The following is a 115,343-nucleotide window of genomic DNA, read 5'->3' as shown; positions in this document are numbered from 1 at the left end:
CATGGTGTACCGACACTAAAATTGAATTAGCGACACCGCGCGAATTACCAAACAACTTTTCCGCTAATGTCCACGAACGCGTGTCATTGCCAATAAAGACAGGTAAACCTGTCTCTTCATGAAGTGCAGGACCTAATGCTAAGTTCTCAACATTATAATGCGGCATCTGCACAACCACACCGTCATGTGCGTTCACGACTCCCGGTAACGACACTGCAATCGCCGTAATACGATCAACTTCATTAACATGATTAGCAAAAAAGGTATTGATCTCTTCCAACAGCTTACTAAGCACATCATCTTGTTCGAGTTCATCAATATTCTGGCGTTCTTCAACCAAAATGTCGCCGCCTAACTCGTGCAAGGCGATGGTTAAATAACCTCGACCCAAGCGCAATGACATGAATTGCCAGCCTTCATTGGCGGGAACTAAACCGATCGCAGGACGACCTCGACTTGTTGATTCCTGATACGGGGTTTCTTTGATAAGATGCGCATCAATTAATTCACGGGTTATTTTGGTAATACTGGCTGGTGCTAACTGACTTCGCTTCGATAGTTCGATACGAGAGATAGGTCCAAACTGGTCAATGAGCTTATAGACGCTGCCGGCATTGTTTCGTTTTATATGATCGATATGTCCAGGCTGAGCGACATACATTGCCAATACTCCTGATAAGAAAAAAACGTACTAGTGAATTTTTTTACTTTGCGAAGTAATTGTGAAGTCGAATCTTCCCAGTACGTGATACTCATCACGATGAATTACACATTAGCGCATTATTCCTTCGCTACATGGCGCAGAAACACATGCCATTAGGCAATATTTTGCGTAATTTTTTCGTTGAATGAAATTAGCATTCTCCACTGAGGTTTACGGTGTACAAATTAAACGAAGTCTTTGAAACGATTCAAGGTGAAGGTGTTTTCACTGGTGTTCCTGCCATTTTTGTTCGATTGCAGGTATGCCCTGTTGGTTGTTCTTGGTGTGATACCAAACAAACCTGGAGTGCAGAACCCAGTGATTTTACCGACCTTGATACCATCATGGCGAAAAAAGAAGACTCTCCATTGTGGACAGAACTCGACGCAAATGGCGTTGTACAGTTACTGATTGATCAAGGCTACACCGCAAAACACGTGGTTATCACAGGTGGCGAACCATGCATCTATGATTTGATGCCCCTAACGCAAGCATTAGAAAACGCAGGCTTTCAGTGCCAAATTGAAACCAGCGGCACATCTGATGTCATGGCAACGACAGCAACTTGGGTGACTGTTTCGCCTAAAATTAACATGAAAGCTAAACTACCTGTGCTCGCAAGCGCATTAGAGCGCGCCAATGAAATCAAGCACCCAGTCGGCACCCAAAAAGATGTTGATCAGCTAGATGCATTGCTAAATGGCAAAACATTACGTAGTGATGTCACGATTGCACTCCAACCAATCAGCCAAAAACCACGCGCGACTGAGCTTTGTATTGAAACCTGTGTAAAGCGTAATTGGCGTTTATCGATTCAAACGCACAAATACCTTGCTATCGCCTAAGCACACTTAGCGCACCGCCATCGAGAGTTACACCACGCGAGTGTTTAAGCTCAGTACATGTCACGACTGAGCTTCTCCTTCTTCCCACACTTTTCTCGTACTCTTTTACACTTTCTTATTTTTTAGACCCTCGCACCATCTTCAAGATAGGTCGCATAGTTTCACACAAGCCCCCTCATTGCCTTTCTATACTCTCCCAAAATAGATCGACATTTCTCGCAAGTAGCGCCTATTCAGATAAGTAACACCACAGCTATTAATGATGAGGAATGCCTTCAAGCTAAACCTTCGTGATTTAACACGAATTTATTTTTTAACAGGGGAGTTGCTATGCGTGCTTTCATTCGCATCATGGCTGTAGCCATGCTTAGTGGAATATTAACAGCCTGCGGAGGTGGCAGCAGTGATGACCCAGCTGTCGTACCACAAGAAGTTGTTGAAATTTCTAGTCGATTTACGGTCACTGTCGATGTACCAGAAGGACTCGCAACGGCATATCAATCGATATTGCCTCAACCAAAATCACCACTGTCGCTCAGCATTATTAATACCGCCCACGCGGATATTCTCTCTAGCCTGCAAGAAAAGAATTTCAAAATCGTTCTGATTGACGGTCAGGGGAAAATTTACCGCACCTCGACACTTTCTGGTTGGCAAAAACTCAGTAACGGCGGCTATCAATTTGATGCCGATACCTCGTTGCGTGTGAATGCAGTACTACTCGTCGATCTTTTTAATGAACCTGAAGTCATTATTGGCGATCCTTTACCTAAACACCTTTACATGGTGCCATTAACAAGTAGTGAGGTCGTGGTATCGTTAAACAGCACTCTAGCTTACCAAGCCATCGCAAAACGTGTTGTCGAAAAAGGTGATTGGGGAGTATTCCTCGAAACTGCGGTTGATCCTAACGTGCGAAAACTCCGCGAAGCTACTGCCTACATGACGCAGATAAACAGCGAAATAGAGTCTGCTTTACGTCCGCAATTAGGCACGCTGGGCATGACACTGCAAAATATTTTGATACTCACTAAAGTAAGAGATATTACTGATGGCATTATTGATCGCACCTACTCCGAACAACTCGGCGCTGAAGGCAACATCGAAGCGATATTAACTGACGGCTATTGGCGTCTAAATAGTTTTGATTCGAATCAGGGTAGCGGCATCAACGCAAATCAATATGCCTACGATGGTACAGAAACCCGCCAGACGGATACAGGTTGGCGAAAAGATGGCAGCACCGATATCAACTTCTCCACTTACTTTACTTATTTCAGTGAAAGTACACGCTTTTCATCCAATGACATTTCTAAACAAGTGTTTACAGGAGGTGGCTGGCAGGGCTTATTTGACTATGACAAGGTAGTATTAACCACCAAAAAAACAGCCTTAATGACAAACTCGGCCCTACAAGGCAATGAAGAGTTGGGCAATAATCTCAGCGTTAAGGTTTATCCACTCACAGGTAAGAAGATCCGTTATTTCTTGTCATCTAAAGACAATCATCACATCAGTAAATATATCCCAGCCGACACAGAATTTACGGAAGATACCTACGGTTTTTATTTCACATGGCAACCGCAAAAAGAGCAGTATTTATTGTGCGATACCCGTGACAACAACGACGCTTGTCGAGTCAGCCCACCCGCTCAACCTAGTGTTCATATCACGGCACTTGAAGATGTCATAAGCGACGTACACGCTAGCCAAGTGTTAGAAACGAAAGGCTTTAGTTTATCGGATAAATTCGTGGTCGAGTTTGTTCAAGACGAGGGCTTCTATACCGCTTATTACTGGTTCAATGTTGCTGGCGATAACTGGGATGTGTTCACAGAAGGTACCTTCGCCCCTGTCACATTAGGCAATACTGAGTTTATTCAATTTGTCGTGCCAGATATTGTCAAACAGCTTGATGATAGTTACCGCTTCACCACCAACAACCTCTTTTTGGTGGAAGATCGAAACTTCGTCAATATTGGTGAAACCTTATTGAAATTCGAACCGTTTCATTTCGCGGGGTTCGATAACAATGCTAAAGCACAGATTTTTGCTGCGGCAAGTCGCAGTAACCTACCGCCCTTTGGCCGATGTACCTTTGGCGATACCTCAACAGCAACAACAGACAAGTTCCTCAATGCCATCATAGAATGTGGTGGGGATGAGCGATTTACCGCAGAAGATATTAGCGGACTGATCAACCAACACCTCGTTCAGTTAACAGAAAGTGGTGATATCGACACTGTGATCTTAAAACCCGACAACACATGGGAATATTACATCAACGGTGATCGCCAGTTTAATGATCGTACATGGACGCATACTTCTGAAGGTTACCTCAAGATCAATTGGGATCCTGCACAAGAAAAAGATTTTGATTTGATGGCGGTTACCAGCCGAGATCGCAATACTAATCTCTACGCTTATAAAGTGTTCTTCTCGCGCTTTGACCCATTTGGTCCTGTCGTCAATTCTATCTTTTCATCCATCAACAAAGAATATTCTCCCTTCGAACTCACGGCGTGTATCACAGGTGATTCAGGTTGGGACATGACAACAATTGCACCATTATCAAAATCAACCAAAACCCAATATCAGAATGAAACAGCGGCTTGTATGGTTGGTTGGGACAACAAAATGGTGCGCTTCAATGAAGCGATGCTAATTGGTGAGACAGGCATTGCCAGTGATGACAAAGCGCTGAAATTTGCCAGTGACAGCTCACGTTTTTTAAAACTGAGTGACGAATTCGATGGCGATTTCTTCCGTGGAAAATATATCGATTCAGCAGGATGTGGCTTTAATATCGATATCCACTGGAAAGTTGACGAGGATGGTAGCTTATTTTACCAAGCCGTGGATGGTTCGCTGAACGAACGTATTACACTCACCGAATCGGATGGTTTACGTTTCACGATTAAAGCATTTAATCACCAAACACGATGGCAAGCAGGTTTACAATTTGCTGCGGATGAAGGTGAAGTATGGAGTGACACTATCACCTTTATCAGTGCCAATGACGTACCTAACGTCACAACTATCCAACCACCCGTTGTCCCTGAAGGGCAGCCTCAGCCTCGTCCACCAGGTATCGCTAACGGTACGATCCTTGATGATGGTAGAGCGTGTGAATATATTACGCCGTGAATGGCATAAATTCCCGATGAACCATCACGTATAGTAATAAGAATAAATCACGACATTGCGCCTTAACGACAAAGTTTTGGCGCAACTTTCATATATTTACTGACAGTAAAAGCCGCGTTCAACGCCTGTGGCAGAGTTATATTTCATCACTATTCAATAAAGCATGCAATTGCATGCGCTACATCACAATAACCACATTGAAATTAATGGTTAACATTTTTAATCAGTAACATATCAGCATGTGTGATCACCCTTCCACACTGGACGCTTCAAAAAGCCTCTAACAAGCATCAAAAAAGCGGCATTAGACCGCAGTGCCATCAATCGCTTTTAAGGAAGAAATACATGCGATTAACCATTGCTCACAAATTACTTTTAACACTTTTGGCTGTTTTTACTTTGGTATTAGCCGCCTCTTTAACCTACGAATCTCACCAACAAAAAGCCCTATTGCAATCCGTAATAAGCGAACAAACGCTTGATAAAGCAGGTAACTACTTTGACAGCTTAAATATGATGATGTTAACGGGCGCAATGGCGCAACGAGAGACATTGCGCCAAAAAGTATTGTCACATACAGGGATTGATAATGTTCGCGTTATCCGAGGTGAAGGTATCACCAAGTATTTTGGTACAGGATTTGAAGGACAAACACCCATAGATAACTTTGACCGTCGTGCGTTACAAGGCGAACAGATTGTTGAAACTATCGAAACACCCAGCGGGAAAAATTTACTGGTTGCTCTGCCGATGAAAGCCAGTAAAGATTATCGCGGCACTAACTGCCTAACCTGTCATATTGTGCCTGAGGGTGAAGTATTGGGCGTTGTTCGCCTTGAATACCGCTTAGGTCCACTCTATGAACGTGTAAACAAAGAGCTATTATTCGCAGGTGGAATAATGGCACTTATTGCTGGCACTGGCTTTTTGTTCGCGTTATTTATGATTCGACGCATCATAGTGCGCCCATTACGTCGTGTTTCTAACTATATGAAGCAGACCAGCATTAACAAAGATCTCAGCTCTCGCCTCAACGAAACACGCCAGGATGAAATTGGTGAACTATGCCAAAGCTATGATCAACTCTTAGATAACTTCTCTGCCAGCTTGCAACAAGTGCAAACAACCTCAGAGTCACTTACCTTACAAGCTAACGAACTCATTAACGTAGCCTCACAAACGACACACGCTGTAGAGTCTCAACGATCTGAAACAACCGATATCGGTGCGGCCATTGAACAAATGCAACAGCAACAGCACGAAGTCGAACAACGTACCACGGAAGCGGCAGCCCTTAGCCAAAATGCATCAGACTCTGCCCGTCAAGGTACACAGTTAGCCATCAGCGCGGGTGACGACATTCGACATCTAGTACATGGCATTGAAAATGTTCAAACCAGAATTAATCATTTAAATGAACAGAGCAGCCAAGTCACCAGTATTTTAGATGTGATCCGTGGAATTGCCGAACAAACCAATCTACTTGCATTAAATGCCGCGATTGAAGCTGCACGTGCAGGTGATCAAGGTCGGGGGTTTGCTGTGGTTGCTGATGAAGTACGAAACCTTGCCACTCGAACCCACCAAGCAACAGGCGATATTCAAATCATTATTGAAACTTTACACCAAGGCAGTGAAGCTTCAGCGAAAGCGGTTGAAGACACCTGTAAAACAGCTTATGCCAAAATGGAAACCATTGAGCTGCTTTCACAAGCACTATCTAATATAGGTAATCATATTCAGGTAGTTAACAATCACGCAAATGACATCCAACAACAAAGCGCTGAACAGGCAAATATGGCAGATTCAGTGAATACTAAAATTGAAACAATTACCCGACACGCAGATGAAACTTCTTCTCATGCAGCCCAATCAAGAGAGATTAGTGTAAATCTTGAGCAGTTAGCAGAGCAATTAGAGCGATTACTTCATCAATTTACGCTTTCAAGTGATAACAATGCTTGATGCTTGACGTGAGACAGGTAATATTGATGTTTCGGAATGTATCTTAAAGCACAAATTGTCAATTACGACCAAAGTGCCTTAACGGAGAATAATTTAAACATGACTTACGCGCCTGTAACAGACGTATTAAGCGGTAAGCTGGCAGTAGACACTGAAGTCACTGTCCGCGGTTGGATCCGCTCACGTCGTGATTCCAAAGCTGGGATCTCTTTTCTTGCCATTTATGACGGCTCTTGTTTCGACCCGATTCAGGCCGTGGTCCCAAATGAGTTAAATAATTACCAGGAAGAAGTACTTAAACTAACAACTGGTTGCTCTGTTGAGGTCACTGGTAAGATTGTTGAGTCTCCTGCTAAAGGTCAAGATTTTGAACTAACGGCAACAGACGTAAAAGTTGTTGGCCTAGTTGAAGACCCAGACACATACCCAATGGCGAAAACACGTCACTCAATTGAGTACCTTCGTGAAGTCGCTCACCTTCGTCCTCGCACGAACGTGATTGGTGCAGTAGCACGTGTTCGTAACTGTCTATCGCAAGCTATCCACCGCTTCTACCACGAGCAAGGCTACTTCTGGGTTTCTGCACCACTGATCACAGCGTCTGACTGTGAAGGTGCTGGTGAAATGTTCCGCGTTTCTACGCTAGACATGGAAAACCTACCTCGCACAGAACAAGGCAATGTTGATTACAACGAAGACTTCTTCGGTAAAGAAACCTTCCTAACAGTATCTGGTCAGCTAAACGCAGAAGCTTACGCTTGTGCACTAAGCAAAGTGTACACTTTCGGCCCAACTTTCCGTGCTGAAAACTCAAACACTAGCCGCCACCTTGCTGAATTCTGGATGGTAGAGCCTGAAGTTGCTTTCGCAGAACTTGATGACGTAGCGAAACTAGCAGAAGACATGCTGAAGTACGTATTCAAAGCGGTACTTGAAGAGCGTCGCGACGACCTTGAGTTCTTCGCACAACGCATCAACAAAGACGCAATTTCTCGTCTAGAGAACTTCGTTGAGTCTGACTTCGCACAAGTTGACTACACTGATGCAATCCAAATCCTTAAAGATTCTGGTCGCAAATTTGAATTCGATGTTGAGTGGGGCATCGACATGTCTTCTGAGCACGAGCGTTACCTAGCAGAAGAACACTTCAAAGCACCGGTTGTTGTTAAGAACTACCCGAAAGACATCAAGTCTTTCTACATGCGTTTGAACGATGACGGTAAAACAGTTGCAGCGATGGATGTTCTTGCACCGGGTATCGGTGAAATCATCGGTGGTTCTCAGCGTGAAGAGCGTCTAGAACTACTAGACAAGCGTATGGCTGAGATTGGTATCGACCCAGAGCACATGGACTGGTACCGCGACCTACGTCGTTACGGTACTGTACCTCACTCAGGCTTCGGTCTTGGCTTTGAGCGTCTAGTAACGTACGTAACGGGTATGGCGAACATCCGTGATGTGATCCCATTCCCACGTGCGCCACGCTCTGCAAACTTCTAATTAGAAGTTCGCTCAATAGCATTGTAAAAGGCTACCTTCGGGTGGCCTTTTTTATGGCTGATATTTATCCCCCACCCTATGCCGATAACCCCTAACATCGACACCATTTCCTTTCAGCTTTATTCAGAATATTTGTAACCGGAATTTCCATCCCCTCTTCGGTATTCATCTTATTCCCTGATCTTTCTTTTGCTTTCAATAAGTTCTCACTCTCGGTAATAACGTGAAAGCTTATTTTCGTTACATGTATCAAGGTTAAAGCCCAACTGGTCAGGTATTATAAGCACCCAGTCACTTATCGCGACTCACTACCTCCACTTGGCGTTATTCATCACTCCAAGGATACAAACAGAGATCGAGCTTAAAACATTCAGACCAAATAAATCGGATGCGTATTTGATCCTTGGCTAATCATTTAGTCACTTTCGAAGGACGATACAAAAGGAAGCAAGCAATTCATGAAAACGAGAAGCTATTTCCATCTTTGTGTTACCTCTTTTGTACTGATGTGCGCTGCAGCGCTCACAACCAAAGGTTTTTTCTTCACAGAACACACCAGATTACTGCTTAGTGATACTGGCATCGTTCCTATTATGTATGCTGACCCTGTCGCTTTAGTTATACCTATTGTGCTTGGTATTAGCGCCCTCACCGCTTGCTTTGGCATCACAACTTTATTGCCTGTTGTTGCCGCCTTCTGCATACACATAGCCTTATTAGGGCTTGCGCTTTACCAAGGCTTACATATTGATTGCGGTTGTTATCTACCGGGATCACTTCAGTCAGAAGTCTACAGTACACTTCTGCCACAATTTCTCGTTCTGCTGCTGATCCTTTGCGTTTCAGCAGCCCTATATTATTTCAATAACTTGGCAAACCACCGTCTTATCGCACCAAGCGTGTGAAGTGGCGGAACTAGCCTACTTTATTTAAGGATACAATCATGAGACAAAACAAGGCATCTTTGCACTCGCTTTCTTTCCTGCGTATCGGACGTAGTTTTTCACTCAAGGTTCTTATTCTTGCCAGTGCATTGTTAACCTTACCCTTCAGTGCTAATGCAGGTCTGTTTGGCGGTAAATTCAAAGCTGAAGTCGAGACAGAACAAGTGGCTATCAAGCTTCATAATGAAACCCTTGCTGGCAACTATCAGCTCATCGACACTAATGGGCTCAAAGCACTCACCGAGCAAAACAGCGATGTGATGATTGTCGATGCTATGCCGTTCAAAGACAGCTATAAGAAAGAGCATATCCCAAACGCTGAGCAATTCGAGTTCCCTATTCCTAACATGCCAGAGTGGGATTCTGCATTAACCGACCAGAAGTCAGTTGAGGATTTCACCCAGCTTCTTGGTCAAGACAAGAGCAAAACCTTGGTCTTTTATTGTGGTTTCGTAAAATGCAGTCGTAGCCATAATGCTGCAGCTTGGGCAGTGAAGCTTGGTTACACCAATGTTTATCGTTACCCTGGTGGTATTTTTGCCTGGAAAGGCGCAGGCTTTAAAACCGCTTCGCTATAACCTTTCTATCTAACACAGGTAATATCAAAAAGGCTGGAGCAATGACCCAGCCTTTTCCTTTAGCATACAATGCCACGACCAACTGACCGATATACCAACAGCTAGCATGAAATATGTAACAGGCTTACACTCACAATAGACTTGGTTGCAAGGTTAGAATAAGCTTACGCCTATCCGCTTATTTCAGTAAGCAGCAATGCTAAACCACATGAGTCTATTATGATCAGAGAAAACACCCTAGCGCCAGCAAGCCAATGGGCCAAACCCTTCGTTTCTGAAGTCGCTGAAATTATTAACCAACTAAAAGAATACGGTTATGATTCAGCTACCATTGCTAATTTAACTGGCCTACAAGAGAAAAAACTCTCTGATTGGACATCACGTTATAAGCGTGAGCCTGAAAATCTGTCTGATATTCCCTACCCTTGCTGGTGTTTTCTAACAGCACTGGTTGGTCGACCAAATATTCAAAATAATGGTCAGCCAATCGATGTAGATGCAAGAAAAGTGATGCGCGCATTCAAACCAACAGCATTTAAAAATAAAAATGCTTTTGAAATGCCAAGCGAAAAAGAATTTAAACGCGTTATTGGCGACAATACATTTACAGGTATTACCGTTGAGAACCTTTGTGAGACCTTTCAGTGGAAACCTGTTCAGATAGCGACAAGCTTAGAAAAAGGGACATTACCTTTCTTAAATTGGTGTCTGATCCTTATGCTTTGCGGCTTCAACATCCAAAAAATGCTGCTCACTCAGCATGATGGCGAAATAATGCTAAACCACTAGGTCTGCTAGTCGGCACAATACCAGAGACAAAAAAGGCTACCCCAAAGGTAGCCTTTTATTTATCTATACCTATACGTAGTGCTGACTATAGTACGTGTGATTAATTCGATGTCGTATTATTCAGATTCTACTTCTGGGCGTTCTTTACGTTGAACACCGAGTAAGAAGTTACGTAAAATCTGGTCTTTACACTCACGGTAGTGTTTGTTTTCAGGCTTACGGAAGAACGCGCTAAGCTCATGCTTACTTAATTTAAAGTCGATGCTTTCCATGATTTCCAGTACATCTTCAGCACGGTAATTCAGTGCAATACGTAACTTCATGAAGATCATGTTGTTGGTTAAACGTGTTTCAGGCTCTGGTTGCTCACCTTCTTTCTTACCACGTTTATGGTTAATTAAACCATTTAGAAAAATGGCCAGTTCACGGTCTGTACATTTTTTGAAAGCGTCATCATCGTCTTTCTTCAACCAATCGCTAACTTGCTCTCTAGTGACTTCATGTTCTGCAGCAGCAAAAATACTGATCATCTCTGCATCATTAAAATCAAAAGTATAGCGAATACGGCGTAAGATATCGTTGTTGACCACAAGTATGTCCTAGGTTTATTACAGCTCAGTCGAGATGACTCACTGCGAAATTTTGCAGTATTTTACCAGACATCAGCGTAACTTTATTCCTAAAGCGATATTATTTCTTTACTTACCTGCTATAGTTGCGGTTCTTAAACGAGATAGAACACTATGACACAAGTAAACAACCCGCTACATGGCATCACACTCGAAAAGCTTCTTACAGAATTAGTTGAACATTATGGCTGGGAAGAACTCGGTTACCGCATCGACATTCGCTGCTTTAACCAAGATCCAAGCATCAAATCGAGCCTTAAATTCTTACGTAAAACAGAATGGGCGCGCACTAAAGTTGAAGCACTTTATATTGATATGGTTCAGAAGTAATTCTGAGCATTCATACTCAGCATGAATAAGAGCTGGTAACACTGGCTCTTAATAGCTCCCCCCTCGTTTCAGCACATCATTATCGTAAATTTCAGTTTCTTTTACTCCGCAGCTCATTTCACAAATTTCCCTAACAAGCTTTATCTCAAACATTTATAGGGTAATCACTCTAACTTGAACTAACCTAATTGTACGAATACCGTTCACAGGGAAGGAGAACGCAATGCCCGAGATAAATGTCAGCCAACAAAACCATATTCTGTCACTTGAGATTGACAGACCAGCGGCAAAAAATGCCATTAATCAGAGTATGTATCAAGCGCTTGCAGACGCTATAGAAGGCAGCCAAGACAATAAAGAGGTACGTGCGATTTTATTGCATGCGCAAGGAAATGTATTTACTAGCGGCAATGACATGCAAGATTTCCTTGCTATCTCCAACGGGGCGCAAGACGACCATGCTGGACGCTTCATCAAAGCACTCATCAGTAATAAAAAGCCTGTTGTAGCTGTTGTCGAAGGGCCTGCAATTGGTATAGGTACTACCCTCTTACAATTTTGTGATTTTGTTTTCATCTCACCCCATGCTTTTTTCAAAACGCCATTTGCTCAATTAGGACTATGTCCTGAATTTGCATCAAGCCAGTATTTATCCCGACTAATTGGTATTCGAAAAGCAAAAGCTATGTTGATGCTGGGTGAGACAATGACAGCAGAAGAGGCGCTGACTTTAGGCTTTGTCAGTGGGCTCAGCCATAACCCCATGGAAGATGCAAACTCCTGTCTAGAGCAGCTCACAAAACTCCCTCCCTCTGCGATGCAAATCAGCAAAGCGATGTTGGTAAACTTTGAAGTTAAAGACTTAATCGAGTGCGTTGACGCTGAAAACAAACAGTTATTTCAATTACTAACACAACCAGAAGCACGAGAAGCCATTTCGGCCTTTCTAGAGAAAAGGCCCGCCAACTTTAGTCAGTTTTAACTAATTACTCGCTTATTACCTGTACCGTTAAATCGGATTCATTACGACAAGTCTCAATAGAAAATTGATCTAAATCAATTTTCTATTGACATAATCAATACACACCCATAAAGTTGCACTTAAAATACAACTTTATGGGTGGAGCGATGAAAACAAAACAAATTCTTATTAACCCTTTCAAAACAGCCTCACTGATAGGCGGTATTATTATGGTACTCAGCTTAATCATACTAACCAGCTCACTACTGATCAGTTTCCCTTTCGCCGATAACTTTACTATCTACCAACAAGCTATCGCTCATGTGACCACAATCGTTATTGCTGGTGTATTTAAAGTTGGCTACGTCATTTTTATTGTTGGTCGCTATGAAAGAGGATTAGCTTTTTGATATTGACTTCTTTAAATAATAAAAAAGCCAGCAACTTGCGTTACTGGCTTACTAAAATCGTTAACGTATTTTAGGACGAGACAAGCATTAGCCCGAATTAAGCGGTTACTGTCACTTTCACGACGTCTTCTATTTTATTTGGCTCATCTTCATCTTGAACAAACGAAACAAAGAAGCCAGCCGCTATCATGGCACAACCCCCTAACACTAATGCCATCATGGTGTTGCCATCAAATGCCCAGCGTGTAAAGAAGCCTAAAATACCTGCAGCCAGAATCTGAGGGAGCACGATAAAAAAATTAAAGACCCCCATATAGAAACCCATTTTACGACTCGGTAATGCACCCGCTAAGATAGCGTAAGGCATACACAGAATACTCGCCCAAGCGATACCAATACCTACCATGTTAAGCATCAGCATTTGTGGGTTTTCAATCATAGCAATAGACGCCAAGCTCCCCCCTCCAATCACTAACGCTAGCGAGTGGACAAATTTCCGACTGGTACGATTAGCAAGCCAAGGTAGTGCAAAGGCCGCTAAAGCAGAAATACCATTGTATGCTGCAAAACAAAGTCCAACCCAGTCGGCACCTTCATTATACAAGGCTGAGCTGGCATCGGAGGTTCCAAATATATGTGATGTAACGGCGGAGGTGGTGTAAATCCACATCGCGAACAAAGCAAACCATGAGAAAAACTGAACAACCGCAAGCTGCATCATGGTTTTAGGCATAGCGCGCAAATCATCAATGATTTCTTTCAGGCTAGCTTTTTCTTCTTTTTCTTGAACAAGATCACCTGCCGATTCAGCAGCATGGAATTTATCCATTTCTTCTGGTGAATATTCTTTGGTTTTGAATACCGTCCATAAAATGGATGCTAAGAAAACCAATGCGCCACAAAGGAATGAGATTTTCACTGACGGCGGTACTTCGCCCGCAGGTGCTGTATTTGCCACATCAAAAACATTACTCAAGATATACGGCATTGCCGAAGCAACAACAGAACCGACACCAATAAAGAAAGTTTGGACAGCGAAGCCTTGAGTACGCTGATCTGATGGTAGGTTATCAGCGACTAACGCTCGGAACGGTTCCATCGACACATTAATAGAAGCATCTAAAATCCAAAGCATACCTGCAGCAACCCACAAGTACGGAGAGTAAGGCATAACAAGCAGTGCTATTGACGATGCGATGGCACCGCATAAGAAATATGGCCGACGTCGTCCCAATACTGTCCATGTACGGTCACTGAAGTAACCAATGATAGGTTGAACGAGTAAACCTGTCAGCGGCGCAGCAATCCATAAGATCGGAATTTGATCTATGCTCGCGCCTAGCGTTTCAAAAATTCGACTCACATTAGCATTTTGCAAGCCGAAGCCAAACTGAATGCCTAAAAACCCAAAACTCATGTTCCATATTTGCCAAAAAGACAGGCGTGGCTTTTCCATTTTATTCCCCGATTAAACGCCAGCGACCTCATTCATTGTTGCTGTTTGATAAATGCACAACAGATAAATGAAGCCGGTATATTTCCACGCTCAGGGCTGATGAATATAGGATAAAAACATCAGTTACTTGCTTTTATCTCTCTAAATGGCTTTTTGTGGTGTTTTATAATTAAAAGCCATATTAAATCATCATATTAGAGCGTTTTCCTTCGGGGAGTAATCCTACGTTAGAGCTATCCATACCAACTGTGATCAGTTTCACATCACAATGTTACATCACCAGCACATCTCGTAAAATTACACCAAATTTGATCGCCGCCACAAAAAACATTCGATTAAGCTCACAAAACAGTCAACAAACTCAATAAATAACGTTATTTAATAACTATAAAGCAAAACTTTCCGCGCTATTTTTATAAGGTGGTTACCGATAAGATGCAAAAAATATCTGGTATGAAAATAAATCGGGTTAAATTGTTGCATTTTGTTGTAAATAGGCACTCTCAAAGGGTATAAAGAGAGCTATAGCCCTTTATTACTCTCAGCATGGATGACCACCACAATGTTTGAAAAAATCGTAGCTGCACCAGCCGATCCTATCCTTGGCCTCACTGAAGAATTCAAAAACGATGCTCGCGCAGAGAAAATTAATCTAGGTGTGGGTATTTACAAAGATGAAACAGGTAATACACCTGTACTTGCTACTGTTAAGAAAGCAGAAGCCATCCTGTTAGAAAAAGAAACAACTAAGTCATACCTTAGCATCCCTGGTACAGCGGAATACGGCCTTGCTGTGCAGCAACTGCTATTTGGTCATGACGCTACGATTATCTCAAACAAGCGTGCACTTACAGCACAAGCACCGGGTGGTACGGGTGCATTACGCGTTGCTGCTGAATTCATTAAACGTCAGCTTGGTGATGTAAAAGTATGGATCAGTAACCCAACTTGGGCTAACCACAACGGCGTATTTGCGGCGGCAAACCTTGAAACTGCGCAATATGGCTATTACAACGCTGAAACTAAAGACATGGACTTTGCGGCCATGCTGAACGATTTATCTCAAGCTGATGCTGGCGACATCGTGCTACTACATGGCTGTTGTCATAACCCAACAGGTATCGACCCAGATACAGCACAATGGGAGCAACTAGCAGCGCTGTGTGTTGAAAAAGAACTGCTTCCAATGTTTGACTTTGCTTATCAAGGTTTTGCTGCTGGCGTTGAAGAAGATGCACTGGGTCTACGTATTTTTGCGGCACAATGTAAAGAGCTTTTAATTGCGAGTTCGTTCTCTAAAAACTTTGGTTTATACAACGAGCGCGTTGGTGCTTTCACTCTTGTAGCTGAAACGGCAGAGCTTGCAAATACCGCTTTTAGCCAGGTGAAGAGTATTGCTCGAGTCATCTACTCTAACCCACCCGCTCACGGTGCGGCAATTGTAACCGAGATCCTAAACGATACTGCTTTACGTGCAGAATGGGAGCAGGAAGTCGCAGAGATGCGTGATCGTATCCAAGAAATGCGTACATTATTCGTCAACACCTTGAAAGAGCTAGGTGTGGATGCCGACTTTAGCTTTATCGAGCGTCAAAATGGCATGTTCTCGTTCTCAGGCTTAAGTAAAGAGCAAGTGAACCGTTTAAAAGATGAATTTGCAATTTACATCGTTGGCTCTGGTCGTATCAGCGTTGCCGGCATGACCAAAAATAACATGCTACCACTTTGTAAAGGTATTGCCGCGGTATTGTAGAATCAGCCTGCAACCGTATATGCATGTTTGATCTATATTAATTAACGAGGGGGCTAATCATTAGCCCCCTTTTTTTATTTCTATTTATTGTTCGCAACGTCATAGATGTACTGACTATTCAGTTTCAACCCGACTTATCTAGCGGTAGTACATTACAGAACAACTCCCTTTCGTATTGACGTTCTAATTGATCTCGCCAAGGCTTATTTGATATCGGTACCAAATAAAATTTTTCTCTTGATGTATCTGTCACAAAAGCCATGCCATGCTGCATAAGCTCATAATGGATGTCATGCACAAATCCCAGAGAAAAGCTCTGTCTGCCCGTTAGCTGATTAATATCGTCGCGCGTCAAGCACACACCTTGTTCTTCTTCAGCAAAGCGATTACGAAGCCAGTCAGAAAACTCTCTAGCACTTATCATCGTCATAAATCTTGCCTCCGAGTTATATATCAAATCCACTTAACCAATCTGGATAAGTCAGTGTTCAGGTCATTGCGTAGGAGCCATCGCTCAGAACAAAAATAGATTGAAGCTAGCGAATTTTTCTACCTACAAATCTATAACGCAGTTATCAGTGATTTTAACCAGCAAGATTGATCAGCCACTTAGTTAGATTGGTACTACTGCCCTGATGGATAAGTCTGTTTTACTTGGTATTGAGTCCCTGAATATTTAAATCCGTTATAAATAAGTTATAGCAGAGACTTAAGAAATCGTCAGATTAATGAGATGTCGTTAACAAAATTGAGATAAAAAGATAAAGAATGAGGGGAAGTGTGACACTTGGTATGAAAAAGAAAGGAACACCCGCCTCTAACGATAAGAGGCGGGGAGCGAGAATTAAGCTGCTTTATAAAGCACTTTGTTACCCGCTAGCTGGATACGCTCAACTAGGCCTTCTTCAGCCAGTTTTTTTAGCGCGCCAGTCGCCCAAGAAGCCGCTTTCGCATCTTCTTGACCCGCTTGAAGACCAATACCTTTCGGGTTTAGACCTTCAGCGTTGCTTATTACAATATCAAGCACTTGCTGCTGTTTTGGAGTCAAAGACACTTTTGCAGCTGGTGCTGCTTTCACTGTCTTTTTTTCTTCTACAGGCTTCGCCGCTGGTGCAGCTTTTACTGTTTCTGCAGTTGGTGCTTTTTTCACAGCGTCTTTCTTCGCTGCTGGTTTTGCTACTGCTACATTTGCTAATACACGCTTTTGCAGCTTAAGCTGAACTTTACGTTTGTGAGAGATTCTCATTAAATTTCCTACTCCGTTGCACTACTTTCAGTCGCCACTGTTCCAGCGGGAAAAAGTAAGCGCGTTTTATACCAAGGATGTCAGAGAAATGCCAGCAAACGGTTATTTAACCCACAACAAAACATGATTTCACTCAAAATTCTGTATATTTTGTCCAAATTTAGTCATTAACACTCCCCAAAAAAGCAAAATTGCGAGAAGTGCATATCAAGCATAATATTATTAAACATAGTGCATTATTGGGTTCTACCTGTGTGCGCTAATTACCATAACGCTACGTATAAGCTTTAAAAGCAGTACGGAAACACCTTCAAAATTGCTCATTTAGATACAAAGTGCTTATGCATAAACCCGTGAACAAAACATCTGTTATCGAGACACCAACAATGGAAACTCGGTACATCAAACCCATCAATAGCCAACCCAGCGTTTACTGGTTTGCGTTCAGTCTCGCTGCTATTTTGGCCATAGGTATCACAAGTTTTCTAATACCAACGATCAATAACGTCGGATTATCTATCTTGTTACTGTTTGCCATTACCTTTTCGGTCATGGCATTTAAACAAATGAGCACCCCGGTTCTGACATTCACCCTCAGTTTTATGCACTTGCAATATCACAGCGCAGAAGGCGGTTGGTCGCTTCGCTGGCAATCTATTCAGCAACTTGGGTTAGCAGAGTTACCAACTGCAGAGGGTTGGTATCAGACATTGCCTTGGATGGGAGTAAAACTAAAGAATTATGATGATTTTTTAACCTCCGTCTGCCCACGAGTAGCCAGCAAAATGTTAATAGAACAACGTGGCTTGCTATTTATTGCTTTTAAACGTACTCCAAACAGCCCACACGCAATTGAAGACATGTTATTTGATGATACCCCTTACATCACCCAAAACGGCGTCGTGCTGAAGGGTTTAATCGCTATGCTTGCAAACCGCATGCGCTATAACCGTGAACTATTAGGGTTTGATTTCTTTATTGCTGATGATTTATTTGATCGACCTTTAGGCGAGTTTGTTGGATTAGCGAGGCGGTATCTTGCTCAAGCTAATACCAGCACCGTTAATTGACTTCACAGAGCACGAAAAAAAACCGCACCTATATAGGCACGGCCCTTTATTCATCACTTTACTGAAAAATCAGTACAGCGGCATTTCGTCAGCCACGAATGGGTTCGAAGCGCGTTCATTACCAAACGTTGAAAGAGGACCATGACCCGGCACAAAAGTAACGTCGTTGCCTAGTGGCCACAATTTACCTTTAATTGAATTAATCAGAGTCTGATAATCCCCTTTAGGGAAATCTGTACGGCCGATACCACCGTTAAATAGCACATCACCCACGAACGCAATTTTAGCGTCTGTGTTATGCAAAATAACATGTCCCGGTGTATGGCCAGGCGTATGCAATACGTGCAGCACTTGATTACCAACGGGGATGTCATCACCTTCATCTAACCAGCGGTCAGGGTCAAATGCTTCAGTTAATGGGAAGCCAAACATTTCACTTTGACGTGCTAAACCTTGTAGCCAGAAAGCGTCTTCTTTGTGAGGGCCCCATACAGGCACACCTAGGTCAGCCGCTAACGCTGTTGTTCCGCCGACATGATCCAAGTGACCGTGTGTCAGCACTAACTTAACAACGTTCAGACCTAACTCGGCAATTTTAGCTTTCAGTAAGTGAACATCACCACCTGGGTCGACCACGACTGCCGCTTTGGTTTCATCACACCATACAATCGAACAATTTTGCTGATACGGTGTTACAGGTACAATTTCAAATTGAAGGCTCATGCTGAAAGGTTTCCTTAGAATTAAACTGATGCAAGAGTACCATTTTCTTCCTAAAAACAACAAAGCCGACAGTTTATGTCGGCTTTGTTGTCTCGCTCATAGCTAACCACGCCAGCTTCTCACTGGACCTGTGTCTATATGAACAAAATCACTTTTCGGATAATATCCAACGCCACCTAAGCGTAATTCTTTTGCTGCTTTATGGACTTTTGATAAAGGCACGCCTTCTAAATTAAAGTCGATGGCTTGCCCTTTCATGTGGTAACTTTTTTTCGCTACCCCACCATTTTTTTGCAACATCTTATTTGTTTTGGGTGAACGATAACCCGATATAATACGAACTTGCCCTTTGTGCCCTAAATTAGCTTGGATCTTGGCAATACCATCAAACAATCTTTTATCCATTTTCGCGACCTCGTTTTGGCGGAAATCGCGACAAATCTGATAAATACGTTGTAGTTCTTCAGGTAAATAGTCTTCACCATCAAAGTATTGCGTCTCTAAATCTTCGCCAGTGTGAATATTACACATAGACATTTGACGAGGGTTGGTCGACTTAAATGGGCTTGCGATCGCAAGCTGTGGAAACAAGCTAGCCCCTAATGTAATACCACCAGCAATCAGAATCTGACGGCGTTTGTAATCAATTTCAGACATCCCCAAAACCCATTTGAAACAAAAAAACACAACATGATGTTGCCCGAACGCCGATTAAATTAACGTTCAAATTTTAAACAGTCAAATGGGATGCATAGAATAAAACACCGCTTCATTGCTGAAACGGTGTCTAATTATTGAGAATTAAGCAATTTTATTCTTTGTAAACAGTTGTAAGTTTCTGTTCAGTTTGCGATGCGTAGCTCATTTTATCGTAAAGATAAACGTCATCACGGAAGTTAACCAAGCCTTCATCGTCCACCCAAGCGGTTTGATATATGAGGTGAACCTGTACTTTATGCTTCAATCCAACGGTTTTAGTGCTAGAACGCGAACTCAAAGTATTCACTCTTTGCTCTGAAACCCCCGAATAGTTCAGCAATACCATGGCGAGATCATCGGCATGCTCAACCCGCACGCAACCCGAGCTGAATGCGCGACCATCTTCGCTAAACAGGCTTTTCGCGGGAGTATCATGCAAGTAAATGGCATTCTTGTTTGGAATATTGAATTTATAGCGCCCTAACGCATTGCGTGCTCCCGGCTTTTGACGAAGTCGATATGGGAAGGATTTAACAGACACATTACGCCAGTCTATCGCTGATACTGGGATTTGCTCTGAGCTTGTCCAGCTCCGTATTACTGCAAAATTTTTGCGCGTAATATAGCTGCTGTCGTATTTGGCTTTTGGCAGAATATCTTTCTGCATAATAGAAATAGGGACATTCCAATAGGGATTAAAGACCACGGAGTTAATACTTGAACTCATTAACGGTGTTCGACGATCAGGGCGACCAACGATGACCCGACTATCCATAACATGCTTATTATCCAGCCATAAATTCATCTCATAACCGGGGATATTGACGATTAACACTGATGGGGAGTTCATAGGCCATAATCGTACGCGCTGGGTATTTAAGGCCAGCACGCGTACCCGCTGCTTAGGTGATAAGGCTAACCAGTAGCGGGTTTTAGGACCAATCACGCCGTCGACTTTTAGCCCATGCCGTTGCTGAAAGCTTTTAACACCCTGTACCAAATCAATATTGTAATGACGAATATTGGATGCGCGAAGTGATTCGGCTTGATAGTCCGTCAAATCACCAAGTTGGTGTAATACGGTAATTAAAGCTTCAGGTTGTTTTAAAGGCGCACCAATCCGAATAATGCCCCTTTGGTAAAAAGTCGGCCACGTCGTTGACTCTAACTGCTGTAATTCATTAATGGCTAAGACCATGCGGGTATAACTTTCATCAAGCGGTTTGAGTGACGTAATAAAGTAGCGCAGCCGATTGGTTTCAACTGCACTGAGTATACGTGCTATCGCTGCTTCAGAAGGGAGTGGTAATGGCATAGCTAAGCCACTACCAAATAGCCATTGCTTACCATACTTAGGCAAACTTTCTACATAACTCATATAGCTTAACAAGGTGTCTGTTGCTAACAAATCATATTGCCGCCAATCGTTACCTTGCTTAAAGTGCTGAAGCATGGCGTAACGACGCGCAAATTCAGGCTCTATTCCAGCAAGCGCTAAAATCCGTATTTGATCTTCAAATTCATTAGCAACAAAGGAGTCTTGCCATAAAGGTGTATACCCGACGGCATAATAAATCTGAGCCAATTTATCGACATACTGCAAATCACGGACATTACGCGAAACTTCAGACACCCAAGATTTTGCTTTTTGCATTTCTAAAGGTGACGATTTAATCGATACCGCCCCTGGCACTTGAGGCGACTCTATAGACGTAGAAGAAGGCGGCGTAGAAGTTAAGGTTGAGGCAGAATGAATTACACGAGAAGACGTCTGTTGGCTAACAAGTGACGTTACTGGCTTAGTACTTTGAGTAACGGAGTCTTGTGAATCCAGCCCTTGGGGGCTAATGATAGGGACAGTATTACCATCAGCATTTGCCCACGGCTGCCCACTAAGAGCGAGCACTAATGCGACGGATAAACTGCATTGTTTTCTCATAGCCATTGGAACTCCCTCACTAACATAATGTAAGTATGGCAAACGCATTCACCACAGGGAGTAATTTTAGTAATCCGTCACTTTTCAAGTTGTATCAATTCTTAAACTTAAGCCAAAACGCTCCAATGATTATCCCATAGAACAGGGCTATGACTGACTCGCTGTTGACCATGCTGCGAGACAGTTAACATCTTGCCAGAACCCGATCCCACAACCCACTTACTATTGATAACACCCACACCAGAGGCATCAATAAGTGGTTGTAAATCAATGAGCTGCTTGTCTATTTCACGCCAGATACCATAGCAATTTCCTCTTGGTGACGTTGCGAGCAAATAACCATCAAGGCTAGCAATACTCGCGATATAATGATTAAAACGAAGCCACTCTTCTTCGTCTGCTTGCAGATGTTCTAACGCTTTTCCACGCTGGTGAATGGCGACAAGCGGCGCGGCTTGTTCTGGTTCACCACGGAACTGTTGACCGCATACGACATCGCCACTCTCCGTGACACTCAAGTGCCGAATACTAAGTTGTTTATTGGTTAGCACTGCCTGCTCTATAAGCTCCCCAGTCTTTATATCAAGGTACACCAAAGCAGGTTGCATCGATTCAAGGTTAACAGGTGTTCTCCCCTTGGTATGTACACCACCAACACCAATTGCCAACGTATCATTGTCTGCTAGTACCACTTCATGAGGGCCGATACCAAATCCCGTGAATTCAGATACTTTTTCAATATCACCTTTATCACTCAGGGTACTAATACGATAAACACCAATAATACCTTGGCTTGTTCCACGCTCCCCTTCTGTAGCAAACAGGTATTGCCCATCGGCAGAAAAAACACCATGGCCGTAAAAATAACGATTAGGCTTTGCGATAATGAGAGGAAATTGCCCACCTGTTTGATAGTCGAAAACCTGCATGTAATGACCAGGCCTTCGTCCAAAAGCGGCTGCTAGCGAACCATGTGGCTGAACGGCAATACCGTGACCTCTTGCGGGTAATGCAAATTGATAGAGTGGCATCCCTGTACTATCGGCAACAACGGCAGCATATCCGCCTGAAAGCCTGCGACTACAGCCTATTATTGCTGACTGCTTGTTTGATACGACGCTATCACGTTGGCTATGACCAACCAAATTTGTAGCGCATCCCACCATCGAAGATGCAGACGTTAAAGATGCCGAAGCCAGCGCCATTTTAAGCAGCTTACGCCGTGTTAAATCAGTCACCATCTGTTGCATTAAACCCCACAACAATACCCAATTCAGGCGCGACTTCATCTTGTAATGCAATCTGAATATATTCTAGCCCGTTGTAAATGTTCAACAACTGACGGTAACCCTCTCTTGTTTTCAACATAGGCACCATAGCAGGTGTTTGCGGCCAGCCTTCAAGCAGGGCTGAAAAGCGCTTGTCGATTCTGTCCGCGGTTGCGGCATAACCACGATCACGCAATAATTTATCCAAACCAGACTCATTGGCTAAATAGAGCTGCTGCATCGCGGTAATATTCGATTTAAGGTTCACCATAGATGTCTGCGAACGCCATGACTCCGCTTGATACACTTTAGGCGAACCAGGCTTGCCCAAAGGCCGACTCAGCTTCTTCATGGTGTAATCAAGCTGATTGTTTAACGCGCCTAAATACTCCCCTAACGCCATCTTTACTGGCATAGACTGCCATGGATTAACTTTCCATGCCTGTTCTAAGGCTGCACTACTGTCGGCAATACGGCCAGACACAGCAGTAAATAATGAACAATTTTCCGCTGAGATTTTATCTACTTGAGCGGCTTTATCATATTCCGACAGTTTACTTTGGACTATGGGGCTTTGCTGATCATATAAAAACCATTCTGCCGCTCCCAGCCCCTGTACGGCGACACTTTGATTTGCAAGCGCACCAGCCTGCCACATCGTCTCTTGCTTAAGTAACTGGTTCAGTTTTCGTCCTGTCGTGTTTTTTTTATCAGGCCAAAACTGGATTTGCCAACTTAGCCCTAATGCAGCTTCACTGCCTTTTTCTCGCCCCTGCAGCGCCATCCATGCTTGCATAGTCGTAGACCATTGCTCTTTTGCTTGGCTCAAAGTATCAGCTGTTGGCGACTGACAATATAATTGAAAGTCTTGATCCAATTGATTGGCTTGCTGGGCAAAGTTAGCTGCACTTGTAACATGCAACTGATGCACGGCATCAGACATTGTCTGCTGTTCTTGCTGGCACCCTGTGAGCATGATTAGCCCTACGACAACAACGGCATTACGTACACCTTGCAGCCTAACCTGATGTTTAAATCCGTATGTTGTGCACAGCTTGGTTTGTTTTTTTGTTTGGTATTTGCTGTGGTATATAAACGCTTTCATTCGTTTCTCCCTTTACAGCGATTCGAGAAACGCAATGAGCGCTTTACGCTCAGCTTTAGATAGTGCAATAACACGATCTCGACTGGTCTGAGCTTCACCACCATGCCATAACACAGCCTCCATCAAGGTGCGTGCTCGACCATCGTGTAAGAAATTAGTATGACCGTTAACTTCCTCGGTATAACCAATTCCCCATAATGGTGCGGTTCGCCACTCTGTACCGGTTGCTAAAAACTCCCCTCGATGATCAGCTAACCCTTCCCCCATATCGTGTAATAGAAGATCTGAATATGGATTGATCATTTGCTCTGACAACGCAGGTAACGCTTCATTTTTAGCGGTTTGAATTTGGCTCTGATGACAACTGCCGCAGCCAATATTAGCAAACAGCCTCTCACCTTGTATTACCGCTGGATCTGTCACATTTCGACGACTAGGCACTGCAAGGTGTTGTGAGTAAAATTCAACAAAATTAAGAATTTTCTCACTCACTTCAGGCTGTCCACCATTAGGAAGCTCAGCACAAATAGTCTGCTGCTCTGTACAGTTCTCATTCGGGAACAAATGGCTGGTTAAGCCGACATCACCATTAAATGCTGCCGCATTTTGCTGCATTAAATTAGGTTGTCCCGCTTTCCAGCCAAAACGACCAACAGCCGTTTGTTGAGTTTGTACATCCCAGACTTTATTGACTTTACCCGATACGCCAGCGCCATCTTTTCGTTGTTGCTCTGCGATGGCATACAGCGTTGACTCAGGAATTTGTTCTAATAGGCCAAGGCCTATCATAGGTGGGGCAATACGTGCTGACATCTGCACTTGGGGATGCAATTCACCGTATTGAAGATCGGTGAGCGTCAGCGTGGGCTTACGTAATATCACCACTTCACCATCAGTGAATGTGACAGGAACATTTTGGTAACTGATAGCAATTTGCCCTTCAGGCTTGGCACCTGAAATCGCAAAATCTTGTAACTGGCCGCCATACATAGGCTCGGGGATCACGCCATCGGTGATCAGGGCTTTTTTTTGCTCTGGCGTCATGGCAGGAATACTCAATCGTACCAACATAGACACCGCGTTCGTCGCCCCTTCTTCTGGTGGATGCCCTCGACCATCCTTAATGTGGCAATTCTGGCAACCATTGGTATTGAATATTGGGCCTAGGCCATCACGAGCATCCGTCGTTGCTGGCGCTTGTACCCAAGGGTTTCGGAAAAAACTGTTACCCACACTAAAGTCTAAACGTTTAGTTAAAGGGAGATTGGCGGCAGGTAATGAAAAGGCATTCGGCCCTGACTTTTTGACCGTTGTTGCCCCACCCGATAAAAACGTTGCTTTGGTTGCAGCCGCTTCAAGAGGCTCGATATTCTGATCAGAAGCCGCTGCGATAATAGGCATCGATATTAATGTAGAAAGAAGAATAGCAGTCGGTGAATGCTTCATATTGCTCACACTTTTATAACTTGTATACCTGACGGTATAGAAATAACTCACCAGCCATTTGTTTTTATGTGTAAAGAATTGAGTGATGTAAGCACTGTTACTTTGATATAGGCTGGCAAAAATGACTGGGAAACATAGCTGGAATACAAGCCGCCAGCCCTATACGGGTCAGCGGCGATATAGCATAGTGTCAATTAGAACTGATGATCCGCTGTATCTGGATTTAAGTTCGCTACACCAAGAATTTTTGCTGCACGTTCAATTTCAACCGTTTGTTTTACCAAGGCTGAAATCGAGTTGTTTACTAGCTTGTTGCCTTCAACATTATCTGCAGCAATCAACTGATCAAAGTACTGATTATTTTTCTCAGCTGATGTCACTAAGCTGTAAACTGCACCACGCGCATTATCAAATTCGGCTTGAATCTCTTTCGCAGCGGCTTTGTCTTTTTTCGCCACTAAATCATGAATACTCGGACCTGACACCAAAGAACCATTCACACGCATGTATGTGCCTGTGTATACGTTGTAAATGCCTTGCTCGTTGTAGTAGTGCGAGTTGTGCGTATTATCCGAGAAACAATCATGCTCATCTTCCGTTGAGTTAGCTTCAAGAGCCACCTTCATGCGCTCACCAGCTAGTTCACCGAGTGATAGTGACCCCATACCAAACAGCATCTTACGCAAACCATTCTCTGCACTGTCTGCCAATAATTCGGCACGGTAGTTGGCTTTCACATCAGCAGACCACTGCTTTTCCATCCACTTCAGATCCGTCATCAACAGTGTTGAAGCGGCTTGCAGGTATTCACGACGGCGATCACAGCTACCGTTAGTACATGCTTCACCGTAAGCAAAGTCAGTATAAGATCGCTCACCCGCACCTGCTTTTGTACCATTAAGGTCTTGCCCCCATAGCAAGAACTCTATCGCGTGGTAACCCGTTGCGACATTAGCTTCAGATCCACCAATTTCATTCAATTCCGCCAATAGTTCAGGCGTTATTTTTTGGGTGTCTAACTTTTGGTTACCGACTTGAACCGTTTTGTTCGCCACAATATTCGCTTGCGCGCCTTCATTACCTAACTCGTATTGATAATCATCAGCAACGTAATCAATCAAACCTTCATCAAGTGGCCATGCATTGAGCTGTCCTTCCCAATCATCAACAACGGCATTACCAAAACGGAAGACTTCAGATTGCTGATAAGGTACACGTGCTTGAATCCATGCTTTACGTGCCAGCTCTAAGTTTGCTTGGCTTGGACTTTCAATCAGAGCTTTAAGCGATTTATCAAGTGACTGTGCAGTAATTACAGCATCGCTATATACGCTGTGAGCAATATCAGCGTAATGTTCAACGACAGCTTCTTGCGTTGCTGCTTGTGACAAAAGAGGGGTAGATAAAATGGCGGTTGCAATAAAAGTACGTGCAAACGTCTTTTTCATGATGTGTCATCCTTGTGATAGCTGCTAACTTTTGTTTATCAACTTAACGAAATTGTTAGTGATAATTATTTTTGTTATCGAATGATAACCACTATCGTTACAATTTAAAACACGCAATCAATCAATAGATGTATTTTTTTGCTACCTCGATCACAGCATAAAAAAAATGCGCAACCTAATGGCTGCGCATTTTTAAACTAAGGTACTGATAAACAATACATAGTTAACTTTAATTCTACATTTAATTGCCCGGACCAATGCGATCCATAAAGGACATATGTGGTGAGCCATCTTGCGCTTTCAGACGAATGCGATCTTCAAACTGACGCTCTTTTTCTTTTCTTAAGCCAATAACGAGTGAATAACACATCATCAGCATAATGACAGAGAAAGGTAAGCCCGCAGTAATTGAAGCGGCTTGTAGCGCAGCCAAACCACCCGTTAGCAATAGAATTGCAGCCACTAAGCCCTCACCTAAGCCCCAGAAAATACGGTGACGTAACGGCGGCTCTTGATCGCCAACAGATAGCAAAGTGGTTACAACCAAGGTGCCACTATCTGATGAAGTAATGAAGTATGTACAGATCAATAACGTTACAACACCTTTCGCAATTGGCTCTATCCAACCAGTGTTCATTAAACCAATCGTTTCGTATAACGCTAACGTAAGATCTTTGTTTACTGCATCGATAACACCGCCACCATCGAACAATTCGATATGAAGTGCTGTACCACCAAACGCAGTTAACCAGAACATGCCTAATAGCGAAGGAACAATCAGTACACCGATAGAGAATTCACGAATAGTACGACCTTTCGAAATACGCGCGATAAACATACCTACGAATGGTGCCCATGAAATCCACCAGCCCCAGTAGAATGCTGTCCAGCCAGATTGCCAAGCAGAAGTACCATTGGCTTCAGAGTTGGTCCAGAAGCTCAGCGCGACAACATTAGAAAGGTAGTCACCAATGTTTTGTACAAAGCTGTTCAAAATGTAAATTGTTGGACCAAATGCCACAAAGAAAATCAGGATCAGAATACTCAGCCATAAGTTAAGCTCTGATAAGATTTTCACCCCTTTACCCACACCGGATACAACTGACAATGTCGCAATAGACGAAACGATAGCAATTAAGATCAGCTGATTAGTAATTGAAACTTCAATCCCCATCAACTGGCTTAAGCCTGTGTTCATCTGAGCCACGCCTAAACCAAGCGAAGTTGCTACACCAAATACAGTACCAAATACCGCTAATACATCAGCAGAGTGCCCCCAGAATCCGTAAATACGATCACCCAAAATCGGATACAACGCAGAACGAATCGCTAGAGGTAATTTGCGACGGTAAGAGAAGAAGGCAAGTGATAAGCCTACGATTACATAAATCGCCCATGGGTGTAGACCCCAGTGGAAGAACGTTAATCGCATTGCGACTTGGGCAGCTTCGGCTGTACCACCTTCGGTGATAAATGGGTTACTTTGCAGGTGGAAAATCGGTTCAGCGATACTCCAGAAGATAAGGCCGATACCCATACCCGCCCCGAATAGCATAGAGAACCATGCAAAGTAGCTAAATTCGGGCTCGGTATCATCATCCCCTAACTTTATGTCACCGTAGCGACTAAAAATAAGGAAGACAGCAAAGAAGAAGAACAGTGCAACAACAAGGATGTAGTACCACTTGAAGCCAGCAATGATAGAGTCTTTTGCCCCGGTGAACCAAGATGCAGCCAGTTCAGGATCAAAAGCACCAAAAAGAAGGAAGAGCGCAATCACCGTCATGGCCGTTAACGCCATAGGGGGATTGAGTCCTTTCAGTAAACCTGATTTTGCTCTCATGTCGCCTCCTTACTCTTCCGAGTAAAAATCTTCGCCCACATGCTCGCCCGCGCCACGAACGGCACGATAAACCACTTGGCCTGTCGTTTCCTTACGGTGATCGACAAGGGTTACTGAAGGCTGACCATTCACGGCATTGCGTTGGCCTAGAAAAATAGCCATCGGAATGCCTAGATTGCTCACTCCACTTGAAATCCACATGCGGTCAAAATCGTAGTTACCGCCGATGAATTCTAACTGAGACAAACTCGTATCAAAGCCAGCAAGGAAATACTCCATTGCCTGCATATTTGGGAACATGTGCACCAAAATGTAAGCATACTGTAATTCGTTTACTAGCAGAGGTAATGTAAATTTACCCGTTTTATCTGCACCAACAGATGGAACACCCCATGAAGAGTGAACAGTTAATTCCTCTGGTTGGCTGTCATCAAAACGAGGTTCATAGCGAACAAACGCTGAGGAGTCCGGCAACTCATAACGAACACGAAGAACTTGAAGATCTTCAACAATCTCTTTTACAGTTAAATTATCAGAACTCATAATATCTTTCATTAAGCTAAAGAAGGCAAAATACTACCAAAAAAGGAGAGGTTTATGAAAGAAAATGGCAAAATAGCCCCATTTATTAAGAATAATTGTAGAATTAAACCGCAATTGGTAGATTCTTCAATCACCCAATTATAGCCACCAATTCCAAGAATAGTTAGAACACTAATGTTTCTACATCTAACATTATTACTAACGCGCCTCAAAATTAATAACTATTTCTTTCATGTTGCCTCCGTTTGATGTAGTTTCGCGGCGTTAAATCTTGGAGAGAAAAATGGACAAGCACGAAGAAGTCCTTATTGCCCTGCGACAAATTATCCGAGCAATTGACTTACATTCAAGAAAACTGAATAAAGACGCTGGGTTAACTGGGCCACAATTGGTATTAATGCGCGCTATCCGTGATTCTGGTGAAGTCACTATTCGCCAATTGTCGAGCAACACAAACATGAGCCAAGCAACGGCAACAACAATCCTAGATCGCCTTGAAAAGCGTGAGCTTGTTGTGCGTCAACGCAGCCAGCTCGACAAACGAAAAGTGCATGCACATTTAACACCTCAAGGTGTTGAAGTGCTAAACAAAGCACCATTGCCACTACAAGATAGTTTCATTTCTCAATATCACGAACTTGAGGAGTGGGAGCAATCTTTACTGCTTTCATCGGTTCAACGCATCTCATCCATGATGAATGCAGAGCATTTAGATGTCGCACCCGTTCTAGCAGTGGGCAGCATTACCAAAACTGAAGAAGCGGGCAACTTATAACGCAGCGTACATCGCAGCAATTGTAAGCCTTGCTCATGGATAGAGAACGTGACGCTCTGCACGTTCTCTATTACCTCCACTCTTTTTTCTTCTTTATCTTCCTAGCCCTGCGCTACCATATCTATTCCGTATTTTCATTAATGGTATTCGTGTGTTACTCGATGGAATAGAAACCCTGCTCGTATTGGCAAAAGAAGGCACTATGAGTAAAGCAGGCACACGCCTGTACATTAGCCAGTCAGCAGTCAGTAAACGTATTGCCAATCTTGAAAAACGTTTAGGTAAGAAGCTTATTGAGCCTGCAGGTCGACATATTCAGCTAACCGCCACAGCCAAAAAGCTAATAGATAGTGTTGAACCGAGTTATCGAGAAATGAAAGGGTTGATCTTTGAGCAACAAGATATTCAAGATACTTCGCTCATCACCATTGCTTGCTCTGAAACCTTAGTCGCTGGTTACCTAAGTGACATTCTTGGCGCTTATATCCAAAAAGATCCTCACCTCTCGGTATTTACTCAGCAAACACCTTTTATAATTGAAAGCGTATTGTCAGGTGATGCAACCATAGGATTTTGCGCAGGCCATTTGCCTCCGCAGCACGGTATCGTTGCTCGCCACCTCATTGACGAGCAATTTACGATCGTAAGCGCAGCACCGCTTGATGCCACACCTACGATGTTATTAACCAATGATCTGAAAAACAGTGCGAATACCTACCAAGCGGCAACGTTACAAAAAATGGGAATCAAGCCGATGATGGAAATGGACTCTTACACAGCAGCTGCAAAGCTGGCACTTGGTGGTGTTGCCCCTGCATTAATTCCAATGTCTGTTGTAAAAACGCTGAATATTGAAGTCCACCATTGTCACCATTTTGATTTTCTTAATGCACTCACTCGCCCGGTACATATTTGCTATCGTCGTAAAAGCTATCAAGCTAAACGCGTTGAGCTGCTTATTGAAACCATTGCGGATTTTGTTCCCACAGCAACTTTATCGCCATAATCATAGAGATAATCACAACCATAGGGCGGATAAGTTTACGCCCTTTCGTGATCGCAACCTTGGCACCAAAGCGAGCCCCAATAAAGCCCCCTACCGCCATGGTTAAGCCTATCTCCCACACAGGCAACCCAGCCATAATGAAAAACAAAAGTGCCGCTATATTTGATGTAAAGTTAAGTACCTTAGTGCGTGCTGTTGCTTCTATCATATTGAGCTGAGCAATAGCGACAAAACAAATAGTAAATAAAGACCCTGTACCAGGACCAAAGAAACCATCGTAAAAGCCAATTCCAAACCCAACTGAAAAAGCAAATGCTGTCTCAGAGAGCTTAGCTTCTCCTCCGCCGACACCCGCTTGCGGCGCGAATAAGAAGTACATAGAGATACCCAATAGTAATAATGGAATAATACTAGTGAGTACGCCTGCATCAATAAACTGGACCAATTCTGCACCAATTGCTGAGCCAACAAAAGTACACGCAATTGCTAACCGCATTGTCTTTAAATTAACCAACCCATTACGGACAAAATACAAACTTGCCGAAAAGCTACCAAACGAGCTCTGCAGTTTATTCGTCGCTAATGCTTGTGCAGGAGGGAGCCCCACTGATAATAAGGCTGGCACGGTAAGTAACCCCCCACCACCCGCAATTGCATCAATAAAACCAGCCAACGCAGCAACAGCAAAGAGAATCGCAATGACCTCATACGAAAATTCCATTTATATTCCTTTGGGTAACAAATTCAAGCCAACAATCTAAAACGGAGAGTAACGCCTTATTGATAAGATCAAAAAGGAAAGCTACGACACAGACTCATTCCAAGTTGGAATAGAAGAGATAAAATTATCAGCCTGTAGGCGGTCTACCCAATCTGTGAACCAGCCTGATTCACCACGATCGCTATCACGTTATCATCAACAAAAAGATATACATCTAAGTGAGTATCTTTACTTCCAACTCAGAGCCACCCGCCTCTTAAATCCATCAATTTTAATTAATACAGTTAACCAGATCTCATTTTTACCATTGAGCCAATGCCGATTTGTTATCACGAAACATTTTTCAGCATTTAACAGCAGTAAATGAATCACTCACCATAAACCACATAAAAAGTAGGTTAATAAACTTCAGCTATTCAGGTTTTAGGCATACCGCGTAAAACCAAACAATCTGTCACTCAGTGAGTAAAAATTATGCTTGTTATCATTCAACTCGTTATTGTTTTAGGTTGCATATATTGGGGCTTAAAAATGGGAGGGTTAGGCGTTGGTCTTGCCGGTGGATTAGGGTTAGCAATACTAACGCTAGGCTTTGGCTTAGAACCGAGTCAACCCGCTGTTAACGTCATTTTAATTATCATGGCCGTTGTAACCGCCGCTTCAACAATGCAGGCTGCAGGTGGCATGGATTGGCTGGTACATTACGCTGGCAATCTCATGCGAAGAAACCCACGCTATATCAATTTCTTGGCACCGATGATCACTTGGTTAATGACCATTATGGCGGGTACTGGCTATACCGTTTTTTCGACGTTGCCAGTGATATCTGAAGTCGCTAAAGAGATTGGTGTTCGCCCTTCTCGCCCATTGTCAGCTGCGGTTGTGGCTTCACAGGTGGCCATTTCTGGCTCACCAATTTCAGCGGCAATGGCTGCGATGATTTCTATCATGGAGCCTATTGGTGTAAGCTTTTTGCAAATTATGGCTGTGTGTTTGCCCGCCTCGTTTATTGCCGCTATGGTCGCGGCCTTCGTCGCTTCTCGCCAAGGTTGTGAACTCGACGAAGATCCTATCTACCTAGAACGCATTCAGGCCGAACATAAACAAAAAACCGATGCACAAACAACGACGAATACTGAGTTAGATCCAAAAGCAAAATATTCAGTATTACTTTTTCTTCTTGCGACTATCGTAATCGTTATCTACGCAGCATTTCCTCCGCTACGTCCGCAATTTGGTGACGGTGCAATGATGTCAACCCGCGACATCATTATAGTCAGCATGTTCGCTGTCGCCTGTCTAATGGTACCTTTCTGTAAAGTGAACCCTGATAAAATCATTCGTACCACAACCTTCCGTTCCGGTATGAGTTCAGTCGCTGTTATTCTCGGTATTGTGACTATGGGTTCCACCATGGTTAATGCTTACTTACCTGAAATTAAAGCCACAGCAGGGACACTGCTGCAAGCTTACCCAATGCTGCTTTCGGTGGTTTTGTTTGGCACTTGCACGCTGCTGCTTTCACAAGGTGCTACAACACCGTTAATTATCCCACTCGCCCTTAGCTTACAAGTACCTCATTGGGCAATCCTTGCGTCATTTGTAGCAGTAACAGGGGTGTTTGTTCTCCCTACTTACCCAACCTCTTTGGCTGCTATCGAGTTTGATTCAACGGGTACGACACGTATGGGGAAGAATATTTTTGATCACCCATTCTTATTACCAGGGCTTTGTGGCGTTATCATCTCAACCCTTTGCGGTTTTGTACTTGCACCTATGATTTTATAGTTAGGTTGATATAACGATAAGACGACGAAGCTTCCTATCCGAGATAACAAAGCCCAGCATAGTTGCTGGGCTTTACTGCTTCCTACACTTTTTTCGTTCAAAGATTTAATCAAAGGATTGAGTAAAGATCTTGGTTAAGGGTTTGATTAATCAGCTACTAATTGGCAAAGCGTATTCCACACTTGTTCACCAGCAGGGTGCAGTCGTGCTTGGTAGCGATAGGCATAATAAGCAATCGGCAAGCGTAAGTATGGCTCCCCAACCAATGCGACTTCCCCACGCGCTAACTCATCTTTAATCGCGTAATCCGGTAACCAAGCAACGCCCTGCCCTTTCAACACTAAGATCTTGAGAATGTCTGTCATCGATGATGAAAACACTGCTTGCAAGTTAACTTGGTCACGCACGGCTTCAACTTGTCGCCCCATGTAAGAGCTTGGGCTATAGGCCAACCAAGGGGTCGTCTGTTTTGAATCAAACTGAAACAGAGGTTCGCCTTTGTTATCACAGGCACACACAGGAAGTAGTTCCGCTTCTCCGATACGTAACGATTGATAAGGAGGCAACCGCAAGCGTTCATCATCAAACGCAAGTAACAAATCACAACTGCCTTCATGCAATTCTTCGGTCGCTTGGTCAACATCGATCGCTTCAACACTCAACAAAGGGTTGTGTTTACCATGGCTCAATAGCGGCTGGATGTTTGGCACTAAACTGGTAGCTAAAGAGTGCGCCGCTGCAACGCGAACAATGTTCCCCCCGAGCTTCGACAGATCTGATAACTGACCTATGCCATCAACCATTTGATTAATAAGGGTACGGGCTGATACTCGAAATAACTTGCCGCTTGGTGTAAGTGCAATCGGGGTTTTAGTTCTATCGACAAGCTCAGCACCAACTGCATTTTCAAGTGCGCGAATACGACGACTAAATGCAGGCTGAGTGACATTACGTTGTTCAGCAGCATGAGAAAAGTTGCGCTGTTCAGCCAAGGCTAGAAAATCTTCTAACCACTTACTTTCAATATTCATAATATGCACAGGAAAAAGAAAATAATTATACCTAACAATGTATTAATGCTCGCGATGCTAGGCGTAACAGACATCACATTAATCACTTTCCTTTTCATTTTTACCGCGTGAACAAGCCATTTATTGCCATTCGAATTGAAAATATCAGCACTACACGCAATAAGAAGAATCACTATACCGATTCGGCATTAGAGCACCAGCTTTAGCATTTCTAAACACACAAGCGCCTATTTATAGTGGTTTTAACAACATACTATTAGGAACAACATCATGCTGAAAAAACTGGGCGTTTTAGGCGGTATGGGACCACTCGCTACCGTCACTTTCATGCAAAAAATAATTGCACGTACACCTGCTCATAATGACCAAGAACACATTCCAATGTTAGTCAGCAATGTTCCACAAATTCCGGATCGCACCGCGTGCATTCTTAACAAAGGTCCAGATCCGTTTCCCATCCTGAAACAGGGCTTTGAAGAACTACAAAATGCTGGTGCGAGCTGTATTGTTATCCCATGTAATACTGCACACTTTTGGTATACGCGCCTTCAAGCCATTAGTCATGTTCACACGATCAGCATCATTGATAGCGTTGTAAATGAAGCCAAATATCGGCAATACCAACATGTCGGCATTCTAGCGACAACAGCGACTATGATGACCAACATGTACCAAGGGCGACTTGCCGATAAAGGCATTCAAGCCATAGAAACAACAGCGCAAGAACAGCAACAAGTGATGGCTGGTATTTATGCGGTCAAAGCTGGTAATGTCAAAGAAGGTGAACAACTGATGACGCCTGTATTTGAGGCTATGTTGGCACGCGGTGCTGACGCCGTTATATTTGGTTGTACTGAAATTCCTATTGCGCTGGCATCTCAAGCCGAGTCACAGCCATTAAACTGCCTTGATTCATTAGAGATCCTAGCTGATGAGTGTATAGCTTGGTCAACCGCAGATGAGCATGATTTGGTTGCATAGCGACAAGCCTTAAAAAATAATGATTACTATCAAGCAAAAAGGAATTTACTGTCAGCTTCTTTTACAATCTATTATGCCTCAACGTTCACTGCCAATTTATATCTTTGATAGTAATCGATATTTAAAATTGGCACTTATATTGCTGTACCTATGTTGTTTACCACCATTGAAGGAATAAATAACATGTTGAAATTGAAAACAGCAGCACTTGCAATCGGACTGATGCTAACAGCTCAAGCTCAAGCCACTACGTTAGAGTTAGCATTAGTACTCGATGGGTCAGGAAGTATCAATTCATCAGAGTACCAATTACAACTTCAGGGATATAAAAACGTAATCGCAAGCGGTACCTTCTATGATGACTTTATTGCACCTAGTATTTATGACAACGTCTACCTCTCAGCATGGCAGTTTTCTAATACCGTTATAGAAGAAATTAGCTGGACTAATATAACCTCAAATGCTGTTGCTACAACTTTTGGTAATAAGTTCAATACAACAGAAATGAATCAAATTCAAAGCGTCACTAATACCAGTTTGGCTATCGATACTGCTGTCACTTCACTTCTCAATAATATGATTGATTCGGATAAGATGATCATTGATATCTCAACTGATGGTCAGCCATGTTGTAGTTCTAGCTCAGAAGCTGATGCTTTAGCTTCGGCTGATGCCGCACGCGATCAAAATGTAACAATCAATGCAATTGGAGTTGGTAATGGTATAAATGCAACGTTTCTGACTCAATTGGTTGGTATAAATCCCGCAGATACACCAACAGGTTTCTTTTTACAAGCTTCAAATTTCACTGAGTTTGGTGACACTATTAAAACGAAACTAACACGAGAAATTGTAGGGCCACAATCAGTACCTGAGCCATCTTCTATCGCTTTTATCGGGTTAGGAGCTTTAGGTCTTGGGGCTTTACGTCGTCGTAAATTGCAAACTAAAGCACAATAAATATTGTAAGTACACTTACTGCTTGAAGATAAACGCAGTGCTAATCACTAGCACTGCGTTTGTATTGAAAACTTAGCCTACATAAAGAAGTGGTCACGACTTATACAATACGCACACCTGCTGCCATCGCTTTTTCTGCTGTTAACAATACACTTTCAGATTCATCATCTGTTTCTGCACACAACAACATACACTCAGACGTTTCACCGCGCATTTTTGCTTTTGCCAAATTACACAATACCACCACATCCTTACCCATCAATTCTTCTTCAGTGTAGTAAGGTACTAGGCTTGTCACGGTCTGGAGTGTGTTTCCACCTACATCAATTTGTACAATGTACAGCTTGTCTGCATTGTCATGACGTTTCACTTCAAGGATCTTGCCTGTACGAATTTCTAATTTAGCAAAGTCTGAGTAAGCTATCGTTTCCATGAATAAAATCCTGGTAAAATTTTAGTAAAAGACAACGTTTACACTATCAGTAATTGCTTATAATACAAACGTTAAAGATCTCATTTTGAGTAACCGATCATAGTCTTGATTGCGTTATTTTCACATCAAGTGTTAAATAGCTGATAGTTAAGAAAAGAGGTAATACATGGCTACCATTAAAGATGTCGCTAAAGAAGCAGAAGTCTCTATCGCTACCGTTTCTCGCGTCATCAACAAATCACCGAAAGCCAGTAAAGCATCGGTTGAATCCGTGACAAAAGCGATGGCAAAACTCGGCTACCGTCCTAACGCTGCCGCTAAAGCGCTTGTTAGTCAAAGTACGAATACTGTTGGGGTACTTGTTGGTGATGTTTCTGATCCCTTCTTCGGCACACTGATCAAAGCCGTAGACACAGTCGCTCATCAAGACAACAAACATATACTGATCGGAAACGGCTACCATGATGCAGATAAAGAGCGTCGTGCATTGGATTTATTAATAAATAGCCGCTGTGATGCTTTAGTCATTCATGCGAAAGGATTATCAGACCAAGAACTTATCGCATATGCAAATGAAGTTAAAAGTATGGTGATCATCAACCGCCATATTCCAGAGTTAGCCGATCGCTGTATATCCTTAGACAACTATAAAGGCGCGTATTTAGCCACCGAGTTCCTTATCCGTCAGGGCCATAGTCAAATTGCTTGCCTTGCATCTAACCACCAAATTGAAGATGCCGATCAACGAGTAAAAGGCTATTTAGCCGCGCTGGCAGACAATGGCATCACGCTACCATCCAGTTACATTGAGCACGGCGAGCCAAACAGTGATGGTGGTGAAATAGCGATGACTAACCTACTCAGTAAATCGCTAGAGATAACCGGGGTAGTTGCCTATAACGACTATATGGCAGCGGGCGCTTTATCTGTACTAGAGGAAAACGGTATCGCGGTACCTCGTCAAGTTTCAATGATGGGATTTGATGATGGGTTAATTGCTAAATATGTCCAGCCTCGCCTAACAACAGTGCGTTACCCAATTCAAATGATGGCAGAGAAAGCCGCACAATTGGCGCTTTCATTGGCTAAGCAAAAATCAAAAGAAGCAGAGACCATCATCTTTTCTCCAACACTCGTTCGACGCGATTCAGTTGAACGTTTGTGAGCCACAATCAAAAAGCAGTAAGCCGTAACCAGTAAAAAGAAAAGCTCAACCTGTATAATTCATGTTGAGCTTTTTGTTAGTGTTTTTATCTAGAATAACCCTATTAAAAAGGGCCAAACAATAAAGCACTCACCTTAGCGGGTTTAGCACTCAAACTGGTAAGTCGTAAAATAATGATACGTTTGTTTAGGGTGTAAAATACAATCAGGCTGAGGCCACTCAGGATGATTGGGGGAGTCAGGTAAAAACTGCGTTTCTAACGCCAACCCGGAAAAGTCGCGATACTCACCCCCTTCTCGTTTCGGCGTACCCGCAAGCCAATTACCTGTATACAGCTGCATAGCCGGCTTATTCGTTATAACATTCATTCGTACTTTGTTATCTGGGCTAACAACCTCTGCAACAGGCAAATACACCTCACGGTCAGCTGAAAATAAGAAACTATGATCATACCCTTTCGCCATTCGTTGCTGCTGATCAACCATCCAGTCTTTGGCGATCACTTTACCGTCACGAAAATCAAAACTACTGCCCGTCACATCCATCAATTCACCGAATGGAATGCCTTTATCCGTTGTTGGCAAATACTGATTCGCTGCAACCTTCAGCCAGTGTTGATGACAATCGGCTTCGCTATTTGCCCCCAATAAATTAAAGTAGGCATGGTTAGTTAAATTGCAAGGCGTCGCATGAGTAGTTGTCGCTTCATAGCTGATAGTAACGCCATGATGCTCTGTCAGTGTGTAGGTCACTTGAATCGAAAGTTCTCCAGGGAACCCTTGATCACCATCATGCGATACTGTGGAAAAAACAACGTGATATTGGCTCTGTTCGGCAATCTGCCAACGCCTTTTATCTAGCCCTAATCGACCACCATGCAGGCAATTACCTGCTTGGTTGGTTGAAACATGATACTGACGATCCTTTATGGAAAAAAATCCATTGGCAATGCGGTTTGCGTAGCGCCCTACCGTTACACCCATGTAACTCGTTTGGCGCATAAAGTCTTCCATGGTCCCCATACCAAGGAGTACTTCCCTTAACTCACCACTTGCCAATGGCAAGCGACAACTTAACCATGTCGCGCCGATATCCATTAGGACTACACGCATACCAGCTTGATTGGTTAACTCCACCAAATGTGCAGGCTGCCCATCAAAGGCATTCTGTGAACTCATTGTTTTTACTATGTCAGTTTTCACTTTGTCAGCTTCGACTAACTCACTTCCATCTGCATGCTTTGGGTTATCTGCTCTCATTACAGATACTCAACGAGGCTTGCACCATCTTTCGCCTGACAAACATAAATCGAGGCTTTCAATCCTGTTTTTGCTTCATAGCTAGTTTCAACTCTTGCTGTTACAGCATCGACTAATGCAGGTGGAACAAGCGCCACGATACAACCACCAAAACCACCCCCTGTCATGCGAACACCACCTTGATCACCAATCACGTCTTTAACCATGTCTACCAAGGTATCAATCTCAGAGACGGTAATTTCAAAATCATCACGCATAGAGGCATGAGACTGCGCCATTAACTCCCCCATCAACGCCATATCATTCGTAATCAAGGCTTTTGCTGCACGCTCTGTTCGATCATTTTCAGTGATCACATGGCGCGCTCGCTTAGCGACCATTTCATCAAGTTCAGCTGCTTTTGCTTCAAATTGCTCAATGGTGACATCACGCAATGCAGGAACACCAAATATACGTGCCGCTTCTTCACACTGGGCGCGACGCGTATTGTATTCACTATCCACTAAGCCACGTTTTTTGTTGGAATTGATAATCACAACCGACATATTTTCAGGCATGGAAACAGGGACAGTCTCTAGGCTACGACAATCAATCAGTAAAGCATGATTCTCACGCCCTTCAGCCGAAATCAGTTGATCCATAATGCCGCAGTTACAACCCACAAATTCGTTTTCTGCCTGCTGCCCATTCAAAGCAATTTCAGCTTGGCTGATCTCTAGGTTATAAAGCACTTTAAAGGTTTGACCAATCACCACTTCCAATGCTGCAGATGAACTCAATCCTGCGCCTTGCGGAACATTACCACTCACAGAAATATCAGCACCCGAGAAGGTAAAACCGCGTTCCATTAAACATTTCACCACACCGCGAATGTAGTTCGCCCACATTTTGTCTTGTTGAAAAGTGATCGCTTGCGTCAAATCAAATTCATCAACCGCATTGTCATAATCAACGGAAACCACACGAATAAGGTTATCGTCACGCTTTGCCGCCGCGACAACGGTTTGGTAATTGATCGCGCAAGGCAATACAAAACCGTCGTTATAATCAGTATGTTCACCAATCAGGTTTACACGACCTGGGGCTTGAATAATATGGCTCGGTGCATAGCCTAAAACTTGCTCGAAAGATGTTTTCACATTGTGGATTAAATCAGTCATAACCTAACTCTCAAAAATAATGTTTGCGCTCTGCCGCTCTGTTCACGAGCGGTGGCTTAATATTTGGATTCAATTGGACAAATTCGATAAAAACGGGCTAGCACTGCTCTTTATAATGAATGTCGCTCAAGTCACGTAGACGTTGTGCTGCTTGCTCTGCCGTTAAATCACGCTGGCTTTCTGCCAACATTTCATAACCCACCATAAACTTACGAACACTGGCGCTGCGCAAAAGCGGCGGATAAAACAAAGCATGTAACTGCCAATGTTCAATCTCTTCACCCGCTTCAAAAAATGGCGCGTAATGCCACCCCATCGAATAAGGAAAAGAACACTGGAATAAATTGTCATAGCGGCTAGTCAGTTTTTTTATGGCAACAGCTAAATCATCACGCTGTTCATCGCTCAATTCGCTCATGCGACGAATATGTGTTTTAGGCAACAACATGGTTTCAAAAGGCCAAGCAGCCCAGTAAGGTACAAGCGCAATCCAATGTGCAGTTTCCACAACAGTGCGTGAGCCATCTTTCATTTCAGCTTCAACATAATCCACCAGCAAGTTAGTGCCGTGCTGATCGTAGTAATCTTTTAAGTGCTTATCTTTGCGTTCAATTTCGTTAGGCAAGAAGCTATTCGCCCAAACCTGTCCATGTGGGTGCGGCTGCGAACACCCCATGGTCTCGCCTTTATTCTCAAACGCTTGCACCCAAATATAGTCTTTACCTAGCTCTTCAATTTGGTCGTTCCAGGTTTCGATAACCCCACGAATCTTATCAACAGGCAGCTCAGGTAATGTTTTGCTATGATCGGGCGAGAAACAAATCACACGGCTAAGACCGCGCACACCTTGGGTTTTAAAGAGTGGATTATCCGATTCTGGTGCATCGGGTGAATCAGGCATTAAAGCGGCAAAGTCGTTACCAAACACATACGTCCCTTGGTAATCAGGGTTTTTATCTCCTGAGATCCGAGTATTGGTTGGACACAAGAAACACTCACCATCAAAGCTTGGTAGTTGTGCTATTGATGGTTTCTCATCTTGGCCACTCCACGGGCGTTTAGCACGATGCGGTGATACCAAAATCCATTGCCCTGTCAGCGGGTTATAACGACGGTGAGGATGGTCAACCGGATTAAATTCATTATTCGACATTGTTCTACTCACTCTTAATAGCCTTGAGGGTTGTTGGATTGCCAGCGCCATGTGTCGGCTGTCATTTCTGTGACGGTACGTGTTGCTTGCCAATTCAAGTCTTGTTGTGCTTTTTGGGTATCCGCCCAACATTCAGCAATATCACCCGCACGGCGAGGACAAATTTGATAAGGAACAGCTTTTTGGCTGGCATCAGCAAATGCGCTCACCATCTCTAATACGCTGGTACCTTTCCCTGTACCTAGGTTGTAGATGTGTAAACCTGATTTTTCGCCTACCGATTTTAGTGCCGCAATATGACCATCGGCTAAATCCATCACGTGGATATAATCACGAACCCCAGTGCCATCAGGCGTGTTGTAATCATCACCAAAGACAGAAAGCTGATCACGGCGCCCGACAGCGACTTGAGCGATAAACGGCATGAGATTATTCGGAATGCCTTGAGGGTCTTCCCCCATGGTGCCTGAAGGGTGAGCACCGACAGGGTTAAAATAACGGAGTAGCGTGATGCTCCAATCATTTTCTGCGGTAAATAAATCTGATAAGCATTGCTCGACCATGTATTTACTACGCCCGTATGGGTTAGTCGTCGCGCCTGTCGGTGAATCTTCTGTAATAGGCACGATCTTTGGGTCGCCGTATACCGTTGCCGATGAGCTAAATACAATACTTTTCACACCAGCTTTACGCATAGAGCGGGTAAGCACTAATGAGCCATTAACGTTGTTATCAAAATATTCCAATGGCTTTTCCACAGACTCACCCACGGCTTTTAAGCCTGCAAAATGAATAACCGCTTGAATATCATGCTGGGTAAAAATGGAATCAAGAAAAGCTTCATCACGAACATCACCGTAATGAAAAACAGGCTTAGTGCCTGTAATCGCTTCAATACGTTGAAGAACTTCCGACTTCGCATTGGATAAGTTATCGATAATGACAGGTGTGATACCTGCTTCGATCATTTGTACACAAGTGTGGCTCCCTATGTAGCCCATCCCGCCAGTTACCAAAACTTTCACACTCAGCCTCTCTTCATTATCCAACCTAAAAAGGTTCGCTTTTAGTCTGAGCGAGAGTCTAGCAATCAATGCTGAATCAATTCCGTGATCAAATACACACTTGTGTAAACGTTTCCATAAATTAACACAAATGACATCAGAAATGATAAAAAACACAAAAAATCTAAATAACCCAACGACAGCATGACCAACCGCCGTGAAAAACACCTTACTTATTGCATTTAATATCAATGATTTAGTTAAATTGTTGTATATGTGGATGACATCTTAAATTTAATATTTTTTTACTAAAAATAGGTACAGGGGGCATGAAGATGATTTAAAATAGATGAAAGTAATAATATTGATGAGCATCGCCACCAGGATAAACACATGGCAACACTAAAAGACATAGCAACAGAGGCTGGCGTATCTCTCGCTACCGTTTCTCGTGTATTAAACGACGATCCAACGCTCAGCGTAAAAGAAGACACCAAACACCGCATCTTAGAAATTGCCGCCAAACTTGAATACAAAACCAGCAGTGCCAAGAAAAGCCAAGTCGCTGCGGTATCTAATCACCATTTTCTTGCGCTGTATAATTACAAGCAAGAGTCGGAAATTAATGACCCCTATTACCTATCTATTCGTCATGGGTTAGAAACCCAATGCGATAAACTCGGGATTACATTAACCAGTTGTTACGATGGTAAAATAGATAACAGTATCAACACTATATCTGGCATATTAATGGTGGGTAAAACCACACAAGATGTGTTAAAAACAGCAACAGCAATGACAGACAACATCTGCTACCTCGATTTTAGTGATGACAACAGCAGCTTCGATGCTGTTGATATCAATCTTGCTAAAATAAGCAAAGAAATCATCGATTTTTTCATCGAGCAAGGCTTTACTCGAATTGGCTTTATTGGTGGGCAAGATCAACCTGGCACTGCTGATATTCGTGAAGTCGCGTTTGCTGAATACGGTCAACTCAAGCAGGTTGTGTCGAAGCAAGATATTTACCGTGGTGACTTTTCGAGTTCTTCTGGCTATACGCTTGCGCTAGAAATGCTGGAAAAGCCCGACCATCCGCAGGCGTTATTCATTGCCTCTGATTCCATAGCTATTGGGGTTGTGCGCGCCTTACACGAGCATGGCTTAAATATTCCCAATGATATTTCATTGATAAGTGTGAATGATATTCCAACTGCACGTTTTACCTTTCCACCGCTATCGACTGTACGTATTCACTCAGAAATGATGGGAATCCAAGGTGTTAACCTCTTAGTCGAAAAAGTCCGAGATGGCCGAGCCCTCCCGCTAAAAGTCTATGTTCCCAGTAAATTAAAACTCCGCGGAACAACGAAACAAAATTAAAACAAGAATAAGGCACTGATTTAAGTGCCTTTTTTTATTTGCAATTATTCACACTGCTATTCTACCTTTGCTCAACCTTAAGTCACATTCGCATCGTGCTCTGCTGCAAGGCCTCAAACAATTCCTCTTCAACATCACCAGTATACCCTCAAAGCAATGAAATCGATTTCTTTAACTGGATCACATCACCTGCTGAAATCTGCTTAGTTTTCGTGATCAACTTAAAGTAAAACGTTTTCACAAATTTATTTTAGTAAAAGTTTTACTAGTATCTTTTCCCAATTAAGGAGTAACCGCTCCACACATTTTGACGCTCACTTTTCGTCCCTTGAAGCTTTCCTTCTAAGGCATTGAAAAGTACACCGGGAGGCAACACGTGAACAACTGGGAAAACTTCCTTCATCTCCATGAGAACCGTATGGCTGCACGTGCATACTTCTTCTCTTACGACTCAGTGAAAAGTGCACAAACATTCCAACGAGAGTTAAGTAGCCATTTCATGCAGCTCAGCGGCCAATGGAACTTCAGCTACTTCACCAATCCTTTATTGGTGCCAGATGCGTTCTACTCACAATTAATGCCAGAGTGGCATCAAATTACGGTACCAAATATGTGGCAAATGGAAGGTCATGGTGATTTACAGTACACCGATGAAGGCTTCCCTTTCCCGATTGATGTGCCTTTTGTTCCTTCAGACAACCCAACAGGCGCCTACCAACGTACTTTCACCCTAGGTAAAAACTGGGCTAGTAAACAAACCATCATCAAATTCGATGGCGTTGAAACCTATTTTGAAGTGTATGTGAACGGTGAATACATAGGTTTTAGCAAAGGCAGCCGTTTAACCGCTGAATTTGATATTTCACAACACGTCCAGCAAGGCGAAAATTTGCTATCTGTGCGTGTGATGCAGTGGGCTGATTCGACTTATATTGAAGACCAAGACATGTGGTGGACGGCGGGGATTTTCCGCGATGTTTACCTTATCGGTAAAGAGCAGATTCATGTTCAAGATATCACTGTTCGCACTGACTTTGCAGATGATTATCAAAGCGCGACCTTAACTTGTACGGTGGATATTGAAAACCTAACAAGCCAACAAGCATCTGGCTTTGCACTTGAATATGCACTGTATGAACAAGGGCAAGTTGTCGCAGATGGCTCACTCGATAGCCTGACCATTGATTCTGTCACCAAGGTGAAACTTGCCATTGATATGGTCGACCCAGTCCATTGGACTGCTGAAAATCCTTTCTTATATCAACTCCTCCTGACCCTAAAAGACAGCACAGGGAAAGTACTTGAAATCATTCCGCAGCGTGTCGGTTTTCGTGACATTAAAGTGCGCAATGGCCTGTTCTACGTCAACAATCAATACTTGATGCTGCACGGCGTCAACCGTCACGATAATGATCACCTAAAAGGTCGTGCTGTTGGTATGGACCGCGTAGAAAAAGATATTGTGTTAATGAAGCAGCACAACATCAACTCAGTACGTACCGCGCATTACCCTAACGATCCGCGTTTCTACGAACTGTGCGACATATACGGTTTATTCGTAATGGCGGAAACTGATGTTGAAACCCACGGCTTTGCCAATGTTGGCGATCTGAGCCGCATCACCAAGGATCCTGAATGGGAAAGCGTGTTTGTCGACCGTGCCGTTCGCCACGTACACGCGCAAAAGAACCACCCTTCAATCATCATATGGTCTATGGGTAATGAATCAGGCTACGGCTGCAATATTCGCGCTATGTACGCCGCGACTAAAGCAATTGATGACACCCGCTTAGTTCACTATGAAGAAGACCGTGATGCCGAAGTAGTTGATGTGATTTCGACCATGTACTCACGTGCTCAGCTGATGAACCACTTTGGTGAACATCCACATGAAAAGCCACGCATTATCTGTGAATACGCCCATGCTATGGGTAACGGTCCTGGTGGTTTAACTGAATATCAAAATGTGTTCTACAAGCACGATAGTATTCAAGGCCACTATGTTTGGGAGTGGTGTGATCACGGTATTTTAGCCCGTGATGAACAAGGGACTGAGTTCTACAAGTACGGTGGTGATTACGGCGATTACCCGAATAACTACAACTTCTGTATGGATGGCCTGATCTATTCAGATCAAACACCAGGGCCGGGCTTAAAAGAATATAAGCAAGTAATTGCCCCTGTGAAAATCCGTTCGATGAACGCCGCAGATGGTCACTTCGTTGTTGAGAATAAACTCTGGTTCAGCAACCTCGATGACTACACTATCACCGCAGATATTCGCGCTGAAGGAGAAACACTGGCAAGCACCAAGATCAAACTTGAAGGCTTGGCAGCAAACTCTGAGCGTGACATTCACATTAAGCTTCCGGAACTTGATGAGCGTGAAGCCTTCGTTAATTTCACTGTCTGTAAAGACACCCGCACACGGTATAGCGAAGCAAACCACAACATCGCGGTTTACCAATATGCCGTCAAAGAAAACACCGCTCACTTACCTGTCTTTACCAACCTCAATGCCACCGAGCTAGAGATAAAAGAAAGCCGCTTGGATTACACCATTACAGGGCACAACTTCGCGCTGAATTTCTCAAAAATCAACGGCAAGTTGACCTCTTGGCTGGTTAATGGCGAAGAACTCATCGCTTCTGCCCCTAAGTTGAACTTCTTCAAGCCTATGGTTGATAACCATAAGCAAGAACACGAAGGGCTCTGGGAACCTGCTCACCTACAAATCATGCAGGAACATTTCCGCAGCCTAGAAGTCACGAAAGTTAACGACAAGGTTGAAATCACAACCACCAGTATTATTGCGCCACCAGTGTTCGACTTTGGGATGCGCTGTACTTACCGCTACCAAGTTAACGCAGAAGGCCAACTGAATGTTGAGCTAAGTGGTAAGCGCTACGGTGATTACCCGCATGTTATCCCTGTTATCGGTTTAGATTTAGGCATTAATGGCCAATTTGATCAGGTGACCTATTACGGTCGTGGTCCAGAAGAAAACTACCAAGATAGTAAGCAAGCCAACATGATTGATGTCTATCAATCAACTGTTGCCGATATGTTTGAAAACTACCCGTTTCCACAAAATAACGGCAATCGTCAGCATGTACGCTGGGCTGCACTAACCAAGCGTAACGGCACCGGCGTCTTCATAAAACCTCAGCAAGAAATCAACCTCAGTGCATGGTTCTATACCAACCAAAACCTACACCAAGCACAGCATACGACTGAATTAGAAAAGAGTGGCTACATTACGCTAAACCTCGATCACCAAGTCATGGGCTTAGGCTCTAACTCTTGGGGAAGTGAGGTACTCGATTCATACCGCGTTTACATGGACACCTTCTGCTATGGCCTAACGTTATTACCGCTTCAAACCGGTGACTGCAGCGCAAATGCAATGGCACAACATGACTTTGGTAATGATTTTTTCAGCCAAACCTCTCTTTCTTCCACTAGCAACAACGAGGCCTAAACCATGATCGTGTTAGAGAGCTTAGAACAATTTAAAACGGTATATCGCAACGGGCGTAAATGGAATCGTTGTGTCGAAGCCATCGAGAACGTCGGCAACATCAAAGATGGCGTCATGCACTCAATTGGGGATTCTCTGGTGTACATGATCCAAAGCCAAACATCAGCCACACCCACTTCACTAAACACAGAATACTTTGAAGGAAACCGTCGTTATTTCGACGTGCACTACTACCTTGAAGGCAGTGAAACCATCGAATTTGCAGACAAGTCTACGTTAACTCAAATCACCGCTTATAGCGATGAAACCGACCGTGAGTACCTTCAAGGTCAAGGCGAAAGTCGTGAGGTGCACCAAGGCCAAGTTGTCGTTTTTGATAACAGCAAAGCCTACCGCTTTCATGGCAACAACCAAGCTGAAAAACGCATACGTAAAGCGGTGCTTAAAGTCACCATCGAAGACGGCTACTTCTTAAATAAATAATAAAAACCGGAATAAATATCCGGAAATAAACAACAAGAGAGGGACTGCAGTCGCGGCACTGTAAGCCCCTCCTACCTACAATCAACGTGATTCATCGGAGATATCAGATGTCTGATACTAAACGTAATACGATAGGCAAATTCGGCTTGCTATCACTCACATTTGCGGCTGTGTTCAGCTTCAACAATGTGATAAACAACAACATAGAAATCGGTTTATCCTCCGCGCCAATGTTTTTCTTGGCAACGATTTTTTACTTCATCCCTTTCTGTTTAATCATTGCTGAGTTTGTTTCTCTGAATAAAGATTCAGAAGCGGGTGTATACGCTTGGGTAAAAAGTTCATTGGGTGGTCGCTGGGCATTTATCTCAGCCTATACCTACTGGTTCGTTAACCTGTTCTTTTTCACCTCTTTACTGCCACGTGTTATTGCCTATGCATCGTACGCTTTCTTAGGTTATGAATACATACTTACGCCATTCGCAACAACGGCGCTCAGTATGGTGCTTTTCGCCTTCGCCACCTACGTATCAACCAACGGTGCAAAACTACTGGGGCCAATCACCTCTGTAACATCATCGTTAATGTTGTTATTAACCATGTCTTACATTCTGCTTTCTGGTGCAGCCCTCCTAGGCGGCGTCCAACCTGCCGACCCAATTACGGTAGAAGCGATGGTGCCTGAATTTAGCTGGGCATTCCTTGGCATAACAACATGGATTTTCATGGCGGCTGGCGGTGCAGAATCGGTTGCGGTTTATGTTAATGATGTGAAAGGCGGCTCTAAATCTTTCGTGAAAGTTATTATTGTCGCAGGTATTTTCATTGGTGTACTTTACTCTGTCGCGTCTGTGCTCATCAACGTTTTCGTATCAAGTGAAACCCTAAAATACACAGGGGGCTCAGTTCAAGTATTTGAAGGCTTAGCCACTTACTTTGGTCTACCAGAGATCATGATGAACCGCTTTGTTGGCTTGGTATCATTCACAGCAATGTTCGGCTCGCTACTGATGTGGACAGCAACCCCGGTTAAAATCTTCTTCTCTGAAATCCCGGCGGGTATCTTCGGTAAGAAAACGGTGGAGCTTAACGAGAATGGCGTACCAGCACGTGCAGCTTGGATTCAATTCCTCATTGTTATCCCGCTAATGATCATCCCAACTATGGGTTCAAATACCGCGCAAGACTTAATGAACACAGTAATCAACATGACAGCGGCGGCCTCTATGCTACCACCACTGTTCATTATGATTGCTTACCTGAACTTACGTTTAAAACTGGATCACCTAGAGCGTGACTTTAAGATGGGGTCACGCATGACAGGGATTGTTGTTGTGTCGATTCTGATTGGCATCTTCACTGTTGGCTTCCTTGCTTCAACCTTCCCAACAGGCGCAGACATCATGACGATCATTTTCTACAACGTTGGCGGCATTGTTATCTTCCTTGGCTTTGCTTGGTGGAAATACAACCAATATATCAAGTCGCTAAACCAATCTGACCGTATGGTAGAAGAACAACCAACAGTCCAAGCGGTGCAGGCTGAAGTACAATAACCACGGCTAAACCTATCGCGCCCAAATCAACATAAAAAGTAAAAAGGATGGTGACTACACCATCCTCTTTTATTTTCTGAAGGCAACGTAATAAACCAACTCAATCTATACCATAAGACTGAATAAAAACGGCCGTCAGCGTATCCACTTTTTGATGCAATGCTTCACCCTTCAGCTCGGCATCCAAATTCATTATTTGCGGCCAAAAAAATAAGCCTTGAAACAGGCTCACATAAACTTCAGTCATTAACTTAGGGTCTTCACTTTTCAGCCTTCCAGCTTCAACAGCCGCACTGAACCATTGGGTGATCGCACGAATACTATAGATATTACTGATTAGATTCTTGGCCATTTCTGGTTGACGTAGAAACTCAATAACAATAGTCCGAGCTAATGAAATGCCATAGGATTTGTAGAGCACATCAATCTCTTTATAAGCCAGCGCCTTCAACTGCTCTTCCGTTGTTTTGTCTGGATCAAATTGATAAGAAACGCTTTCATTAACCGAATCATTAATAATAGTTAGCACGGACTCAAACAAAATTTCTTTACTTTCAAAGTGGCGATATAACGTTCGCTTCGATACTTCAGCTGAAGCTGTAATCCTGTCCATATTTGCCGCAAGGAAGCCATGCTCAATAAATTCTTCTTTGGCTGCGTTGATAATATCCAGATGCTTCTGCTGTGATCTTGTTAGTTTTTTTTCCATATCTCCCCCCCCAATCAATACTGCTAGTTTACCGTTTGAAACACAAAAGTACACTGTAGAGTTTACTTTTTACTTTTTCTATATAAAATAAACTCTAGAGTTTACTTCTTAGCGAGCTATCGATTGAACGGTAAACACTTTGCTTTTCCTATTAATCGCTCTTTCACGAGGACTGAGTCAATGCGCTCAACAGCTTCTACATTACTGTTAATTAAAAAAACGGCCATCGCGGTCAGTATCGCGGTAGGTTCAATACTAATTTCTGGTTGTGACACCCATGAAGCCCCGCACAACAGCATAAGTACAACCATAATCAGGCCTGCACTTACTGAAGTGATTTCACCCAGTACTCATGCGAAATTACGCTTTAACGGTGTGGTACGTTCTGCGCAACGTGCCGATCTTGCATTTCGTATCAATGGGCGGGTGATCAATGTGTTTGCTCGGGAAGGACAACAAGTTAAAAAAGGTCAGCTGATTGCTCAATTAGATCCGCGAGATGCCCAAACAGCACTTGAATCTGCACGCGTTGAATTTAAGAACAGTGAAGCCGATTACACACGTGGTAAAGCGATCTACCAGAAAAGCCAAGCTATTGCTAAAAGTGATCTCGATACCTTAAGCACACGCTACCAACTAGCAAAAAACCGTTTAGATGAGGCAAAGCGTCAGCTGGAATACACACAGTTACATGCACCTTTTGACGGTATTATTGGCCGTAAATTGATCGATAACCATGTCCAAATTCAAGCCAATAGCCCGGTAATAACCGTACACAATATTCGTGATTTAGAAGTCCTTATTCATATCCCAGACACTGTCATGTTGGGTGAATTAAAAGGCTCAAAAGCATTGGCTCAAATCAGTGCGCTGCGTGATGAAACCTTTCCATTAATACTCAGTACTTATGGTACCCAAGCTGATCCAATGACACAGACTTACCCTGTAGTTCTGACATTTGAAGACCTGCGTGGCATTAATGTATTGCCGGGAATGGCCGTAAAAGTCGTGCCTGTTTACCCAGCAAATCAAGCACAAGCAGCAACACAGATCACAGTACCACTGACAGCCATTGTTCCTGATAACCAAGGGGGCCAATTTGTATGGGTTGTCGACCAAGATAATCAAGTCCACCAAAGACCCGTAACTGTTGGCTCACTCAACGCAAACCGAATTGTAATTAAGGCTGGTTTACACGCAGGTGAGCACATCATTGTTGCTGGTGTTTCAAGCTTAAAAGAAGGCATGAAAGTGAAACCTTACACTGACAAGCTCGCTGTTAACATCGAGGGCTAAGGCATGGATATCGCACGTTACACCATCGCCAAACGCACCTCCGTTTGGGTACTGATTGCCTTAATCTTATTGGGCGGATACCTGAGCTACTTAAAGCTAGGGCGCTTCGAAGATCCTGAATTTGTGATTCGCCAAGCGGTGATCAATACGCCCTACTCTGGCGCAACCGCTCAAGAAGTGTCTGATGAAGTCACAGATATTATTGAAGGCGCAGTCCAGTCACTTCAGGAGTTAAAAGAAGTCAAGTCGGTCTCTAAACAAGGCATGTCTGAAGTCACGGTGGAAATCAAACTTGAGTTTGCCACTAGCCAAGCGGCACTCCAACAAGTGTGGGATAAGCTTCGTCGCAAAATCAGTGACGTACAGCGCCAATTACCACCAGGCGCAGGGGCTTCGATAGTGAATGATGACTTTTCTGATGTCTATGCCCTCTTTTTTGCCGTGACAGGTGAAGGCTTTACTGACAAGCAATTGCAAGATTATGTCGATGAATTACGTCGTGAATTAGTATTAGTACCCGGTGTTGCTAAAACCGCCACATTAGGCGAGCGCCAAGAGACCATCTTTGTTGAAATGTTTGGCGAACGCATGGCTAAATTTGGCGTATCTGCAGAAAGAGTTTACCAAGTGCTGCAAAAGCAAAACATGGTGACAGTTGCTGGCAGCATTGAGACCGATGCTATGCGCATTCCAGTGATCCCAAGCTCAAACGTCAATTCATTTAATGATCTGATGAATATGCAAGTGAGCCTTGGTGACAATAACGCAGTGCTACGTTTAGGCGATATTGCAACCGTCACTCGTGATTACCAAGAACCTAGCACCATGATGGTTCGATACAATGGTCAACGTGCGGTTGGTTTTGGTATTTCGAACGTAACGGGCGGCAATGTTGTGGATATGGGGGACGCCGTTAAAGCCCGTATTGCTGAGTTAGAAAACCAACGACCAATAGGCATAGAGATGAATGTTATCTCTATGCAGTCGGATTCGGTGCGCGATTCAGTAGCTAATTTCATTGATAACTTAATCGCTGCAGTTGCGATTGTCTTTATTGTACTGCTGCTGTTTATGGGTGTGCGCTCTGGCATCATCATTGGGTTTGTACTCTTGCTGACGGTTGCTGGCACTTTGTGCATCATGCTGATTGAAGACATTGCCATGCAGCGCATATCACTCGGTGCGCTGATCATTGCACTGGGGATGTTGGTTGATAATGCGATTGTTGTCACTGACGGTATTTTAGTGCGTCTGCAAACCACACCCGATGATAACCGTGACGAGATAGTGTCCGATGTGGTTAACGCCACCAAATGGCCACTGCTAGGCGGTACGGTTGTGGGCATTTGTGCCTTCAGTGCGATTGGCTTGTCACCGTCAGATATGGGTGAATACGCGGGATCACTGTTTTGGGTGATCCTCTACTCTATGCTTTTAAGCTGGGTATTTGCTGTCACGATTACCCCTATGCTGTGTTATGACTTTTTGAAGGTCAAACCCGTTGATGCCGAAGCGCCTGTTGGACGGATCAGTCATGGTTACCGTCAACTACTGACATGGGTAATTAAGCATAGGCTGGTTAGCTTAAGTTTGTTGTTAATCGTGCTGTTTACGTCCATTTATGGCGTGCGTTACATTCCGCCTGGCTTTATGCCGGAGTCGCAACGGGCGCAGTTTGTGGTTGATGTGTATTTACCGCAAGGCTCTGACATCAAGCGTACCGAGCAAACCATCGCGAGCATTGAACAAGACGTTAAGCAAAAAGCTGGTATTACTAACATCACCAGTTTTGTCGGTGGTGGCGGCCTGCGCTTTATGTTGACCTACGCCCCAGAGGCGCGTAACCCAAGTTATGGCCAACTGTTAATTGATATTGATGACTATCAAAACATTGCGCCCTTATTGGTTGAGCTACAAGATGAGCTTGCTGAAAAATACACAGATGCGTCAATCAAAGTCTGGAAGTTCATGCTAGGCCGCGGTGGCGGTAAAAAGATTGAGGCTGGTTTTAAAGGCCCTGATAGCGCGGTATTACGTCAGCTAGCAGAACAAGCGAAAGCCATTATGCTCAATGACGATCAGCTTATCGCAGTACAAGATGATTGGCGTCAACAAGTGCCTGTATTACGGCCTCGTTACTCAGATCAAAAAGCACAACAGGTTGGATTAACCACCCAAGAGGTAAATCAAGCTATCGCTCAAACACTATCTGGCCGTCATGTCGGTGTTTACCGCGAAGGTAATGACTTGATCCCGATTGTGGCGCGTTCACCAGAAGCAGAGCGTAATCACCAACGTGCGATTGAAAATACCGAGGTCTATAGCCATGTTGCAGGCGGCTTTATCTCAGTCAGCCAGTTAATTGAATCAACCGATGTCGTCTGGGAAGATGCGATCTTACGTCGTATCAATAGAATGCCGACCATTTTGGTTCAAGCCGATCCTGCACCCGGTGTATTAACGGCAGACGCATTTAATCAGCTTCGTCCACGCATCGAAGCCATTGAACTGCCATCAGGTTATGAGTTGATTTGGTATGGAGAATACAAGGCATCTAAAGATGCGAATGAAGGACTAGTGATTTCGGCACCCTATGGTTTTGCAGCGATGATTTTATCCGTCATCTTCATGTTTAATGCCATTCGCCAGCCCTTGGTTATTTGGTTAACAGCACCACTGGCGATCATTGGCGTCACAGTTGGCTTAATTGTGTTCCAAACACCGTTTGAATTTATGGCGATACTAGGTTTCTTAAGCTTAATCGGCATGATGGTGAAAAACGCCATTGTCTTGGTAGACCAAGCCGATGCAGAAATACGCGAAGGGAAATTGCCTTATCACGCTATTATCGACGCATCATTAAGTCGAGCAAGGCCAGTATTATTAGGGGCATTAACCACCATTTTAGGGGTTGCTCCCTTACTGATTGACCCTTTCTTCAAGAGTATGGCGGTCACCATTATGTTTGGTTTGTTGTTTGCAACAATTCTAACACTGGTTGTGATCCCCCTCTTCTATGCCATGTTCTTTAGGATCAAGGCGATAGAAGAATAAGCTAAAACGTTAAGAATCAAAAAGGAGCGTTAATTCGCTCCTTTTATTTATTGCTGCTGACTTAATGCATCAGCTGACATATATAGGCCCACCAAATGACGTCACTGGTGGCGCTTCACCTTTGAATTTCTCAAACTCTACAATGACCGTGTTAGCACTGGTCGCTTGGGCTAATTCGGAAGAGCCAATATCTTGAGTGAGCGTATTGGGATCACCATAGGTATCAAGCGAACCTACTTTTTCATTTACAGGGCCATACCATGCCCCTTCATGAATACGGATCACTCCACGCGGGTAATTATCTGATATACGCGCCCCCGCAAGTAGCTGACCACGATCATTATAAACCCTCACTATATCGCCATCACTGATACCGCGATCTTTGGCATCTTCAGGGTTGATATAAACAGGTTCACGTCCTTGGACTGTGTAGGTTTCACGGTATTTTTCTGATTCACACATTTGTGAATGTAATCGCTGATCAGGGTGACAAGACTGCAACCAAATAGGAAATTTATCTGAACTTGGCCCACCGTGTGAACGCTCTGATTTTTCAAACCACATCGGGTGTCCTTGGCAATGCTCATAACCGTAACGATCAATTTTACGGCTAAAGATCTCAATAAACCCAGACGGTGTCCCTAATGGATTGATCTCAGGATCTTCGCGGAAATCAGCATGACGAACAAAGTTAGTTCCTTCACCAAATTCAAACAAACCTTCTTTCCAGAATTCATCAAATTCAGGCATTTTATGCTTGGCTTTGTTGGCCTCGCGGCATTCATTATAAAGTTGGTGTAACCACTCCATTTCGTTCATGCCACGGGTGTATTCTTTTGCTCGACCGAAGCGCTCACATAACTCGGTGAATATTTGAAAATCTGTTTTCGATTGATACAGAGGATCCACCAGCTTATGCATCGCCAACACGCCAGAGGCTGAATACGCCCCATATAAGTCAATATCGTTACGTTCAAACTGGGTACACGCTGGTAAAACAATGTCTGAGAAACGACAAGTTGCCGTCCATGCAAATTCGATAGTAACTACGGTTTGCAATTTCTGGAATGCGGTTTTCATTCGATTACGGTCTTGGTGGTGATGCCACGGGTTACACCCACTAACAACCACCATTTTTGGGTCGGGGTACGTAACTTTAGCACCGTTATATTTGATTTCTTTCCCCGGCTCTAAAATACAATCAATCCAGCGAGCCACAGGAATCGTGCTGCTATAGCCTTTAAAATCCGTGCTATCCCACTTAGGCTTTTGACCTTCATCGACATTACGAGGGAAGCCGCCTGGACCTGATGCGCCCGTTGGTGGAATACCGACCCCACTATAGTGGTGGGAATAAGATACACCACCACCCGGCAAACCTATTTGGCCTATCATTGCAGCCAATACCGCGCCCATCCAATAAGGTTGCTCACCATGTTGTTGACGTTGAATCGCCCAGCCAAAGATCAGCTGGGTACGCCCTTTCACCAATAAACGGGCAAACTCACGGATCGCATCGGCTTTAACACCACAAATTGGTTCTGCCCATTCAGGTGTTTTCTCCACTTTGTCTTTGGTTTTACCTTCGACATACGGAATGAACTCATCAAAACCTAACGCATAAGTTTCGATGAATTTTTTATCATACAGTTCTTCTTTATACAGGGTGTGGGCTATCGCCAGCATGAAGGCGACATCCGATTGGGGGTTCACGTAGATCTGATCGCTATTAAAGTAGTTCTGGCTTTTCGATTTAACAGGATCGACTGAGATCACTTTGATCTCACCTTTCGCTACTTTCTCTTTTATCTGCTCATAATAGCCATACGAACCATGTGTTTCGCACTGCCAGCCAACTTGAGTATTCTTGATCGGATCATTGGCCCACAAAACCACGACATCAGTATTCTCTAAGATCTCTGGCCACGATGTCCCTTGCGCATAGACCTCGGTTGAGCCAAGTACGTAAGGCAAAATGGTTTGCCCAGCCCCTGTCGAGTAGTCACCGACTTTCTTAATGAAATTACCGTGCATACCAACGGCACGCTGCATATGCGTGGTGCAACTGTGGAATTGCCCAGTTTGGCGCCAACCCGTTTGCCCAGCTAACAACGCCCACGGGCCATAATCTTTCTGTACACGTTCCAGTTCTTGGTAAAACAAATCTAACGCTTCATCCCATGTCACGCGAATAAAGCGATTATTGCCCCGCGTATCGCCGCTATATTTATGCTTTTTCAACCAATCCAGTCGCACCATAGGGTAACGTACTCGCGATGGACTGTAGATAATCCCCTTGATGCCGTTAAGCATGTCGGTTGGGTATTTATCAAATTCCAGTGCTTTCAGTTCTTGCACTTTACCGTTATAAATCTTGGCGCGAAAAGCTCCCCAATGAGAACCAGAGACTTTCCACACTCCATCTGCAGCATACGGTGAAACCTCTTCTGCTGCTTGGGCTGCTTGCATCAGTAAACTTGGCCCAATCACTGACGCAGCTGAGGTCGTCGCGAGGCCCTTTAAAAAATTACGTCGACTTAGAGACATAGCTTAATCCCTCTGTGCACTAATGATGACCATCAGCGAAATCTGATGAATGTTTTTGAAGATATTTCAATACCAAGGCTTCACTATCATGATCCAGGTTCACAAACGCTAGCATACCGTTAAACATGCCCGGCCATGTGTTGGCATCGAAATGCGCTTCCTCTGGTTGGGTGTGACACACACTACAGTTGGTGTTGTACGCCGATTTTGTTTCACTCCAGATTTCATCAACATTGGCTAGCATGGATTCTTTTGGCATCCACAGTTTCACCGATACACGCTGCCAAGGTAAGCCTGTTAAATCATCTTCTTTCTCTTCAAATTTCTCGACTAAACTCTCGCTCTGTGCCGCCTCTTTGCTGAGTGCCGCCGTAGGTATATTCATACCAAAATCTTCATTAATCACTCGGCCAAAACCTTTCGTTTTACGCCAGCCATTAATTTCAACTTGAATCGCATTGTCTTTTACCGCCACCACTTTCACTTCGGATGCTGGGTTAAGTTGCCCACCATCCTTAGTCATGGCTTCATCCTCAAACATAGGGAGGAAACGTACACTGAAGTAGTTATTACCTTCGGAGTATTGGGTGTTCTGTGCTTTAGCAACCAGTTGATCCACCATGCCACCAGAGGCTTCCATGTTACCTGGTAATTGGTGGGCTATCCCTTTATGGCAATCAAGACAACTTTGGTCACGTTCAGCCGCTTGCTTCATTTGTGAGCGGGCGCGATCAGACATAAGGTCCCAGTCCATGCTGTCGTAGTTATGACAGCTTTTACACTCCATCGAGCCATTAGCGGCAAACCGTTTCCATTCATGGTTTGCTAATTCAAGGCGTTTTTCTAAGAACTTTTCGCGCGTATCTATCGTGCCAAAAATGGCCCCAAAGACCTCTTTACTGGCCTGCATTTTACGTGCAATTTTATCTGTCCAGTTATGTGGAACGTGGCAATCTGGGCACGTTGCCCGAACGCCTGAATGATTCGACCAGTGAACCGTTGACTGTAATTCTACGTATACATTGTCACGCATTTCATGACAGCCAATACAAAACTCTTCTGTGTTGGTGTGCTCAAGGGCAGTGTTAAACCCGCCCCAAAAAATCACACCAGCAATAAAGCCACCGAGTGTTAGTACACCGAGGCTAATATGAACTGCTGGACGCCAAAACGTCATCCACAGTTTTTTAATCAAACTCATCATAATGACCTACCTTGTCGTTTACTGTGAATGGGAAAGTTAGCCGTGACCTGGGGGGCCAAGGAAAAAGACTTGTAACATCCAAACAATAAAGCCATATCCACCGACAAGGGCGATAGCTAAGATAGGAAAAAGAAAAACCGTGATAAAGATAAATGATCGCCATTCGTACTTGCCACGTTCTTCTTCTTTTAGCGGTTCTTGGTTGCTCATGCTCACATCCTTTTTTAATCACCTACCTCTTTAGATGTAATAGAGAGGTGGCCTATCTACGAAAGTATAGTTAAGGAATTCTGAACAACTGAGTGGCACGCAAATAATTCTGCTTGCATCACATTAACAGTGAAGATTTACTCGTATTGGTAGGGTTAACGAAACAACAGGATATGAAAAAGCCACCGTAAAAACGGTGGCTTTGATAAAAGTCGTCAGCTGGCAATGAGTAGGTTTAAAATCCGCTTTATAGCGATGCGCTATAAATGGTTTGATGCTGTTTATAGAGCTCTAAGCGTTGCGAAAATTTTGCAATACGCTGGTTGTCTTTATCTTCGAGTTTACTCAAGGCAACCTGTTGTGCTTTAACAGCATCGTTAAATTCACCGCATGCTGCGTATGCTGCTGCTAGGTTATCGTAATCGCTCGCATCATTTGACGCAGTGCGCTTAATGATTTGTTTTGCTAACTTAAGCGCACGCTCTCCATCTCGCTGTTCTTCATCTGAGCAAGTAGCGTATAACCATACAAGGTTACGCTTAGAATCCATCGAACCTGCATTTGATGCATCGTTAAACCACTTAATGGCGTTCGCACAATCAGTCTTACCTGTACCTCCACCTGACACATAATAATGGCCCAGCTCAATCATTGCTTGTACAGAGCCTTCATTCGCTGCTTTGGTATACCATTCAACCGCTTGTTGATTATCACGCGGTAGACCACGACCATTCTTGAATAAATCACCAATCATTGCTTGAACTTCAGGTGTATCTGCTGCTGCCTTCTTAAGCCAGTACATACCTTTCAGTGGATCGGCTTTTAGACCGTTGCTGCCTTCAATATATGCACGACCAAGAAACAACTGCATATTTTTATCGCCTTGCTCAGCTTCAAGTTCAACATACTTAAGAGTGGATAATAAATGGTTGTCTGGTGCTGTTGTTACAGAAGCATGTGCTGATGTGATCCCATATCCTGTTGCGGCTAAACCAAACATCGCACCGATAACAACATTTTTTAAAGTCATAACTGCTGGCATAAAACGTTCTCTCAAGTTGCTTCACTCTAAATCTTGGCAACGAATTTAACGGTCGAGTGATTAAAAAACAACCAATATAATATAGACTTGCTTGTACAGTTATGAAGGCAATATAGAGTTATACTTGCGTGGTCAGTAAGTTATTACCGAAACAGGAAAGGAAATAAAGTGCTAGTAATGAGAGGTAGATCGCACATAAGTGACTATTGTAGAACTCTTGTTCTGAATTTCCGCTGAATAAAATACACGCCAGCACGTATGCTGGCGTTAGTATTCGCGGTATCTCTTCGTTAGCTTTTATTGCTCTGCATTAGAAATCAATGCTCAGTACATCTTTACCTACCGAGTACCCTTTTTGGCTTGAGTCGACATTCAGTACATCGTTAACAACATCAGGTAAGTCAAACAAACCGTTACATACCAAGGTCAAGTCATAGTCACCCGATGGGATATGCTTGAACTCGTAAGTATTTTCTTTACTCACTTTCGCTGTTAGTACAGGCGGATTTTCTGACCCCATATCACCATAATTTGATTCACCACCAGTCTCGCCATGTGTTTCATACAAGTAAATGTACGCATCAACCATTGAAGAGGCACACGCTGATGGATTGATATTCCCTATGATGTTCCCTGCTTCATTATTGTTAACAATACGAAGACCTCTATCCTTCATCTCATACGCATCTTCTTTGAGCTGGAGCATGTTACGTAAGTCAAAAGCGAGTGTGATCGTTTGTGGCACATCAAAGTTTAGGTTCAGCCCTTCAAACGTTAATTCATCCGCAATGTTAAGTGGCTTTAAATCACCGAAAATATCGCGAACATGTGAGTATGGCGTATCCAAAATATCGCCGTAACCGCCTTGGTCAATCGTCGATAGCGCTACCGATACATAGTCACCGGCCAGCATAAGTTTGTCTTCTAATAAACGCACCAAATCAACACCGGTTAAGTCCGTTAAATTCAGAACAACAAACATTGGATTCCCGTCACCATCAACAGGAATATCACCATCTACTGGTACACAATCTTCTGAACTTGCTGTCTGCTCAAACGACTCAGGTGTCCAATGAACAACATCACCTAAGTTATTAATGAAGGTCATACCGTCAATCGCCACACAGACTTTAGAGACATCTTTATCTGTTGGTGTTTCAGGTGCTGGTGACTCTGCAACATCAGCAGAGACTGGCACTTGAACGGAAGCTGGTGCACCATCACCGGCATTCACCGCCGCTCCCCCACCATCAGAGTCACCATCAGACCCGCCACACCCAACCACCACAAACATGGTGAGCATCATCACTATTATTTTTTTCATGTCATCACCCCTACGACAAATGAAAATAGGCCGCTACTGTTGTGGTGTTGTCACCACTGTTATCTTGCTGCTTATTGCTATGTTCTTATTCGATTTTTCATCATTGTGCTGAATAATGAAATCAGCCAACAGGCCAATGTGATTAACACGGCTGCGAACAGAATTAATCAGATTGGTAATGAAATTTTAGGTGTTGTACGGAAAGGAAAAAGGTTATCTGAGGTGTTCTCAACGATTGAGAAAAACTTCTTACTGACAAGACAAAATCTGCAATTTTGAGTCAGAGTTACGATTGTAATAGTTGGCAGTAAAGCATTTTGTCACCACACGACAAACTAGGTACAAAGGGAGCCAATAAAAGTATTGAAAAAATGCCGCGCACTAAAGTGGACGGCATTGGCTGTTAAATCCGTAATGCTTTTAAGCTAGATCAGTTCTGACCAACCAAATTAAATAACGAATTATCATTCGGGTTCTTCGCACGCCACTTATTGTACGCGTAGCTACAATATGCAAATGCACCTACGATACTGAGAGGCCCAAGAATAGTTTGAATGAGTGAACCTTGGAAGTTTGCTTCCCACAACTCAGGGCTAGGAATTAAAGCGGCTACGGTTGATGCAAGGAAAATCACCAACATCGGTACCACTGCCAATACAGGTAGTAACTTCCCTTTACCCAAGAAATAAAAATCACGTTTAAAGTCTTTATTATCTGAATCTAGGCGTAGTTTTAAGTAGCCAATCACCATGAACAGCACAGGGATTGTTGCCGCTCCGCCGTTTAAGTTTTTAACCGCAACAAGGATTTCATTGATGTCTGAACTGAATTGACCCACCATAAATAGAATCAGAATAAAGGTAACCAAGATGCCTTGCATACGTAATGCATTTACTGGCGTCCCTTCGTTGTTAACGACTGATAGCTTGTCGCCAAAAATGCCTTTCGGTGCATCCACAAACAGCATCTTCACTGGCGCTGCCGTCCACAGCATTAACGAACCACATAAGGTTGTAACGAGTAGGAAGAATGCAATCACGTTCGTCCACCATAATGGGAAACCTAGTTGCTGGAATGCTACATAGATTGCAGAAAGTAAGCCTAATTCAGCGGCTTGATCTGCTGGCAGGATCATATTCATCATCACCGCAGAAAGCAGCATGATCGCCGAGAAGATCACGACATTTAATAACAAGGCCAATCGGAACGAACGCTCACCACCTTTAATGTTTCGTTTGTATGCAGCTAATGCTTCCAAGCCACCTAAAGATTGCAATGCCCAAGACATAGACGCAATGCGTGACCATGAAAGATCAATGGTTGTCATCCACTGAGGAACAACAGCCTGTCCGTCAAATGTCACTTCACCAAACGACAATTTATAAGCTGCCGAGACCAAGAACACGATAGTTAACGAGAAGCCAGCATAACCTGCGAAAGATAGTAACTTCGACAACATTTTAGGGCCTTTCATCGATACCCATGTCGCCAACCAGAAAAGTGCAATCGATGCGATACTAATGACAGGTTTAAACCACATCTGATTGGTCAAATTAGTTACCCATTCAACATCGCTGTATAAGGTATATAAGAAATAAGTAATACAGTTAGGCAACAAATCGACGAAGTAAAAAATATTAACGTAGAAATAGAAGAAGCCCGCAATAAAGCCGTACTTCCTACCGAGAATTAAATTAAGCCATGTTTGGTAGCCACTCTCAGAGTCTTTAATCTTTTCAAGCGACGACAACTCAATGATCATAAACACGTAAGGGACAGCGTAACAAAGTGTAGCAACCGCATAAAGAATCCACGAGTTGTACCCCCAATCAGTGTATTGAGAGACTATGCCTTTTAGTACAAAGCCACCGCCAGCAATAGAGAAGAACAAAAATGTCATTAGCGACATTTTATATCTATTATCAGATGATTCTGACATATCAATTTCCTTTTATTCTGAGTGGAATGAACCAGCACCTATGGGTGCTGGTTTACTGTCTTGGTATTAGTTAATTGGGCGAACGGTGAATGAGTAGTTGTAGTTCTTCGCGGGTAGTTGGTATTGCGCAGGAGGAAGCGAGCCCCACGAGTTTTGGCCACCTGTTCCCATTTGCGCTAAATCGATATTCAACGTAGTAACGCCACTAGGTTGAACATCAACACCGTGTTTTTGCGAAATAGGCGTTAAGCCTGAAGCACTTTCACTTTCGAGATCTGGCACAAAATCGAGTTCTTTAGCTTCAAACGGCCAAGCACTCATATTGAGCAATTGGTCGTCAGCAACAACTTCGATACCTTGACCATGAAGGTTGGTCAGTTTGAACCAGCGAACATCCGTCTTGTTGCCTGATTCTTGAGGGCGTGGGTATGCGTGGAAGTTATCCCAAAGCGTACCGCCGAAAACACCGACTTTCTGACCTTTACGATCTGAGTAAGTCTCTACTGCACCGCGCCCGTACCACTTCATGTACATGAATTCTTGAGGAAGTATAATTTGAGAGCCCACACGAGGAAGAATTGGCAGTTCCGAATCGCCAACCTCCAAGTCAAAGTCGACTTTCATCTCACCCGATGAAAATACCGTGTAGGTGTAAGTCACTTCACTGCTAACAGCCGGTAACGCAAATTGCGCCTTAATGACGACAGCGTTAAGGCTGTCATTGGTGTCACAACCAAGGTTGAGTAGCTCTTTGTTTTGACCTGCCTCTTTCCAAACCGAAGCAAACTCATGAACGCCAGCGCCTAAATCGTTGTCGGTCATGCCGCGCCAGAAATTAGGAATAAAGCTAAAGTCAGTGATGTTCAGTGTGCCAACTTGATACTGTTTGAGATCCCCTGTTTGTGAGCAAAAGACAAAGCGAACCCCATCACCTGTCACCGCAACATAGTCTGCAGTTTGCTCAATACTTGGTGTCGAGCCCGCTACAGTATTTGAGTTGATGATATGTTGACTAGCCGTATTTTGAGCAACTGAACGCTCGGTAAGATTGAACTGCCCCCAACCGATTTCAGCGCCAAGGCCAAGCAACCCGCTCTGGTATTTCTCGCGGGCACTGAGCGTGATGATGTGCTCTTTACCAGCAGTAAATACATCGTGATTAATATCAACGACAAACTCAGCTCTTGTATTGGGTTGTACGTCATCAATAGCGATAAAACCAGAGTGAACAGCTTCACCGTCGGCTAAGATCTCGTAGGTGATTTCTAGATGTTGAAGGTTGATAAAGTCGTAACGGTTTTGAATTTCAAAGATGCCGTTTTCCGCATTAATAGCATTAAAGCGAATTGGAGAATAAACCTTTTTCACCTCTGTCATATGAGGGTGTGGGACACGATCAGCGCCAACCAAGCCGTCGTTCATGAAGTTGCCATCGGTCTGCATGGTTGGGTGATAATCTTTACCATAGCCCCAGTATTTTTCACCACGCTCATTGGTTAGCTCTAGGGCATGATCCATCCACTCCCAAATAAAGCCACCTTGCAAATTGTCGTTGGCATCAATGATTCTCCAATAATCACTTAAGATACCGACAGAATTTCCCATCGCATGGGCGTACTCAATCATGATCATTGGGCGCGAATCACCTTGTTTAGCAAATGCCTCTAATCGCTCTAAGGTTGGGTACATCGGGCATACAATATCTGTATAAGTAAGCTCACCAGCAGGTTCATATTGAACAGGGCGGCTGTTATCACGTTCTTTGATCCAGTTGTACATGGTATCGAAAATCATACCTGTACCCGCTTCATTCCCCATCGACCAAATAATGATTGATGGGTGGTTCTTATCACGCTCAACCATGGCTTTAACACGATCTAAGTGCGCAGGTAACCAGGATTCATCATCACCGATTTGGGTGTCAGGGCTTAACGCTAGAGGGTGAGATTCGATATTGGCTTCATCGATAACATACAAACCATATTGGTCACAAAGCTGGTACCAACGAGAATGGCATGGGAAGTGGCTGGTGCGAACGGCATTGATGTTGTGCTCTTTCATCAACTGAATGTCGCGCAGCATGTTTTCTTCGGTCGGTACATGGCCTAGTGTTGGGTGCAACTCATGACGGTTAACACCTTTAATCTTGATCGCAACGCCATTCACAAGCAGGCGACCGTCCTCAATGCTTACTCGTCTAAAGCCGACCTTGTGGCTAGTTACTTCAATAAGGTTGTGTTCGCTATCGAAAATAGTCACTAGCAAGGTGTATAAGTTAGGCGTTTCAGCCGTCCAAAGCTTCGGCGTTTCAATATGGCCTTGAAAACACATTTCTGAATCACCCGCTCCACACTCTAAAGCTGCTTGGTGGGTGAAAACACCAGCCATGCTCGCGCGATTATCTAGCAGCTCGGCTTTTACATAGAGCTGAGAAGACTCATTTAAGTAGTTCTGAATTTGGGTTGTGATGCTAAATGATGCACTTTGGAAGTCGTCTGATAACGTTTGCTGAAAATAAACATCATAAATACGGTGAGATGCCGTTGAATAGATAAAGACTTCACGCTCAAAGCCCGACATATCAAGCATGTCTTGCTTCTCTACATAGCTCGCGTTAGACCAGCGATAAACTTGAACAGCAATTTTGTTTTTGCCCTTCACTATGTGGTCGCTAATGCGGAATTCAGCCGGGTTTTTACTGTTTTGGGTATAGCCGACGCGTTCACCGTTAATCCAGATAAAGGCGGCAGTACGAACACCACCAATATGAAGAAACGTCTCTTCACCTTGCCATGTGTCATCAAGATCAAATTCGGTGATATAAGAGCCAACAGGATTGTATTCACGAGGCACATTAGGACAAGTTGCATCAAACGCGTAGCGCTCATCTACATAAATTGCATTATCCCACCCCTGAGGTTCCCAGTTGGCTGGTACTTTGATCATATCCCAGCTGCTTGCATCAAAATCCTTTTCAAAAAAGCGTCGCTCTCTTTGTTCTGGCTTGGTCGCTAAATTAAATTTCCATAATCCATTTAACGACAGGAAATTTTGCGTGCTAGCAGGATCATTGGCAATTGCTTCGAATTCATTAGTAAATGGAAATAAGAACGGACGAGGCGGCTCTTTATATATTCCATTAATTGTATGCTCTTCTAAAACTCGTGGAATTCCATCAAGATCTTCATATAAATGATCGATAAGTCTTCTATCCATACTTTTAACCATACCGCACCTTTTAGTAAAAATTTTACTTAAATTTGCTGATTAAATTACTCGCCAACTTAGATTCTGTATGTGACCAAAATCTCAAAAAAACAATGAATTGATTATTTTTTACTCTGCACACGATGGGTGTAGGCATTAAAACTAACAAAACACTGTGCGAACAATGGGTTGGTATTAAATTGCGAATATGGAAACAATGATTACATTGCCAAACTCTGAACTTTTAAGCATGTCACTATAATAATGTTTAGTGTATGTTTTACTAAACCTTTCTTTTGATGGTTGAAAGAGGGAATCATGGCGACACTGAAGGAAATTGCTAAAAAAGCGGATGTTTCTATTTCGACTGTCTCACGAGTTTTAAATGATGATAAAACCCTAAGTGTAAAAGATGGCACAAGACACAGAGTTCTTGAAATAGCAGAAAAGTTACAATACCAGTTTAATAAAACAAAGAATGAAGATATTCACTCTTTCTTGGTCATTTATAATTATGGCCGCGATGTAGAAGTTGATGACCCCTATTATCTTTCGATACGCCACGGAATAGAAATGCAGTGTGACAAGCTTGATATTTCACTTACTCATCAGTTTAAAGGCGAGCCGTTGATTAAACGCAGCAATATTACTGGCGTGATCGTTGTAGGCTATGGGCAAGAAGCCATAAACAATGCAAATAAATTAACAGATAATATATGTTTGGTTGATTTCCACGATGAGACTTCAAATTATGATTCCGTTAATGTAAACCTCCGCCAATTAAGTCGCAGCGTTGTAGACTTCTTCCATAATCAAGGTTATCAAAGAGTCGGGTTCATTGGAGGCTATGATGAGAAAAATAAGGTCGATATTCGTGAATCAACATTTAGCTTGTACGGTGAATACCTAGGTATAGTGGCTCAAGAAGATATTTATAGAGGAGAGTTCTCTAGCCTTTCCGGTTATAAACTTGCCTGCGAGATGTTGTCGAAGTCAGATCATCCACAAGCATTATTCATCGCAAATGACTCAATAGCAGTAGGTGTACTGAGGGCTCTCAATGAAAAAGGAATAAAAGTGCCAGAAGAAATCGCATTGGTTAGCGTAAATGATATACCTTCCGCAAAATTTACCTCCCCTCCACTCACAACCGTAAAAATTCACTCCGGAATGATGGGCTTACAAGCCGTCAATATGTTAGTAGAAAAGCACAGAGATGGGCGTCAATTGCCACTACAAGCCAATATTAATTTTGAATTAGTCTTTAGAGAAACGACTCGCTAATTTGGCGGCTCTCACCGAAAAAACGGGAATTCCTAACCGACAAGACAGCTTTGACAATTAATGAATTTCGCAAACACTCAGAAATAACAAAGGCCAGCAAATGCTGACCTTTGAAGGTATTTATCGATGCTTACTTACGTTGCTACTCAACACTTGCAGGGTTTAAATCCAGCATGTCTTGAATGTTAGCTTGCGGCTTAGGTTCTTGACCAAAACCACGTAAGCCCACCACGTGTACGTGTTCACGGTCTTTAAAGATCTTACGCACAAGCTTATAGGTCGTCCCTTTCTCTGGGCTGATATTTTCAGGCGCAGCAATCAATAATTGCATATCTAAGCGGTCACATAGCTCGAACAAGGTCGAGATAGATTTCGCATCCAGACGTGCGGCCTCATCCAAGAACAGCAAGCGACAAGGAATAACATCTTTACCACGTAAACGGCGAGATTCTTCTTCCCAGCTTTGGATAACCATCAGCAAGATTGCCTGACCTGTACCAATTGCTTCACCCGTTGAGAGTGCACCCGACTCCGCTTGTAGCCAACCGTCTGTACCACGGTTCACTTCAATGCTTAGCTCTAGGTAATTACGGTAATCCAATAGCTCTTCACCCAAGATTTGTGGCGAACGTTGACCCATATCGATATGTGGATTCAAACGTTGGAACAACTTCGCCATCGCTTCAGAGAAGGTCAAACGGTTGTTACCAAACAAGTCTTGATGCTGGTCTTGCTGCTCAGCCAAACCTGCCAATAGTGATTCATGCGTCTCACGTACTTTAACGTTTAGACGCACGCCTTTCACCTGACCAAAGCCAATGTTCATCAAGCCTTGGTTTAGCATACGAATACGGTTTTGCTCACGCTGAATCGTTTTACGAATAATGTTCGCGACAGAGTCAGAGCTGATTGCTAGGCGTTGCTCACGTGCTGTTAGCTCTTCTGTTAGACGGGCTAACTCCACTTCCATCTCTTCAATCGCTTCAACCGGATCATCGGTGCGAATGATATCGTGGCGAATACGCTCACGCAGGTGTTGGTACACTGCGATGTAGAACAAGACTTTACGTTCTGGACGTGAAATATCTTCCGATGCACGCAGTGAATCACGCAGATCTTCATTATCCGCAACCGCTAGACGCAAGGCACCCAGTGATTTATCCGACAGTGAACGTAACTCATCAGCAGACATGTAGGCCATTTCACGACGGTGTAGACGACGTTCAACATCGTTTTCACGCGCTAAACGCAATACAGCACACCAGCCTGCTTTGGCATTCACCACCAGCTTACGCAAATCTTGGTACTCTTTGCCCACTTTGCGTAGACGTTTCGCCAAGCCTTTCATCTCAAGCTCAATTGAGGTGATCGCTTTTTCAAGTTGGCTACGACGAGTACGAGAACTTTGTAAGCGCTCGTTCAGTTCATCACGGCGTAAGCGAGCGCGCTCTTCTGCTTCCACATCGGCACGTACACCCAACTCTTGTAGCTCACGCTCGAACTCTTGCACGGTTTCCAGTTTCGCTTGATGCGAACTCTTCAACGATGCCATTAGCTGATTGTATTGGTTCGCTTGTGCACGCGCTTGTTTCAGCGCATCACGGCAACGGTTACGTTCACGCTCAGCAGCAACCAATTTGGCTTTAAGCTGTTCATTAAGCTCTGAACTCTTGCCAAGCAATTCAACAGAATCAGCGTAACCAAAGTGGTGACGGCGCTCTGCTAAATCTGCAACTGCAAAGATTTCTTTCTTCAATGCTTGCAGTGTTTGGTCTGCATCTTGGTACTGGATGTTTAGCGCATCAAATTGCTGCGGGTCAACATCTAGCGCCGAGGCGATACCTTCAAGCTCAGAAATTGCCTTACCGTGGCGGTCAAGGTAGTTACGTGCTTCATCAAGTTGAGACAGCTGTTGTTCGATTTCTGCAAAACGCTCAACAACAGTTTCGTCTTCAAGCAGGTTGACCATTGGGCTTAGTTTGCCCAGCAATGTTAAACCTTCACGCGCCGCCGTTAACTGGCTACGTTGTTGCTGCTCTTGCGCATCCATTTCAGACAGCTGACGCACCAATTGGTTACGCTTGTCACGTGCTGCTTTCAGCTCTGCTTCTGGATCTGGCTGGAATGCAACCGACATGTGAGTCGCAACAAAGCTATTAAAGCTTTGGTACAAACGCTGTAGTTTTTGCGAATCAAATGCTGCTTTTGCGTGATCTTCAACAACTTGATCGCGCTCTTCACGTAAATGCTCTAAACGTTGTTCACGCGCCGCACGACCAAACAATGGTACTTTCGGGAAACGCGAATAACGTAGTTGACGATCGTTTAAGTGAACACAAACCGCTTGCTCTAGCTCATCCACATCAAAGCCGCTGTCATCAAATGAATCAGCATCACCTTCAATAATGTAAAGATCGTCAGGACAATCTTCTAGCGCAATCAGCTTGTCTTTAATGCCTTTAAGATCAGGAACAACAATCGCATGACGCGCAGGACCGTACATCGCACTGAAATACGGCGCATCAGCTAGCGTGATATCGTCATAGATCTCAGACAGCATGGTGCCGCCTAACGTATCTGCCAGTGAACGTAGCTCTGAATCATCGCTACCCCCTGGTTGAGCAAGACGCTCGATATCTTTTTCTAACTGGCTCTTACGCTGCGCCAACTGATCGCGCATTGCCGATACTTGACGTTCGCTATCCAGCGTTTGCTGCATGGCACTCATTACAGCGTTGCTATCGAACAACTCTAATTGCGATTGTTCAGCCAGCTTTTCAAGTGCATCACTTGCCGCAATCCAAGCAGGCGCTTTCGCTTCATGTTGCTTGATTTGCACTGCGAGTTGCTGCTCTTGGCCACGTAATTCACTACGCTGCTCAACCAAGCTTTCTTGTGTTTGCTCTAACGACTCAAGTGTTGCTTCATGGCGGGCTTGTTCTTCCGCTAATGCAAGATCGCCGTCAATTTGAGTGGCAAAGCGTTTGCTGTAGGCTTCCGCTAACTCTTTGGCTTGACGTTGTTGACGAACGCTACGCTCTAAATCACGGTATTGTGCTTTAAGTTGTTCACCACGCTCTGCCACATGACGGAGTTGACGAGCATGGGCAATCAGCTCTTTCGCTTTCGTGCCAGCTTGTGCACGATCGACTGCACCTGCAATCGTCGTGACAATCTGCAAACCTTTTTCAAACTGTTGAACCGCAGCCGATGACATATCAAGCTTATGCTTAAGCGCCAAGAGTGCTGTAGTTTTCTGTTCTTCAGCCTGCTTAAGCTGAGAAAGATAAGCTGGGGCATTATCCGCAAGCAGTTGTTCATCACCTGAAAGCTGACGTGCTTTTTCCAGTGCTTGAACCGCTTGTTGATATTGAAGTGCACGCGTTTGCTGCATATCCAACGCTTGTTGGTAATCAGCAAGTTGTGTTTTTAGACTATCAACTTCTTCTTCCGTTAATAGCGCTTGCTCTTCAGCCATTGCAAGTTGTTCAGCGGCTTCTTCCACCACCATCACTTGCTCTTCTAGGCGCTCAGTCAGCTCTTCAAGATCTTCTTTGTAACGCTCGATCTTTTCTTGCTGACGAACAGCCGTTTGCACCAACTGTAGATGATCCGATGCCGCTTGATGATCTTGTTCTAGTGATGATTCACGTTCGGTCAGTTCATCAAGCTCAGCACTGTGATTAGTCAAGGTTGATTGCTGATCCATCAAGCTTTGACGCGAACCCAGTAGTTCACCACGTAAGCGTAATGTCTTATCTAGCCGCTGTTGACGATCGTTGGCGTGGCGCATGTAGTCAGCCGCAACATAGTTAGTCGCTTCTGAGATCAAGTGCTTAAATAAATCACGATCGCTTTGTGTTAGCTTGATCGCTTCTAGCGTCATACGGTTTTCACGCAGTGCTGCTTCCATGTCTTGGAAGGCTTTCTTAACACCTGTGTTTTGCGGCAATAGGTAATCACGCAAAGAGCGGGTGATCGCACTAGAAATACCACCGTACAGCGAGGCTTCGATCAGACGGTAGAACTTAGACCGGTCGGTACTGTTACGCAGTTTCTTCGGTAGTACACCGAATTCAAACATTTGCGCATGGTAATCAGTTACTGAGTTAAAGGCTTTGAATACAACACCTTCAATCTCTGCAATACCGTCTTTTACTTCATTCAATTGGCGAACACGCGCTTGTGTTTCCGATACCGTCTCAACCAAGATTTCAGTTGGCTTAATGTGTGACGGTAAGCCTTGAATAATGAAAGGCTTGATATCCACTTTCTTATCACGACCCGCCACTTGTTGTAGGCGTACCGCAAAGATAATACGTTGGTTTTTCGAGTTAACTACATCAAGTGCAGAATAACAGGCACCCGGCTTTAACTTACCGTGTAAGCCTTTGTCGCGTGAAGACGCTGAACTGCCCGCTTCCGTGGTATTACGAAAATGCAGTAGACTTTGATCGGGGATCAGTGAGGTAATAAACGCCGCCATCGTGGTCGACTTACCTGCACCGTTACCGCCCGATAGGGTTGTTACTAGGTTATCAATGTCAAAGGTACGGGCAAAAAAACCGTTCCAGTTAACCATGGTGAGCGATTGATACTTACCGCGTTCCATCACACTTCACCTTCTTGTTCTGGCTCTGTTGGGAGCTCTAGTTGTTCTTCGTGTTCTTCATGAGCATCTTGCTCGTCAAGCAGGCTAGATTGACTTGGCTCTTGGTGGTGAACCACAGCCTCACCATCACGGATCAAGCGAAGTTGTGCTTCACGCACATCATCACCACTGCGTACATCGGCACCAAAGCGGAATACCGATTCGCTAATGCGGAATTTACCGTTTTCACCCACAGGAATGATCATGCCTAAACGACGTAAACGACGCAGTGATGTTTTTACTTTGTCGTACAGTTTTTCACGGTCCAAATCTGAGCCAGACGCTCGATTCGTCACTAATTTCATTAGCTTAGGTTCATCAGCTAAGGTCATTAGCTCATCGAATAGCTCTTGGTTAGTAAAAATACCTTCATGCGCCAAACGCTCTGGGCTTAGGTAAAGGAAACACAATACTTTCCCCACTAACATATCAACTTCAGCCAATACCGAACGGCCAATAAGCGATGTTGAACGCGGGCGCAAGTAGAAGAAACCTTCTGGGGCACGCACTAATTCTGCGTTGTAGCGCTTGTAGAACATGTGTAACTCACGCTCTGCATCAATCAGTAGTGCGTGATTATCTAAATCTTCGCTCGAAATATGACGGCCTGAACGCAGCGCATTATCAAGAGCAGGGAAAAGTGGGTTAGCAATTGCTTTAGCCAACTTCTCCGGCATAAATTCTTCAATATTTATCGATGACATTGGCTTGTACCTTAGCTCCGTAGTCGTTAATCGCTTCCCAATCGGGCTGAATGGCATTGAAGTCCGATTCGGAGTAACCCAATCGAACGGCCTGATCGATAACGATCCGCGATAAATCAAAATGCTGAGCATGAGGATGCTGAGCAAGATAGTCTTTTAATAGCGCACTAAGGTTAATAGCTGCGCCTGTGGCTTTATGGGCTTGCAGCATAGCAGCAACTTGGTCGGCAAGTTGATCATTGACTAGGCTGAGCTCTTCAAATTCCATTTCTTCTGGCACTAGACCAGTCACTTCATCATCACGCAATACGAGCGTTTCATCGCGCATATCAAGTAGACGATCGGCATCGGCATAAGTGAGCAACCATGGGTTATCGAAGTAATCGGTAACTGACTGGCGCAGACGCTGACTAAAAGCGCGGTTTTTATCCATATCAATCGCGGTACGGATAAATTTATGCACGTGTCGGTCGTAGCCAATCCATAGGTCAATAGCTTGCTGACCCCAGCTGATAATACGGTCAAGCTTCATCTGCAAGACGAAGATCATGCCATCAACGAAATCTAATTCAGCATGGCCCTGAGTCGCTTCTTGAATATCAAGCAATTGCGTTTGTAGCTGATCGCCCGCTGCTTGCAGCGTATCTTGCAGCTCTCGTAGGGTGCTTGACGTTTCATTCAATAGGCTTTCACAACTTGAGATTGCCGCTTGCCAATCTTGATTAAGCAGTTCAGCAATATCGTGTTTCACTTGCTGTTGTTGCTCATCCATGGTGCGCTGGTTCAAATCGATGCGATCGAAAATATCAGCGACAGAATACTTTAATACCGCGTACACATTGGTACGCCAGTACTTCTCGTCACCACCTTCTTTTGCGGCAACTGCGGCTTTATTGATTTCGTCTGCCACCATAGCAAGCTGAATCGATAATTTAAGCGTTGAGTATTCTCGCTGACGCGCGTAATAGTCTGTGATACCTAAAGCCAACGGGCTTAAGCGATAAATGCTGGCTCCGTCGTTCACTTCACTGGTAAAGCGAGAAATAAGACGTTGGCGAACCAACTCATTGATGGCGTTATTGGCACGAAAAGCGAGCGTCTCTTTTGATTGTTCAAACAAATCGCTCACAATGCGAAATGCGTCAATCAGCTCACCTTCACCTAACTCTTCTTCAAAGCGATCGCTACTTAAAACAGCAATCGCCAACAAGAACGCCAGCCGCTCAGTTGGTAAGTTAAGCGAGAAATCATGCTGCTTAACCCAAGTTACCAACTCAGGAACGGTCTGGGTAACTTCACTCATCCGTTGTCCTTTTTGCTGTTAATAGTATTTGTCTCAGCCGTAACTGGCTTTTGTGCGTACACGTGAATATAGCGCCCTAATGACAAATAAGGTTCTTGACGACAAAGCTTCTGCTCCATCTCAAGAACTTGTTCAAAACTGTAATCCCCAACCATGGTATCGCGCATATAATCATGGAATGTGCGCACACCTGTTTTACCGAGGATCTGAAAACCGCTCTCTTCAAGCCACTGATAAACATCATCAGGTTTAATACCTTGATAAGGCTGAAGCTTGAAGCGTTTACGATGTGGCATCCCTTCTTCTACATGCGTCAGGTTGCCACAAATCAAATTCTTAAATAGCAGGCCGTTATAGTTGTAGAACATCACCGAAATAATGCCGCCTGGCTTAACTTGCTCAAGTAAACTATCTAAAGCCTGCTGCGGATCAGCTAACCATTCCATGACAGCATGGAATAAAATCAAATCCGGCTTTTCCGCTAGGTGCTCCCCAATATCCTGCACAGCACTGTGAACCAACCGATACTGCTCAAGCAAGCCATTTTTAGCAATGTCTTGCTCGGCTAATTTCAGCATTTCACCAGAGAGATCACACAATGTAATTTCATGGCCCAATTCTGCCAACTTTTGTGACAATTGGCCTACACCGCCTCCGGCATCAAGCACAGATAACGGTTTGTTATCGGGCAATGCCGCTAATATTTGCTGCAAATCTTGCCATACAACAGTCTGTCGGATCTGCCCTTTGGCAGTGCCGTAAATGTTTTTAGCAAATTTTTGCGCTAGGTCGTCAAAATTTCGATCTTTGATCACGGCTGCTTTACGTTATGATAGCGGTTCTAAAATGGTGTTTATTTTCTCACAAGCTCTATAGGAATAAAGGCTTGTGATGTCTTTTTAAGCTCAACTGCTGATTTTTCGGGCTAGATTGTATGTTTGAACTAAAAAAATTGATATCGGCGTTACTCATGCCACTTCCCGCAATGCTGATTTTAGGCCTATTCGGCTTGTTGGTGTTGTGGTTCACCAAACGAAAAGGCCTCGCGTCTCTTCTATTGACCACCTCGTTATTAGGAATATTTTTATTTGCATTCCAACCAATCTCGACAAAATTACTCTACCCACTTGAACGTCAATATACGGGGTTTATACCCAGCAACAAGCCTGTTGATTACATCATGGTGTTAGGTAGTGGCCATGTCATAGATAAAAACATCCCGGTTACATCCGAGCTCTCGCGCACAGCACTAATGCGCTTATCAGAGGGAATTCGAATTCACCGTTTATACCCAAGTGCCAAAATGATTCTATCGGGTTACGGCGGTGGTACTGAAATTAGCCAAGCTCGAATGATGGCAAAAGTTGCCCTCTCTCTGGGCATCAATAAGACAGACATATTACTGCTTGAAACTGCAAAAGACACATGGGAAGAAGCTTTCCAAGCCTCGTCGGTGGTAGGTAATAAAAACCTCGTGTTAGTGACATCAGCCAGCCATATGGAGCGCGCTTTGTTTGAATTTAATGAGGCGGGTTTACAGCCAACACCTGCGCCAACTAACTATTTAGCTCACCGCAATATTGAACAGCCTTGGGCCAAATACACACCACAAGCTAAATATTTAGAGCAAACAGAGCGTTATTGGCATGAAACGCTAGGACAATGGTGGCAAAAATTACGTAATATTATCGGTAATAATGAACAGCTAATAAAAAAAGAAACACCCAAGACCGCTGTTGTTATCACTCACGATGAAGCTTTTTCTTAACAGTCATTAAAAGCAATAATTGACTCACATTCAGTATAAACCTCGAAGCCAGCTAACTTAGCTGGCTTTTTACATTATATGAGCACAAAACAGCCGAATTCCACGCTGATAGCAATTTTTGTTATATCATGTGCCAAATTCATATAGTGATCGCTATAGAAACCGCTCCCGTTTTTCATCACACCTCTTTATTATTTCAGCCATTACAAGAATCACATATCAAGCAGTTAGGTGGCTAGAGATTATGTATCAGATTATTAACTTGGCGATTTTCGCCCTACTCATCGCGTTATTAGCGAAACAGCAAAAAACAGATCAAACTCTCTCTAAGCGTGTATTCACTGGTCTTGGTCTTGGTGTGTTATTTGGCGGCGCTCTACAAGTCATTTACGGTGGCGGCAGCGCTGTCATTGGTAGCACATTAGAATATGTGAACATTGTGGGTTCTGGTTACGTTAGCCTACTAAAAATGATCATCATGCCGTTAATCATGGTGTCTATCATTGGCGCTATCGTTAAAGTAAAAGACTCAGGTTCGCTGGGTAAGATTTCAGGTTTGACGATTGGTATTTTACTCGCGACTACTGCCGCATCTGCTGTGATCGGCCTGTTCGTTAGCCACCTGTTTGGTCTATCAGCAGAAGGCATTGTGCAAGGTGCTCGCGAGATCGCACGCGGTGAACTCTTAGAAACACGCCTTTCAACTGTCGAAGCAATCTCATTTGCCGATATGATTATTTCCTTCTTCCCTGGTAACCCATTCGCAGATCTAGCAGGTAGCCGTGCAACTTCAACCATTGCTGTTGTTATCTTCTCTGCTTTCATCGGTGTGGCTGGCCTGAGCGTGATTCGCACTCAACCTGAACTTGGTGCAAGCTTTGAGAAATTTGTGCAAGTTGCTCAGGAAATTGTTCGTACTCTGGTACGTATGGTGTTAAGTCTAACCCCATACGGCGTACTTGCGCTCATGACCAAAGTAGTTGCAGGCTCAAACCTTGATGACATTCTAAGCCTCATTAACTTTGTAATGGCGTCATACGTTGGTTTAGGTATCATTCTGGTTATGCACCTTGTTCTGGTATCTTTGGTTGGCGTTAACCCGATTCGCTTCCTGAAAAAGGTTCTGCCAGTACTTACCTTTGCATTCACTTCTCGCTCAAGCGCAGGCACAATTCCATTGAACATTGATGCGCAAGTGAAGCAGCTAGGTAATGGTGAAGGCGTTGCAAACTTCTCGGCATCATTTGGTGCAACTATGGGGCAAAACGGCTGTGCTGGCTTATACCCTGCAATGCTGGCTGTGATGATTGCACCAACTGTAGGTATTAACCCTATGGATATCAGCTTTATCCTAACATTGGTTGCTATTGTCACCATCAGTTCATTCGGTATTGCGGGTGTGGGTGGTGGTGCGACATTTGCCGCTCTGATTGTACTCTCTGCACTTGATATGCCTGTTGCTCTCGCTGGTCTACTGATTTCTATCGAGCCTTTAATTGATATGGGCCGTACCGCTATCAACGTTAGTGGTTCCATGACAGCAGGCACCATTACATCACGCTTACTTGGTCAGGCTGATGAATCTATTTTCCAACAAGATGGTGAAGTGGAAACAGCAAAAGCGTAATCAGCTTAGTATGCAGTCAGGAATCCTGACTGCTAAAACAGAACAGCTCTCGCCACAAATAAAAATGCCACCTTATCGCTAAGGTGGCATTTTTGTATTCACGGTTTATCACTCATTGTGGGCTATAATTGATTCTTAAACTCAAGAATCTAACCAATAAGCTGACGCACTTTTTCTAAATCTTCAGGTGTATCAACACCAGCTGGTGGGGTATCAATGGCCACATCAACGTGGATTTTCTCACCATACCAAAGCACACGAAGTTGCTCTAAAGATTCAATCTTCTCAAGCGCACTCGGTTCCCAATTAATATAAGTATTAATGAAACCTGCACGGTACGCATAAATACCGATATGGCGTAGCAAGCTCTGATGAATCTCTTGCGGTCGCTTCGCAAAGTTATCACGATCCCATGGAATCGAAGCACGGCTAAAGTACAGTGCGTACCCGTAGGCATCCGTAACAACCTTTACCGCATTCGGATTAAAAACTTCATCCGCATGATCTATCTGAACGGCCAGTGTTGCCATAGGTGCATCGCAACGCGCAATATTATCGGCCACTTGGCGAATAATACTTTCAGGGACAAGCGGCTCATCACCTTGAACATTTACTACAATGTGATCATCAGCAAGCTGGTACTTTTCTACCACTTCAGCCAAACGCTCAGTGCCTGATTCATGATCACTGCGCGTTAGACAGACTTCACCACCAAAAGCGGTCACTGCATCGACAATGCGTTGGTCATCTGTCGCTACAATAACTTGATCTGCACCAGACTTACTTGCTTGTTCATATACCCATTGCACCATTGGCTTACCGCCAATATCAGCTAAAGGTTTACCCGGTAAGCGGGATGATTGATAACGAGCAGGTATAACGACAGTAAAAGCCATGCTTTATTTAACCTCTTCTGCACTCAGTGTGCGTGCTTCTGGTTCAAGCAACACAGGAATGCCATCATTAATAGCGAAAGCCAGACGATCAAATTTACAGATAAGTTCGTTCTTTTCTTTATCGTAGTTCAATTTCCCTTTACACACTGGGCATGCAACGATTTCAAGCAGACGGTGATCCATATTGTTCCTTTACCTTTATAATCTGACTGATGATGTCCTGTGCCTGTTCCGCTGGTAACTCAGCATCTACAGGCAAATACCACCAATTTGACTCAGCGAAAGCGTGGCATTTCACCGCATCTTTCTCTGTCATGACTAGGTGCTGGCCTTTAGTGGCCAACACTGTTAATTCTTCTTGTTTAAATGCTTGGTGATCAGCAAATGGCTGACAATGGATAGGCTCAACACCTAGCTCTCGTAATGTTGCAAAGAAGCGAGGAGGATGACCTATACCAGCCATTGCAACAATGTCCTTCAGCTCAGTAACTGAACATCGCTCACCTGTTTTTAGGTTAATCAGAGTTGAAGGAGATAGCCGCATAGGAATTTCACCCGGTTGCGCTTTACCACCATTACAGATCTGAAAATCAACCTCATCAAGACGCTCACAAGACTCTCGCAATGGTCCCATAGGGATCAGGTGCTGATTACCAAAACGACGCTGACCATCAATAACAACAATTTCGATATCTCGCTGAAGAGCGTAATGCTGTAAACCATCATCGGTAATAATGACATCAACGCGTTTCGATACCTCTTTCTCAGCAAGTAGCAGCTGAACAGCTTCCGCCCGCACTGGTGAAACGGCTACGGGCACACCGGTACGACGATGAATAAGTACAGGTTCATCACCGACAAAAGAAGTTGGACTATCGATACTGACTTGGTAAGGGTAATGCGGTGCTTTGCCGCCATAACCACGAGAGACAACACCCGGCTTTAAGCCTTGTGCTAATAACTGCTCAACCAACCAAACCACAACTGGCGTTTTACCATTACCACCAGCCGTGATATTGCCGACAATCACAACTGGCACAGGGGCACGATACGATGGCTTTATCCCCGCTGTAAATTGCTTACGACGGTGTTGGCTAATTGCGCCGAAAAGTTTACTTAACGGCCATAAAACAGGCATCAGCGCTATCCCTGCAGGATGGCGCTGAAACCAGATTTTCTCAATCAATGTACTCATTATTGGCCGAATTGAATACGGTGAAGTTGAGCGTAAGAGCCATCTTCTTTTGCAATTAACTCGCTATGGCTACCGCGCTCAATCACTTCGCCTTCATCAACAACCAGAATCTGATCGGCATTTTCAATAGTTGATAAACGGTGCGCAATCACTAGCACAGTGCGGTCTTTTTGTAGCTCATCCAATGCTGATTGAATCGCGCGCTCAGATTCAGTATCCAACGCAGATGTCGCTTCATCAAGGATAAGAATTGGGGCATTACGCAATAGCGCACGTGCAATCGCAATACGTTGGCGTTGACCGCCTGACAGGCTCACACCGTTCTCACCAATGACAGTGTCTAAACCATCATCCAGATCACGGATAAAGTCCATTGCTGATGCAAGCTCAGCTGCTTTTTCTATCTCTGCACGGCTATATTTATCGCCACACGCGTAAGCAATATTGTTCGCTAAGGTGTCATTAAATAAGTGTACGTTTTGCGAAACGACAGCAACTTGTTCACGCAAATTCTTCAAGGTGTAGTCTTTAACTTCATGACCATCAATGCTGATAGAGCCACTATCAATGTCATAAAAACGTGTCAACAAGTTGGCAATCGTACTCTTACCTGACCCCGAACGCCCCACCAGTGCTAGCGTTTTACCTGCTTCTAAGTCAAAGCTAACATTACGCAAAGCTGGTGTCTCTTTCGTTGGGTAAGTAAAGGTTACGTCATTCACTTTTACCGCACCAGATACACGCTCAACTTCATGTTTACCATTGTCTTTTTCTGTCTCTAAATCAAGAAGAGCAAACAAGGTGCCACATGCCGCCATACCACGTTGGAATTGTGAGTTAACGTTGGTTAAACCACGGATCGGACGCATTAGACCAAACATTGAACCAAATACAACAGCAAACGTACCGGGTGTTAATTCAGAGCGTAATGATTCAGAACCCGCTAAGAACAGAACAAAAACCAACGCTAACGAAGCGACCATTTGAATGGCAGGCGTCGAGATTGCATTTGCTGCAGTTAGCTTCATTGATTGTTGACGCATTTGATTACTTACGTCTTCAAAGCGTGCTTTTTCTTTTTCCTGACCACCGAAGTTCAGAACAACTTTATGGCCTTTTAACATTTGTTCTGTCTGTGCTGTCACCGAACCCATCGCGTCTTGCATGCCGCGCGACACTTTACGGAAACGTGCAGAAATCATTTTGATACCAATCGCAACTACAGGTGCAATGATGATCAAAATCGCAGAGAGCTGCCAACTGTTCCAAAACATTAAAGCAACCAGAGAAACAATTGTCGTACATTCACGAACAATATTAATCAAGGCTGAACTGGTTGCATTGGCAACCTGCTCTGAATCGTAGGTAATACGAGACAATAAGCTACCCGAAGATTCTTTATCAAAAAAGCTCACAGGCATTGCCATAAAATGATTAAACATTTTACGACGAATATTCATGACAACATTACCAGACACCCATGCAAGGCAATACGTCGAGACAAAGCTACTTAGGCTTCGGACTATCATTAAGCCAAGTACAAACCATGGCATCATCGCTAAGAAGTCAGTTTCAATCGAACCTAACCCACCAAAACTTTCATCCATTAAAGGCTTGATCATAGAGATAAGTACTGCATCGCCTAGCGCGTTAACGATCAGCGCAATAATAGCGACGACTAAGCCTGCTTTATAAATACTGATATAAGGCCACAGTAGCTTGAAGGTTTCTAATACCGTCGCTTCAGTTTCTTGTTGCTGCTTATTCATGAAAGACCATCATTATTTTAAACTATTTGTCTATTCTACTCTCAATCTATGCTGTGCTCCAAATATGTTACCGCTAACACACTCGTACTGTTCCCTTTTTATACAATTAAGCCATCAATAAACCGCCTCAAGTTAAGCCCAGCATTTGTTGAAGCACGACTTAATTGGTTGCAAGAATCCATCAATGATAAGTAAAAAAACGAACAGCCTAACATCGACAATCCGCACTTTCTTTCCTTGTTAAAGTGACCATAAAGGTCAGCAAACACACAATTCGTATAAAACATCGGGCTATTGCTGTGATTTAGCGCATAAATACAGTTGAGTAATCACTCTATAATTTCATTCCGCCATGACATTAGCCGCTTAATCAACATGACGTTACCATCCTGCTGAGGCATTGCCATAACAAGTAGTCGCTTTCAACGATGATACTGATAGAGCTAGAACTCCTCAGCAGTCTCTATGTAGATCAATTTTAAGTATTTATCCTATGAGAATATCCGATTTAAGTATCAGAAAAAAAATGTTTGCTGTTTTCGCCAGTATCTCTGCTGCGATTATTTTCCTAATCTTTTTTATAATGAACCAACTCAATCACGTGAATGACTCCTTGGTCGAGTTCGCCGAAACCACAGTACCCAGTGTTGTTTTAGTCAAAAACACACAAAATGAAGTCATAACGCTGCGTAAAGATCAGTTTTCTCTTTTACCAAACATAGATCACCCGCAACTCATTAATTGGATTCAAGGTATTGTAGACTCAGAAAAGCGCATTAATACCTATCTAAGTGAGTATGAAAGTGGTTTATGGGATGACAACGATAAGCAAGCCTATACGCAAGTAACACAAGCTTGGCAGCACTACCTTAATCAATCTCAAGAGTTTATTCCGGCATTAAAGCGACGTGATATCGATAAGGCCAATCACATTGTTCTCTCTAGCTTAAGTAGCTTTCAAAAACTACAAGCTGCTTTATCAAATCTTGAAAAATTAAATCAGTCTTATATGACCTCAGATAAAGCCACAAGTAACCAAAGGGTGGAAGACACTCGCTTGTATGCGTTTGTGGGGGTAATTTTACTACTAGGCTTTATGATCGGAATGGGATCGCTGCTCAGCCGTCAAGTGTGTAACCCCCTTGAATTGGTTATGGAATTAGCACATAAAATTTCGTCTGGTGATTTAACACATCGGATTGCACGAGACAAAATTGGCAATGACGAAATGGGTCAGCTCGCTGATAGTTTTCAGCAAATGCAGGACAAATTGCTAGCTCTAATAGAACAAATTTCAAGTACTGCCACTCAACTAAGTGCCTCGATTGAAGAAGTGAGCGCTATTTCAGAACAAACCTCGCAAGGCATGAACGAACAGCAAAATCAGCTTAATTTGATCGCAACGGCCATGAATCAAATGCAGGCCACAGTTAATGATGTCGCAAACAATACTGAAGAAGCCTCTCAGTCAGCTCGCAATGCAACCTCAGATGCAGAAGAAGGTCGAACCGTGGTGCAACTAAGCATCGAAAACATCCAACAAGCCCAGAGAGTGATCCAACAAACGGGCGAGATGGTTGAGCAGCTAGAACAAGATAGTTCTAACATCAGTATGGTTGTAGATGTTATCCAAAGCATTGCAGAACAAACAAATTTACTCGCACTCAATGCAGCAATTGAAGCTGCACGTGCAGGTGAACAAGGGCGTGGCTTTGCGGTGGTTGCTGACGAAGTAAGAACCTTGGCTGGGCGAACACAATCTTCAACAGAAGAGATCGTTTCAATTATCGATAAGCTCCAATCTCGTTCAAAAACAGCAGTACAAGGAACAAGTAATAGCTGTGAGTTAATTCTTCGCTGTGTGGAGCAAACAGAGCAAACAGGAAATACCATAGGTCAAATTACGGCTTCAATTAATGATATGGCGGCCATGAGCATTCAAATTGCAAGCGCTTGTAGTGAACAAAGCTCTGTATCTGAAGAACTACAACGTAATGTTGAGCATATCAATCAATTCTCAGGGGAGGTTGCGACAGGTTCATCTCAAACGGCTCAGGCGTGTATGCAGCTTAGTCAACTGGCCGTTAATATGCAGGATGTGATTAGACAGTTTAAGATTGTTTAACCCATAACCTGAACGTAACAATGATGCTGAGGCGATAGTTTTAGCCTCAAGTTCATTAAATGCCCACCTTATACCTGAAGGTGGGCTAACTAGTGACCGTCAACAGCCATTTCTCATCTTGTTATCTATAGCTTCAAATTAGCTATGTCGCTTTACCTTTTCTAACTACAAAGCAGAAAAAGCATCTCGATACCATGCCTGTCGAAAGTTTGTTCTTGCCGCTTGATATTGTACCTCTCCTTGCCCAATCACAACGGAAACTTGGCCTAATTCTGCGGTACTCAACCATGGAATATCACGCTGCAGATAACGCGCTTTCACAGAGGGTGCTGGAAGTTGCCAAGGGTTATAGCGTCCGACCGAGACTAATGCTAACTGCGGCGTTATCCGCTCTAACCAAGTTACGCTCGATGACGTCTTGCTGCCGTGGTGAGGGACAAAAAACACATCAGGAGATAGTTGCGGGTATGCTCTGGCGATTAATAACTCAGAGATCGCGTCGATATCACCAGTCAGCAAAACTTCAGTTGCTTGGAAGCCATATTGACGTGCAAGCAATTTATCACTGATTGTAATGACACAAGAGTGTGGATTCGCAGCACGTTTCACACGCTTAGGCGGCCAAATAACAGTAAAAGATAACGACTGCCATTGCCACGACTCTCCTTTCACACAAGGTAAATACCCAGCCCTGTTGTCACTGCTTCTTTTCCAGCTTGGCGAAAATCTGTCGACCATGTAGTGTGAACCACCGGCATGATCACTATCGGCATGACTCAGGATCAAACCATCTAAATGATACATTCCTTTATCTTTCAAAACGGGTTCAACAACGGATGAAGCAATGCTCCCTTGCAGCCAACGATTCCCAGTATCATACAACACAGCTCGTCCGTTGCGGGTAATGATCACCGCTAAGCCGTGGCCAACATCAAGCATATCTACTCGCCACTCCAATACACCAGAAGCATCGAGTGAAGTTACACCGCTTTTCATAGCCATAGAAGAAGAATGCGTAGAAACAGTGCCATCGAATGTTAAAGTCTGCTGAAGCAAGGTATTAAAAAATGGAAGATGTTGCCGCCACTGCCAACTGCAGAATACAACGAAAATACTAAGATAGAGCGCAGGAAAAAAGCGAAATGGGAGCACACGCTGGCTAAAGATGCCACCAGCAAATATCACAACAAGCGGCAACCATTGAGCAGAAAACTCAAACCAAGCACCAACTGAAGACTTACCAAGCCAAGCTACAGGCTGCAAACTAAAGTCCGCTAACCACCAAAAAAACGAGGCTAACTCTGGCCATTTCATGAAAAGTAGAGCAGCAAAAATCAAAGGCACAGTGATAAAACTGACAAGAGGTAAAGCGATAAAATTAACCACAGGTGCAAATGCCGAAAAGCCACCAAAGAAGTACCACTGCAAAGGTAGCATTAAGGCCAGTAAATAAAGCTGTAAAACCAACAGTTGTTTGGCACCTCGATACACCCGTAATAGTATGCAGGTTATCGCGTTAACACCCGATGATAACATTGTTGCTAAACTGCTTGGCCCCCTTTGCTTACTTGGAGTATTCAGTGCTTCTTCCTGTTGGCTTGATATCGCGTATTGTTCACCCATATCATGCCGGCTTACCCGTAAAAGCAACAACACAAACACAGCCGAAAATGAGAGCCAAAAGCCCATGGTGTAGCTTGCTAAAGGATCTATCGCCAAGCAGAGTACAAACGTCAGTAGTAAAATAAACCAACCAGGCGACAGAATTAACAGCCGCGTAAAGAGCATGACAATACATGCCATGAGTAGCGCACGCTGTGTCGGAACACTAAAACCAGCTAACCATGCGTAGCTAAGTGCGACTAACAGTCCAAGCCACATTGGTAGCCAAGTCAAATTAGGGGCTTCAGGTAAGGCACCCCGTAAACGCAACCCTCCCCACCAACCTAGCGCCACGGCTAAACCAATATGCAAACCCGAAATAGCCATTAGATGTGCCAACCCGCTATCACGTAACCACAGCCAATCGTCCGCAGTGAGCGCATCTTTCACACCAAAACTTAAAGCCAGTAATAGTCCATGATGTTGGGAATCGATAACTTGTTCAACAACGGTATCAAAGAACCTTTGCCTGATAGAAACAGTTCCCTGCAGCGCAGAAGACGCGGCAGGTATAACTGAAAGTAAATGACCTCGACCGTGAAAGCCATGCCCAACGTACCATTTTTCGGCATCGTAACCCGCCTGATTCACTCGACCGTAAGGACGGCGTAGCATCGCTTGAAGTTGGAGAACCTCACCCTGTTTAAGAGTATTGGCTTTGTCCCAATAAAATCGAACTTTCATCTCCCTTATGGATGTTTCAGGCTGCCCTCGCCACTCCTTGATAATGAAATCAAAGTTATCAGAAGGAATATTCACATTTTGTATGCTATCAACTATGCCAACTATGGTAATATTCGCTCCCATCGGAGGGATCTGTTTCACTGTATAGATATAGTTACTGGTTGAAATGTAGACAAACAAACCACCAGCAAGGGCCCATATCAATACATTTGCCAAGGCATAATGGCATAAATAGTAGCGTAGGAATAAAGCGACACCCCCACCAAGCAGGGTAATAATGGTCAACTCATGAGTTGCTGGTACGTAAGACCAGTAATGAAGAGACAATAATCCGATAGAAAAACCAACAGCTGCTTGGATAACCATTTTAGTTACTTGATTAGTATGAAATAAAGATGCCTAAACAACTTATAAAACGTTTCTTGCCAAGCCACGACGTGATCAAACGTCAAAAGGCTTTAAAGATTTTCGGCAACACTCTCTATAACCCGAACTTATGGTGTCTGAACCGTCGTTCTGCTTCGGGTGCATTCGCTGTTGGCCTTTTTATGGCTTTTGTTCCCCTACCCAGCCAGATGATCATGGCCGCGGGTTTAGCTGTTTGTTTCGGTGTTAATTTACCGCTATCTGTCGCTTTAGTGTGGATAAGTAACCCAATCACTATGCCTGTGCTTTTCTATGGCGCATATAAGATCGGGGCATGGTTGATGCACACTCCACATCAAGCTTTCCACTTTGAATTATCGTGGGATTTCTTGCTCCACCAGATGAGCCAGATTGGCCCCCCATTCTTACTTGGCTGCTTTATTTGCAGTGTCGCGTGCGCCCTTGTCGGTTATTTTGGCATTCAAGGCTTATGGCGATACTCTGTAGTAAGAAGCTGGAACAAACGCCGATTCAGAAAGCCATTTAGCTCAGAGTTATAACCCCCCTGAGCCCTAAAACACAAAAAACCTCGTCATCCATCAACAATGGGTAACGAGGTTTTTTAATACCAAAATAATGCCAGATAAGCTCTTTATGCCTAAGGGAAGATAAGGTAAATGCGAGTAAACGCTAAAACCCCTATCACTGACAAATCACTGTAATTACACAATACCGTTAACTATTAAGCATTAAATTGTATCAGGAGAACGGCGTTATCCTCAGCTTTGCCCTGCCGATATCCATACTAACAGGCACAAAAAAGCAGCGACGAACGCTGCTTTTTATAGCTTACCAATATTAAATCAACTACTTGGCACTCAGCACTTGCGCAGGATGCAGTGCACTGGCACGGCGAGCGGGATACCAAGTGGCAAGCAGACTAAGGATAACCGCAGTTATCGTCACTAAGGCAACATCTTGCATGGCTAACTCTGTAGGTAAAAAGTCAACAAAATAGATATCACCAGATAAGAACTGATGGCCAATCAAGCGCTCTAGCCCTTTAATGATGGATGTTAAGTTTAACGCAACTAAGCAACCAACAGCCGACCCCACCAAACTACCAAGCACGCCAGATAAAACACCGTGCCAAATAAAGATAGATTTAATCAAGCCGTCACTCGCCCCCATAGTACGAAGGATAGCTATATCGGGTGCTCTGTCTTTTACTGACATCATTAAAGTTGAGACTATGTTGAAACAAGCAACACCGATCACTAACACCATAACTAAGTACATGATAGTGCGAACCATCTGGATATCTCGGTATAAATAACCGTACTTTTGCGTCCAACTTTTCAAGTACACATACACAGGCAGGGTGTAACCGACCTCACGTACAATCGACATCGCATCTAACACATTATCAACTTGTAAAGAGACCCCACTCACGCCCTCCCCCATTGATAAATAGTCTTGTGCATCCGCTAACGGCACCAAGGCAAAGTTATGATCTATCTGTCCACCAAGCGCTAATAAGCCAGAAACTTGCAAACGAACACGATGCGGTGCACGTAGCTTCAGTGCAGGATCGGGGTTTGGGATCATAGCGGTAATCCAATCACCCACTTCAATGCCCAGCTTATCCGCGACACCTTGCCCGAGGATCACCTGCTTATTACCTGCTTTAAATCGCTGCCACGCTCCATCTTTGATGAATTGTGGAATTGCGCTGACTTTCTCTTCTTGGCTCGGGTCAACACCTCGCACTTCAACCGCCTTTAGGTTTGTCCCTTTTTCCAGCAAAGCCGTGAACAGAATATACGGCGCAGCACCAGTTACACGTGGGTGCTGCTCTGCTGTCTCAATCACAGATTGCCAGTCAGTAAACGGTGGCTTTACTGCTTGTAGTTCGCCATGAGGAATAACAGATAACACGCGATTTTGTAACTCGCGTTCAAAACCATTCATGGCAGACAAACCAATAATAATCACAGCAACGCCAATAGCGATCCCCAGCGTTGACGACATCGAAATAAACGATACCATCTTGTTACGCTGCTTAGCGCGACTAAAGCGGCTACCAATATAGAGAGATAAAGGTCGAAACATTAAGCCACCTCAACCTGTACCAACTCACCATCTTGCATGTGCATACAACGATCGAGTTTCGCGGCTAATTCTTTGTCATGTGTCACAACCAAAAATGCCGTGCCAAAATCTTTATTCAAACGACGCATCAAATCATAAATATCTAATGCTGTCTTATGGTCTAAATTACCTGTCGGTTCATCAGCAAGTACCAGTGAAGGCTTGTTCACTAACGCACGCGCAATTGCCACACGTTGACGTTCACCACCACTGAGTTCTGATGGGCGATGTTCAATGCGGTGGCTTAATCCAACCATAGTCAGTAATTCTTCGGCACGTCGTTTCGCTTCATTGATCGATACACCACCAATCAATAACGGCATAGCCACATTTTCTAAAGCACTAAAATCAGCTAAAAGATGGTGAAACTGATACACAAAACCTATGTCTTGGTTACGCAGTTTTGCTTGCTTATTAGTACTCATCACACTGAGGTTATGGCCCTTAAAAAAGACCTCCCCTGCTGTTGGTTCATCCAATGCGCCTAGCAGATGCAATAAGGTACTTTTGCCTGAACCTGATGAACCGACGATACCGACAAGTTCGCCATTATCGATACTAAAGCCAACGCCTTTTAATACCTCGGTTTCCATCTGAGCTTCGCGATAAATTTTACGTAGACCATGACAAACTAATAACGAATTACTCATAACGAAGTGCCTCAGCAGGACGAACAGTAGCTGCACGATAAGAAGGGAAAATAGTGGCTAATAGGCTTAATGCTATTGCACCGACAATCACAAATAAAATTTGAAGTGGGGATATAACAACAGGCAGTGAACCACCAACCGTAATCAGCTGAACGCCCAATACCGTCATCACTGTATTCAAGTTGAGTGCTAACAAAACGCCAAGTAAGCCCCCCGCCAGAGCACCAATCACACCACTACTTGCCCCTTGGACAATAAACACCATCAAGACTTGAAAATTACTCATGCCTTGAGTTTTTAAGATGGCGACTTCAGCTTGTTTCTCCATCACCACCATGATCAAAGCAGAGATAATATTGAATGCGGCCACACCAATGATCAGCCCCAACATCAGGCCCATCATATTTTTTTCCATCTTAACGGCTTGGAACAACTCGCCACGCTGCTCACGCCAATCAGACCACTGCCAATCATCAGGCAATGATATATTCGCCAGCTCAGTGACAGCAAAGGGATCATCGAGGAATAAACGCCAACCAGATATCTCATCTCTCTTTAAACGTAGCAGCTTACCTGCATCATGAATATTCACCACGATGAGTTGTTTATCCACATCGGATCCGGTATCAAACACGCCTGATACCGTGAAGTTTCGCTGGCTAGGTATGCGTCCTAATGGTGTGTACTGACTTGCACTGGTCACCATCAAACGCACTTTATCACCAACCTGAACCCCCAACTGAACTGCCAATGCTTGACCTAACACAACGTGATAGCTGCCTGAGGTTAAATCAGAAAGGCTACCGAGTGTCATTTGCTGGGCAATCGGTTCTGACGCAGATGGGTCAACGCCCATTAACATACCAGCAGAGAGTGACTGCGCACTCTGTAAAATCGCTTCACCACGTACAATCGGAGTAACTTGTGTCGTGTGTGGCAGCTCAGCAAGCCATGCTGGTGCTTGATTGGCTAATAAGGTGGCATTAGCCGGTTCGCTAATCACAGCTTGTGGCATTACCCCTAAAATACGCTGCTTGAGTTGTTGCTCAAAACCGTTCATCACAGACAGCACTGTCACTAAAGACAGTACACCTATCGTAATGCCTGCGGTCGACATATAAGAGACAAACCGACTAAATCGGTCGCCCGAACGGCCACGCAAATAGCGTAACCCTATAAAAAGTGAGACGGGATGAAACATAAACTCGCTCAAAAACCATCAATAAATAACTGCCTGCAAGCATAACCCTTGCCGTGAATGATTACCAATCACCGAAGTAAAACTAATGGAAAAACAATGGCTAAAAATAGACAAATAATGAGCAGTTAACCCGCTTAACTTGCTCGATTGACAAAGGTGCGTGATAATCCATAAATTGAATTTAAAAACAGAGCACCCAATGATTCAGGATGAATATTTTTCAGTCCATGCAGGGCTGACCATCAATGTAGAGCCGCTTGACGATAACACTGCATGCCCTGATGACGAGGCCTTTCGTTTAGAAATTCCCCCACTATTTCGTGTTGCCAGTGAATGCAGCGAGCTCGAAGAAAGTACCGAGCGCTTACTGTCTAATTTTGGCAGTGACGATAGCAAAGCACTGATTGGCTACCTTGGGGCGCAAAATACTAAAATCAACTTGCTGCTCTCTTATGTTCTTTCACAGCAAGATGACCCAACTATCCGCTTTACGACCCGCACCTTTGGTGCCAGCCGCCTGAGTTTCATCTCACCGACACCATTAACCCTTGGTCGCAATGCACGGATAAAACTATTCTTAAACGATCCTCCAGCTGCGATATATTGCTATGGCGAGATCATTGACTGCCAACCTTATGGCAGTCAAAGCGGTGATGATAGCGACAACAGCTGCGATAAAAGCAACTACGAAGTCCACCTACGCTATACCCAACTACTTGAGAGCGACCGCGATTTACTGATCCGCGCTGCTTTGCATGTTCAACAAAAACTGCTGCGCGAACGCGCACAACAACGTTCAGATAGTTAATTAGAGCCCCATGAAAACAGAATCTATTCTTGCTATACCTCATCCACAAAAAGCGGGTGACAAACGATTCGTAGGCAACCTTTCTGGGGCGGCACTAGCCCTCTCTATCGCTGAGCTTGCCAATGAACATCAAGGACCACTGCTGGTTGTTGTCGCTGATTCCCAATCAGCGCTGCGCCTTCAGCCTGAAGTCAGCCAGTTTACCGCGCATGAAGTCAGTGTATTCCCTGACTGGGAAACCTTGCCATACGATAATTTCTCGCCACACCAAGATATTATCTCTGATCGTCTTGCCTGCTTATATAAGCTACCGACTCAAACCGCTGGGGTGCTACTCATTCCAGTAAGTACACTGCTACAGCGCTTAACGCCACAATCGTTTTTGCACCAGCATGCGCTATTAGTCAGCAATGGCGATCGCTTATCGCTTGAAAAACTCCGTATTCAACTTGAAGCCTCTGGCTATCGCCATGTTGATCAGGTGATGGAACACGGTGAGTATGCCAGCCGAGGCTCGCTGGTTGATTTATACCCAATGGGCAGCAACCACCCATACCGAATTGACTTCTTTGATGATGAAGTCGACTCCATCCGTCAGTTTGACCCTGAAAATCAGCGATCAACGGGCGAAATTAACGAAATCCATCTGCTACCCGCTCACGAATTTCCAACCGACGAAATTGCCGTAGAAAACTTCCGTATGCGCTGGCGTGAACGCTTTGAAGCGCGCCGTGAACCAGAATCCATTTACCAGCAAGTCAGCAAACGCACTTGGCCTGCAGGTATCGAATACTGGCAACCACTGTTTTTTGAGCAAACAGAAACCCTTTTTGATTACCTACCAGAAAGCAGCTTATTGGTCACAGTGGGCGAACTTGAAGCGCCCGTCGATCAGTTTTTAGCCGATGCGGAATACCGTTACGATCAACGTCGAGTTGATCCACTGCGTCCTCTGCTTCCACCTGCTGAGTTATGGCTAGGCAAAGATGAAATGTTCGCAGGCTTTAAGCCTTTGCCACAAGTACGCCTTCGCCATGAAGCCGAGCCAGAAAAGGCAGGCCGATACAACCCTGCCTTATCGGTTGTGCCAGAGCTCACAATTAACCATCAGCTCAAAGAGCCGTTCGCTGAGCTACGCCGCTTCATTGAACAATTCACCGGTAAAGTCATTTTCTCTGTTGCTTCTGAAGGTCGCCGTGAAGCCCTATTAGATCTGTTGGCACGCATTAAACTTCGCCCTATGGTGTGTCAAAGCCTAACCGAAGCCCTGCAAGCACCGAGTGAACACACGCTGATTATTGGGGCCGCAGAAAACGGCTTTATCTTGGCAGATGCCAACATCGCGCTTATTTGTGAAAGCGATTTGTTGGGTGAGCGCGTCATTCAACGTCGTCGCCGAGAAGAAAAGAAAACCATTAATGCCGATACCATCATTCGCAACTTGGCTGAACTGCAAATTGACCAGCCAGTGGTACACATAGATCACGGTATCGGACGCTTTAAAGGGCTACAAACGCTTGAAGCGGGCGGGTTAAAAACGGAATACGTCACACTCGAATACCAAGGCGGCGCTAAGCTTTACGTCCCTGTTGCCTCTTTACACCTGATTGGTCGTTATTCTGGTGGTGCTGAAGAAACGGCCCCACTGCATAAGCTAGGTGGTGAAGCTTGGACCAAAGCACGTAAACGTGCGGCAGAGAAAGTGCGCGATGTCGCTGCAGAATTGCTGGATGTGTACGCGAAACGAGAACTCAAACCCGGCCATAAGTTTATCCTAGACCGCGAAGGCTACGCTGACTTCAGCGCTGGCTTCCCATTTGAAGAAACCCACGATCAAGCCTTAGCCATCAATGCGGTATTGTCTGACATGTGCCAAGCAAAAGCCATGGATCGCCTAGTATGTGGTGATGTTGGTTTTGGTAAGACAGAAGTGGCTATGCGCGCTGCCTTTGTTTCTGTTGATAACAATAAACAAGTTAGCGTGTTAGTACCCACTACACTGCTTGCTCAGCAGCACTTTGAAAACTTCCGTGACCGCTTTGCCAATACCCCTGTTCGGGTTGAAGTGCTTTCTCGTTTTAAAACGCCGAAAGAACAAAAGCAAATCATGGCAGATGTCGAAGAAGGGAAAATCGATATTCTGATCGGTACCCACAAACTACTGAATGCTTCAATTAAGTACCACGACCTCGGCTTACTGATCGTCGATGAAGAACACCGCTTCGGGGTACGCCAAAAAGAGAAAATCAAATCGCTACGTGCCGATGTCGATATCTTAACCCTAACGGCAACACCGATTCCGCGTACGCTGAATATGGCAATGAGTGGCATGCGCGATTTATCCATTATCGCAACACCACCTGCGCGTCGTCTTGCAATCAAAACCTTTGTACGTGAACGAGATGATGTCGTCGTACGAGAGGCTATTCTGCGTGAAATCATGCGCGGTGGTCAGACATACTTCCTACATAATGAAGTTGATAGCATTGAAAAAACAGTCGATGAACTCGCTAAATTAGTGCCTGAAGCGCGTATCACGTTTGCACACGGACAGATGCCAGAACGTGAACTCGAACGTATCATGAGCGATTTCTATCATCAGCGTTTCAATGTATTGGTTTGTACCACCATCATTGAAACCGGTATTGATGTGCCGACCGCAAATACCATTATTATGAATCGCGCCGATAACCTAGGTTTAGCCCAGCTACACCAACTACGTGGTCGTGTCGGTCGTTCGCACCATCAAGCCTACGCCTATTTATTAACGCCACACCCTAAACGCATGACCAAAGATGCGGTGAAACGTTTAGATGCTATCGCGTCATTAGAAGACCTGGGGGCAGGTTTTACCCTTGCCACGCACGACCTTGAAATTCGTGGTGCCGGTGAACTATTAGGCGATGACCAAAGTGGTCAAATCCAATCCGTAGGCTTCACCCTGTTTATGGAAATGCTAGAACAAGCTGTTGAAGCCTTAAAAGAAGGCAAAGAGCCGTCATTGGATGACTTGTTGAAACAACAAACTGAAGTTGAGCTACGTGTTCCCGCATTGATCCCTGATGATTTCATCCCAGATATCAATACACGCTTGTCACTATACAAACGCATTGCAAGCACCAGTGATGAAAATGCGATCAATGAAATGAAAGTTGAGCTCATTGATCGCTTCGGCCTACTACCCGAAGCCACAACGAACCTGTTAGCATTGAATAAAATCAAACTCAAAGCGGCAGGTATTGGGATTAAGCGTATTGAAGCGGGTGAAAAAGGTGGGTATCTTGAATTTAATCCAGATGCCAATATCAACCCAACCTTCCTTGTCGGTTTACTGCAATCGCAACCGCAAAAATACCGTATGGAAGGACCAACAAAGTTGAAATTAGCTACACCGTTAAACAATACCAAAGACCGTATCAAGTTTGTTGACGATGTCTTAACACAGTTTGTTGAAAACCGCTTATAATTGAAAGCACTAACGTGCGGAGTATTATCTTGAAAAAGTTTATCTATTTACTGCTTTTAGCAGTAAGTTGGCCAAGTTTTGCGGCACGACAATTTGATATCGAAGTCATTTTGTTTAAACGCAACATAAACCCAGAACAAGTCAATGAGTCATGGCCTGACACCCAAAAGGCTGTCGACTTACGTGGCACGATTGAATTTGATGATAAAGAGCACCTTGCAGCTAAAGGTGTACGTGTTTTATCACCTAATCAGTACCAACTAAACAGTGAATACAACAAGCTTAAAAACCATGCTGGTTTCACACCGCTTGCGCATATTGCATGGCGTCAGGGTGACCAAGGTAAAGGTGCAGCACCTCGTATTCACCTGACCGCAGGCCAAAACTTTTCCGACCGCTATTTTGCTGATGGCACCTCACGTGATGCAGTCACTTCGGAGCAGCCCCTGGGTATCAGCACAGCTGCCGTGCCAAGTACTGAAAACGGTATTGTTGTCACAACCGATAACGGCCTAACAGATACGGGCCTCAACGAGCCAGCAATGGATCAATCTCTGTTTGAGCTCGATGGTAAGTTGCAAGTTTATGTACAGCACTACCTATTTGTTGACGCTGACATAGATCTGCGTGAGCCAGGCCGTCGTGAAGTTATCGTGGGAACTGAACCACTAGAAATCGACACCTTAGGCGGTGAAGGCAACGTTCAAGTCGGTCACCTTCAAGAAGTTAAGAAACGTGTTGAAGTTGAGGAGTTTCTTAAAGACTTCCGCTTTAAGCAAACACGTCGAATGAAAAGTAGCGAAACGCACTACTTGGATCACCCGCTAATGGGTATGATTATTCAAGTACGTCGTGTTGGTGCATAAATTTTAAAACCTCGCTTTGGCGAGGTTTTTTCTATCTAAACCTATTCGATACAGATGAATTTAGACTATATCTACCACACAGCGCGCCTGAGCCTGCGTCCATACAAAAGTGCAGATTTGCTTCCCCACTTAGAAGCGGTGCACGAGTCGTTGTCCGATCTTACGCCTTGGTTAGAGTGGTGCGGCGATAGCTATAATCAGCATGATGCAAATGAATGGATAGCTACTAGCCGTGTAAACTGGCGATCTGATGTTTGCTATGAGCTTGCCATCTTTGATCGGTGTAGCGACACTTTTATTGGCAGTATTTCACTCTACGATGTATTAGTTAATTCTAATTCCGCCAATGTTGGCTACTGGATCCGTTCAAGCCATCACCGAAAAGGCATTGCATCTGAAGCGCTACACGTCATTTGCCGCTTAGCCTTTATCACACTCGGGTTGACGCGTCTTGATATTGTCACCCACCCCGATAACATTGCCAGCCAACGCACTGCACTGACTTCAGGGGCTAAATTTGAAGGCTTGCTACGAAATAAAATAATGATGTATGGAAAGCCGATTGATGCCAACCTTTACTCCATTATACCGAGTGATACAAAACTCTTGGATGAGGCTTTCTAAAGCGACGTACCCATTATATTTATAAGCTAAACGAGGCAATATGCAGAAAGTGCTTAGCACTGAGCCTAAATAGGTATAACTTAACTCGCGTATTATAATTTCCATTCAAACACTTAAAGGACGTCTTGTGTTCAAGATTATCGTAACGATTGCCATTATTGGTTTTGTGATTTTTTTCATGTATCGCTCTCAGAGCAATAAAAAAGCAGCAGCAGAAAATATCCAAGCAGGCGAAGTCTTTTTGTCAGAAAACCAACAAAATGAAGATGTACATACCACAGCCTCTGGCCTGCAATATCAAGTACTGCAAGCTGGCACAGGTACTGTCCATCCGAAAGCATCAGATAAAGTCACTGTGCATTACCACGGTACGCTTTTAGATGGTTCAGTATTTGATAGTTCAGTTGATCGCGGTCAGCCAATTGATTTTGGTTTAAACCAAGTGATCGCTGGCTGGACAGAAGGTGTTCAACTCATGGTTGAAGGTGAAAAAACACGCTTCTTTATTCCGGCCAATCTGGCTTATGGCAACCGTGCGATTGGTAGTATTCCACCGGGCTCTGTATTAATTTTTGATGTCGAACTCATCAAAATTAATTAATAGCTAATAAACTACCGACATAAAAAAACCGCCTTAATCACGGCGGTTTTTTATTACCCGGTTGATTCAGGCTAACCTTAGTGAAGTTTCAGGTTAGGACGAAGTACTCGGTTGATTCGACCAACTAACATCATCAAGCCAGTCTTAATCACACCATGTAAGGCAACCTGGTGCATGCGGTATAGCGAAATATATACAACACGAGCAATACGGCCTTCAACCATCATTGACCCTTTTGTTAGGTTACCCATTAGGCTACCCACAGTCGAGAAACGGCTAAGTGAAACAAGTGAACCATGGTCACTGTAGACATAAGGTTTTTGTTCACGATCAGTGATCTTTGCAACGATATTCGAGAAACAACGACTCGCCATTTGGTGAGCAGCTTGTGCACGCGGTGGCACAAAGCTGCCATCAGCTTGTTCACAAGACGCTAAATCACCAATTGCGTAAATGTCATCATCACGCGTTGTTTGCAGTGTAGGCTTAACAACCAACTGGTTAATTCGGTTCGTTTCTAGACCCGCAATGTCTTTCATGAAGTCAGGCGCTTTAATACCCGCCGCCCAAACCATGATTTGTGCAGGAATGTGCTCACCGTCTTTGGTGGTTAAACCCGACTCATCCGCCTTGGTTACCATGGTCGCAGTACGCACATTCACACCAAGTTTGGTTAACTCGCTGTGTGCAGCGGATGAAATACGAGGAGGTAATGCAGGTAGAATACGTTCACCTGCTTCAACAAGGTTTACGTTCAAGCGTGAACTATCGAGATCGCCAAAACCATAGTTTTGTAGTTCTTTCACAGCATTGTGTAACTCAGCTGAAAGCTCTACGCCTGTCGCACCGGCACCAACAATCGCAATATCAACGGTCTTTTGTTCTTTATTAGCATGAAGCTTCAAGAACTGATCGTTCATCTCTGTGCGGAAACGGTGCGCCTGTTCTGGGCTATCAAGGAAAATACAATTATCGCGTACACCTTGAGTATTGAAGTCATTAGACGTTGAGCCGATTGCCATAACAAGGATGTCATACGCAAGCTCACGCTTAGGCATTAACAGTTCACCCTGCTCATTGTGCAATTCAGATAAAGTAATCGTTTTTTCATCACGATTAATCTCTTGCAGGCTTCCCATTTGGAAGTCGAAGTGATGGTTTTTAGCATGTGCACGATAGCTAAGTGCATCTACACCGGCGTCCATCGAACCTGTTGCGACTTCATGTAAAAGCGGCTTCCATAAGTGGCTTGCTTTACGATCAACAAGCGTAACTTCTGCACGACCTTTACGGCCTAATGTACGGCCCAATTTTGTAGCAAGCTCAAGCCCACCGGCACCACCGCCAACAACGATAATTCGTGTCACGATTACTTCCTCTTTGATTTATCGAATTCTTGTCTTGAATAGCTCGACTTAGCTCTGGCTGACAACAGTAAACACTAAGACAAACTGACCATGAAACCTCACGATTTCAGAGGGCAAATAGATAGAAGGACCGATTTCTGGTCAGTCCTTCAAGGGCGTAGGAGGCTTAGATTGTTTCTTTAAACGCTTTTATAGTTTGTAGATGCTGAGATAATTTTTTAAATTTATGAGTTTGTGTCTCATCCCAGATGATTTTGTAGTAATCACCCAGAGCATCACTTGTGTGACGATTATCTAATACTTCGTCCTGAGTTGAAAGTATGCACAGGCAATTACCTGCATTTTTTTCTCTAAATTCAGCAACACATTTAGTCGCTATGTCTAAATACTCTTCAGGTCGGTCGATTCTACCTTCCATGTTCAATTCTGGACGTAAGTTCGGGTTAAAAATGACCTGTTTAATACCGCATAAAAAACCGATCCTCTCAGACCAAAATCCCCCCAAACCAACCCCACAAATGATTGGGGCTTTATCACTCGACTCGTCAATCAACTTATGCACTTCTTTGAGTAAGTGTTGCATATCGTGTTTAGGATGGCGCGTACTGTAGTTAACAAACCGTACATCGGGATCGATAAACTGTAGTTGTAAAACCTTCTCGTGGTTACCTGGGCTTGTTGAATCAAAGCCATGCAGATAAATGATCATCCTTTTCTCCCTCGGTTTATATATCTTGCAAAATTAATCTAACACGTTTCGTAGGGTTTAAAAGTCAATTGTCGGGATTTGTATGCAAAACCGAGGAATACTCCACAGTTCTAGTCACATCACAGATACACGCTCATTTTTCATGCGCCCAATGCAATAATGTAGCGCTTTACCCACTACACGACTGTCTTTGTAGCGATTTATTCTATTAACTCACTATGCCGCTTGTTTTCTAAGTACGCAAACTGCATTACTCATGAATAAGTAATGCGATATCTTTTCGTAAGTCTGTTAGCAAAGCTTGTAAATGGTCACGCTGCTTATTGCTCAAACTATGGTTTAACCGCCGCATGACATCAAAGCGCCTATTCAAATAGAAAATCAGCTCTTTTTCTGCATTTGGGTTTTCAAAGGCTAATAATTGATGCACCGTCACCTTTAATTGCTGTTGAAATACGTCTGACTGTGGTTCAGCCATAAGTGCTTTCCAATCTGATAAGAAGTTTTCACGAATAGAGAAAAATGTTGGCTCCATCTCAACCTGATAGCCCGCCAGCTCAGTGAGCAAATTTCGCTGTTTGTTGGTTAGCGTCCCCAGCCATTCTTTCGCCGTTTTTTGTAATCCTTTGCTGCGTTTGATGATCTTCTGCTTTGTCGTTAAGACTGCCCGTTCCTGACGAATCTTCTCAATATCATCAGCAATTTTTTGATTGAACTGTGTTCGCTGCTCAGCATTCAAAGATTTCAGCATTGCTGAAAAAGTCGGTATAAAAATCGTCGAAGACTCTTGCCCTACTGCAGTAAATTTAAAGTGATAATCGCTGATTTGATGGAAGGTCAGTGGCTTCTCTAGGTCTTCTTGTAAATCGGATATTAACCGATGTATTTTAGGTAACTCTTTTTGGCGGTGCACCTCCAATGCCTGATCGAGATTACGCTCAAACTCACGCTCTTGTGCGGAGTCCAAGCTAACATAATCAGAAACATAGTAAGGGATCCAAAACCCAAGCGTGTTGTAGCCGAGCCTAAGCACACATCCCGTTAGCAGCAGTGCCACAAAAGCGACACTTACCCTAAGAAAGCAATACTGCAACGAAGAACGACGAGATAACGTTAAGAAAAGAGACTTCAATACTAACCTCACTAATCCTTGGAGTCAGCCAATTCAAGTGGCACGACTGGATACGTATTTAGTGCCTTTAACGATCAATATAGACCGTTACAACGAAGAGAAATTACATTCCGTGTAACTTCAACCATTATAACTATAACGACATTTGTCTGTTTTCATCAAAGTAATTGATTTAACAAACGTTTAGCTTGCACGCGATAACTCTCATCTTGCCACACATGCGCTCCAGCAAAGTACCATAGCATTGCTAAATAATCACACCACGGTTGCCACTCAGTCACAGCCTCTTGCCAGCGTTGAGTATTGCTTTCTCCACTCGCAAGGCAGTATGCAGTAACCGCCTCTTCTAACGCATAGCCATTCGCTTGAATCGTCATCGCCAAATCCAAGGACGGATCACCTGCTGCGGCATACTCCCAATCGATAACCGCATCTATCTGCCCGTCACAGCGAATTACATTGTAATACCCTAAATCAAAATGACAGCATGTAAGAGGAAAAGCATAAGGCAGTGGCGTCTGCTGGAATCGCTGAAAAAGACGATCTAGATTAACTGACTTATCATCTGGGTTTATCGCATTCCAATATTGCTGCGCTTTTTTATGAACATCCAATGCATGTAAAGGTGGGGGGCATTGATGAATACGAGTTTGTAATGCCATGATAGTGCCAAGCGTACATTGTGCACCATAGACCTCCCCTTCAAGCCACTCCACAAGTAGCCCTTCATCACTAAGTAGCAATACATTGGGCGAAAATGCCTGCGGCTTTAATTGTCTTAACACATTGGCTTCATGAAGCCGTGAAACAGCAAACGCCTCTGATGCCTCAGCAACAGGGCGCCACACAGCGGAAAAAGAACCAAAGTCGACTCGCCAACAACGATTACTCAAACCTCCTTGTAAAGGAACAGCGTTAATAATCGGCTGATTGAGCCGTGACTCAATCATTGCTTTGAGCGTTGGATTGAAAATCAACTCCCCGACCTCTGTTACCATGTCTTCTTCAACCTATTTGTACTTAAACCCAATAGCTTGCACTTTAAGCTTGGGCTAATAAATCAAAACCTTGACGTAGTTGCTCACTTTTAAGAATACGCCCATGCCCAAGCCCTTCAGTTGCAATCAAGGTAACATGCGATAATTCCCCCGCCTGCTGAGATGCTGCAAAAGAGGCAAACTTATCGGCTTTATCGTGTACGATCACAGTCCGAGTGTTCGCTGATGCTAAACGCTGCTGGGGGTTAATACTTTCTAATTCATATTGATAGTTTGTCGCAATTTCATCGATCACTTCTTGGAATAATTTCATTGAAAAGCCTGAGCGTTCAACCGTTGTCAGCAGGTTATCGACATAATCCAGTACAGGCGCCACCAGCAACACTGGTTTACCTTCTAAACATTGGTGACGGCTTTCTAATACCATAGCGCCCCCCATACTATGTGCGACAACGCCCGCTATTGAAGATTGTTGCTCCAAAACACCATCCAACGCCGCTACAAATGCCGGAATATGCCCAAAGCGCCCTTCACTTTCGCCATGCGCAGGATTATCAAAAGCCAGCGCGGTATAACCCGCCGCTGCAATGTGTTCCATCAAAGGGTAAAACTGACTGGATGCACCGGACCAACCGTGCCCCAACACCCAAGTGGGTCCACTACCTAGACGGTAAGTCATGATTTTACCTTCTTTGGTCATCACAACTTGACGCTCTAAACCGTCAGGTTCAACGACAGATCGCGATGAGCGCACTGGGGTTAGCAGTAATTTCTTGGCAAATTGCTTAGCATGCGCAGGAGCCACACGATGGTGAAAGCGTGATGCCATATTGATTAAACGACGACGTATGTTCACGCTTTTGCCTTGCTTAAAATAAATTTTACTGCTCATCCTAACCTTTCTCCTAAGCGCGACGGCCCTCACTAACGTTGTGTTATTCACTAAACATCAAAATAGTACGACCGTGCTTTTTGTTGTTAAAATTTAAGGCATAGCCACAGCGATGATTCATCGCCGCTATCTACACCTTAGTTATTATGATTGTCGCCATTCACTAAACAAGCTATCAATCCCCAACCAAAAACGCTGATGGTCGTGGGTTTCTAATGCTAAAGATTGGAATAAATGGCTACTCAAATAGATACCATATAAGCGATAAACTTCCTGCCAGCTATCAATGCTTACATGAAACTCCCCGCTCGCTTTACCTTTCTCGATTTGGTGTACCAAATAATCCAGCCAACGACGCGTCATTCCTTGTAAAGCGGCCTGTAAAACGCAATCAGCCTCATCGGCTTTATCTTTCCACGCATCGATGAACATACAACTGCCTTGGAATGAACGATTCCAAGCAAGCCAATGTTTAAACAGTAAACGTAACTTGTGCTCAACATTCTCAGTCTGTGCTATTCGTGCAGGTTGGATCACCCGCTCAATAAACAGCTGACCTGTATATTCGACAACAGCGACCTGTAAGTTTTCTTTCGACTGAAAATGAGAAAATAGCCCGCTTTTAGACATACCGACATCCGTCGCCAGTTTCCCTATCGTTAAACTGTCTAACCCTGTCGTGCTAGCAACGTCAAAGGCCGTTGCTAGAATATGCTCTCGAGTGGCTTTCTTCTTACTCATGTTCTTAACTCTAGTGGCTGTCTGGTGATGGCCATGACTGGTTTAACTTGGCATAACGTATCACCTGATATACCGCAATATTATGCTCCGCCAACATTCGGACTATATCCGGTATACACTGAATAGGTAAGGGAACTTCATAACCATGCGCTAGGCGAGTAATTGTATCTACCCTATCATCACCCACAAATGCAGCAATGATCGCGTAAGCCTTTCCATCATGATCCCTAACCTCAAAATACACTTTGTACATATCTGTGGTGTAATCCAAAGGCGTGCTAATTTCTAATGTTTCATAAGCTGGATCTGCACTATCGCTTCTCATTAGCCACTCCTGAATCAAATACAATCACTCAACACCTCTTTTTAGCACGATCGTACTTTTTTGGCAAAAAAATAACGCCAACGAAAACTCATTGGCGCTATTTGTTGAATCAGTGACTAATTGCTATTACATGCCAAATAGTGACTTCGCTTCTTGTTTACGGATTTCAGTCTCATCCGCCCACTCGATCAGGCCTGTTTTAAGATCCATCAAACGCATAGTCATTTTGTAGTAAACGTCTTTATCACTACCATTTTGCTTAACGATGCTCGCTAGGTTGCCGTAAAGCATGTATTGCGCACCAACCATTTGGCCGAATTGAATCGCAGTGCTTTGGTTTACAAGCTCATCGTTATTTTGGAAGTTAAGTTGTTTACGCACGGCTTCTACACGTGTCATGTCAACAAAACGGAACTTACCAGAGTTAAGTAGACGCGTGCTGATTGAATCCGTGACAGACTCAGTATCAATGTGCTCGCTGGTTTTATTCTTAACGCTATCAACCACAATAATAGGACGCTTGCCGTTTGCAGTAATGTAAGCAACAGAACCAGACGCTAGCATGCTATCTGTCATTTCTACCGCAATTTTCTGCAAGTCAGTCGAACCAAATTCGATCGTGGTTGTTTCAGCTTCTTGAGCGTCACCGTAGCTAACTTTCTGAGCACAGCCACCAAGTAACATAGCTAAACTTAGTACAGCGATTAGGCCTTTTTTCATTTTCTTACCTTTTAAATAATCAATTAATAATTAGCGCGGCGAATATAAATTCGGTACTGCTTTGCGTTAGCATTCGTTGCTACCGCTTGGAGTGTCATCGAGTCTTTTCCATGAATCACAAATTGGCGCCAAGGTGCATCACTGCCCTCAAGCTCAAGACCTTGTGCGTCATACCAATAGATACGATACTGAAGTTGGAGATCTTTCTCTGATTGGCTGGTCACAGGCACAGCGGCCTTCATCAGCCCATTAACGTTAGTGATCATGGCTTTTTCTATCGTCAATTTACTTGCTAACGATGAATTACCAATCACTACATTTTGATTACTGCTTTCTATGCTTATACCGGATGTCCGTGGCGCACACGCCGACAGCATCACGGCAAATAACAATATGGATAGTGCTCTCATTAATTCGCTCCTAGTAATACTGACCACCAGCTGACTTGATTGCCTTGGCGTGACACCCAAACCATGGTTGTGCGTCCTGCTTTCACTTCAACATCCAACTGTTGCCCATTCCAACTTAACGTCTGCGTTCCTGCTTTGACATCGTCTTGATAAATATTGATTGCAGCGGGCAAAGTCTGCCAGCTACGTGTATCAGGTTGCTCTGTCAGCGTATTAAAAATATTGGCAAGTACATTGCCAACATCATCGCCATTTTGGGCCGCTGTACGTCTGACTTCGTCTTTTGCCACTACGCGCAAGGCTTGGCGAATAACAATAGCGGGCAAACCTTCCGATAAGCTCTGTTGCGCCATACTATTAACATTAGCAACTTGTTCACTATTCAAGGGCTTATTACCTAATTTTAGTGGTGATAACCTCGGTAGTGTCACGTTACGATAATATGGCAATGCTAGGTTATAGATCGCACCTTGCCCACGGCTGTCATGGAGGTAAAGTGGTAGTCGCCAGTTATCACGCGCAGCAACAACCCCTTGCTCATCAAAAATAATTACACGGCCTTCATTAGCAGCTGGTCGCTGATATTTACCATAACGCGCTTCTAACGTTTGTAAATCATCTCGCATTTGCAGGCGCGTTGCTAAACGTAATACTGTTTGAGCAACGTAAAGATTATCCGGTGCCACAGCTAGCGCACGTTTGAAGTCGATATATGCGCCATTCAAATCGCCATCTGCTTCGTACAGCACACCTGATAAGAAAAATAAATAACCATTTTGTACCGCACTTAACGTGGTACCCGCATCAGGGTAACGAGCTAAGACCGCACCAATGTTATCGCTAATACCTTTTTGTTTAACCGCTTTTTCCGCACTCGCAAGTTCCTTTTCACGAATTTTTCGTGCAGCTTCTTGCACCATATTTGCGCGACGCACTTCAACCAAGGCACCTTCTAATTTGCGCTGCTGTACATAATTAAGCGCAAGGTAAAGATGCAAAAAACCCAACTCATAGTCAGTCGGTTGGTAGGTGATCATATTATCATTCGTTAATATCGCACCCGCCTGATTAAAACCTTCAGATACTTGGATAATGGCTTTGCTTTGTTGCTCTTTCACGGCAGCATCAGTGCCCTGAAAAGCAGAAAAACTGGAAGGAAACTGTTGAGCAACGAAACGCGTTCGACCTTGCTCCATGCCATCAAGAATTGGACCAGCAGGCGCAACTGGCAATGATTCAATCGCGGCTTCATATCGCCCCTGCTCTAAAGCTGTATGACTTGGGCTCATCGCTGCGCTGTAATGACTAAACAATCCTTGAGCAGATAAGTTAGCGCAGGCTGCTAATGTCAAAGATAACAATACCGTTGCGACTTTTTTCAGCATGAAATTTATAAACCTTCATCCATTTAGCTGGCAAACCACCAACACACTTTCAATAGCGAGGAGTGAACCGTGTAATCCGGCATCACTCCTCTGACTTCATTAGCCTACAAGCATTGGGCCCAGTGGACGACCACCAACCAAGTGCATGTGAATGTGGTAAACCTCTTGGCCACCATGTGGGTTACAGTTCACAATTAAGCGGTAACCATTCTCAGCAATACCTTCATCTTCCGCTAATTTACGAGCAACTGTAAATAAACGTCCCATCATTGCTTCATCATCGGCTTCTACATCATTCACTGTCGGTAACAGCTTATTCGGAATAATCAGAATATGACTTGGCGCACGCGGGTTAATGTCACGAAATGCTGTCACCATCTCGTCTTGATAAAGGACATCTGCTGGGATTTCCTTACGAATAATTTTACTGAAGATCGTTTCTTCGGCCATGTCATGCTCCATTTCAAAAGATTACATCACAAGGGAGTATGCTCGACTCCAGCGTTCAGGGCAATATTGAACACCGTTTTAAACACCTTTTCCAGTGAATATTGCATTTTGTGACTCTTTTTTTGCAGCGCAGTTCAAAGTATGTGTATTAAGAACTCAATTACTATCAAGCCTAACATTAAGACTCCGATACAGGTGTTACAGTCAAACATAGTACATAACAAATACTTAGCTATTTTGATTGTAATGAAACACCGATGAAAAAGAAGTCAGACTCAGCAGTCAAACGCATTTAATTATTTTGCATACACACGTACACGAGTATGTTTTGAGCGACTATTTTAGGGATATTATGAAAAATAAAAGACAAACCTCGGTCATACGCCGAATGTATGCGGGATTTGCCGTCATGGTTTTGCTATTTGTTGTAACAGTAACATTGATGCTGCAAGGGACTAACCGCATCCATGCTCAACTCGAAGCTGTTACCTCAGAGTCTTTACCGCTTGTTGCTACCGCTAGCCAAGCCAGCGTTCGCTTGTTAGCCGCAGACAAAATATTTAAAGACTATCTCACCAGCCAAAACCTTGATCGCATGGCGACCTATCAAGCCAACTTCACCAAAGCGCACGATACTTATTTAGTCACGCAAAAAGCATTGCTAAATGAAGTAGAAAAGCACGCGGCTCTTCGCACCCAAACCGATCAACTTTTAACCTTAGAGCAACGCTATTTTGCAGAAGCGAATAAGGCGATGGCAAACTATCGAGCTCAGCTTATTGCTCAAACTGAGCGTCAACGAATGGCTCGACGATTCCAGCAACTTTACCCGCAACTTAGTGTAAAGATGAAAGAATACATCGATGATCAAGATAGCTTTACCGTTAAAATGATGGCGAAGAGCTACTTCATCAAATTAAAGCAGACTGAAACCATTACCTCGGATGCGCTTGCGGTTGATGATATAGAAGCCATCAGCAAGGCGATGAAACAGAACAGACGTCAAATCAGTCATTTAAACGATGCGTACCGTGGTTTGTCGGCACAACTGCCAACCTTGAAACAAAACTTTGATGACGCTATCCAGCAGTACACCCGCGATATTGGTCAAAGTGGCGGTATCCTGGCTACTCACTATGACTATGTAGACGCAAAAAAACGTCTTTATGACAATATCTCGGTATTAGCAACAGAAATTGATGAGGCCGTTAACTTACTGAACACTTTCCAAAATCAGGCAAACAACTTGATGGATGGTGCCATTAATAAAGCTGAAACGGCCTATAACCAAGGTCTACGCAATGCCGTGCTTATTGGCTTATGTGCCACCGCATTTGCTATTTTCATCGGCTGGATTCTGGCACAAAGTGTGCGAAAACCTCTGCGCTCAACCCTCAAAACATTAGAGGCGCTAACCGATGGAGACATGACTCAACGCATTGAAGATAATCATTTCATCGAGTTCCAAAAGCTCAGCAGTCATATCAATACCCTCGCGGGTAACTTACAGGAAATTCTCGGTAAGATAGGCACAGCATCGGAAGATCTCACTAACGTAGCGACAGAGAATCAAACCACCACCACAGCAGCAAAAGATCGTTTGAATGAACAACGCCAACAAACGGGATCCGTTGCCACAGCAATGACTGAAATGGAGCAATCCGTAGCTGATGTATCACGCAGTGCGCAAAGTTCTATGGAACGCGTGATTGAAGTCAGTAAAGCTGCCGATACAGGTCGTGAAGTGATGAGCCGCAACATTAATACCGCACATCAACTTTCATCACGATTGGACGAATCTGTCAGTGCGGTTGGCAAGCTGCAAGAAATGAGCAGCAACATAGGTTCAATTTTGGATGTGATCCGTAACATTGCAGATCAAACTAACTTACTCGCCCTAAATGCTGCGATCGAAGCGGCACGTGCCGGTGATCAGGGGCGCGGTTTTGCCGTGGTTGCCGATGAAGTGCGTGTATTGGCGAAACGTACCACAGATTCAACAGCAGAAATTGAGTCTATGATTCAAAGCCTACAAAGCAGTTCAGGCCAAGCCGTTAACATGATGCAAAGCTGTGTTACCGAGATGGACAACAGTATCAGTCAAGCATCTGATGCCAACGGTGCAATGGAGGAAATTCAAGCCATTATTCTAGATATCAGCGAAATGAGTGAACACATTGCCCATGCCGCACAAGAGCAGCGCAGCACCACAGGGAGTATTGCACGCAGTCTTGAAGATATCAGCCATATTGCTGATGCAAACTTTACCTCAATGGAAGAAGTCGCAGAAGCAAGTAGCAAGTTGGATCAACTGGCCCACCAGCAAAATAGCTTGGTGCATCGCTTTAAGGTGTAAACCACTAAAAATAATCGCAATGGTTACCCTCTATATTGAGGCCAGTGAATCCACTGGCCTTTTTTATCCGTCTTTTACCCACAGTTTCACGCCCGCCCAGCAAACGATTGCGTCTAAAATCACCGTTTGCTCAATTTGATGTAGAATTCACCTTTACATCATTAAGTTATACTTTTAGAATCGGGCAAATTTTTTGGGAGGAAAGCGACTATGACGACTTTGACTATCACACGCCCCGATGATTGGCATGTGCATTTACGCGATGGCGACGTACTAAAAGATACGGTTCGCGATATCAGCCGTTATATGGGACGCGCGATCATAATGCCGAACTTGATCCCACCAGTAACGGACACCGATGCCGCATTATCTTATCGTGAACGTATTCTTGCTGAAGGTCCTCAAGGCAATTTCTCCCCTCTTATGGTTATCTACCTAACCGACAACACCACTCCTGAAGAAATCCGCAAAGCAAAAGCCACTGGCCATGTTTACGCCGCTAAACTTTATCCAGCCGGTGCAACAACCAATTCAGATTCAGGTGTGACTTCGGTAGAAAAACTGCTTCCAACATTCAAAGCAATGCAAGAAGTAGGTATGCCACTATTAATCCACGGTGAAGTAACAACGCACGATGTCGATATCTTCGACCGTGAAAAAGCCTTCCTAGATAACGTACTCGGCCCAATTGTTGAAATGCTACCAGAACTGAAAATTGTTCTTGAGCATATCACCACAGCAGATGCCGTTGAGTTTGTGAAAAATGCAAGCCCTAACGTTGCAGCAACGATTACAGCTCACCACCTAATGTTTAACCGTAACCACATGCTGGTTGGCGGTATCCGTCCGCACTTTTTCTGTCTGCCTATTCTAAAACGTAGCACTCATCAACAAGCCTTGATTGAAGCGGCAACCAGTGGCAGTAAGAAATTTTTCTTAGGTACGGACTCAGCGCCACACGCTAAAGGCCGTAAAGAGTCAGCTTGTGGTTGTGCAGGCTCATACACTGCACACGCTGCTATTGAGCTTTACGCAAGTGTATTTGAAGAAGCTGATGCTTTAGATAAGCTAGAAGGCTTTGCTAGCTTCAATGGTCCTGACTTTTATGATCTACCGCGTAACACCGATACCATTACGCTACAGAAAGAAGCATGGGCAGTGCCTGAAACCATGACATTCGGTGACGATGTAGTTGTCCCGATTCTGGCTGGTGAAGAAATGCAATGGAAAGTGCGCTAAGTACTTTCTCGTTACAATAAAACACTAAAAAATATAAAGGCTCCGCTTGAATATAAGCGGAGCCTTTTTCATTACCTTCTTTATATCTTCAACTCATTAATTCTGCGCTGCTAACTTAGCTTGAGAATGATTTGGGACAGGTACTTTGTGGAATAAACGGTAAAGCACAGGCACCACGATCAAGGTCAGTACAGTCGCGAAACTCAAACCAAACATGATGGTAACCGCCATTGGTTTAAAGAACACATCAGGTAATAAAGGTATCATCCCAAGTACGGTTGTTATCGCCGCCATACACACAGGTCGTACCCGACTTACCGCAGCATCAACCACGGCGCTATACATGTATTTACCGCTGGCGACTTCAATTTCTATCTGATCAATCAGTACAATACCGTTTTTGACTAACATCCCAGATAGACTTAAAAAGCCAAGCAATGCCATAAAACCAAATGGCGTATTCAGCGCCAATAAGCCTGTCGTCACACCAATCACCGCCAGCGGCACTGTCGCCCATACAATCAAGGCTTCTTTAACTTTCTTGAATAAGAAAATCGTGATTAAAAACATCACAAGATAACCCATAGGCATGGTTGAAAATAACGATGCCTGAGCATCCGCTGACGATTCATACTCACCGCCCCACTCTAATGAATAGCCAGGTGGATACTCCAATCCTTCAATTACAGGTTGAATACGCGCTTGCACCGTTGCCGCTGTTTCATCGCCTAATGGGTTAGGGTCGGCCATCACAGTGAGCATGCGTTTGCGATCTTTTCGCACTATCAAAGGATCTTCCCAACGTATATTAACCCCAAGCATCACTTGCTGAAGTGGCACATACCCTTGGTTAGCTGGGCTCCATATTTTCATGCCTTCGATAGTCGATACATCAACCCGCTCTTTTTCAGGCAAGCGTGCCACGATAGGCATCAAATTAGTCCCATCACGGTAAATACCGATACTGAGTCCAGAAAACGCCATCTGTAACAGATCATCTACTTCTTCTTTAGTAATACCATAGCGGCGCGCTTGGCTTTCATTAAAAATAGGTTCAATCACCTTGGTGCGTTCACGCCAATCATGACGGATATTAAATGCACCAGGATCAGCATGCATAATATCGACCACCTGCTTACCTAAGCTACGTAATACTGTTGGGTCTGGCCCCACAAGACGTGCCTCAATCTTAGCCCCCGAAGATGGACCAAGCATGATTTGCTTCAACTTGTACTCGACTTGCGGAAACTCTTTATCAAGTAACTCACTAAATTGCGCCATATTTGGTAGCACAGCATCAAAAGAATCCAAGCGCACAATAAGCTCACCGTACGAGGCATAGCTTTTTTCAGGCGTGTAGGTCAGCATAAATCGCTGAGAACCTTTCCCCGCGCTTGAGCTAACATATTCGACCCCTTCTTGCTGCTGTAAAGCACCTTCCAATTCTTTTAGCGCCGCATTCGTTGCTCGAATATCGGTACCTTCTGGCAACCATACGTCCACCATGAACATAGGTGTTGTCGAAGATGGAAAGAAGGACTGCTTGAGTAAGGTAAAGCCATACAAACTGGCACCTAGCATGAAAACAAGTGAAATCACCGTGAACCACGCGCGGCGCATGCACCATTCCAGTGATGCTTTGTACACCACAAAAAACTTACCCGCGTAAGGATCATTGTCCTCAGCGTTTTCATCAGTTTTGACGCTCTTAAAGAACATGTCACAGAAAAAGGGCGTGAGTGAAATAGCGGTAAACCAACTGAGCATGAGAGATACGAGCAGCACGGTAAACAGAGTACGGCAATACTCCCCTGTTGAATCTTGCGAAAGACCGATTGGGGCAAATGCCATGACCGCAATCACCGTCGCTCCAAGCAATGGCCACTTGGTTTGCGTGACAATATCAGAAGCGGCCTGCGATCGAGTCCGCCCTTTTTGCATGCCTATCAGCACCCCTTCGACCACCACGATGGCATTATCCACCAGCATCCCAAGCGCGATAACCAAAGCCCCCAATGAGATACGTTGCAGATCAATCGCCATCCATTTCATGAACACAAACGTGCCCAGAACCGTCAACAATAAAATCAGGCCAATCAAAATACCAGACCGTAACCCCATGAAAAATAGCAGCACTACGATAACAATCGCGACCGCTTGCCCTAAGCTGACCACAAAGCCACTAACCGATTTATCAACCTCTGTCGGTTGACTGTAAACCGCACTGATATTAATGCCTATGGGTTGTTGCTCTTTGAGTTCTGCAAGGCGACGTTGAACTTTGTCACCAATTTTCACGACGTTGACGCCAGAAACAAACGAGATCCCTACATTCAAGGCTTGCTTACCATTGAAGTTAATCAGATTAGAGGGGATTTCTTTAAAGCCACGCTGGATAGTGGCAACATCACGTAAATAAATCAGCCCTTCAGCGCCACTCTCGGTAATGATTAAATCCCCGAGCTCGTCAACGTTTTTGAACTCCCCTGTCGGATGCACGCGAATGTATTCATCCCCAACACGCACCGCCCCCGCGCTACTCACTAAATTTTGCGCGGCTAGGGTGCCGTAAATCGTTTGAGGGGAAATACCAAGGCTATTCAAGCGCTGGAGTGATATTTCAATAAAGACCTGTTCTTGTTGTGTGCCTGTCACAGACACCTTACCGACACCGTCAACCAGCTCGATTTCTCGTCGAAGGTAGTCAACATAGTCATTCAGTTCTTTGTAGCTATAGCCGTTCCCTGTTATTGCTAGCAAAATCCCAAACACGTCACCGAAATCATCAATCACTGAAGGCTCAGCAACACCTGGCGGTAAGCTGGGCTTTAAATCATTCACCTTACGACGTAACTCATCCCAAATTTGTGGTAAGTCATCTGGGCCATAGTTATTTTTCATCGTGACGGTGATCTGCGATAGACCCCGGCTTGAGATAGAGTTGACCTCATCCACATAAGTCAGCTGCTGGATCGCTTTTTCAATCGGGTAAGTAACTTCCTCTTCGACTTGAAGCGGAGTTGCACCGGGGTAAGAGGTTACCACCATGGCATCTTTGATGGTAAAAGCAGGATCTTCCAAACGGCCAAGCCCAAAGAAAGCCATGGTGCCGCCGATCAAAAAGATCAATGTCAGCATCCAGCTGATCACTTTGTTCTCGATGAAATAGGATGCGATATCTTGTTTCATGGCTGGTTATCCTCTTCATCAACAACAATCACACTCTGTCCATCGCGTAAGCGATTACCACCAGCGATGACAATTTGCTCACCTTCTGTCACACCAGAAAAAATGCGTACTCCTTCAGGCACCACTTTGTCGGTTGTGATTTGCCGTTTAGTCACGGTATTGTCCGTATTGACGACCCAAACGAATTTATTAACTTGTTCTATCCCATCACCATCTTCGTTGAAAATCGCCTCTACGGGCACAACAGGCTCACCAGCTTGATATATTCTCAGCTTCTGGGCGTCCGCTTTCACCTCAACCGCCATACCATCTAAAATGAAACGATCAGTGGGCATAGGCATGGTTAACGTCACCAGAAAAGTACCAGAATCAGGATCGAGCTCAGTGGTAAATTCTTTGAGTTTCGCCCGATATTCCACACCATCAGGCATAATCACCCGGGCATTAGGACGATCCCGCTCAATTTCAACCGCAGAACGCTGAGAAAAGATCATATCAGGCGCTTGAATATGGATATCCACTCGCTTAGTACTGTGGATATTCATGACCTGCTGACCGACTTGGACATTCTCGAATTCTTCAATTGGCACTTTGGAGATCACTCCTGAAAATGGCGCTCGTAGTTTCGTGAAAGTTAACCGTAACCGAGCCAAGTCCAATCGTGCTCTAGCAATGCTTCGCTGGGCACGTAGCTCATCAAATTGTGATTGTGCTAAATAACCTTTCTCGACCAATTTTGCCGAGCGACGGTACTGGCTATCTGCCACGTTATATTTAGCAAGCGCATCATCGACTTCCAGTTGGTAATCCGTTGGCTCAAGTTCGGCAAGTAGCTGACCTTTCTTAACAAGATCACCAGGGCGAACCAATACCTTGGTTACCTCACCTTGAATACGAAACGACAAGCTGGATTTATCCGCAGCAGCAGCGACAGCAGGAAATGTCAGTAAAGGCGCGGCATCGGCCAATGAAACAGTAGTGATTTTTATCGGTTGTTCGATTACACGCGGTTCAACAGCCGCTTTGTCACACCCGACCAGCATAAAAGCACAAAGGCAAAATACGAGTAATAACGTCTGCATGCTATAACCCTCTCTCTTTTACCCAAGCACGCACTTTCTGACCATCGACTAACTCATCAACACCTGATGTTGCGATAAGATCACCATCTTGGAGACCTTGAGTGATATGATTATTGGTATCTAATTCAACAACCGTTTTTTTAATCATTCCCTCACCATTAACATGCCATACATAGGTAGCACTTCCTTCGGTGAGTATGGCGCGTTGAGGTATTGCACCTGCTTTTCCTTTAGGGATCTTTATACGCACTTGCCCTGACATACCAGGTAAAATATTTTTTCCTTTGGGACGATCCATGTACAAGGTGACTTTGTAGCTAGAGGTTTTAGGATCGGCTTCTGTATCGACTTCTTTAAATTGTGCGGGATAAGATTTATCTAATTCAGTATCAAAGGTGACCTGTGGATTAATCGCATTGGTGTAGCCTTTAAAACGTGCAAAAAGATGGTCAGGAAGCTGAAAGGTCACATTGATTAACCCTGCACTTTGGATATGTAAAACAGGCTGTTTTGCGTTCACATATTCATAGTTTTCAATCAAAGATAGCGAGATATTGCCATCGTACGGGGCAAGTAAAGTGGCATACTTAAGGTTGGCTTTTGCTTTATCGAGAGAGGCTTTGGCTTGCTTTAACGCCGCTTTAGAAGTGTCGTAATCCAGTTCAGATATTACCTTGGTCTTTCGCAGTTCAACATCACGATTAAACTGGACCAACGCCAGCTGATAATTCGCTTGTGCTTGCTTCATTAACTGGGTCAGCTCATCGACATTCAGCATGGCAAGTTGCTTACCTTTTTTAACGATATCCCCTGCATTCACAGAGATGCTCGCCAACTCCCCCGACACTCTGAAAGCAAGAATGGCTTTATCACCAGCTTCAACTGTTGCAGGAAAGGTTCGAAACGTATCATTATTGCCTACTGAGACAGACATTAACTTCACAGGACGTGAATCAGGCTCTGCCACAACGTCTTCTTTTTCACCACATGCAGCCAATGATAAACACGTTGCCATCGCCGTAAAAAATCGTGTTATCTGCTGCTTACTTTTTAATAAATGCTTACTAGTGAAGCTATCAGCTGTAAAGCTCGGATTAGCGAAATTCTGTGACTGATCACTTACGCACTTATCCATTATCATCGGCATCTACACCCCTGTCAGTCATCTAACTAGCGCTGATAAACATCCTTTTTTTGTCTGTTGAAATGTGAAAAATTGCACATTAATTCAGTGAAAATTTTGTGGATGCTTTTAAACAGTGTAGACACTTAGCTCAATAGCAAGAATATTTATGCTTATAGCAAGCTAAGTTATGGCATGAAAAGCGAGAGGGAAAAGCGCGTAGAACCAAGTTTTTTCTATGAAGTAAACTCGTAATAGCAAGATAAAATAACACCAGAAAAGCAAAAAGGAGCCGAAGCTCCTTTTTATTTATTTAGCAAATATCCACATTAAGCATTCATTTCAGCAATTTTCACTTGCCAGATGTCTGGGCCTGTTTGGTGAGCATTATTACCCGTTGAATCAACAGCCACTGTGACTGGCATATCCTCAACTTCAAACTCGTAAATAGCTTCCATACCAAGATCTTCAAAAGCAACAACACGTGCTTTCTTAATTGCTTTCGCGACAAGGTAAGCCGCACCACCCACTGCCATCAAGTAAACTGCTTTGTTTTCCTTGATAGACTCAATTGCCATTGGGCCGCGTTCTGCTTTACCTATCATGCCAGTCA

General features: G+C 44.0%; 92 protein-coding genes (2 of these 92 cut by a window edge). 36 read left to right on the top strand and 56 right to left on the bottom strand.

Translation table 11 applies throughout. The annotated features are described in order from the left end of the window. Positions 1 to 661 carry the 5' portion of a sugar metabolism global transcriptional regulator Mlc gene (mlc, locus tag OCU77_RS06820; protein ID WP_107302404.1) on the bottom strand. 557 nt of this gene lie to the left of the window's left edge, so 661 of the gene's 1,218 nt are visible here — the first part of the coding sequence; the start codon lies at positions 659 to 661; its stop codon lies off the left edge, out of view. Positions 662 to 879: 218 nt separating this feature from the next. Between mlc and queE the strand changes: the two genes are divergently transcribed. The 7 genes from queE (at position 880) to OCU77_RS06785 (ending at position 10,471) form a co-directional block, all read left to right on the top strand. Next, a complete protein-coding gene (gene queE / locus OCU77_RS06815) occupies positions 880 to 1,548 on the top strand; it encodes a 7-carboxy-7-deazaguanine synthase QueE (RefSeq protein WP_107302403.1) in 669 nt (222 codons plus the stop codon). Positions 1,549 to 1,878: 330 nt separating this feature from the next. Further along, entirely contained in the window at positions 1,879 to 4,695 is a 2,817-nt protein-coding gene (locus OCU77_RS06810) for a hydrogenase expression protein HypA (protein WP_107302402.1), read from the top strand. Positions 4,696 to 5,040: 345 nt separating this feature from the next. Further along, complete coding sequence (locus tag OCU77_RS06805) at positions 5,041 to 6,660, top strand: methyl-accepting chemotaxis protein (protein ID WP_048897143.1); 1,620 nt, start codon at positions 5,041 to 5,043, stop codon at positions 6,658 to 6,660. 99 nt (positions 6,661 to 6,759) lie between these two features. Next, the gene (gene asnS / locus OCU77_RS06800) at positions 6,760 to 8,160 is read left to right on the top strand and encodes an asparagine--tRNA ligase (protein WP_048897296.1); all 1,401 of its coding nucleotides are present in this window, start codon (positions 6,760 to 6,762) and stop codon (positions 8,158 to 8,160) included. A gap of 458 nt (positions 8,161 to 8,618) precedes the next feature. Next, a complete protein-coding gene (locus tag OCU77_RS06795; protein ID WP_048897142.1) occupies positions 8,619 to 9,065 on the top strand; it encodes a MauE/DoxX family redox-associated membrane protein in 447 nt (148 codons plus the stop codon). A 38-nt stretch (positions 9,066 to 9,103) separates the two neighbouring features. Continuing rightward, the gene (locus OCU77_RS06790; protein ID WP_048897141.1) at positions 9,104 to 9,682 is read left to right on the top strand and encodes a rhodanese-like domain-containing protein; all 579 of its coding nucleotides are present in this window, start codon (positions 9,104 to 9,106) and stop codon (positions 9,680 to 9,682) included. 219 nt (positions 9,683 to 9,901) lie between these two features. Then, positions 9,902 to 10,471: a hypothetical protein gene (locus OCU77_RS06785; RefSeq protein ID WP_048897140.1), complete on the top strand. Its 570-nt coding sequence runs from the start codon at positions 9,902 to 9,904 to the stop codon at positions 10,469 to 10,471. Between the two features lie 116 nt (positions 10,472 to 10,587). Here the strand turns inward: OCU77_RS06785 and OCU77_RS06780 are convergent, their stop codons facing one another. Beyond that, on the bottom strand, positions 10,588 to 11,061 hold the full coding sequence (locus OCU77_RS06780) for a YehS family protein (protein WP_048897139.1): 474 nt from the start codon (positions 11,059 to 11,061) through the stop codon (positions 10,588 to 10,590). Between the two features lie 153 nt (positions 11,062 to 11,214). Here OCU77_RS06780 and OCU77_RS06775 point away from each other — a divergent pair, with 153 nt between their 5' ends. The 3 genes from OCU77_RS06775 (at position 11,215) to OCU77_RS06765 (ending at position 12,801) form a co-directional block, all read left to right on the top strand. Next, complete coding sequence (locus OCU77_RS06775) at positions 11,215 to 11,430, top strand: VF530 family protein (protein WP_048897138.1); 216 nt, start codon at positions 11,215 to 11,217, stop codon at positions 11,428 to 11,430. Between the two features lie 223 nt (positions 11,431 to 11,653). Then, on the top strand, positions 11,654 to 12,412 hold the full coding sequence (locus OCU77_RS06770; protein ID WP_048897137.1) for an enoyl-CoA hydratase-related protein: 759 nt from the start codon (positions 11,654 to 11,656) through the stop codon (positions 12,410 to 12,412). A 146-nt stretch (positions 12,413 to 12,558) separates the two neighbouring features. Continuing rightward, on the top strand, positions 12,559 to 12,801 hold the full coding sequence (locus OCU77_RS06765) for a hypothetical protein (protein WP_048897136.1): 243 nt from the start codon (positions 12,559 to 12,561) through the stop codon (positions 12,799 to 12,801). Between the two features lie 97 nt (positions 12,802 to 12,898). On the opposite strand, the gene OCU77_RS06760 is transcribed toward OCU77_RS06765, so the two are convergent. Next, positions 12,899 to 14,257, bottom strand: a complete 1,359-nt coding sequence (locus OCU77_RS06760; protein WP_107302401.1) for an MFS transporter — start codon at positions 14,255 to 14,257, stop codon at positions 12,899 to 12,901. Between the two features lie 562 nt (positions 14,258 to 14,819). Here OCU77_RS06760 and OCU77_RS06755 point away from each other — a divergent pair. Then, the gene (locus tag OCU77_RS06755; protein ID WP_048897295.1) at positions 14,820 to 16,010 is read left to right on the top strand and encodes an amino acid aminotransferase; all 1,191 of its coding nucleotides are present in this window, start codon (positions 14,820 to 14,822) and stop codon (positions 16,008 to 16,010) included. 124 nt (positions 16,011 to 16,134) lie between these two features. Here OCU77_RS06755 and OCU77_RS06750 read toward each other — a convergent pair whose 3' ends face one another. Further along, complete coding sequence (locus OCU77_RS06750; RefSeq protein ID WP_048897135.1) at positions 16,135 to 16,440, bottom strand: hypothetical protein; 306 nt, start codon at positions 16,438 to 16,440, stop codon at positions 16,135 to 16,137. Positions 16,441 to 16,854: 414 nt separating this feature from the next. Continuing rightward, positions 16,855 to 17,256 (bottom strand): hypothetical protein, encoded by a 402-nt coding sequence (locus tag OCU77_RS06745; RefSeq protein ID WP_048897134.1) that lies wholly within the window; start codon positions 17,254 to 17,256, stop codon positions 16,855 to 16,857. Positions 17,257 to 17,609: 353 nt separating this feature from the next. Here OCU77_RS06745 and OCU77_RS06740 point away from each other — a divergent pair, with 353 nt between their 5' ends. Continuing rightward, entirely contained in the window at positions 17,610 to 18,326 is a 717-nt protein-coding gene (locus OCU77_RS06740; RefSeq protein WP_239685800.1) for a DUF2982 domain-containing protein, read from the top strand. 69 nt (positions 18,327 to 18,395) lie between these two features. On the opposite strand, the gene OCU77_RS06735 is transcribed toward OCU77_RS06740, so the two are convergent. The 9 genes from OCU77_RS06735 to OCU77_RS06695 all read right to left on the bottom strand — a co-directional run bounded on the left by OCU77_RS06735 (position 18,396) and on the right by OCU77_RS06695 (position 29,340). Further along, the gene (locus OCU77_RS06735) at positions 18,396 to 19,049 is read right to left on the bottom strand and encodes an MBL fold metallo-hydrolase (protein WP_048897133.1); all 654 of its coding nucleotides are present in this window, start codon (positions 19,047 to 19,049) and stop codon (positions 18,396 to 18,398) included. A gap of 102 nt (positions 19,050 to 19,151) precedes the next feature. Further along, a complete protein-coding gene (locus tag OCU77_RS06730) occupies positions 19,152 to 19,706 on the bottom strand; it encodes a YcbK family protein (protein WP_048897132.1) in 555 nt (184 codons plus the stop codon). A gap of 154 nt (positions 19,707 to 19,860) precedes the next feature. Then, positions 19,861 to 21,693: a L,D-transpeptidase family protein gene (locus OCU77_RS06725; RefSeq protein ID WP_244915150.1), complete on the bottom strand. Its 1,833-nt coding sequence runs from the start codon at positions 21,691 to 21,693 to the stop codon at positions 19,861 to 19,863. A gap of 101 nt (positions 21,694 to 21,794) precedes the next feature. After that, positions 21,795 to 22,928, bottom strand: coding sequence for a DUF1513 domain-containing protein (locus tag OCU77_RS06720; RefSeq protein ID WP_107302400.1), 1,134 nt, complete (start codon positions 22,926 to 22,928; stop codon positions 21,795 to 21,797). Further along, complete coding sequence (locus OCU77_RS06715) at positions 22,918 to 24,060, bottom strand: imelysin family protein (protein WP_053111726.1); 1,143 nt, start codon at positions 24,058 to 24,060, stop codon at positions 22,918 to 22,920. The genes OCU77_RS06720 and OCU77_RS06715 overlap by 11 nt, the downstream gene beginning before the upstream one ends. Positions 24,061 to 24,072: 12 nt before the next feature. Continuing rightward, complete coding sequence (locus OCU77_RS06710) at positions 24,073 to 25,506, bottom strand: di-heme oxidoreductase family protein (RefSeq protein WP_107302399.1); 1,434 nt, start codon at positions 25,504 to 25,506, stop codon at positions 24,073 to 24,075. A gap of 194 nt (positions 25,507 to 25,700) precedes the next feature. Continuing rightward, the gene (locus OCU77_RS06705) at positions 25,701 to 26,954 is read right to left on the bottom strand and encodes an imelysin family protein (protein WP_107302398.1); all 1,254 of its coding nucleotides are present in this window, start codon (positions 26,952 to 26,954) and stop codon (positions 25,701 to 25,703) included. Positions 26,955 to 27,195: 241 nt separating this feature from the next. Then, positions 27,196 to 28,797 (bottom strand): BCCT family transporter, encoded by a 1,602-nt coding sequence (locus OCU77_RS06700; protein WP_107302397.1) that lies wholly within the window; start codon positions 28,795 to 28,797, stop codon positions 27,196 to 27,198. Between the two features lie 9 nt (positions 28,798 to 28,806). Beyond that, the gene (locus tag OCU77_RS06695) at positions 28,807 to 29,340 is read right to left on the bottom strand and encodes a hypothetical protein (RefSeq protein ID WP_048897131.1); all 534 of its coding nucleotides are present in this window, start codon (positions 29,338 to 29,340) and stop codon (positions 28,807 to 28,809) included. A gap of 283 nt (positions 29,341 to 29,623) precedes the next feature. Between OCU77_RS06695 and OCU77_RS06690 the strand changes: the two genes are divergently transcribed. Further along, the gene (locus tag OCU77_RS06690) at positions 29,624 to 30,115 is read left to right on the top strand and encodes a MarR family winged helix-turn-helix transcriptional regulator (RefSeq protein ID WP_048897130.1); all 492 of its coding nucleotides are present in this window, start codon (positions 29,624 to 29,626) and stop codon (positions 30,113 to 30,115) included. 151 nt (positions 30,116 to 30,266) lie between these two features. Then, positions 30,267 to 31,121, top strand: coding sequence for a LysR family transcriptional regulator (locus OCU77_RS06685; RefSeq protein ID WP_048897129.1), 855 nt, complete (start codon positions 30,267 to 30,269; stop codon positions 31,119 to 31,121). Here the strand turns inward: OCU77_RS06685 and OCU77_RS06680 are convergent. Then, entirely contained in the window at positions 31,072 to 31,842 is a 771-nt protein-coding gene (locus OCU77_RS06680; protein ID WP_107302396.1) for a TSUP family transporter, read from the bottom strand. The two genes, OCU77_RS06685 and OCU77_RS06680, sit on opposite strands and share 50 nt — an antisense overlap. A gap of 474 nt (positions 31,843 to 32,316) precedes the next feature. Between OCU77_RS06680 and OCU77_RS06675 the strand changes: the two genes are divergently transcribed. Continuing rightward, the gene (locus tag OCU77_RS06675; protein WP_048897128.1) at positions 32,317 to 33,630 is read left to right on the top strand and encodes an anaerobic C4-dicarboxylate transporter; all 1,314 of its coding nucleotides are present in this window, start codon (positions 32,317 to 32,319) and stop codon (positions 33,628 to 33,630) included. A 146-nt stretch (positions 33,631 to 33,776) separates the two neighbouring features. On the opposite strand, the gene OCU77_RS06670 is transcribed toward OCU77_RS06675, so the two are convergent. Next, positions 33,777 to 34,661: a LysR substrate-binding domain-containing protein gene (locus OCU77_RS06670; RefSeq protein WP_048897127.1), complete on the bottom strand. Its 885-nt coding sequence runs from the start codon at positions 34,659 to 34,661 to the stop codon at positions 33,777 to 33,779. Positions 34,662 to 34,931: 270 nt separating this feature from the next. Here OCU77_RS06670 and OCU77_RS06665 point away from each other — a divergent pair, with 270 nt between their 5' ends. After that, the gene (locus tag OCU77_RS06665) at positions 34,932 to 35,642 is read left to right on the top strand and encodes a cysteate racemase (protein ID WP_107302395.1); all 711 of its coding nucleotides are present in this window, start codon (positions 34,932 to 34,934) and stop codon (positions 35,640 to 35,642) included. A gap of 183 nt (positions 35,643 to 35,825) precedes the next feature. After that, positions 35,826 to 36,602: a DUF1194 domain-containing protein gene (locus OCU77_RS06660; RefSeq protein ID WP_048897126.1), complete on the top strand. Its 777-nt coding sequence runs from the start codon at positions 35,826 to 35,828 to the stop codon at positions 36,600 to 36,602. A gap of 100 nt (positions 36,603 to 36,702) precedes the next feature. Here the strand turns inward: OCU77_RS06660 and OCU77_RS06655 are convergent, their stop codons facing one another. Next, positions 36,703 to 37,035, bottom strand: a complete 333-nt coding sequence (locus OCU77_RS06655) for a tRNA-binding protein (RefSeq protein ID WP_048897125.1) — start codon at positions 37,033 to 37,035, stop codon at positions 36,703 to 36,705. A gap of 166 nt (positions 37,036 to 37,201) precedes the next feature. Between OCU77_RS06655 and OCU77_RS06650 the strand changes: the two genes are divergently transcribed. Continuing rightward, positions 37,202 to 38,200: a substrate-binding domain-containing protein gene (locus OCU77_RS06650; protein WP_048897124.1), complete on the top strand. Its 999-nt coding sequence runs from the start codon at positions 37,202 to 37,204 to the stop codon at positions 38,198 to 38,200. A 143-nt stretch (positions 38,201 to 38,343) separates the two neighbouring features. Here the strand turns inward: OCU77_RS06650 and galM are convergent, their stop codons facing one another. The 4 genes from galM to galE all read right to left on the bottom strand — a co-directional run bounded on the left by galM (position 38,344) and on the right by galE (position 42,797). After that, the gene (gene galM / locus OCU77_RS06645; protein WP_170108443.1) at positions 38,344 to 39,378 is read right to left on the bottom strand and encodes a galactose-1-epimerase; all 1,035 of its coding nucleotides are present in this window, start codon (positions 39,376 to 39,378) and stop codon (positions 38,344 to 38,346) included. A gap of 80 nt (positions 39,379 to 39,458) precedes the next feature. Next, positions 39,459 to 40,619 (bottom strand): galactokinase, encoded by a 1,161-nt coding sequence (gene galK / locus OCU77_RS06640; RefSeq protein WP_048897123.1) that lies wholly within the window; start codon positions 40,617 to 40,619, stop codon positions 39,459 to 39,461. A 97-nt stretch (positions 40,620 to 40,716) separates the two neighbouring features. Next, positions 40,717 to 41,772: a UDP-glucose--hexose-1-phosphate uridylyltransferase gene (locus OCU77_RS06635; protein WP_107302394.1), complete on the bottom strand. Its 1,056-nt coding sequence runs from the start codon at positions 41,770 to 41,772 to the stop codon at positions 40,717 to 40,719. 14 nt (positions 41,773 to 41,786) lie between these two features. Beyond that, a complete protein-coding gene (gene galE, locus OCU77_RS06630; RefSeq protein WP_107302393.1) occupies positions 41,787 to 42,797 on the bottom strand; it encodes a UDP-glucose 4-epimerase GalE in 1,011 nt (336 codons plus the stop codon). 372 nt (positions 42,798 to 43,169) lie between these two features. Between galE and ebgR (OCU77_RS06625) the strand changes: the two genes are divergently transcribed. From ebgR (OCU77_RS06625) to OCU77_RS06610, 4 genes are all read left to right on the top strand, one after another. Further along, positions 43,170 to 44,159 (top strand): transcriptional regulator EbgR, encoded by a 990-nt coding sequence (gene ebgR / locus OCU77_RS06625; RefSeq protein WP_048897122.1) that lies wholly within the window; start codon positions 43,170 to 43,172, stop codon positions 44,157 to 44,159. A 376-nt stretch (positions 44,160 to 44,535) separates the two neighbouring features. Next, the gene (gene ebgA / locus OCU77_RS06620) at positions 44,536 to 47,640 is read left to right on the top strand and encodes a beta-galactosidase subunit alpha (protein ID WP_048897121.1); all 3,105 of its coding nucleotides are present in this window, start codon (positions 44,536 to 44,538) and stop codon (positions 47,638 to 47,640) included. A 3-nt stretch (positions 47,641 to 47,643) separates the two neighbouring features. After that, on the top strand, positions 47,644 to 48,123 hold the full coding sequence (locus OCU77_RS06615) for a beta-galactosidase subunit beta (protein WP_048897120.1): 480 nt from the start codon (positions 47,644 to 47,646) through the stop codon (positions 48,121 to 48,123). A gap of 107 nt (positions 48,124 to 48,230) precedes the next feature. Continuing rightward, complete coding sequence (locus OCU77_RS06610; protein ID WP_107302392.1) at positions 48,231 to 49,679, top strand: amino acid permease; 1,449 nt, start codon at positions 48,231 to 48,233, stop codon at positions 49,677 to 49,679. Between the two features lie 100 nt (positions 49,680 to 49,779). On the opposite strand, the gene OCU77_RS06605 is transcribed toward OCU77_RS06610, so the two are convergent. After that, on the bottom strand, positions 49,780 to 50,388 hold the full coding sequence (locus tag OCU77_RS06605) for a TetR/AcrR family transcriptional regulator (protein WP_048897292.1): 609 nt from the start codon (positions 50,386 to 50,388) through the stop codon (positions 49,780 to 49,782). Positions 50,389 to 50,568: 180 nt separating this feature from the next. Here OCU77_RS06605 and OCU77_RS06600 point away from each other — a divergent pair, with 180 nt between their 5' ends. Beyond that, entirely contained in the window at positions 50,569 to 51,684 is a 1,116-nt protein-coding gene (locus OCU77_RS06600; protein ID WP_048897119.1) for an efflux RND transporter periplasmic adaptor subunit, read from the top strand. A gap of 3 nt (positions 51,685 to 51,687) precedes the next feature. Beyond that, positions 51,688 to 54,738, top strand: a complete 3,051-nt coding sequence (locus tag OCU77_RS06595; RefSeq protein WP_048897118.1) for an efflux RND transporter permease subunit — start codon at positions 51,688 to 51,690, stop codon at positions 54,736 to 54,738. Positions 54,739 to 54,807: 69 nt separating this feature from the next. Here OCU77_RS06595 and torA read toward each other — a convergent pair whose 3' ends face one another. The 7 genes from torA to OCU77_RS06560 all read right to left on the bottom strand — a co-directional run bounded on the left by torA (position 54,808) and on the right by OCU77_RS06560 (position 66,220). After that, the gene (gene torA / locus OCU77_RS06590; RefSeq protein ID WP_107302391.1) at positions 54,808 to 57,285 is read right to left on the bottom strand and encodes a trimethylamine-N-oxide reductase TorA; all 2,478 of its coding nucleotides are present in this window, start codon (positions 57,283 to 57,285) and stop codon (positions 54,808 to 54,810) included. Positions 57,286 to 57,304: 19 nt separating this feature from the next. Further along, positions 57,305 to 58,489, bottom strand: coding sequence for a pentaheme c-type cytochrome TorC (gene torC / locus OCU77_RS06585; protein WP_048897117.1), 1,185 nt, complete (start codon positions 58,487 to 58,489; stop codon positions 57,305 to 57,307). A gap of 36 nt (positions 58,490 to 58,525) precedes the next feature. Next, positions 58,526 to 58,699, bottom strand: coding sequence for a trimethylamine N-oxide reductase system protein TorE (gene torE, locus OCU77_RS06580; RefSeq protein WP_048897116.1), 174 nt, complete (start codon positions 58,697 to 58,699; stop codon positions 58,526 to 58,528). Positions 58,700 to 58,946: 247 nt separating this feature from the next. After that, positions 58,947 to 59,741, bottom strand: coding sequence for a tetratricopeptide repeat protein (locus tag OCU77_RS06575; protein ID WP_048897115.1), 795 nt, complete (start codon positions 59,739 to 59,741; stop codon positions 58,947 to 58,949). Between the two features lie 310 nt (positions 59,742 to 60,051). After that, positions 60,052 to 61,065, bottom strand: a complete 1,014-nt coding sequence (locus OCU77_RS06570) for a hypothetical protein (protein ID WP_048897114.1) — start codon at positions 61,063 to 61,065, stop codon at positions 60,052 to 60,054. A gap of 430 nt (positions 61,066 to 61,495) precedes the next feature. Continuing rightward, entirely contained in the window at positions 61,496 to 63,004 is a 1,509-nt protein-coding gene (locus tag OCU77_RS06565; RefSeq protein ID WP_048897113.1) for an APC family permease, read from the bottom strand. Positions 63,005 to 63,070: 66 nt separating this feature from the next. Then, complete coding sequence (locus OCU77_RS06560; protein WP_239685798.1) at positions 63,071 to 66,220, bottom strand: glycoside hydrolase family 2 TIM barrel-domain containing protein; 3,150 nt, start codon at positions 66,218 to 66,220, stop codon at positions 63,071 to 63,073. Between the two features lie 309 nt (positions 66,221 to 66,529). On the opposite strand from OCU77_RS06560, the gene ebgR (OCU77_RS06555) reads away from it, so the two are divergent. Continuing rightward, entirely contained in the window at positions 66,530 to 67,495 is a 966-nt protein-coding gene (ebgR, locus tag OCU77_RS06555) for a transcriptional regulator EbgR (protein WP_048897111.1), read from the top strand. Between the two features lie 142 nt (positions 67,496 to 67,637). Here the strand turns inward: ebgR (OCU77_RS06555) and mukB are convergent, their stop codons facing one another. From mukB to cmoM, 4 genes are read right to left on the bottom strand one after another with little or no spacing between them, the layout of a single operon-like run. Then, positions 67,638 to 72,107 (bottom strand): chromosome partition protein MukB, encoded by a 4,470-nt coding sequence (gene mukB / locus OCU77_RS06550; protein ID WP_107302390.1) that lies wholly within the window; start codon positions 72,105 to 72,107, stop codon positions 67,638 to 67,640. Continuing rightward, the gene (mukE, locus tag OCU77_RS06545; protein WP_048897110.1) at positions 72,107 to 72,850 is read right to left on the bottom strand and encodes a chromosome partition protein MukE; all 744 of its coding nucleotides are present in this window, start codon (positions 72,848 to 72,850) and stop codon (positions 72,107 to 72,109) included. The genes mukB and mukE overlap by 1 nt, the downstream gene beginning before the upstream one ends. Beyond that, positions 72,831 to 74,153 carry a chromosome partition protein MukF gene (gene mukF, locus OCU77_RS06540; RefSeq protein WP_048897109.1) on the bottom strand — a complete coding sequence of 441 codons (1,323 nt, stop codon included), beginning with the start codon at positions 74,151 to 74,153 and terminating at the stop codon, positions 72,831 to 72,833. The genes mukE and mukF overlap by 20 nt, the downstream gene beginning before the upstream one ends. Beyond that, complete coding sequence (gene cmoM / locus OCU77_RS06535; RefSeq protein WP_048897108.1) at positions 74,150 to 74,968, bottom strand: tRNA uridine 5-oxyacetic acid(34) methyltransferase CmoM; 819 nt, start codon at positions 74,966 to 74,968, stop codon at positions 74,150 to 74,152. The genes mukF and cmoM overlap by 4 nt, the downstream gene beginning before the upstream one ends. Positions 74,969 to 75,087: 119 nt before the next feature. Between cmoM and elyC the strand changes: the two genes are divergently transcribed. Beyond that, positions 75,088 to 75,921 carry an envelope biogenesis factor ElyC gene (gene elyC / locus OCU77_RS06530; RefSeq protein WP_107302389.1) on the top strand — a complete coding sequence of 278 codons (834 nt, stop codon included), beginning with the start codon at positions 75,088 to 75,090 and terminating at the stop codon, positions 75,919 to 75,921. 244 nt (positions 75,922 to 76,165) lie between these two features. Beyond that, complete coding sequence (locus OCU77_RS06525) at positions 76,166 to 77,548, top strand: L-cystine transporter (RefSeq protein WP_048897107.1); 1,383 nt, start codon at positions 76,166 to 76,168, stop codon at positions 77,546 to 77,548. A 149-nt stretch (positions 77,549 to 77,697) separates the two neighbouring features. Here the strand turns inward: OCU77_RS06525 and kdsB are convergent, their stop codons facing one another. The 4 genes from kdsB to msbA are packed head-to-tail and all read right to left on the bottom strand — an operon-like array spanning position 77,698 to position 81,408. Continuing rightward, on the bottom strand, positions 77,698 to 78,444 hold the full coding sequence (gene kdsB, locus OCU77_RS06520; RefSeq protein ID WP_048897106.1) for a 3-deoxy-manno-octulosonate cytidylyltransferase: 747 nt from the start codon (positions 78,442 to 78,444) through the stop codon (positions 77,698 to 77,700). 3 nt (positions 78,445 to 78,447) lie between these two features. Continuing rightward, positions 78,448 to 78,627, bottom strand: a complete 180-nt coding sequence (locus OCU77_RS06515; RefSeq protein ID WP_048897105.1) for a Trm112 family protein — start codon at positions 78,625 to 78,627, stop codon at positions 78,448 to 78,450. Next, on the bottom strand, positions 78,608 to 79,630 hold the full coding sequence (gene lpxK / locus OCU77_RS06510) for a tetraacyldisaccharide 4'-kinase (protein WP_193391639.1): 1,023 nt from the start codon (positions 79,628 to 79,630) through the stop codon (positions 78,608 to 78,610). Before lpxK ends, OCU77_RS06515 begins: the two co-directional genes overlap by 20 nt. Before the next feature lie 8 nt (positions 79,631 to 79,638). Further along, positions 79,639 to 81,408 carry a lipid A ABC transporter ATP-binding protein/permease MsbA gene (msbA, locus tag OCU77_RS06505; protein WP_048897103.1) on the bottom strand — a complete coding sequence of 590 codons (1,770 nt, stop codon included), beginning with the start codon at positions 81,406 to 81,408 and terminating at the stop codon, positions 79,639 to 79,641. Positions 81,409 to 81,901: 493 nt separating this feature from the next. Here msbA and OCU77_RS06500 point away from each other — a divergent pair, with 493 nt between their 5' ends. Next, entirely contained in the window at positions 81,902 to 83,533 is a 1,632-nt protein-coding gene (locus OCU77_RS06500) for a methyl-accepting chemotaxis protein (RefSeq protein ID WP_048897102.1), read from the top strand. Positions 83,534 to 83,698: 165 nt separating this feature from the next. Here the strand turns inward: OCU77_RS06500 and OCU77_RS06495 are convergent, their stop codons facing one another. Further along, positions 83,699 to 86,245, bottom strand: a complete 2,547-nt coding sequence (locus tag OCU77_RS06495; RefSeq protein WP_107302388.1) for a DNA internalization-related competence protein ComEC/Rec2 — start codon at positions 86,243 to 86,245, stop codon at positions 83,699 to 83,701. Between the two features lie 29 nt (positions 86,246 to 86,274). On the opposite strand from OCU77_RS06495, the gene OCU77_RS06490 reads away from it, so the two are divergent. Further along, positions 86,275 to 86,805 (top strand): DUF2062 domain-containing protein, encoded by a 531-nt coding sequence (locus tag OCU77_RS06490; RefSeq protein ID WP_107302387.1) that lies wholly within the window; start codon positions 86,275 to 86,277, stop codon positions 86,803 to 86,805. 307 nt (positions 86,806 to 87,112) lie between these two features. Here the strand turns inward: OCU77_RS06490 and lolE are convergent, their stop codons facing one another. The 3 genes from lolE to lolC are packed head-to-tail and all read right to left on the bottom strand — an operon-like array spanning position 87,113 to position 90,247. Beyond that, entirely contained in the window at positions 87,113 to 88,357 is a 1,245-nt protein-coding gene (lolE, locus tag OCU77_RS06485; RefSeq protein WP_048897099.1) for a lipoprotein-releasing ABC transporter permease subunit LolE, read from the bottom strand. Then, on the bottom strand, positions 88,357 to 89,046 hold the full coding sequence (gene lolD / locus OCU77_RS06480; protein WP_048897098.1) for a lipoprotein-releasing ABC transporter ATP-binding protein LolD: 690 nt from the start codon (positions 89,044 to 89,046) through the stop codon (positions 88,357 to 88,359). The genes lolE and lolD overlap by 1 nt, the downstream gene beginning before the upstream one ends. Then, positions 89,039 to 90,247 (bottom strand): lipoprotein-releasing ABC transporter permease subunit LolC, encoded by a 1,209-nt coding sequence (gene lolC / locus OCU77_RS06475; RefSeq protein WP_107302386.1) that lies wholly within the window; start codon positions 90,245 to 90,247, stop codon positions 89,039 to 89,041. The genes lolD and lolC overlap by 8 nt, the downstream gene beginning before the upstream one ends. 199 nt (positions 90,248 to 90,446) lie before the next feature. Between lolC and OCU77_RS06470 the strand changes: the two genes are divergently transcribed. The 5 genes from OCU77_RS06470 to OCU77_RS06450 all read left to right on the top strand — a co-directional run bounded on the left by OCU77_RS06470 (position 90,447) and on the right by OCU77_RS06450 (position 96,612). Next, entirely contained in the window at positions 90,447 to 91,055 is a 609-nt protein-coding gene (locus tag OCU77_RS06470; protein ID WP_048897097.1) for a hypothetical protein, read from the top strand. A gap of 10 nt (positions 91,056 to 91,065) precedes the next feature. Continuing rightward, entirely contained in the window at positions 91,066 to 94,521 is a 3,456-nt protein-coding gene (mfd, locus tag OCU77_RS06465; protein WP_048897096.1) for a transcription-repair coupling factor, read from the top strand. A gap of 29 nt (positions 94,522 to 94,550) precedes the next feature. Next, on the top strand, positions 94,551 to 95,387 hold the full coding sequence (locus OCU77_RS06460) for a peptidoglycan binding protein CsiV (protein ID WP_048897095.1): 837 nt from the start codon (positions 94,551 to 94,553) through the stop codon (positions 95,385 to 95,387). A 54-nt stretch (positions 95,388 to 95,441) separates the two neighbouring features. Further along, positions 95,442 to 96,011 carry a GNAT family N-acetyltransferase gene (locus OCU77_RS06455; protein ID WP_048897094.1) on the top strand — a complete coding sequence of 190 codons (570 nt, stop codon included), beginning with the start codon at positions 95,442 to 95,444 and terminating at the stop codon, positions 96,009 to 96,011. Positions 96,012 to 96,138: 127 nt separating this feature from the next. Further along, entirely contained in the window at positions 96,139 to 96,612 is a 474-nt protein-coding gene (locus tag OCU77_RS06450; RefSeq protein WP_048897093.1) for an FKBP-type peptidyl-prolyl cis-trans isomerase, read from the top strand. A 77-nt stretch (positions 96,613 to 96,689) separates the two neighbouring features. Here OCU77_RS06450 and OCU77_RS06445 read toward each other — a convergent pair whose 3' ends face one another. The 11 genes from OCU77_RS06445 to hinT all read right to left on the bottom strand — a co-directional run bounded on the left by OCU77_RS06445 (position 96,690) and on the right by hinT (position 105,741). After that, positions 96,690 to 97,979: an NAD(P)/FAD-dependent oxidoreductase gene (locus OCU77_RS06445; RefSeq protein WP_107302385.1), complete on the bottom strand. Its 1,290-nt coding sequence runs from the start codon at positions 97,977 to 97,979 to the stop codon at positions 96,690 to 96,692. A gap of 166 nt (positions 97,980 to 98,145) precedes the next feature. After that, on the bottom strand, positions 98,146 to 98,688 hold the full coding sequence (gene ycfP, locus OCU77_RS06440; RefSeq protein ID WP_048897092.1) for an alpha/beta hydrolase YcfP: 543 nt from the start codon (positions 98,686 to 98,688) through the stop codon (positions 98,146 to 98,148). 250 nt (positions 98,689 to 98,938) lie between these two features. After that, on the bottom strand, positions 98,939 to 99,820 hold the full coding sequence (locus OCU77_RS06435) for a DUF6279 family lipoprotein (protein WP_239685796.1): 882 nt from the start codon (positions 99,818 to 99,820) through the stop codon (positions 98,939 to 98,941). Positions 99,821 to 99,978: 158 nt separating this feature from the next. After that, entirely contained in the window at positions 99,979 to 100,818 is an 840-nt protein-coding gene (locus tag OCU77_RS06430) for a phosphotransferase (protein ID WP_048897091.1), read from the bottom strand. A gap of 43 nt (positions 100,819 to 100,861) precedes the next feature. After that, complete coding sequence (locus OCU77_RS06425) at positions 100,862 to 101,710, bottom strand: alpha/beta hydrolase (RefSeq protein WP_048897090.1); 849 nt, start codon at positions 101,708 to 101,710, stop codon at positions 100,862 to 100,864. Between the two features lie 144 nt (positions 101,711 to 101,854). Next, positions 101,855 to 102,451: a TetR/AcrR family transcriptional regulator gene (locus OCU77_RS06420; RefSeq protein WP_048897089.1), complete on the bottom strand. Its 597-nt coding sequence runs from the start codon at positions 102,449 to 102,451 to the stop codon at positions 101,855 to 101,857. A 10-nt stretch (positions 102,452 to 102,461) separates the two neighbouring features. Beyond that, complete coding sequence (locus OCU77_RS06415) at positions 102,462 to 102,776, bottom strand: hypothetical protein (protein ID WP_204375129.1); 315 nt, start codon at positions 102,774 to 102,776, stop codon at positions 102,462 to 102,464. A gap of 126 nt (positions 102,777 to 102,902) precedes the next feature. Then, positions 102,903 to 103,496, bottom strand: coding sequence for a penicillin-binding protein activator LpoB (lpoB, locus tag OCU77_RS06410; protein WP_048897088.1), 594 nt, complete (start codon positions 103,494 to 103,496; stop codon positions 102,903 to 102,905). A 23-nt stretch (positions 103,497 to 103,519) separates the two neighbouring features. Further along, positions 103,520 to 103,906, bottom strand: a complete 387-nt coding sequence (locus OCU77_RS06405) for a YcfL family protein (protein WP_107302384.1) — start codon at positions 103,904 to 103,906, stop codon at positions 103,520 to 103,522. Beyond that, entirely contained in the window at positions 103,906 to 105,291 is a 1,386-nt protein-coding gene (locus OCU77_RS06400; protein WP_048897087.1) for a COG3014 family protein, read from the bottom strand. The genes OCU77_RS06405 and OCU77_RS06400 overlap by 1 nt, the downstream gene beginning before the upstream one ends. 99 nt (positions 105,292 to 105,390) lie before the next feature. Beyond that, a complete protein-coding gene (gene hinT, locus OCU77_RS06395; RefSeq protein ID WP_048897086.1) occupies positions 105,391 to 105,741 on the bottom strand; it encodes a purine nucleoside phosphoramidase in 351 nt (116 codons plus the stop codon). A 352-nt stretch (positions 105,742 to 106,093) separates the two neighbouring features. Here hinT and OCU77_RS06390 point away from each other — a divergent pair, with 352 nt between their 5' ends. After that, on the top strand, positions 106,094 to 108,097 hold the full coding sequence (locus tag OCU77_RS06390; RefSeq protein WP_048897085.1) for a methyl-accepting chemotaxis protein: 2,004 nt from the start codon (positions 106,094 to 106,096) through the stop codon (positions 108,095 to 108,097). Between the two features lie 210 nt (positions 108,098 to 108,307). Next, positions 108,308 to 109,336: a dihydroorotase gene (pyrC, locus tag OCU77_RS06385; protein WP_048897084.1), complete on the top strand. Its 1,029-nt coding sequence runs from the start codon at positions 108,308 to 108,310 to the stop codon at positions 109,334 to 109,336. A gap of 96 nt (positions 109,337 to 109,432) precedes the next feature. Here the strand turns inward: pyrC and OCU77_RS06380 are convergent, their stop codons facing one another. The 4 genes from OCU77_RS06380 to OCU77_RS06365 all read right to left on the bottom strand — a co-directional run. Next, complete coding sequence (locus OCU77_RS06380) at positions 109,433 to 112,525, bottom strand: efflux RND transporter permease subunit (protein WP_048897083.1); 3,093 nt, start codon at positions 112,523 to 112,525, stop codon at positions 109,433 to 109,435. Next, complete coding sequence (locus OCU77_RS06375) at positions 112,522 to 113,607, bottom strand: efflux RND transporter periplasmic adaptor subunit (RefSeq protein ID WP_048897082.1); 1,086 nt, start codon at positions 113,605 to 113,607, stop codon at positions 112,522 to 112,524. The genes OCU77_RS06380 and OCU77_RS06375 overlap by 4 nt, the downstream gene beginning before the upstream one ends. A gap of 1 nt (position 113,608) precedes the next feature. Then, on the bottom strand, positions 113,609 to 114,622 hold the full coding sequence (locus tag OCU77_RS06370; RefSeq protein WP_048897289.1) for an efflux RND transporter periplasmic adaptor subunit: 1,014 nt from the start codon (positions 114,620 to 114,622) through the stop codon (positions 113,609 to 113,611). A gap of 437 nt (positions 114,623 to 115,059) precedes the next feature. Further along, positions 115,060 to 115,343: the 3' end of a fumarate hydratase gene (locus tag OCU77_RS06365; protein WP_048897081.1), read on the bottom strand. Its footprint extends 1,225 nt past the window's final position; the window shows 284 of its 1,509 coding nt (coding positions 1,226–1,509); its start codon lies beyond the right edge, outside the window; its stop codon occupies positions 115,060 to 115,062.

Origin of the sequence: Photobacterium swingsii (assembly GCF_024346715.1) — a bacterium.
Taxonomy (GTDB): Bacteria; Pseudomonadota; Gammaproteobacteria; order Enterobacterales; family Vibrionaceae; genus Photobacterium; species Photobacterium swingsii.
The sequence above is the reverse complement of the archived record's forward strand: the minus strand, read 5'-3'. Positions and strand labels throughout refer to the sequence as shown.

Excerpts from the sequence above, each read along its gene's own strand:
- OCU77_RS06810 (WP_107302402.1), top strand. The coding sequence starts at position 1,879 with ATGCGTGCTTTCATTCGCATCATGGCTGTAGCCATGCTTAGTGGAATA.
- OCU77_RS06805 (WP_048897143.1), top strand. The coding sequence starts at position 5,041 with ATGCGATTAACCATTGCTCACAAATTACTTTTAACACTTTTGGCTGTT.
- asnS (WP_048897296.1), top strand. The coding sequence starts at position 6,760 with ATGACTTACGCGCCTGTAACAGACGTATTAAGCGGTAAGCTGGCAGTA.
- OCU77_RS06795 (WP_048897142.1), top strand. The coding sequence starts at position 8,619 with ATGAAAACGAGAAGCTATTTCCATCTTTGTGTTACCTCTTTTGTACTG.
- OCU77_RS06790 (WP_048897141.1), top strand. The coding sequence starts at position 9,104 with ATGAGACAAAACAAGGCATCTTTGCACTCGCTTTCTTTCCTGCGTATC.
- OCU77_RS06785 (WP_048897140.1), top strand. The coding sequence starts at position 9,902 with ATGATCAGAGAAAACACCCTAGCGCCAGCAAGCCAATGGGCCAAACCC.
- OCU77_RS06775 (WP_048897138.1), top strand. The coding sequence starts at position 11,215 with ATGACACAAGTAAACAACCCGCTACATGGCATCACACTCGAAAAGCTT.
- OCU77_RS06770 (WP_048897137.1), top strand. The coding sequence starts at position 11,654 with ATGCCCGAGATAAATGTCAGCCAACAAAACCATATTCTGTCACTTGAG.
- OCU77_RS06765 (WP_048897136.1), top strand. The coding sequence starts at position 12,559 with ATGAAAACAAAACAAATTCTTATTAACCCTTTCAAAACAGCCTCACTG.
- OCU77_RS06760 (WP_107302401.1), bottom strand. The coding sequence starts at position 14,257 with ATGGAAAAGCCACGCCTGTCTTTTTGGCAAATATGGAACATGAGTTTT.
- OCU77_RS06755 (WP_048897295.1), top strand. The coding sequence starts at position 14,820 with ATGTTTGAAAAAATCGTAGCTGCACCAGCCGATCCTATCCTTGGCCTC.
- OCU77_RS06750 (WP_048897135.1), bottom strand. The coding sequence starts at position 16,440 with ATGACGATGATAAGTGCTAGAGAGTTTTCTGACTGGCTTCGTAATCGC.
- OCU77_RS06745 (WP_048897134.1), bottom strand. The coding sequence starts at position 17,256 with ATGAGAATCTCTCACAAACGTAAAGTTCAGCTTAAGCTGCAAAAGCGT.
- OCU77_RS06735 (WP_048897133.1), bottom strand. The coding sequence starts at position 19,049 with ATGAGCCTTCAATTTGAAATTGTACCTGTAACACCGTATCAGCAAAAT.
- OCU77_RS06730 (WP_048897132.1), bottom strand. The coding sequence starts at position 19,706 with ATGTCTGAAATTGATTACAAACGCCGTCAGATTCTGATTGCTGGTGGT.
- OCU77_RS06725 (WP_244915150.1), bottom strand. The coding sequence starts at position 21,693 with ATGGCTATGAGAAAACAATGCAGTTTATCCGTCGCATTAGTGCTCGCT.
- OCU77_RS06720 (WP_107302400.1), bottom strand. The coding sequence starts at position 22,928 with ATGGTGACTGATTTAACACGGCGTAAGCTGCTTAAAATGGCGCTGGCT.
- OCU77_RS06715 (WP_053111726.1), bottom strand. The coding sequence starts at position 24,060 with ATGAAAGCGTTTATATACCACAGCAAATACCAAACAAAAAAACAAACC.
- OCU77_RS06710 (WP_107302399.1), bottom strand. The coding sequence starts at position 25,506 with ATGAAGCATTCACCGACTGCTATTCTTCTTTCTACATTAATATCGATG.
- OCU77_RS06705 (WP_107302398.1), bottom strand. The coding sequence starts at position 26,954 with ATGAAAAAGACGTTTGCACGTACTTTTATTGCAACCGCCATTTTATCT.
- OCU77_RS06700 (WP_107302397.1), bottom strand. The coding sequence starts at position 28,797 with ATGAGAGCAAAATCAGGTTTACTGAAAGGACTCAATCCCCCTATGGCG.
- OCU77_RS06695 (WP_048897131.1), bottom strand. The coding sequence starts at position 29,340 with ATGAGTTCTGATAATTTAACTGTAAAAGAGATTGTTGAAGATCTTCAA.
- OCU77_RS06690 (WP_048897130.1), top strand. The coding sequence starts at position 29,624 with ATGGACAAGCACGAAGAAGTCCTTATTGCCCTGCGACAAATTATCCGA.
- OCU77_RS06680 (WP_107302396.1), bottom strand. The coding sequence starts at position 31,842 with ATGGAATTTTCGTATGAGGTCATTGCGATTCTCTTTGCTGTTGCTGCG.
- OCU77_RS06675 (WP_048897128.1), top strand. The coding sequence starts at position 32,317 with ATGCTTGTTATCATTCAACTCGTTATTGTTTTAGGTTGCATATATTGG.
- OCU77_RS06670 (WP_048897127.1), bottom strand. The coding sequence starts at position 34,661 with ATGAATATTGAAAGTAAGTGGTTAGAAGATTTTCTAGCCTTGGCTGAA.
- OCU77_RS06665 (WP_107302395.1), top strand. The coding sequence starts at position 34,932 with ATGCTGAAAAAACTGGGCGTTTTAGGCGGTATGGGACCACTCGCTACC.
- OCU77_RS06660 (WP_048897126.1), top strand. The coding sequence starts at position 35,826 with ATGTTGAAATTGAAAACAGCAGCACTTGCAATCGGACTGATGCTAACA.
- OCU77_RS06655 (WP_048897125.1), bottom strand. The coding sequence starts at position 37,035 with ATGGAAACGATAGCTTACTCAGACTTTGCTAAATTAGAAATTCGTACA.
- OCU77_RS06650 (WP_048897124.1), top strand. The coding sequence starts at position 37,202 with ATGGCTACCATTAAAGATGTCGCTAAAGAAGCAGAAGTCTCTATCGCT.
- galM (WP_170108443.1), bottom strand. The coding sequence starts at position 39,378 with ATGAGTTCACAGAATGCCTTTGATGGGCAGCCTGCACATTTGGTGGAG.
- galK (WP_048897123.1), bottom strand. The coding sequence starts at position 40,619 with ATGACTGATTTAATCCACAATGTGAAAACATCTTTCGAGCAAGTTTTA.
- OCU77_RS06635 (WP_107302394.1), bottom strand. The coding sequence starts at position 41,772 with ATGTCGAATAATGAATTTAATCCGGTTGACCATCCTCACCGTCGTTAT.
- ebgR (WP_048897122.1), top strand. The coding sequence starts at position 43,170 with ATGGCAACACTAAAAGACATAGCAACAGAGGCTGGCGTATCTCTCGCT.
- OCU77_RS06615 (WP_048897120.1), top strand. The coding sequence starts at position 47,644 with ATGATCGTGTTAGAGAGCTTAGAACAATTTAAAACGGTATATCGCAAC.
- OCU77_RS06610 (WP_107302392.1), top strand. The coding sequence starts at position 48,231 with ATGTCTGATACTAAACGTAATACGATAGGCAAATTCGGCTTGCTATCA.
- OCU77_RS06605 (WP_048897292.1), bottom strand. The coding sequence starts at position 50,388 with ATGGAAAAAAAACTAACAAGATCACAGCAGAAGCATCTGGATATTATC.
- OCU77_RS06600 (WP_048897119.1), top strand. The coding sequence starts at position 50,569 with ATGCGCTCAACAGCTTCTACATTACTGTTAATTAAAAAAACGGCCATC.
- OCU77_RS06595 (WP_048897118.1), top strand. The coding sequence starts at position 51,688 with ATGGATATCGCACGTTACACCATCGCCAAACGCACCTCCGTTTGGGTA.
- torA (WP_107302391.1), bottom strand. The coding sequence starts at position 57,285 with ATGTCTCTAAGTCGACGTAATTTTTTAAAGGGCCTCGCGACGACCTCA.
- torC (WP_048897117.1), bottom strand. The coding sequence starts at position 58,489 with ATGATGAGTTTGATTAAAAAACTGTGGATGACGTTTTGGCGTCCAGCA.
- torE (WP_048897116.1), bottom strand. The coding sequence starts at position 58,699 with ATGAGCAACCAAGAACCGCTAAAAGAAGAAGAACGTGGCAAGTACGAA.
- OCU77_RS06575 (WP_048897115.1), bottom strand. The coding sequence starts at position 59,741 with ATGCCAGCAGTTATGACTTTAAAAAATGTTGTTATCGGTGCGATGTTT.
- OCU77_RS06570 (WP_048897114.1), bottom strand. The coding sequence starts at position 61,065 with ATGAAAAAAATAATAGTGATGATGCTCACCATGTTTGTGGTGGTTGGG.
- OCU77_RS06565 (WP_048897113.1), bottom strand. The coding sequence starts at position 63,004 with ATGTCAGAATCATCTGATAATAGATATAAAATGTCGCTAATGACATTT.
- OCU77_RS06560 (WP_239685798.1), bottom strand. The coding sequence starts at position 66,220 with ATGGATAGAAGACTTATCGATCATTTATATGAAGATCTTGATGGAATT.
- ebgR (WP_048897111.1), top strand. The coding sequence starts at position 66,530 with ATGGCGACACTGAAGGAAATTGCTAAAAAAGCGGATGTTTCTATTTCG.
- mukB (WP_107302390.1), bottom strand. The coding sequence starts at position 72,107 with ATGGAACGCGGTAAGTATCAATCGCTCACCATGGTTAACTGGAACGGT.
- mukE (WP_048897110.1), bottom strand. The coding sequence starts at position 72,850 with ATGTCATCGATAAATATTGAAGAATTTATGCCGGAGAAGTTGGCTAAA.
- mukF (WP_048897109.1), bottom strand. The coding sequence starts at position 74,153 with ATGAGTGAAGTTACCCAGACCGTTCCTGAGTTGGTAACTTGGGTTAAG.
- elyC (WP_107302389.1), top strand. The coding sequence starts at position 75,088 with ATGTTTGAACTAAAAAAATTGATATCGGCGTTACTCATGCCACTTCCC.
- OCU77_RS06525 (WP_048897107.1), top strand. The coding sequence starts at position 76,166 with ATGTATCAGATTATTAACTTGGCGATTTTCGCCCTACTCATCGCGTTA.
- kdsB (WP_048897106.1), bottom strand. The coding sequence starts at position 78,444 with ATGGCTTTTACTGTCGTTATACCTGCTCGTTATCAATCATCCCGCTTA.
- OCU77_RS06515 (WP_048897105.1), bottom strand. The coding sequence starts at position 78,627 with ATGGATCACCGTCTGCTTGAAATCGTTGCATGCCCAGTGTGTAAAGGG.
- msbA (WP_048897103.1), bottom strand. The coding sequence starts at position 81,408 with ATGAATAAGCAGCAACAAGAAACTGAAGCGACGGTATTAGAAACCTTC.
- OCU77_RS06500 (WP_048897102.1), top strand. The coding sequence starts at position 81,902 with ATGAGAATATCCGATTTAAGTATCAGAAAAAAAATGTTTGCTGTTTTC.
- OCU77_RS06495 (WP_107302388.1), bottom strand. The coding sequence starts at position 86,245 with ATGGTTATCCAAGCAGCTGTTGGTTTTTCTATCGGATTATTGTCTCTT.
- OCU77_RS06490 (WP_107302387.1), top strand. The coding sequence starts at position 86,275 with ATGCCTAAACAACTTATAAAACGTTTCTTGCCAAGCCACGACGTGATC.
- lolE (WP_048897099.1), bottom strand. The coding sequence starts at position 88,357 with ATGTTTCGACCTTTATCTCTCTATATTGGTAGCCGCTTTAGTCGCGCT.
- lolD (WP_048897098.1), bottom strand. The coding sequence starts at position 89,046 with ATGAGTAATTCGTTATTAGTTTGTCATGGTCTACGTAAAATTTATCGC.
- lolC (WP_107302386.1), bottom strand. The coding sequence starts at position 90,247 with ATGTTTCATCCCGTCTCACTTTTTATAGGGTTACGCTATTTGCGTGGC.
- OCU77_RS06470 (WP_048897097.1), top strand. The coding sequence starts at position 90,447 with ATGATTCAGGATGAATATTTTTCAGTCCATGCAGGGCTGACCATCAAT.
- mfd (WP_048897096.1), top strand. The coding sequence starts at position 91,066 with ATGAAAACAGAATCTATTCTTGCTATACCTCATCCACAAAAAGCGGGT.
- OCU77_RS06455 (WP_048897094.1), top strand. The coding sequence starts at position 95,442 with ATGAATTTAGACTATATCTACCACACAGCGCGCCTGAGCCTGCGTCCA.
- ycfP (WP_048897092.1), bottom strand. The coding sequence starts at position 98,688 with ATGATCATTTATCTGCATGGCTTTGATTCAACAAGCCCAGGTAACCAC.
- OCU77_RS06430 (WP_048897091.1), bottom strand. The coding sequence starts at position 100,818 with ATGGTAACAGAGGTCGGGGAGTTGATTTTCAATCCAACGCTCAAAGCA.
- OCU77_RS06425 (WP_048897090.1), bottom strand. The coding sequence starts at position 101,710 with ATGAGCAGTAAAATTTATTTTAAGCAAGGCAAAAGCGTGAACATACGT.
- OCU77_RS06420 (WP_048897089.1), bottom strand. The coding sequence starts at position 102,451 with ATGAGTAAGAAGAAAGCCACTCGAGAGCATATTCTAGCAACGGCCTTT.
- OCU77_RS06415 (WP_204375129.1), bottom strand. The coding sequence starts at position 102,776 with ATGAGAAGCGATAGTGCAGATCCAGCTTATGAAACATTAGAAATTAGC.
- lpoB (WP_048897088.1), bottom strand. The coding sequence starts at position 103,496 with ATGAAAAAAGGCCTAATCGCTGTACTAAGTTTAGCTATGTTACTTGGT.
- OCU77_RS06405 (WP_107302384.1), bottom strand. The coding sequence starts at position 103,906 with ATGAGAGCACTATCCATATTGTTATTTGCCGTGATGCTGTCGGCGTGT.
- OCU77_RS06400 (WP_048897087.1), bottom strand. The coding sequence starts at position 105,291 with ATGCTGAAAAAAGTCGCAACGGTATTGTTATCTTTGACATTAGCAGCC.
- hinT (WP_048897086.1), bottom strand. The coding sequence starts at position 105,741 with ATGGCCGAAGAAACGATCTTCAGTAAAATTATTCGTAAGGAAATCCCA.
- OCU77_RS06390 (WP_048897085.1), top strand. The coding sequence starts at position 106,094 with ATGAAAAATAAAAGACAAACCTCGGTCATACGCCGAATGTATGCGGGA.
- pyrC (WP_048897084.1), top strand. The coding sequence starts at position 108,308 with ATGACGACTTTGACTATCACACGCCCCGATGATTGGCATGTGCATTTA.
- OCU77_RS06380 (WP_048897083.1), bottom strand. The coding sequence starts at position 112,525 with ATGAAACAAGATATCGCATCCTATTTCATCGAGAACAAAGTGATCAGC.
- OCU77_RS06375 (WP_048897082.1), bottom strand. The coding sequence starts at position 113,607 with ATGCAGACGTTATTACTCGTATTTTGCCTTTGTGCTTTTATGCTGGTC.
- OCU77_RS06370 (WP_048897289.1), bottom strand. The coding sequence starts at position 114,622 with ATGGCAACGTGTTTATCATTGGCTGCATGTGGTGAAAAAGAAGACGTT.